This window comes from Streptomyces sp. NBC_00878, assembly GCF_026341515.1.
Taxonomy (GTDB): Bacteria; Actinomycetota; Actinomycetes; order Streptomycetales; family Streptomycetaceae; genus Streptomyces.
The window spans coordinates 1376788-1492130 of sequence record NZ_JAPEOK010000001.1; the positions used below are offsets into that span (position 1 = coordinate 1376788).

Sequence of the window (115343 nt, forward strand, 5' to 3'; positions counted from 1 at the left end):
CGACCTACCGGAGCGTTCTCGTTGACCGCGGGAGAATTCGGTGTCGAGGCACAGTCGCCGACCGGTGAAGGCTGCTTCGTCACCTTCGACGACGTCCACTTCACCCGTGAGCACCTGTGCGAAACCGCGGGGCGGCTCGTAGCGCAAGACCCGGCGAGCGCGCTTGCACAGAACACGAGAAGACCGCCAAGCATCAGTACTGTCACCGCATTCATCGCAACTCCCGCGCGTGAACCCGATGTGGGCCCCGGAGGGTATCGGGAGGCGGTCTCGCCGTGTGCCCGGGCGCAGGTGGGGAAGTCGCCGGCGCGGGTCTCGCGGCTCATGTCGGCGATACGAAGCTGCCGGGCCACGGAGGGAGCAGTGCCCGGGCCCCGTGAGGTGTTCGCTCCTATCGTGGAACGGCACAGTGACCTTCGACGTCGAGGCAGGCAGGACATGAGGGAACCGCAGATCGACTACGCGGCTGTCTTCCAGGCCCTGCCCGGCATGGTGGCGCTGCTCACCCCCGACCTGGTGTACGCCGACGCCAACGACGACTTCCTACGGCTCGCCGGACGCACCCGCGAACAGTTGCTGGGCCGCTACATCTTCGACGTCTTCCCCGAAAACCCGAACGACCCGGCCGCGGCCGGCATGCGGGAAACCCGCGCGTCGATGCTGCGGGTGGCGGCCACCGGCGAACGCGACACCATGGCCCTGCTCCGCTACGACATCGAGGACCCCCAGCGCCCCGGCCACTGGCAGGAACACTATTGGAGCCCGGTCAACGCACCCGTCTGCGGACCCGACGGCCAGGTCGTGCTGCTTGTGCACCGGGTGGAGGAGGTCACCGAACTCATCCGCGCCCGCGGCGGCCCGGGCCGCGACAGCCGGGCCCGCGTGCTGGAGGCCGAGCTCTACACCCGATCCCGCGAGCTGCAGGAGGTCAACGAACGGCTACGCACGGCGCACGCCCACGAACGCGAGGTCGCCCTGGCCCTGCAGGAGGCGATGCTGCCCGCCCCCAGACCCGTCGGACACCACCGGGCGGCCGTGCGCTACCAGCCCGCCATCGGCTCCCTGAATGTGTGCGGCGACTGGTACGACCTGGTCGACCTGCCCGGCGAATGCCTCGCGGTCGCCGTAGGCGACGTCGTCGGCCACGGCCTCGCCGCCGCCTGTGCCATGGGACAGCTGCGCAGCGCCCTGAGCGCGGCCTGCCGTGTCGCCGCCGGGCCGGCCCGGGCCCTGGACGCCCTGGGCCTGTACGCCCGCTACGTCGAGGGCGCCGAGTCGACCACCGTGGTGACCACGTTCATCGACTGGGACGACCACACCATCACCTACAGCTGCGCCGGCCATCCTCCGCCGGCCCTGCTCCACCCCGACGGCACGGTGATCTTCCTCGATCAGGCCACCGACCCGCCGCTCGGTGCCCGGCCGGAACACGTGCCCCGCCCCCAGGCCCGCACACCCTTCACCAAGGGCGCCACCCTTGTCCTGTACACCGACGGGCTGATCGAACGCCGTAGCGAGGACATCGACACCGGCCTGGGCCGCCTCGCCGACTCCCTTACCCACCACCGGCAATCCGACCCCGAGGCTCTGGCCGATGCCCTCCTGACCGACCTTCTTCCCCCCACCGGCAACACCGACGACACCGCCCTGATCGTCATCCGCCTGTGACCCGTCCCCGGCCAGTCGGCGACGGGGCACAGGCGGGAGCGTCGTCGCGCAGGCCTGACGCCATTGCGAGGGCGCGAAACCCCGGGCGGCCAACTGTGCGGCGTTCCGCCGGGCGGCTTCGACCAATGACTGCGGCAAGAGCCAGTTCTCCACAGAGTGGCCCTGAACCACCTCACGGGCGATCTTCACATCCGGGCACTTGTCCACTCATCCCGCCAAGGCCTCGGACAGGATCCGGCGCCGCTCCTCAGGCCCCGCCGCTTCGTCACCGAAGGACACGACGAGCCGCCGCCCTCTGAACAGGCGCTTTCCATCCATCCTTCCGTGAGACGGAAGCACTCTTGCGCCCCTGTGGAGCCCGTCACGACGATGTCGCCACCACCCAAAGACGGGAGCCGCACACATGCCTCACACAACCGCCTTCGCCAGGAACCAGTGGTACGTCGCCGCCTACACCCACGAGGTGGGGCGGGAGTTGCTCGGTCGGACGATTCTCGGTGAGCCGCTCGTCTTCTATCGCACCGAGGACGACGGGAGGGCCGTCGCGCTGGCCGACCGCTGTGTCCACCGCCGCTTTCCGCTGTCGGAGAGCGGCCTCGACGGCGACAGGATCGTGTGCGGCTACCACGGCTTCACGTACGACACGACGGGCGCCTGTGTGTACGTGCCGGGGCAGAAACGCATCCCGCGCACCGCCCGTGTCGCCGCGTACCCGGTCGTCGAGCAGGACTCGTTCGTCTGGGTCTGGATCGGCGACCCGGGCCTCGCGGACCCCCAGACGATCCCGCGCGCCCGGCACATGGACTCCCCCGACTGGACCACGGTCCGCGGCATGGAGCCGATCGACGCCGACTACGGCCTGCTCGTCGACAACCTCCTCGACCTTTCGCACGAGACGTATCTGCACGGGGGCTACATCGGTACCCCCGAGGTCGCCGAGACGCCGATCACCACCGAGGTCGACGAGGGCGCGGGCATCGTCCGGGTGAGCCGTCACATGGCCGACGCCGAGTGCCCGTCGTTCTACGCCCGTTCGACCGGCATCGAGGGCCGGATCACCCGCTGGCAGGACATCGAGTACCACGCCCCCTGTCTCTATCTGCTGCACAGCCGTATCGCCCCGGTGGGCGTCGTGCCCGAGGAGGACGGCAGCGATCCGAACGGCTTCCACACCGAGATCACGTACGCGATCACGCCGTCGTCGGACGGCAAGGTGTACGACTTCTGGGCGGTCTCGCGCGACTGGGCGACGGGCGACGACGAGGTCACCGAGTTCCTGCGGACGAACAACCACACGGTCGTCATGCAGGACGTCGACGCGCTCAACCTGCTGCAGCGGACGCTGGGCACGGAGCGGACCGGCTACCAGGAGCTGAGCATCAACATCGACACCGGTGGTCTGGCCGCCCGCCGTATCCTCGCCCGGCTGGTCGAGCAGGGCGAGAAGCCCATGGAGAAGGTCCAGTGACGACGCCGACCGGCGAGATCTACCGTATCGACTGGCTGCCGGGCACCGATGTCCTGCACGGCACCTGTCACTGCGGGGCCGAGCACACCGCCGAGGACCCGATCGAGATGTGGGAGTGGATGCTCGCCCACCCCGAGGGACACGCCCAGCAGATCCCGCACACCTCCCAAGGAAACGGCTCATGACCTCGTACGAAGTCGAACTCGTCGTCGTGCGGCGGGACTTGGCCGCCGACGGCGTGCTCGCCCTCACCCTCCGCCATCCGCTGGGCGAGGAGCTGCCGGTCTGGGAACCGGGCGCCCACATCGACGTGATCCTGGGCCCGGACCTGGAGCGGCAGTACTCCCTGTGCGGCGATCCGGCCGACCGGCACGCGTGGCGTGTCGCGGTTCTGCGGGAACCCGACGGGCGGGGTGGATCCTCGTACGTGCACGGGCAGTTGGCGGTGGGCGGCAAGGTCCGCGTGCGCGGCCCGCGCAACCACTTCGCCCTCCAGCCGTCGCCCCGCTACCGCTTCGTGGCGGGCGGCATCGGCATCACCCCGCTCCTGCCGATGCTCGCCGCGGCCGAGGCGGCGGGCGCCGAATGGACACTGCTGTACGGCGGTCGTACGCGTAACTCCATGGCCTTCACCGGGGAGTTGGCGCGGTACGGGGACAAGGTGCGGGTCGCCCCGCAGGACGAGAGCGGGCTGCTCGACCTCGCCTCCGTGCTCGGCACCCCGCAGCCCGACACCCTCGTCTACTGCTGCGGTCCCGGTGTGCTGCTCGACGCGGTGGAGGAGCGGTGCGCGGTGTGGCCGAAGGGCTCACTGCACGTCGAGCGCTTCCAGCCCAAGGCCCAGGAGGCGGGCGCGGACACGGAGTTCGAGGTGGTTCTGGAGCGCTCGGGCCGCACGCTCACCGTCCCCGCGGACGTCTCCGTGCTCGACACCGTACGGGCCGCGGGTGTCGAGGTGCTCTTCTCCTGTACCGAGGGCACCTGTGGGACCTGCGAGACGGATGTCCTCGAAGGCACCCCGGACCACCGGGACTCGGTGCTCACGGACGAGGAGCGCGAGACCGGCGAGACCATGCTCATCTGTGTGTCCCGGTGCCGTGGAAAGCGGCTCGTCCTCGACCTGTGACGCGCAGATCCGCCTCGATGCGGGCGACCGTGGCCAGCAGGTGCGGCAGCAGGTCACGGCGTACGGAGTCGACGGAGTTGCGGCTGGCGTGTACGGGGATGTTGACCGCCGCCACCACCTCGCCGTCCCGGTCGCGCACCGGGACGGCGACCGAGCGCAGCCCCTCCTCCAGCTCCTGGTCGACGATCGCGTACCCCTGACGGCGGACCCGGCGCAGTTCGGTGCGCAGCAGGTCGGGCGAGGCGATCGTGCGGGTCGTCAGGGCGGGCAGGTCCGCGCGGGCGAGCCGGGAGTCGATCTCCTCGTCGGGCAGCTGTGCGAGCAACACCCGCCCCACGGAGGTGACTTGGGCCGGGAATCGGGTGCCGACCGTGATCGTCGCGGTCATGATGCGGTGCGTGGTCACCCGTGCCACGTACACGATGTCGTCGCCGTCGAGGACGCACAGGGAGGACGACTCCCTCACCTGCGCGACGAGTTGCTCCAAATGCGGCTCGGCGATCTCCGGCAGGGTGAAACTGGACAGGTACGAGTAGCCGAGTTCGAGGACCCGCGGGGTCAGCCGGAACATCCGCCCGTCGGTCTGTACGTATCCCAGGTCGAAGAGCGTCAGCAGGAAGCGGCGGGCCGCCGCGCGGGTGAGGCCGGTGAGCCGCGCCACCTCACTGAGCGTCAGTTCCGGGTGGTCGGCGTCGAAGGCACGGATGACCGCGAGGCCGCGTCCGAAGGAGCGGACGAAGTGCGGTTCGCGGGCTCCAGCAGGCATCATCGCCTCCACGGGACGCACGGGGGTGCGCTCTGCGCACTTTAAGAGCACGCTTCTGTCAACGTCCTTGTGTGTCAAGAGCATTGACCCGTTCGCGGTGAGGTTCTACGTTCCCGCTGAGCACTTCTGTGCGGTCTGCGCACAGCCCGTCGAAGAACTGTCCCAGTGGTCCAGAGGGGGAGTCATGCGTCGTCTGCTCATCGGCCTCGCGGCCGGCGCCGTGTTCGTCGCCGCGACGGCCTGCGGTTCGTCCGACTCCGCCGGGTCGGACGACGACAAGGCATCCGGCGGCACCACCACGATCAAGGCCGGCGTCATCCCCATCATCGACGTCGCCCCGCTCTACCTGGGCCAGTCGAAGGGCTTCTACAGCAAGCGCGGCCTCAAGCTGTCCCTGACGAGCGCGCAGGGCGGCGCGGCGCTCGTGCCCGGTGTCGTCTCCGGCCAGTTCGACTTCGGCTTCAGCAACATGACGTCCCTGCTGGTCGCCCAGTCCAAGAACATGCCGGTCAAGGCCGTGGTGAACGGTGCCGCGTCCACCGGCGAGGAGGGCGCCGACTTCGCGGGGCTCGCCGTGAAGAAGGGCAGCCCCCTCAAGTCCGCCAAGGACGTGGAAGGCAAGAAGGTCGCGGTCAACACGCTCAACAACATCTGTGACACCTCGGTCAGGGAGTCGGTCCGCAAGGACGGCGGTGATCCGTCCAAGGTCGAGTTCGTGGAGATGCCCTTCGACCAGATGCCCGCCGGGCTCGCGAACGGCCAGGTGGACGCCGCGTGTGTCGTGGAACCCGCGCTCGCCACCATCAAGTCCCAGGGCGGCACGACCATCGCGTCGCTCTGGGTCGACGTGGCGCCCGACCTCACCGTGGCCATGTACTTCACCTCCCAGCAGTACGCCCAGAAGAACCCGGAGACGTTGAAGAAGTTCCAGGAGGCGACCGCCGAGTCCCTCAAGTACGCCGACAGCCACCCGGACGAGGTCCGCGAGATCATCACCACGTACACGAAGATCCCGAAGGACCTGCTGGAGACGCTCACCCTGCCCCAGTGGCCCGCGGAACCGAACCGCGCCTCCATCGAGCGGCTGTCCGAACTGGGCGTGCAGGACGGCCTGTTCGACAAGGCCCCGGACCTGGACAAGCTGCTGCCGTGAGGGGCACCAATGCCCTCCTGGGCGCGGCCGGGCTCGCGGTCTTCCTCGCCCTCGGCGAGGCGGTGCCGCGGCTCGGCCTCGTCAAGGACGAGTACTTCCCGCCGACCAGCCGCATCGCCGACGCGCTGGCGACAGAGCTTGCCGACGAGGCGTTCTGGACCGCGCTCGGGGACACGCTCACCGGCTGGGCGCTCGGGCTCACGATCGCGGTAACCGCCGGAATCCTGGCGGGAGTTCTGATCTCGGTCACGCCCTACCTCCGTGCGGCCACGGCCTCGACGATCGAGTTCCTGCGCCCGATCCCCTCGGTCGCCCTGATCCCGCTCGCGGTGCTGCTGTTCGGCACCGATCTGCGCTCGGTCCTGCTCCTCGTCGTCTATGCGTCCTTCTGGCAGGTGCTGATCCAGGTCATGTACGGCGTCCGGGACGTCGACCCGGTCGCCGAGGAGACGGCCCGCTCGTACGGCCTCGGCACCTGGGCGCGGATCCGGCACGTGCTCTGGCCCTCGGCCCTCCCGTACGTCATGACGGGCGTGCGGCTGGCTGCCACGGTGGCGCTGATCCTCGCCGTGACCGCCGAACTCGTCATCGGGGCACCGGGGTTGGGGGCCCGGATCGCCGTCGCCCAGACCTCGCAGGCAGTGCCGGAGATGTACGCGCTGGTGGTGGTCACCGGGCTGCTCGGGCTGCTGATCAACGTGGGCGCGCGGACGGTCGAGCGGCGGGCGCTGTCCTGGCACCAGTCCGTGCGCGGGGAGGTGGCGGTGTGAAGGGTCTGCTGCCGCGCCTGTCCGTCGCCGTCGCGCTGCCCGCGCTGCTGGTCGCGCTCTGGTGGCTCGCCTCGGACGACAACACCGACATCTACTGGCCGTCGCTGCGCACGATCCTCACCACGTTCCCGGACGTGTGGACGGGCGAGCGGTGGCGCGACGACGTGCTGCCGAGTCTGCTGCGGCTGAGCGCCGGGTACGCGTGCGCGGCCGTCGCGGGCGTGGCACTGGGCACGGTCATCGGCTCGTACCGCAGGGTGCGGGCCGTGTGCGAGCCGGTGCTCGAGTTCCTGCGCGCGGTGCCGCCGCCCGTGCTCGTGCCGGTCATCATGCTGTTCGCGGGCATCGGGGACACAATGAAGATCGCCGTCATCGCGAGCGGCTGCGTCTGGCCGATCCTGCTCAACACCGTGGAGGGCGTCCGGGCGGTCGACTCCGTGATGTCGGAGACGGCCCGCTCGTACGACATCACCGGGGTCGCCCGGCTGCGGCACGTGGTGCTGCCCTCGGCGAGTCCGCAGATCTTCGCGGGGCTGCGGCAGGCCCTGTCCATCGGCATCATCCTGATGGTCATCAGCGAGATGTTCGCCGCGAGCAACGGGCTCGGCTTCACCGTCGTCCAGTTCCAGCGCGGCTTCGCCATCCCCGAGATGTGGACGGGGATCCTGCTGCTCGGGCTGCTCGGTTTTGTTCTGTCGGTTGTCTTCCGGCTGGTCGAGCGGCGGGTGCTCGGCTGGTACCACGGCCTGCGTGATGTGTCCCGGCGGTCGTCATGAACCTCTCGAACGTGAACCTTGCGAAAGGGCGCTCCATGCTCGACGTACGCGGCCTCAGGAAGGTCTACGAGGGGTCGGGCCGCCGGGTGGAGGCGGTGCGCGATCTCACCTTCACGGTCGAGGCCGGCGAACTGGTGTGTCTCGTCGGTCCGTCGGGCTGCGGCAAGACGACGCTGCTGAAGTGCGTGGGCGGACTGCTGACGCCGACGGCGGGTGTCGTGCTCCTCGGAGGTGAGCGCGTGACCGGGCCGCCGCCCGGGATGGCCGTCGTCTTCCAGGAGTACGGGCGCAGTCTCTTCCCCTGGATGCGGGTCCGGGAGAACGTCGAACTCCCCCTCAAGCAGAAGAAGTTGCCGAACGCGCGGCGCCGCGAACTCGTTGCCGACGCCCTGGAGTCGGTCGGTCTCACCGACGCGGCGGGCGCGTACCCGTGGCAGCTGTCGGGCGGCATGCAGCAGCGGGTGGCGATCGCCCGCGCGCTCGCGTACGAGCCCGATGTGCTGCTCATGGACGAGCCGTTCGCGGCGGTGGACGCGCAGACCCGCGCCGAACTGGAGGATCTGGTCCGCGGGTTGTGGCGGCAGCGGGGCATCACGATCCTCTTCGTGACGCACGACATCGACGAGGCGGTGTACCTCGGCGAGCGGGTGCTGGTGCTGTCCTCCTCCCCGACCGTCGTCCAGGAGCAGCTGAAGGTCGATCTCCCGGCCGAGCGCGACCAGTTGCACACCCGGGTGGCCCCGCGCTTCGCCGAGCTGCGGACCCATGTGTACGAGCAGATCCAGGCGGCGAAGCACGGGGCACCGGTCGACCGGGTGGTGAAGGACCTCAGTTCAGATACGCCTCCACCTCACTGAACTGCCCTGCGGGCCAACCAGTGTTGGCGGTGACGGCGAGCCGCAGATAGCGGGGCTTGGCACCGTCCGGCAGGGTGATGGTCACGGTGTTCCCGGTGGCCGGGTCGAACCGATGGCCCTGCGACGCGACCAGGGTCGAGTACGCGGATCCGTCGGTACTGCCCTGCACGGAGAGGGTCTGGGTCCGTGCCTGCCAGGCGGCGAGCGGCGGCAGTTTGAGCACGAGCCTGCGGACGGACTCCGGGGCGCCGAGGTCGACCGTCCAGGCCTGCGGGAAGGCGTTGTTGGCCGACTCCCAGTACGTGAGCGCGTCACCGTCGGCCGCCTTGCCGGGCGTGTAGACGTCCGTCGAGCCGGTCGCCGTGGCCGGGCGGCCCTTGACGAGGTTGCGCGTCGGGTCGGGGTCCGGGTTCCCCGAGCCCGGCTGCGGCCAGGTCGAGCAGTCCGACCAGGTGCTGTCCCAGCCGGAGTTGCCGCCGCCGTTGGTGAGCGTGAAGGTGCCCGAGCCGGTCGGGTAGGGGCAGTTGTAGACGCCGGCCGCGCCGACGCCGGTGGCCTGGACGTTGCTGAACTTGGCCGCGCCCTGTGTCTCGGCCTGGACGACGACCGTGCCCGCCTTGTTCACCGTCGCCCCGTCCACGGTGACGTTCTTGGCCGCGAACCCGCGCCCGCCGCCCGAGACGAACTCGAAGGCGCTGTACGGGCTGTCGGTGATTGTCGTCCCGGTGATGTTCACCGTCGCCTCGATGGCGCTGTCGTACGAGTCGACGCGCAACGCGCCCATCGGATGCTGCCAGTTGGGGTTCATCGCGCCCGTACGGACGAGCGTGTTGCCGGAGACGGTGATGGTTCCGGCGAGCGGGTGGAAGGGGTCCAGGAACTTCTGGTTGGAGATCGCGATCCCGCTGCCGAGGGCGTTGGTGTCGGCGACCAGGTTGTTCCTGACGGCGATGTCGGTGCCGCCGTAGATCGCGATGCCGTTGGCGAGGTTCGGCTGGGAGATGGTGTTGTTCTCGAAGCTGCTGTTGGTGTCGGGCGAGTAGAGCGACCACATGGCGAGCGCGTCGTCGCCCGTGTTGCGCAGGAAGTTGTTGCGGACGCGGACCCCGCGGGCGTTGCCGTTGAGGTTGAGGCCGTCGGCGGTCATGTCGAGGAAGCGGCTGTTCTCGACGACAAGGTTGTCGTTGTTGCCGGTCAGCCAGAGACCGACCTTGAGGTGCTGGAGCCACATGCCGGACACCGAACTGCCGGTCCCCAGCGAGCCGTTGACGAAGTTGTCCGGGTTGGAGTCGACTCGCTCGGTGACCTCCCCGATGACGGCGAAGTCCTTGAGGTGCACTCCGCCCGAGGAACTGGTCTGGTCGATGAAGCGGGAGGTCCGCACGACGGAGTACCAGCTGCCCGCGCCCTGGATCGTGACGTTCGCGACCCCGTTGAGGGAGGACGTGACCCGGAAGTCGCCCGGCGGGATCCACACCACTCCGCCCTGCGCGGCGGCGATGGCGTCCCGGAAGGCCTGGGTGGAGTCGCCCTGGCCGCTGGGGTCGGCGCCCTTGTCGGTGACGGACACCGCTCCGGCGGGTTTGGCCGCCGCGCCCGCCACCTGCTCGAAGTCGGCTACGTCGACGGTCACTTGGGTGGACACGGCCTCGAAGGCGACCTTGTCGCCCGGCTGCACGGTCTGCCCGAGCAGCAGGCGCGTGTTGTCGAAGAGGTGGTGCGTCTTGGAGCCCTGGATCCAGGACGTGTCGACGTACGAGTACTTGGAGGTGACGGCGAGCGACTTCGCCAGCTTCTGGCCGTTGACGTACACGGCGAGGGTGCCCGACTGGCCGTCCGGGACGCTGTAGGCGACGTTCACCGCGTTCGCGGTCCGGGGCGCCGTGAACTCGACGCGTTGTCCCGCGGCGAGTCGTACGGCCTGGCGGCCGGAGGCCTCCGAGGCGTGGGTGCCCTGGGTGTAGTCGGGGCCGATCTTCGTGCCGGTGGTGGTCGCGGACTCGGCCTCGACCGAGGTGAGGGGGAGGTCGGCGCCGACGGCCGCGGCGGCGGCGTGGGTGGTGGGGACGGTGGCGGTCAGCAGGCCGGCCGCGAGGGCGACCGCCACGGCTGCCGCCGCCGGGGCGGAGGCCCTGAATGACATGAGCCTGACATATCTTGAGCGAGAGCTGTGCATGTGCTGATCCCTTCGTGGTGGGGGTACGGGGATAGCGGAATGCGGTCTCAGGAGTCGGTGCGCAGCCAGGCCGCGGTGTCCTTCGGGAGGAGTCCTTCCGGGGTCAAGGGGCCACTGCTGAGCAGGAGTTGGATGTGCGCGGGGAGTTCGGCCGGCGTGTCCGCGAGGTTCACGAGGCACACCGGACCGCCCTCGCGGGCGAAGGCGAGGACGCCGTCGGGTGCGGGCAGCCAGGTGAGGGGTCCGTCGCCGAACTCCGGCCGGATCCTCAGCGCGGCCCGGTAGAGCGAGAGCATCGAGCCCGGGTCCTCGGCCTGGAGATCGGCGGCGTACGCGCGCCAGCCCTCCGGTTGCGGCAGCCAGGGCTCCTCCTGCGACCCGAAGCCCGCGTACGGGGCCGACGCCACCCACGGCAGCGGCACCCTGCACCCGTCGCGTCCCGGGTCGACGCCGCCCGACCTGGAGTGCATCGGGTCCTGGATGCGCTCGCGCGGTATCTCCGCCTCGGGCAGGCCGAGTTCCTCACCCTGGTAGAGGTAGACGGCACCCGGCAGGGCGAGCGACAGGAGCGCGGCGGCGCGGGCCCGCCGCGTACCGAGGACCAGGTCGGTCGGCGTGCCGAAGGCCTTCGTGGCGAAGGCGAAGGCGGTGTCCGCGCGGCCGTAGCGGGTGACCGTGCGGGTCACATCGTGGTTGCAGAGCACCCAGGTCGCGGGCGCGCCCACCGGTGCGTGCTCGGCGAGGGTCTCGTCGATCGACGTACGCAGGCGTCCGGCGTCCCAAGGGCAGGACAGGAAGGAGAAGTTGAAGGCGGTGTGCAGTTCGTCGGGGCGGAGGTAGCGGGCGAAGCGTTCGGAGTCGGGGAGCCAGACCTCGCCGACGAAGATGCCGCCGTACTCGTCGGCCACGGCACGCCAGGAGCGGTAGATGTCGTGGAGTTCGTCGCGGTCGACGAAGGGGTGCGGGTCCTCGCCCTCGACGAAGTCCGGCAGGTCCGGGTCCTTGGCGAGCAGGGCCGCCGAGTCGATGCGTACGCCCGCGACGCCCCGCTCGAACCAGAAGCGCAGGACGTCCTCGTGCTCCTGACGGACCGCGGGGTGCGCCCAGTTGAGGTCGGGCTGCTCGGGGGTGAACAGGTGGAGGTACCAGTCGCCGTCGGGCAGCCGCGTCCAGACGGGTTCGGCGGAGCCCGCGAACTGGGACGGCCAGTCGTTGGGCGGGATTTCACCGTGTTCGCCGCGTCCCGGGCGGAAGTGGAAGAGCTCGCGCTCCGGGCTGCCGGGGCCGGCCGCGAGCGCCGCCCGGAACCACGGATGCTGGTCGGAGACGTGGTTGGGGACGATGTCGACGAGGGTGCGGATGTCCAGCTCCCGTGCCTCGGAGATGAGTTTCTCCGCCTCGGCGAGGGTGCCGAAGGCCGGGTCGACGGCCCGGTAGTCGGTGACGTCGTAGCCGCCGTCCGCCATCGGGGACGGGTACCAGGGGTTGAACCACAGGGCGTTCGCACCGAGTTCGGCGAGGTGGGGCAGTTTGGCTCGGACGCCCGCGAGGTCTCCGGTGCCGTCGCCGTCGCCGTCCGCGAAGCTGCGTACGTACACCTGGTAGATGACGGCGCTGCGCCACCACTGGTCGTCGGTGCGGGCAGGGGAAGGCTGTCCCACGGTGCCTGCCTTTCGTCTGTCGAGCCTGCTGTGGAGGGGGCGTCGGCCCTTGGTGGTGGTCGGCCCTTGCTGGTGGTCAGCCCTTCGTGCTGCCCGCGCTGATCCCGGCGATGATGTGCCGCTGGAACACCAGGAACATGGCGACCATCGGGATGCTGGCGATCACCATCGCGGCGATGAGCACGGTCAGCTGGATGTTCTGGGACAGCTGGACGAGTGCCACGCTGATGGGCTGTTTGTCGGTGTCGGAGAAGACCATCAACGGCCAGAGGAAGTCCTGCCAGACCGCGACGAGCGCGAAGATCGAGACGACTCCCAGGACCGGCCGTGACATCGGGAGCACGATCGACCAGAGCGTCCGCAGCCGTCCCGCGCCGTCGATCTCGGCGGCCTCCAGTACGTCGCGCGGGAGTTGGTCGAAGAACCGTTTGAGGAGGTAGAGGTTAAAGGCGTTGGCCACGGCGGGCAGCCAGATGCCGAGCGGGTCGTTCAGCAGACTGGTGTGGATCAGCGGCAGGTCGGCGACCGTCAGGTACTTCGGTACGACCAGCGCCTGCGCCGGGACCATCAGCGTGGCGAGGATGCCGCCGAGGATCACCTTGCCGAAGGCGGGCTTCAGCTTGGACAGGGCGTATGCGGCGGCCGTGCAGAACACGAGTTGCAGGATCCAGGCGCCCGTTGCCTGAACCACCGTGTTCCACAGGTGGGTCGGCAGCTGCATCAGGTCCCAGGCATCGGTGTAGCCACTGAGGTGCCACTGGTCCGGGACGAGGGTCGGGGGTGTACGCGTCACCTCGTCCGGCGACTTCATGGCGCCGGTCGCCATCCAGTAGACCGGGAAGAGGAAGGCGAGCGTGAAGAGGAGGACCACGCCGGTGAAGACGGTCCAGTAGAGAACCTTGCCGCGCGGCCGGGCGAGTGTGAGCGGTGAGACCAGTGTCCGTGTGGTGCTGCTCATCAGGCCTCCTCTCCGGAGCGGGTGAGCCGCAGGTACGCCGCCGAGAAGGCGCTGAGCAGAAGGAGCAGCATGACGCTGAGGGCGCAGGCTCCGCCGAAGTCGTTGTAGAGGAACGCGTACTTATAGATCAGGTAGAGGACGGTGACCGTGGCGTTCTCCGGTCCGCCGCCCGTGATCACGAACGGCTCGGTGAACACCTGCATGGTGGCGATGATCTGAAGGAGCATCAGCATGAGGATGACGAAGCGGGTCTGAGGGATCGTCACATGCCGGATGCGCTGCCAGAGGTTCGCGCCGTCCAGTTCGGCCGCCTCGTAGAGCTCGCCGGGGATGCTCTGGAGTGCGGCCAGATAGATGAGGACCGTGCCGCCGAGATTCGCCCAAGTGGCCACGAGCACCAGGGAGATGAGAGCCGTGTCGGCGCCGTTGGACCAGTTCGAGGTGGGCAGGTTCAGGAAGCGCAGCGCCTCGTTGGCGAGGCCGGCGCCGGGATCGTAGAACCACTTCCAGAGCAGGGCACTGACCACCGGCGGGATCATCACCGGCAGGTACACCACGACTCTGAAGAAGGCCTTCGCGTGCCGGAGTTCGTTGAGGACGAGGGCCAGCGCGAAGGGCACGGCGAAGCCGATGAGCAGGGCGAGCAGCGTGAAGGTGAGCGTGTTGCGCCAGGCCGCGGCGAACTCAGGGTCCTGGAAGACGCGGGTGAAGTTGGCGGTGCCGACCCACTCCGGTTCCGCACCCGGGGTGTACTTCTGGAAGGCGATCACGACCGCGCGGATCGCCGGGTACCAGGAGAAGAGGGCGAAGCAGAGCAGTCCGCCGAGGAGGAAGGCGTACGCGCCGGACTGGTCGGCGAGGCGGCGGCGCAACGGACGCCCGCCGGGGCCGGGTCGCGGCGCCGCCACCGGCCGTACAGCCGTCGGTGGCGGCGCCGCGGGCTGGGACGCTGTCTTCATGGCGGGTGTCAGCCGCGCGCGAGGATGGCGTCGATCTTTCCGGAGGCGTCGCTCAGCAGCTTGTCGATGTCCGCATCCTTCTTGGTGAGGACCGCGGAGACGGCGCTGTCGAGGACGGAGTAGATCTGCTGGGCCTGGGGCGGCTCGATCTTCATCTCCAGGCTCTGGTTGCCGTCGAGGAAGGACTGGTAGTTCTCCACCGGGACGTTGGCGTTGGCCTTCTTGACCTGCTGGTCCTTGGCGTCGGCCGCGCCGCTGAACAGCCGGGGCTCCGGCAGGCCCACCGGGGCGTCGTTCTTCTTGGCGCGGGCGTAGTCGCCGAGGAAGCCGTCACCGGGCGTGAGGAACATGTGGTCGAGCCACTGGAGGCCGGCCTTGATCTGCTCGGGCGTGGCCTTCTTGTTGAACATGTAGCCGTCGCCGCCGATGAGCGTGCCCTTGCCACCCGGCATGGGAGCCAGGGCCAGGTCCTTGTAGTTGCCGCCCTTCTCCTTCACCAGGATCGGGATGTTGTCGGGGGCGGAGAGGTACATGCCGAGCTTGCCCGAACCCATCATCTGCTGGACGTCGTTGATGACCAGCAGCTGCTTGCTGCCCATGGAGTTGTCGGTCCAGCGCATGTCCTTGAGGTTCTGCAATACGGCCTTGCCCTCGGGGGTGTCGATGGTGGCCTTCTTGCCGTCCTCGCCGACGACGTCGCCGCCCTGCGAGTAGAGCTCGGCGGTGAAGTGCCAGCCGCCCTGGTTCTGCGCGCTGTAGTCGGCGTATCCGACGGTGCCCTTGCCGAGGGCGGCTATCTTCTTGGCGGCGGCGCGCAACTCCTCCCAGGTGGCCGGGGGTTGGTCGGGGTCGAGACCGGCCTCCTCGAAGAGCTTCTTGTTGTAGATCAGGCCCATGGAGTAGCCGGTGCGCGGGACGCCGTAGATCTTGCCGTCGACGGTGTAGATGTCGCGCAGCTGCTGCTGGATGGTGTCGTAGCTCTTGAGGTCCTTGACGTAACTCGTGATGTCGGCGGCCTGGTTGACGTCGACGACGTGCTTGGCATCGGTGAAGTACGTGTAGAAGACGTCCTCCATCTGGCCGCCGGCGAGCTTGGCGTCGAAGGTTTTCGGGTCCTGGCAGGGGAACGCGTCGTGCGGGACGACGTCGATGTCCGGGTTCCGCTTTTCGAACGCCTTGATGTCGGCCTCGAAGAACGACCGGTCGACCTTGGCGCTCTTCGGCGGCATGCAGTTGACGGTGATGCGGGTCTTGCCGCCGGCGGTGTCGTCGTCATCGGATCCGCCGCAGGCACTGAGCGCCAGTGAGCAGGCGATGAGGGTGATGCAGGTGCGACGGAACCCGGTGCTTCTCATCGGTGGACCCCTCTGGGCAGGAGCGTGGAAGGCCCACGGCAGCCCGCTGGGAGCGCGCGTCGCCGTGTCTGGCGTCGCACACTCAAGCACCGGCGACTTTTGATCGCAAGATGTCGTGCAGGGTCTGTAATTATTTGACAGTGAAGTGGATCTCGACGGCAACTGAGGAGGCGTCAGGGGCGCGGGGCCTGCCCGGTCGACCCACGGACCACCAACTCGGGCTCGAACAGCAGCTCTTCGATCGGCACGCTGCCGCCGCCGATCTGCGCGTTCAGCAGTTCCACCGCCGCCCTCCCCATGGCCTCGATGGGCTGGCGGACCGTGGTCAGCGGGGGCTCGGTGCAGTTCATGAACGCCGAGTCGTCGTAGCCCACGACGGAGACCTGCGACGGCACGGCGAGTCCCTTGCGGCGCGCGGCCCGTACGGCGCCGAGGGCGAGCGGGTCACTCGCGCAGATGAATCCGGTGACACCCCGGTCGAGCAGCCGGGTGGCCGCGGCCTGACCGCCTTCGAGGGAGAAGATCGCCCGGGCGACATGCTCGTCCGGGAGGTCGCCCAGGACTCGCGCCGCGGCTAGCTTGCGGCTCGAAGGGACGTGGTCGCCGGGGCCGAGCACGAGCCCGATGCGCTCGTGTCCGAGGGAGGTGAGGTGCCGCCAGGCCTGCTCCACCGCCACCCCGTCGTCACAGGAGACCCCGGGGAAGCCCATGTCTTCGATGGCCGCGTTCACCAGGACCACCGGGATGTTCCGGTCCGCGAGCCGCCGGTAGTGCTCGTGCGGCGCGTCGGCCTGCGCGTAGAGACCGCCCGCGAACACCACGCCGGAGACCTGTTGTTGGAGCAGCAGGTCGACGTAGTCCGCCTCGGAGACGCCGCCCTTGGTCTGGGTGCACAGCACGGGCGTCAGACCGGACTGGGCGAGCGCGCCGCCGATCACCTCGGCGAACGCCGGGAAGATCGGGTTCTGCAGCTCGGGCAGGACGAGACCCACCAACCGGGCGCGTTCGCCGCGCAGTTGCGTGGGCCGCTCGTAGCCGAGGACGTCGAGCGCGGAGAGCACTGCCTGCCGGGTGGTGTCGGAGACTCCGGGCTTGCCGTTGAGCACCCGGCTGACCGTGGCCTCGCTGACCCCGACCTTCTTCGCCACCTGAGCAAGTCGTCGCGTCATGAGCGCAAGAATAGCGCAAGGTATGCAAATGGCTTGCGTAATGACGTAAGCCGCCTCGCGTGGCCTGCGACGCCTGGACTGACAGCTCCTCAATCCAGAGTGCTACGCATGAAGCAAGGAAGGCTACGCGCCGGCCGTCCTCGGCAACCTCTACGCCTCGACCGCCGGCACCACGCTGAGGTAACTCGCCGTGCGGCGCGTACCGCCGGGCCGGCGCGCCGGTGCCGGGCGGCGGGCCTCGCGCAGGACCAGTGTGAGCCGCGTATAGCCCATGTCCTGGAGGTTCTTGGGGGTCTCGCCGACGATCCGGCAGTCCGTACGGCCCCAGCGCGGGTCGGGGTGCAGCAGGGGCCGCACCGCGCCGTCGTGCTCGACGGCGTCCGGGCCGACCGAGCGGATCCAGTGCGGCAGGCCGTGCCGGTAGGCGGCGTCCATGATCGGGTCCTGGGCGATGTCCCGGAGGATCGACTGGAGTCCGTGGTCGTGGCCGTGCCGTTCGACGGCGGCGGCGAAGTGCGCCAGCATCGGCAGGCACCAGCTCGACTCGTGCTCGCCCAGGACCGTGCCCGCGTCCGGATGAAACAGGACGAACCGGAGGAAGTTGTCCCACGGCATAGCGGTGGGATGCGGGCCGACGCCACGGAAAAGTGTCTCGAACGCACCGTTCGCCAGGACGACGTCCCAGCGGTGGTCGACGACGACGGACGGGAAGGAGACGCCCTCCAGGAGCGCGGCGTAATCCTGGAGATAGGCCTGGGCCTCAAGACTCTCGGGGGCGGGTCGCGGCTGCGACCGGGGCCCTCCTGCCTGGTATGCCATCGGGAGGTCCACCCCTCTTGCCTATGCGGCCTTCACGCGGCTTCGTGATCCTGCTACCCACGCCCGAGTGGTGTCAACTATCGTGGCATTTGACGCCCGTTGACGGCTGAATCCCGCCACAGTTGTGGCGAGACCTGGATACGAGTTCGAACAAAGGGCTACTCTCCGGTCTTCGGGCGGTTCACGCTGCACTTCCGGAACTCCCACAAGGGCTTCACGTCCGAGGTCGTGTGCGGACACGACCTAGGGGTCCGGTTCCACCAGAGCGGTCGACAACACGTAGGAGAAGTGTCGGTGACGGATGGCTTCGAGGTTCCGGGCGCCACGGCGACGGGTCTGCTGCCGGCCGTCGTGGCCCGAGTCACCGGGCTGGCCGACCGGCTCGGCGCGCCGCGCGACGAGGTGTTCGACGTCCGGCGGCTGTCCGCGGCGTCCGGTGTCCCCGAGGTCGTGGTCCGGTCCCTGCTGAACGGGTGGGCCGCGGGCGAGCCGGATCTCCAGGCCCGTTTCCTGCAACGCCTCGACCTGCTGCGCCGCACCCGGCTGAAACCGGGCGGCCGCCGGTACACCCAGCAGGAGATCGCCGACGGCGCCGGGATGTCGCGCCAGCAGGCGGGCGCCCTCATCAACGGCGACCGGCGCCCCACGATGGAGCACTGCGACGCCATCCAGCGGTTCTTCGGGGTGCACGCCGGATTCCTCACCGCCGAGGACCCCGAGGCGCTCGCGGGCGCCCTCCAGCGCATCGAGCAGGAACTGCTCCAGCGGCTCGCCGACCGGGAGCGCGAACCGGTCCTGGCGATCGTCGAGGACCCGTTGGAGCGGCTGCTGCAGGACCACGGGGTCCGCGGTATCGCCTGGCGGGCCGCGCAGCTGCCCACCGACCAGCACCGGGACAAGGTAGCGGAGTGGCTGGACATGCTCCTGGAGAGCGTCAAGCGGCCCGAGTCGTGATCCGGGGGATTCTGTGAGCATAGGAAAGGAAATGCGCCGTCTGTGCGGCGAGTTGGTCGACGAGCTCTCCCTGCCGGCACCGGCGGAGCCCACCGACCTGTACGCCGCGCTGTGCGACGGCATGAGCAGACGGCGCGGGCGCCCGGTGCAGTTCCGTACGGCCGCGTTCCCGCCGGGCACCGCCAGCGGGCTCTGGCTCGACATGGCGGACCAGGACCTCGTGGTCGTCGAGGAACGCACCGCGCCCGACCACCAGTTGGTGATCCTCGGTCATGAGCTGTGGCACATGAACGCCGGGCACTGCAGCCACCACGTGGAAGGCGCGGCCGTCGCCGCCCGCCTGCTGTCGGACGACGCCGACCTGCAGGCGACGGTCCTGAAGGTGGCGGCACGCACCCGGTCGGACCTGGCCGACGAGAAGGACGCCGAGAGCTTCGGGTTGCTGCTGGCGAGCAAGTGCCGGGGGTGGCTGGCCGGTTCGGCGCTGCGCGGCCCCGTCCGGCGTGACGGTCTGGCCGGGCGGATCGAGGCTTCTCTGGGCTATCGCGGGCCGCAGAGCTGAGAGCACCGGCACACCATGGACGGGTCCAGCTACTACATTCCGGCTGTCGCGATGGCGGCCGCCCTCATGGTCAAGGCGCCCTCGCTGTCGCGGTCCTGGCGCGATCCGCTGCTGCGCTCCGTGTGCACGCTGATGGCGCTGGTCGGGCTCGTGTTCCTCTTCGCGGCCCCGCCGACCATCGCCGAGGTCAACGACGCCATCGGGATCACGAACGTCTCGGCGCCGCTGGTCTACTGCCTGCTGAGCGCCTTCAGCGCCGCCTGTCTCGTGCTGATCGTCAACTGGCGGGGTGGACCGCCCGAGGCGACGCGCCGTCTGTCGCGCCGCTGGATCATCGGATACAGCGTCGTGATCGTGGCGCTGGTGGTGCTGTTCGCCCTCGGTGACACGCCGGTGGAGCGGCTGGTGGACTTCGACACGTACTACGCCAACGAGCCGTTCGTCCGCGAGATGATCGTGCTCTACCTCGCGGCACTGACCGTCGCGGGCGTCGCGATGAGCGTGATGTGCGGACGCTGGGCACTCCAGGTGCAGGGGTGGCTTCGGGCCGGTCTGCTGATCATCGTGGCCGGCTATCTGTTCAACCTCGCCTATATGGCCGCCAAGATCACCGCCGTGATCGCCCGCTGGAACGGCGCGAACCTCGACTACCTCAGTTCCGTCGCGGCGCCCGTACTCGCCTCCGCCGGAGTACAGATCAGCGCGGTCGGATTCTGTTTTCCACTGGCCTGCCAGCGGGTCGGTGACGCCTGGTCCACGTGGTCGACGTACCGCCGTCTCGGCCCGCTGTGGCACGAGCTGAAGCCGGTCTCGCCGCACGCGGCCCAGGGGGTACGCATGTCCTGGTGGTCCCCGGCCGAACTCCAGGTCACCCAGCGGGAGTCGGACATCCACGACGGCATGCTCAGTCTGTATCCCTACTTCGACGCCGAGGTGCGTGCGAACGCGTACGCCGCGGCGCTCGCGACGGGCTCCGATCCCGTCCAGGCACAGGCCGAGGCCGACGCGGCGATGGTGACGGCGGCGGTCCGGGCCCGGTCCGCCGATCCGGAAGGCAGGGGCATCGACTCTGCGGAGGCCGCCGATTCCCCGGCGTCCGGGCCGTCGCCCGCCACCGCCTCTCCGTTCATGTCCGCCGAGGGACCACGCGACCTCGTGCGGATGTCCATCGCCCTGCGTCAGTCCCCCGTCGTCGCGGCCGCCCGAGGGCGGTACGCGACCAGGTCAGAGAGCGACTTCCATGAGTGAACCCGCTAGCCCACCGCCGGGAACGGCTCCCAGACGTGCCGTCGTCATCGGCGGCGGGATGGCCGGCATGCTGGCCGCCGCCGCGCTGAGCGCGTACGCCGACGTCACCGTCGTCGAGCGCGATGTGCTGCCGGACGGGCCGGATCCGCGCAAGGGGCTCCCCCAGGCACGTCACGTCCACGTCCTGTGGTCCGGCGGTGCCCGTGCGATGGAGGACCTGCTGCCCGGTGTCATCGACGGGTGGCTCGCCGCCGGTGCCCGGCGCATCTCACTGCCGACGGGTCTGGTCTCCCTGCAGCCCCGGGGCTGGTTCCGGCGGTGGCCCGAGATGCAGTTCATGATCGCCTGCAGTCGTGACCTCCTCGACTGGGTGGTACGGGAGAGGGTCGCGCGCGGCGCCCGCGTCACCGTGCTGCCACGCACCGAACTGCTCCGCCTGGAGGGCGACGCACGGCGCGTGACCGGTGTGCGGGTCCGAACGGCGGGCGGCGAGGAGACGGTCCTGGAGGCCGATCTGGTCGTGGACGCCTCCGGGCGCGGTTCGCGGGCGACCAAGTGGCTCGACACGCTGGGCGTTCCCGCCGCGCCGATGGAGGAGGTCGACTCCGGGCTCGCGTCCGCCAGTCGGGTCTTCCGGGCGCCTGCGGGCACCGAGGACCACCCCGTGGTGACCGTACAGCCGGACGCGCGGCAGCCCGTTCCCGGGCAGACGACGACCATCGTGCCGATCGAGGGCGGCCGCTGGCTGGTGACCCTTTCGGGCACCCGCGGCGGCCAGCCCACCGACTCCGCCGAGGCGTTCGAGGCGTTCGCCCGTGGCGTCCGGCATCCGGTCGTGGGCGAGCTCATCGCCCACGCCGAGCCCCTGTCGGACATCGTCGTCACCCGCAGCACCGTGAACCGCCGCTACCTGTTCGAGAAGGTCGGCGACTGGCCCGAGGGCTTCGTCGTGATCGGCGACGCGGTCGCCACGTACAACCCGGTGTACGGGCACGGGCTCTCGGTGGCCGCGCAGGGCGCCGTGGCACTGCGCGAGCACGTGTCCGAGTACGGGATCGCCACGCCGGGGCTGGCCCGGCGCGTGCAGCGTGCCGTGGCCCGGCCGGTCGCCACCGCCTGGAACCTGGCCACCGGCACCGACATCCGCTACCCCGGCTCGATCGGCGAGCAGCCGGGCCTCACGGACAAGCTCCTGGGCCGCTACATCGACCGCCTCCTGCTCACGGCGACCGCCCGCCCCCTGGTCACCCAGGCCTTCTTCGACGTGGTCACGCTGTCCAAGCCCCTGTCGGCCCTGGTCGATCCGGCCGTCCTCCTCGCGGTGCTCCGGGGCCCCCGCCGAACGCCCGTCAGCGATCCGCCGCTGTCGGACGAGGAGCGGGACGCGGTGCTCGGCGCACCGGAGCCGTCGGGGGCACGGGAAGGCTGACCTGGCTCGGCCGCCGTCCCGGTGGGCACGGCGGCTACGTCGCGCTGCGTTCGCTCGCCTCTCTCAGGTCCCGCTCCGCCGCCCGGCTCCGGGCGGTGTCCGGGCGCCCCGCGTCGGTTCCCGGGCGGCCGGCGCGGAGGAGGTCGCTCCAGTGTTCGCGGCTCCAGTCGGCGGGGCTGGTGGTGCCGGTGAACTCCTCGACGAGGGAGAGAAAGCGGGCCGGGTCGGTGTGGAAGGGAAAGTGCCCGGCGCCCTCGAAGATCTCCAGGCGGCTGCCGGGCATCGCCTCGTGCGCCCGGTACGCGTGCCGTACCGGCACCACGCTGTCGCGGTCGCCCCACATCAGCATCGTCGGCATGCCCTGGGTGAGGTAGCAGCGGTCGAGCATCGTCACCACCTGGCCGCGCCAGTCGACGACCGCCCGCAGCGTACGGATGAACGCGCTGCGCGAGGTCGCGTCGGGCAGGGCGTCCACCAGGGTCAGCAACTCCGGCGCGTCCTGGCCCAGATCGGTGTCGAGGAGCCTCATCAGGTGGGCGACCAGCCCCACTTGGAGCCGCATCCCCGGCAACCGCAGTGCGGACAGGGCCAGGTCGGCGCCGGGCAGCGTGACCGCCCGCAGGACGGGGTTCACCTCACGGCCCACCCCACCGGCGCTGACCAGGATCAGCCGCTCGGTGCGCTCCGGGAACTGGTACGCGAACTGCATGGCGACCCCGCCGCCGAGCGAGTGCCCCATCAGCGTGGCCTGTTCGATGCCGAGGGTGGACAGCAGGTCACGCAGCCCGTTGGCGTACGCGGCGACCGAGTAGTCCGCCCGGGGCTTGTCCGAGGCTCCGTGGCCGAGCAGGTCGGGGGCGATCACCGTGTGGGTGCGGGCCAGATCGGGGATGAGCCCGGCCCAGGTCGCCGAGGAGTCGCCGATGCCGTGGATCAGGACGAGTGCCGGGCCCTGGCCCGCCATGCGGTAGGCGCGGCGGTAGCCGTGCACCAGGCGGTGGCGCAGCCGCAGTTCTCCGTCGCCCACCGGGCGCAGCCGCGCGGTGGGCCGCGGATGCTGTCGTGGGACGTCGACCACCGGCTCACCTCCCCTCACCGGGCCGCCGGGAGTACGGCTCCAGGCCCTGGCTTCCAGCGTAGGGCCCTTGTCCGACAAGGGATTTCCGTGATGTTTCCCCTCCGCTAACCGGGCGAACCGACGCGGACCGAAAGGGCATTGTCAGTGGCGGACGGCAAGCTGGACCCAGCGCTACCGCTGTGCGGCGGTGCGTGACCACCGAACCGCCGCACCGCCGCACCGCCGCACCGCCGCACCGCTGTACCGCTGTACCGCTGATCCATGGAAACGCTGTTGCCGAGCCGAACCGGGGAGCCGTCCGATGCCGACCGCCGTACTGACCGATCACGAACGCACCGCCGTGCAGGCCTATCTGCGCCTGTTGCAGACGGTACGAGCCGCCCTGGACGGGTCGCCCGGCACGGGCCGACCACCCGTCGTGCCGCCCGCCGCCCTCGCGGAGGCTGAGCGCGCGCTGGCCGCGGCGGGCCTCGCGGGAAACGAGGAGGCGTTCTTCCGCCTGCTGCACACCTGGTGCCCGGAGGTGTGATGCCGTACGTTTCTTCGGCTGCATCAACTCGCCCCACCTTGACGCGATGAAATCCTCCGCCAGGGACCGCGTCCGCCCCGTCGGCATCTGCGTCCGCATCTCAGATGACCGCGAGGGCGGGGGACCTGGCGTGAAGCGCCGGGGGACGACTGCCGTCTCCTCGCCGCATCGCGCGGCTGGACGGTCGTGGAGGTGTACGTCGACAAGGACGTGACCGCCGGAAGATCCGCAAGGACTACTACCGCCGGATGCTCGCCGGCATCGGGCGGGCACCCCCATGAGGGGCGCCCACGCGCAGTCGCCAACAGGGCGAACGTTGCCTGATGCGGCACCAGGTCAGGTCGGCAGCCCAGAGCTGGTTCGGCCGGCTTGCTTCACCAGTGCCAGCAGTGCCACCAGCGCTGGCCACGGACCCGGATCAAGGTCCCCGGTCTTCTTCTGACCACCACCGGATTACCGCCGCGCCGAGGGATCCGCACCGCGGCGAACATCATCAGCCGCCGCGCGCCTGCGGCGCGTTCAGAAGGCGACACCCTGCGAGGACAGCGACCCTGCGGCGACCACGATGCCGACTCGTCCATCATCCCGACGGCGGTGGCGGCGTCCCGGTCCGGCAGCACCGGCATGCCTATGGATGGTCCTGGCCATGCTGAGCGCGCTCGCGCGGTCGGGCGTCGGCACAAGTGCGCGTGCGGCCAGCTGCAGCGGCGGACACCCGGCCCCCACCGGGACGGACAGCGTCAGCTCGCCTTCATGGCGTGGTGGCCGCGTCCCTGCTGCTCTCTGCGGCGCTCGTCTGCTCCAGCACCATGAGGATCTGCGCGGTGCGGTCGACGTGCGCCCCGAACAGTTGTACGGCACGATCGGCGTCGTGGTCGAGAGCCGCCTCCAGCAGCGCCCTGTGCTCGGCGGCGACGTCGCGGTGCGGGTCGCCGTTCGCGGACGACCAGGCGCGATAGAGCTCACCCGCGTCCGTCAAGCGCACGCAGATGTCGAGCAGGACGGCGTTGCCGCACGCCTCGATGAGCTTGTAGTGGAAGGCGATGTGCGCGGCGGCCCAGTCGTTGTTACGGACGGTCGGGTCGTCCGGGAGGTACATCGGCTCGCTGGCCATCCGGTGATGGGCGGCCAGCACCTCCGACTCCCAGTTGACGTCGCCGCGCTCGACGGACATGCGCAGCGCGGCACCCTCGTTGATCTTGCGGGCCACGGCCAGCTCATGCATCGCCTCGGGAGAGAGCGTCGTGACGTGGAAGCTGCGGTTGCGCTCGATCCTGACCAGATTCTGCGCGGCGAGCAGGCCGAGCGCCTCGCGTATGACGCTGATGCTGACGCCGAAACGGGCGCCCAGCTCACTCGGCTTCAGCCGCTCCCCCGGCGCGAACCGGCGATTGAAGATATCGATGCGCAGCCGCGCGTACACATCGATGGACAGACTTTCACCGCCAGATTTTTTGACCATACAGCAAAGAATATCACCACCGTAATAATCGATTCTTCATCCAGGGGGTCCAAGATCGTTGTGTGACGAACAGCCTAGTCGCCCAGCTGACCGCACTGACGTGAAGATCGACGACGAGATCGGGGGGTGCCCCTATCTGTTTCGTCAACCCTGGTGGGGCTGACTTGTAGGGGTTGATCCGGGTTTTCGGGGACGTCTGGCGAAGCGGGATGTCCCCGGTGGATCAGGTGCTTGTTGGGCAGCCTGGTGGGCGGCTCGGCTCGTGGCCGTGCCGGTGTGCGGGCGGGACGGGGTCGCCAAGGGCAGGGTCGTCAGGCTACGAGGTCGACGTCGCTGGGGGTGTGTGGTTCGTAGAGGGCGCCGGTGCGGATCATCGCGTGGATGACGTTCACGCGTTGCCGGGCGAGGCGGAGGATTGCCTGGGTGTGGGTCTTGCCGCGTGCGCGTTGCCGGTCGTAGTAGGTCCGGGAGGACGGGTCGGTTTTGCAGCCGATCGCGGCGAACGCGGCCTGGAACAGGGCTCGTTTGAGGAGCCGGTTGCCGCGGTGGGGTGCGTGCTCGCCGCGAATCGAGGTGCCCGAGGACTTCGTGGCCGGGGCGAGTCCGGCGTAGGAGGCGAGGTGTCCGGCGGTGGGGAAGCCGGTGCCGTCACCGATCGCGACGATCACGGCCGCTGTGGTCCTGACGCCGAGGCCGGGCAGAGACGTCAGGAGGTGGAAAAGAGGGAGGGCCTCCAGCAGGGCGGCGATCTCCTGCTCGGTGGCCCGGCGCTGGGTGTGGGCGGCGGCGAGCTGGGCGGCCAGGCCGGGCACGATCAGCGCGGATGCCTCGGTGCCGGGAACGACCAGGGTCTGCTCGGCGAGCGCGTCGAAGATCTCGGTGGTGAGGTGGTGGGCCTTGCGCGAGCCGTGTGCCTTGAGCAGGGCCTCGCAGCGGGCCCGGCCGAGTTTCTTCAGTCTCGCCGGGGAGCCGTGCCGTTGGAGGAGGGCCTGGATATAGGGGTAGGCCAGGCGCGGGCCGAGCACGCGCTCGAGAGAGGGGTGGATCTGGGAGAGCAAGCCGCGCAGCCGGTTGGTGGCGCGGTTGACCTCGCCGGCCAGGTCGTTGTCGTAGCCGGTGAGCATGGTCAGCTCGGCCAGCACCTCGTCGTCGCGGTCCACCGCGCGCAGGGTGTGCGGCATGGTGCGGGCGGTCTCGGCGATCACGAACGCGTCGCGGACGTCGGTCTTGGCCTCGCCCGGGTGCAGGTCGGCGGCCCGCCGCATCGACAGACCGGGCAGGTAGGCCACCCGGCAGCCCGCCGCGCGGGCCACCGTCAGCGGCAGCGCGCCGATGTTGGCGACCTGGTCCACGATCACCAGGACAGTGCCGAACTTCGCCACCAGCCTGGTGAACAGTTCCAGCAGTTCCGGCTCGGTGTTGGGCAGCCGCTTGTCGTGCACGGTTCTGCCGTCCTCGGTCCGGCCGTGGGCGTGGTGGAACTCCTTGCCCAGGTCCAGGCCGAGGAAGAGATCTATCGCGGTCGTGTCGACCATGTGCGCGTGCCCCTCGCCACTCGTCTCCTCAACTCCTGGCCGTCCCTGTGGCACCACACGCCGGCAACCACGTTACGCAGACATGCCGCCCGTAAAGCGGCCCGGCATTTGCGCCGGACCAGGCGGTCGTCAGGCCCCTCATCAGCGGTCAAGCGGTGCCCCGAAGCCCGGCGGCAACACCCCCCAGGTCATCCACTTCGACAGGGGGCACACAGCCATACCGGACCCGGGGGCCAGGCGCCCCATTGCGGGGCCACGAAAAAGGTAACTGTGAGAGTAGAGCTGCGGCCCGGGTTGGGCTGCTGTCAGGATCGACGCCGACGTTCCGGCATGACTCACAAGGTAACTGACGGCTCGTCAGAGCTTGTCGTGCCCCCGAGATGTCTGCTGGACGTCGGCGTCGGCCTGGCCCACCCCGTTGGCTTGATCAGCAGCTTGTCCGCCATTTCGACGTGACTCATCACAGTTCTGCCACGCGGTGACTCCACCCAGGCCGACGCCGACCACGGCCGTCCCGCCCACGAAGGAGAACAACCACGTGACCATGCTCGCAGAACAGGTCGACGGCGTCATCGGCGTCGACACCCACCGTGACACCCTCGCCGCTGCGGCCGTCAGCCCCATTGGCGCCGTCCTGGCCAGCACTGATGCCCCCACCAACGCCCGTGGCTACCGGCGGCTGCTGGACTTCGCCCGCCAGCACATCCCCGGCCGTCGTTGCTGGGCCCTGGAAGGCATTGGCAGCTACGGCGCCGGTCTGGCCATCTTCCTCAATCAAGCCGGTGAACAGGTCGTGGAAGTCTGCCGGCCCAAGCGCCCCGCTGTCCGTGGCGGGCGCAAGACCGACATGATCGATGCGATCCGCGCGGCCAAGGAAGCCCTGGCCACCGAACATCTGATCCAGCCCCGGCTCCGCGGCTGGCGCGAGGCCCTGCGCGTCCTGCTCGCCACCCGCCACAGTGCCGTCCTCGCCTCCACCGCCGCGATCAATCAGCTCAAGTCGCTGATCGTGTCCGCGCCGGACGAGCTCCGCGCCGAGCTGCGGAAACTCAAGCGGCCGGTCCAGATTGCCCGCTGTGCTCAGCTGCGAGACCGCCCGGCACAGGACGTCGAGCATCGCATGACCGCGCGGGCCCTGCGATCCACCGCACAACGCATCCAAGCCCTGCAGGCCGAGGCCAAAGAGCTCGAGAACGAAATGCTCATCCTGGTCCGCGGGGTTGCGCCGGAGCTCCTGGACCTGCTCGGCGTCGGGCCGATCACAGCGACCCAGATCCTGGTCAGCTGGTCCCATCCCGGCCGGTTCAGGTCCGAGGCCGCCTTCGCGTCCTTCGCCGGAGTATCGCCGATACCCGCCTCCTCCGGGCTGACCAACCGGCACCGGCTCAACCGCAGCGGCGACCGGCAGCTCAACCGGGCTCTGCACACCATCTCGCTGATCCGTATGCGGCTCGACCCGACCACGAAGGCGTACGTCGCCCGCAGAGTCGCCGAGGGGAAGACCTCTCGCGACGCGCAACGCTGCCTCAAGCGAGCAATCTGCCGTCAGCTCTTCAAGATCCTCGAGCATTCCGGCCGAGAGAACGCCGTCACGAACTCCGAGAATCTCGACCAAGCGGCTTGACGCGATATAGCAGCCTCGGGGCGACCTGCTTGAGCTCGTCGGCCGGCTCGGGGCGAAGCTGCACCTCACCCGGTAAGCGGGCCGAGCAGTCTTGTCGCAGTCGCGCCGGCGATCGCGGCGTACTCGCGCTGCGTCAGGCTGATGGCAGCCAGCCGGTCGAGCGGATCGGTCACCGCCATGTCGAACGGGTAGTCGGTGCCGATGACGACGCGGTCCGCGCCGACGGCGGTGACGAGCCGGGCGAGGTTGTCGGCGGTGTAGACCAGCGAGTCGAAGTAGATGTGGTCGAGGTACTCGCTCGGCCGACGCCGCATCGTGCGGCTCTCCGGACGTACGTCGTACGCGTGGTCGGCCCGGCCGAGATAGTGGGGGAAGTAGCCGCCGCCGTGCGCGCCGCACACACGCAGGCGCGGGAACCGGTCGAACACGCCGCCGAAGACAAGATGGTGCAGCGCAAGCGTCGTCTCGGTGGGGTTGCCGACGACGTTGCCGAGGTAGCCGATCACCAGCCGGTCGCCGAGGGTGCAGCCCCACGGGTGGATGAACACGAATGCGTCAAGCTCCTCGGCGGCGGCCCAGAACGGATCGAGCGAGCGGTCGGACAGGTCGCGGCCGGCGACGTTCGTCGAGATCTCCACGCCGCGCATTCCCAGTGCGCCCATGGCCCTGCCCAACTGCTCGGCGGCGGCCTCCGGGTGCTGCAGGGCAACGGTCGCAAGGCCGACGAACCGGTCCGGACGCTGTTTCACGAACCCGGCGACCGTGGTGTTCGCCGCTTCGACGATCTCCGCCGCGAGCTTCTGCTCGGCCCAGTAGTGGTACAGGGTCGGGATCACGCTCAGCGCCTGGACATCGATGCCGCTACGGTCCATCCGGGCCAGCCGGCAGTCGAGGTCGCCCAGCAGCGGACGGTACGCCGTGGCGGCGAGTTCGACGTTGCGGCGGGTCGACTCGTCGCCGAACGTGGCGAGTTGCTCCGCCTGCTCGGCGAGCAGCCCTGGGCGACCGTGCACGAGCGCCGACACCTCAGGCGCATCGACGTGCGCGTGGACGTCGACGGTCTTCACAGAGCGACGCACCGGTTGCGCTGCGTGCCGAGCCCAGTGATCGTCGCCTCCATGATGTCGCCGGGACTGAGGTACCGGCCGTAATGCGCACCGTTGCCCGCCGGTGAGCCGGTGAGCAGCAGGTCGCCCGGACGCAGCGGCGTGATCGCCGAGACGTGTTCGATCAGCTCGGCGATCCCGAAGATCATGTCGGCGGTCGACTCGTCCTGCATCACCTGCCCGTTGAGCCGGAGGGTCACCCGCAGATCGGCCGGGTCGACGAATGCCGCCGGGACGAGGTACGGCCCGAGCGGGAGGAAGGTCGGTGCGTTCTTGCCGGCCAGCCAGTCGGTGCCGATCGACGGTATCTCGGGACGGAACACGCGATCGCGCGTCGTCAGATCATTCGCGATCACATAACCGGCGACGTGCTGCATCGCGGCGTCACGCGGGACGCGGTACGCCTCGGTGCCGATCACCACGCCGAGTTCCAGCTCCCAGTCGTGCTGCGTACCGGTGTCGGGCAGGACGACGTCGTCGACCGGGCCGCAGACGGCGGACGGAAGCCCGAGGAAGACGTACGGCGTGCCGTGCGCCGCGCGCTCCTCCATCAGGGCGATGGCATGCTCCTGTGTGTCGGCAGGATTGGCGTCACCGGCCTCGGCGGCCGCCGCCACGATCAGCTCGACGACGTGCTGCTTGTAGTTGGCACCGCTCTGGAACAGCTGCCGTGGCGTCCAGGGCGCAACCGGCGCGACGGTGTCGAGGCGGCGTGCGCTCTCTGCCCACCGACCGGTTGCCAGGTGCTCGTCCACCGCCGTCTGCAGCGCCTTCACCGCCGTCGGCCAGTCGTCCAGGGCCGCGTCGATGTCGTCGGCTCCGAGGCCGGGGGCGAGATCGGCGATGGCGAGCAACTCGTCGCCGATCACTACGGCGCAGAACTGTGTGCCATCAACGCGGCAGCGGAACCGGCCGAGGGCGAAGGGAGCGGGCATGGGAGGTCCTCTCGTGCGGGCGAATCAGCCACATGCTAGGGATGCGGGAGGGCGCTAGGAATGCCCGATTGCCGATGCAGATCATCGACACGGTCGATGGCGGCGTCACAGACCGGCAACGTCACGGGCCGACGACGTCACAGGCTGGCAACGTCACGGGCCGGCGACGTCACAGGCTGGCTGCGAGTGTGGCGACACACTGCCGGAGCCAGTGATGCGCCGGATCGTTGTGGAGCACCGGGTGCCAGTACATCGTCTCGGTCAGCGGCCGCAGGGGCACCGGCGGCTCCAGGATCCGCAGCTCGTGGCGCACCGGCGTGCTGCGGACCAGCCTTTCGTGTACGAACGCGAACAGCGACGTGCCGGGCAGCAGCCACGGGACGAGGGTGAAGCTCAGTGTCGACAGCGCTACGTTCGGGGAGACGCCGAGCTGGGCCAGTTGCGCATCGACGAACGCCGGTCCGTCCGACGCCGGGTTGTAGCGCACGTAGCGCAGCGTCTCGAGCTGCTCGCGGGTGAGCCGGTCGGTGACCTCACGATGCTGGTTCCACACAGCGGCGACGTACCGGTCGGTGAACAGCGTCCGGCTCGGGAAGTCGTGCACGCCGCTGGTCAGCTCGGACGGCATGATCACCAGGTCCGCCTGGGCCCGCTCCAGTTCGGTCTCGGTCGAGCCGCCGACCGGGACGACGTTCACCGTAACCCTCGGCGCCTCGACGTACAGCCGCTCGAGCAGGGGTCGTAGCAGGACCAGCGTGACGTAGTCGCTCGCGACGACGGTGAAGGTCCGCTCGTCGACCGAGCAGTCGAAATGCGGCTTGGTCGCGAGCATCTGCTCCGCTGCGACGAGCACCGCGTTCACCGGCTCGACGAGTGCCTGACCCAGCGCCGTCAGTTCGTGCACCCGTCCGTTGCGCACGAGCAGCGGATCGTCGAAGACTCGGCGCAGCCGGGCCAGCGCGGCGCTCATCGCCGACTGCCCGATGCCGACGGTCTCGGCTGCACGCGTGACGTGTCGCTGCTCAAGCAGCGCGTTCAGCGGGATGAGCAGGTTGAGGTCCAGGCGGCGCACGGCGCCCGTGACGTCCATCCGGGCAATGTACCAGCACGGATGGCGAAATATTGATGGCATCGTTGACCCGTATCTGTACTTCGGTCTTCCAGTCGTGTCCCGTGCCGTTCTAGCTTGTGCTCCCAGCAACGGTGCTGGCCAGTGGGAGGGCGACAGCCATGAAACTGCTCGTGGTGGGCGCTGGTATCGGCGGACTCGGCGCGGCGGTCGCTCTGCGGCAGCAGGGCTTCGACGTCGACGTCGTGGAGATCAAGCAGGAGTTCTCGGTCTACGGCGTCGGCATCAACCATCCGGCCAACAGCCTGCGCGCGCTGCGCTCGCTCGGCGTGCTCGACGAAACGCTCGGCATCGGCTACCAGTTCCGGAACACTACGTTCCTCGACGAGCAGGGTGAGCTGATCGTCCGCCTCGACAGCGCGATGGGTGGCGACGACATGCCAGCCAACAACGCGCTCTCCCGCCTCGACCTGCACCGCATCCTCATCGCCGCCGCCGAGCGGCACGATGTGAAGATCCAGTACGGGAAGACGATGCGGTCGTTCACCGACACCGGCGGAGAGGTAGAGGTGGTCTTCACCGACGGTCGGCAGGAGGCCTACGACCTGGTCGTGGCGTTTGACGGCATCAAATCGCCGACGCGGCACATCCTGTTCGGGCCCGAGCACGACGCGGTCTACTCCGGCTTCGGCGTATTCCGGGTGACGCTGCCACGTCCGGACTTCCTCGACGGCACGCGGGTGTACCAGGCCGTCGGAGTCAAAGCCGGCTTCCTCCCGCTCAGCGTGGACTCCATGTACATGTTCATCGTCACGCCGGATCCGGCCCATGTGATTCATCGGCCGGAGGACTTCGTCGACGTCCTGCGCGAACGCATGGCACCGTTCGGCTCGCTGCCCGGCGAAGTGCGCGACAGCCTGACGTCGTCCGACGACATCGTCTACAGCCGGATCTCGGACGTGCTGTTGCCGCTGCCGTGGTTCCGCGGCCGGGTCGGCGTGCTCGGCGACGCGGCGCACGCCTGCGCGCCCCATCTCACCCAGGGCGCCGGCATGGCGCTGGAGGATGCGGTGGTCCTGGCCGAGTGCCTGGCCGCCGACGGCACGCTCGCCGAGCGGCTGCGCGCGTTCGAGCAGCGGCGCTACCCGCGCGCGAAGCTCGTCCAGGACGTCTCGCGCGGAATCCTCGAAAGCGAGATGGGCATCACCGAGGCGACGTGGGGCGCCACCGTGCAGGGCATGCGGGACCACCTCGCCGAGCAGATGGGCGGCATCGAACGGTTTCTCGACGCACCGGCCTGACCTTCTCTTCATCTAGGAGCAGTTCGTGACCAGCTATTTCCAGCCCGGCGCGCTCGAAAGCGCGACCCCGCCACCACCGTGGGAAGGACCAGTGCTGCCTCCGCTGGCACCGCATGACGCGGTGGCCGCCTCCGAACGCGCGCGACGCTCGCCGATCACTCACCTGCGCTACGTCGCGCTCGCGACCGAGAACCTGCGCTCCGCGGCCGCCTTCTACGAAGGTATCTGGGGCCTGTACCGGGTAGCCGGCGACGGTGACGTCCTGTTTCTCGGCACGGTCGGCAGCCCCGAGCCGTACGTCATCCGGCTGCGTCAGGCGGACGAGCGGCGCACCGACCTGATCGCGTTCGGCGGGACCGATGCCGCTGCCGTCGACGCGCTCGCCGCCCGGCTGGGCACCGACGGCGTGTCGCTCGCGAGCGAGCCCGGGTCGTTGCAGTTGCCGGGTGGCGGCTACGGCTTCCGGTTCTTCGACCCGGACGGGCGGCTGGTCGAGGTGTCCTGCGACGTGGCGGGCAAGCCGTACCGCGCACTGGAGCCCGGCGAATCGGTGCCGCGCAAGCTCAGCCACGTCGTGGTGAGCAGCCCGGACGTCCCGGCGCTGAAGGCGTTCTACGAGAGGTATCTCGGGCTGCGGCTGTCGGACTGGCTGGAGGACCGCATGTGCTTCCTCCGCTGCTCGACAGACCACCACAACCTGGCGATCGTGCAAGGCCCTGTCGCCGGCCTCAACCATGTGTCCTTCGAACTACGCGACGTCGACGAGTACATGCGCGGCACCGGCCGGCTCTTCCGGCACGGCCATCAGCCGTTGTGGGGTCCGGGACGACACAGCGCGGGCGACAACGTCTACTCCTACTTCGCCGGCCCGGACAAGGTCGTCGTCGAGTACACGACAGCACTTGAGCAGGTCACGGACGAGGAGGCATGGGTGCCGCGGGTCTGGCCCATAACGCCGGACTACGCCGATCGGTGGGGGACGGCCGGTCCCGGCGAGGACCTGTTCGCCCTCTGGCACCGCGCCCCCGCCGACCGCGGGCTCTGGACCCCGGCGGCGCTATGAGTACACAGCCCCACGACCACCCGGAACTCGGGCCGGCGCAGCTCGTCGAGGTGGCGGACCGGGTCTTCGCGTACATCCAGCCGGACGGGTCCTGGTACATCAACAACACCGGATTCGTCGTCGGATCGTCATCCGTGGTGTCGATAGACGCGTGTTCGACCGAGCGGCGCACCCGCGACTACCTCGCCTGCATCGCATCGGTGACACCCGCGCCAGTGACAACGCTGATCAACACGCACCACCACGGCGACCACACGTACGGCAACGCCGTGCTCGGCGCGGCCACCATTGTCGGCCACGAACGGTGCCGCGTCGAGGTGCTTGAGAACGGACCGCCGGCCAACCGCGGCATCTGGAGCGACGTCGAGTGGGGCGACATCACGCTCGCCCCGCCGAACCTCACCTTCGCCGATCGCATCCGCCTGTGGTCGGACGACCGGCCCATCGACGTGAGGTACGTCGGCAAGTCCGCGCACACCACCAACGACAGCCTGGTCTGGCTTCCCGAGCAGGAAGTGCTGTTCTGCGGCGATCTTCTGTTCAACGGCGGCACACCCTTCCTGCTGTCGGGCTCGGTGATCGGCGCGATCGACGTCCTGACCAACGTGCTGGCGCCCATCCCCGCGCGGACCGTCGTGCCAGGACACGGTGCGCCGTGTGACGCCGCTCTGATCCCCACGGCCATCGGCTACCTCGAGTTCGTGCTGGCCACTGCCAAGGCCGGCCGCGAGGCCGGCCTGACACCGCTGCAGGCCGCGCGGGAGACCCAGCTCGGCGACTACGCCGGCTGGCTCGACAGCGAGCGTATCGTCGGCAACCTCCATCGCGCGTACGCCGACCTCGACCCGCAGGGCCGGCCTGTCGACGTATCCGCGGCACTACGCGACATGATCGAGTTCAATGGCTCGCGACCGCTGTCGTGTCACGCATAGGCTTTGGATCCCGTCCTCGTGATGCGGCCATCGAGGAAACCTGGCACCACCGCTGGAACGAGGTCACCGCGGCCGCATGATCACGACTTACAGCTGCCGCGTCTGAACGACGATCGATGGTGTCTCTGGCACGTGATATGCCGCGTCCGACGAAAGTATGTCCGTGTCCACGTAGCCACCCAATAGTTCGCCCGAGTTGGTGGCAATCACCGAACCCTCGTCGTCAACCACACTCACGGGTTTAGCGAACGACAGCAAGTACGGCTGCCAGAGCGCCTGGATTTTCCCTACCTCCACATCGACGGCGGCGACCCCGAAGAACGTGTCGTCCAAGGTGACCGGGAGACTTCCCGTCAGTACGTACGCGTTCGTTCCCGTTACATCCACGTAAGGACTGCTGATGTGCACAGCCTCGTCGACTGCCGCCTGCCACCACTGAGTGTTCTCGAACTCGTAGTAGTCGGTGAGCATGGGGTCCCCGGTCATCAGCGGTGCGCACGCCTCATGGTTGACGGGCCGGTACCACCAGTGGATTGCGCCGGGATCGAGAGCTGCGGAGGAGCCAATGAATCCCATGCCGAGGGCGATCGCGTCGTCGGCGTCCAGCGCACGTCGCGCCGCTTCGTGGACGGAGCCGAATGCCGAAGCGCCCCTTACTCTGTCTGCTGCGATGTCTGCTCGTGCGGCATCCCTGAGTGATGTGCAGTGGTTGGCGAACTCACGGGCCACCTTCATCATGCTACGGCGAAGATGGGCGAGATCTCGACTGGAAATCATGCCTGGCGGCCCTCCTCACTCAGACGCATCCGGAGTTCAATCAGCCGGTTCATTGAATCGGCCAGGTGGCGTTCGGCGGTCGTGCGCGCGTTCAGTTCATCGCGGGCCTCGATCGCAGCGACAACGGCCAGATGTTGGTCTGCGCATTCTGAGGCCGTCTGGCATTCGAGGCCGGGAATCCAGAGCAAAGACGAGACATCGTTCCGTGCTGCAAGCTCGGCTCTGGTCAACGCAGCTGACCGCGTGCCGGCGGCAAGCTCAAGGTGGAATCGAGAGTCAAGGCGGACTGATGCTGCGGTCGTCTCCGCACCGCGAACAGCGTTGGCCGCGTGAGCCAGCGTAGTTAAGGTCAGCCCCCGTGCACGCACCGCGGCCAACTCGGCGGCCTTGCCGACGATGGCCAGATATTAGTCGCGACTGTCACGGATTGCGTCGATGTCAAGCGCGAGCAAGCGGCGTCGCAGAGGCTGGTCGTCGGGGTTCGCCGGGAGGACGACGAAGTTGCCGCCTTGGCGGCCGCGCCTCGTCTGGATCAGGCCTTGGTCGCGCAGTCGGGCCAGTGAGTTCCGCAGCGTCATTACCGAAACGTTCATCCGGGCAGCGAGTTCAGCCGCGACACCACGCCGTCGGAGCGACAGCGCGCACTCCGCACTCCTCAAGATCGCGGACGCCGTTGAGGCCCGGGCGGAGGAGCTGATTGAGCTTGAGGCCATGAACACCGGAAAGCCGAAGGCGGCAATCCGCTCCGAAGAGATCACGGTCATGGTGGGTCAGATCCGTTTCTTCGCGGGCGCCGCCCGCGTTCTGGAGGGGAAGTCGGCCGACGAGTACATGCGCGGCTTCACCTCGTTCATCCGGCGCGAACCGATCGGCGTCAACGGGCAGGTCACCCCATGGAACTACCCGATGATGATGGCGGTCTGGAAGTTCGCGCCGGCCATCGCCGCCGGTAATTCCGTGGTCCTCAAGCCCAGCGACACCACGCCGGCGACCACCGCACTCATGGGCGACATCGCTCAGGAGTTCCTGCCTCCGGGCGTCTTCAACGTCGTCGTCGGTGATCGCGACACAGGCCGAGCCCTCATCGGCCACTCGACCCCGCAGCTGCAACTGCGTGTGCCCGGGTGACATGGAGACGCCCATGATTCAGCAGTACTTCCAAGGCACGGACGATCCAGGCGCGGCTCGTGAGGAGATGCTGGCCAGCTACCCGTCCGGCCGCATCGCGGAGGCCGTGGAAGTGGCTGACGCCGTCCTGTTCCTGCTCAGCGAGCGCTCGTCGTTCATCAACGGCACTTCGCTCGTCGTCGATGGCGCCCTGCTGGCCAAGACCTACTGAGAGGGCCTCTGCAGCACTTTTGTCGGTTCACCGTTTACTGAACTGGATCGAGTGGGACGCCGCTACTGGGCTTACAACGGCCGACTCATCCGCGCAGCACCGAACACCTACAAGATCACTCTCCCCGATGCCTTGCATCGCCAACGAGCCCTTAACTTCGTGGCATTGGTCCAGCATCTGCCGATTACAGCAGCCCTCAGGGTGCCCCGCCCCGGCCCTGAAGCCAGGGCCGCACCGGCAGCAGGGGCACCCCAGTGTGCGGCTACTGGCGCCTCGCCAGCCGACTACGCCTTTCTCTTACCTGGCCAGGAACCGCGTGTCGGCGCGGCGATCTTGGCTTGGATCGCGCCCATCAGCTGGACCTCGAGCAGGACCTCGTCGCCGGGCGCGAGCCACGGGTAGTCGTCAGAGCCATGCCGCAGCGAGAGCTCGAGGACGCAGCCGCCCTGGCACGTCCCGCTGCCGATCAGCGAGCCGGCCTCGACCACTGAGTTCCAGGATGAGTAGGAGATCAGCTCCTCGAACGACCAGTACGCAGATGACCACTTGTCGTTGCCGTACTGCCTTCCGTTAACGGTCGACGTCATCAGCAGGTCGTAGCCGTTGCCCATGCTGCGGCCGGCCAACTCGTCCGGCGTGACGAAGACCGGGCCGAGGGATGAGGCGAAGTCCTTGCCCTTGAACGGGCCGAGCAGGCCGTCCATTTCGCGGAACTGCAGGTCGCGCGCCGACCAGTCACAGAGGATGAGATAACCGGCGATGTGGTGGCCGGCCTCCGAGGTGCTCACCGAGCGGGCCTCGCGGCCGACAATCGCCCCGATCTCCAGTTCGAAGTCGAGCATCGCCGTGTCGCCGGGGCTCTCCACCGGGTCGCGCGGTCCGTGCAGGCTGGCGACGTTGCTGAAATAGCCGATCGGCTGCTGGTACCAGACCTCCGGCCCGCGGGTAAGCCCGTTGCTCCGCCAGGCCGGCAGGACATGCTCCTCGAAAATCATGAAATCGCGCATGGAGACAGGGTCGACCGGCGCGCGCAACTGCAGCGCCGCGGCGTCGCAGACCTCGGCCGGGTCGGCATCGATCGCCTCGGCGAGGGCGTGCAGCGCCGTGCCGTCGTCGCCGAAGTACGGCTCGATCCGCGACTCCTGCCGCGCGAGCGCGACACTGCCGTCAGCACGCAGCACGCCGATTCGGTCGCCCGCTGTAGTCCGCGCCTTGATGAATCTCGTCATGTCTCTCATTTCAGTATGGGTTTCGGGCTTACTTGGGCCGATCCGACCGCACCCGGCGACTTCCGTGTTCCGGGGGTCGCGTCCGGGGCGACGCTCGCAGGCATGGACAGCGTGCCCGGACACGGGTCCGGGGATCGGGAGTTCGAGGATGGCTCGTAGTTCCAGGCGTACGTCCGGCCGAACGGTCGAATGGGGACTGGACGCTGAAGGCCACGACAGGGCCTAGGAGGTCTTCGCGCGCGCCCGGACGAGGGACGCCACCGTCACGGCGAGGAGGAGACCGACGCCGTAGAAGGCGTCCTGCACCCAGCCGGAGTAGCCGAGCAGTTGCAGGCCGAGGATGCCCGTCTCAAGGAAGTAGACACCGAAGAACGTCCCTATGGGGTTGAACTGCCCGGGACGGACGATCGCCGTGCTGAGGAAGACGGCCGCGAGCGCGGGCAGCAGGTAGGTGGCGGAGGCGGTCGGGTCGAAGCCGCCCACCGTGGCGACGAGGATGATCCCGGCCATTCCGGCGATCAGGCTCGCGACCACATAGCCGCCCGCCCGGATGCGATCGACGCTGATGCCGGCGAGCCGGGCGACCTCTCGGTTGGCGCCAACGAACGTGATGTGCCGACCGATTGGTGTCCAGCTCAGCACGTACGCGAAGCCCAGGCACAGCGCGAGCCCGTAGAAGAACGACAGCGGCAGGCCGAGCAGGTTGTGCTCGGCGAACTCCGAGAACCCGTGGCTCGACACGGACACGATCGTGGAGGACGAGATCAACTCGGCGATGCCAAGGAACAGGCTGGCCGTGCCGAGCGTGCAGATCAGCGACGGGACGCCGACGACGACAACGAAAAAGGCGTTGATCAGCCCGCAGCTGACCGCGGCGAGCAGCGCTATCACGCAGGCCAACCACAGGGACACATCGTGCAGCGTCACGAGCACCGGAATGATCGTCGCGGACAGCCCCATCGAACTCGCGGACGACAGGTCGAACTCGCCGATGACGAACGTACACAACGCGGCGACCGCGAGGAACAGCAGTGCTGACTGCGAGCCGAAGATCGCCTGCGCGGTGGACGTGCCGAGGAACTTGCCCGGCATGACTCCGCCGTAGACGGCCGCCATCACCAGCCATACGCCGAGGAGCGCGTACCGGGCGGCGAACGCGTCCAGCACACCCCGCAACGAGCGGCTGCGACTGCCGCCTGACGCCACGTCCGGCACTGTCACCGTCGTGTTCGGTTCCGGCATCCGGTCTTCCTCGTCCGTGTCGACCTCGCCTCCGGACGCCAGATCCTCGCTCTTGTCGAACACCGTCATGCTGGCTCCCCTATGGACTTCTCGGCTGCTGCGTAGATCTGCTCGATGAGCACGTCGGCGCTTGAGCAGTCGGCGACGACGGTGCCGCCACCGGACCGGTAGATGAGGACGCGGTCGCAGGCTTCGACCAGGATTTCCGGCTCGCTGCTGACCAGCACCACGGCCATGCCCGACTCGGCCGCACGGCGCAGCGCGCGCAGGATGTCCTGCCGGGCGCCGACGTCCACCGCCTGCGTCGGCTCGTGCAGGACGAGGGCGGCGGGCGCGGTGGCCAGCCACTTCGCGAGCAGCACCTTCTGCTGGTTGCCGCCGCTCAAATGCTTGATCGTCATCGTCGGCGCGTTCGGCCGGATACCCAACGTGTCGATCGCCTTCTCCGCTGCCTGGCGCTGCCACGTGCGGGCGACGAACCACGGCCGTCCGCGTGCCTTCAGCAGCGGCAGGCTGATGTTGTCGCGGAGGTTCAGGTCGAACGCCAAGCCGTCGCGGTCGCGCCGCTCGGGCACGAGTACGATGCCGGCGCGCAGGCAGCCGATCACGTTGGCATGGCGCAGGTCGGCGAGGCCCTGCGGCGTGACGACCTTGCCGGCGATCGCCCGCTGCGCTCCGGCGAGCAGGTACGGCAGCTCCTCGTACCCGTTGCCGGGCAGGCCGGTGATACCGAGGATCTCGCCGTCGTGCACGTCGAAATCCACACCCTCGACCCGCTTGCCGCGCACTCCGCGCACATGGACGGTCGGGCGCCCGGCGGGTTCGCGAGCGGGTGGCCGCGACGGGCCGGCCACCGGCGCACTGCCCAGCATCCGCCGCGCGATCCCGTGCTCGCTCAGGTGGCTGGTGTTCAACCCGTCGCCGGTGACCTTGCCGTCGCGCAGGATCGTGAGCCGGTCGCACACCGCCACCAGCTCGCTGAGGCTGTGGCTGATCAGCAGGGCGGCGCTGCCCTGTGAGGCGATTCGCCGCAGCATCTGGTGGATGCGGGTGAGGTCGTCACCGCTGAGCGCGCGGGTCGACTCGTCCAGGATGATCAGGCCCGCACCAGCCGCGTGGTCGCGCATCGCGCGGGCGATCGCGATCTCCGCCCGCTCCGGCGCGCTCAGCGTGCCGACCACCGTGGCGGGCTCCAGCTCGATGCCGAGCCGGGCGAGCGTCCGTGCGGTGAGCCGATCACGCTCGATGCGGTCGATGCGGCCGAGGCGCGTGGGGAACCCGCCGACGCAGACGTTCTCGGCCACGGTCAGCTGGTCGAGCAGGCCGAGGTCCTGGTGGACGACACCGACGCCGGCCGCGCGGACCTCGCGCCAGCGCACCGGCAGCCGCACTGGGCGTCCGTCGACGTGGTACTGGGCACCGGGATCCGGCGAGTACACGCCGGTGAGGATCTTGATGAGCGTGGACTTGCCGGAGCCGTTCTGTCCGGCGAGGCCATGGACCTCACCGGGCCGAACGGACAGGTTCACGTCGTCGAGCACACGCACAGTCCGGAATGTCTTGGACAGCGAGTGGATCTCGAGACGGGCCTGGTCGGGGGACATCTACTTGACTCCCCACGCGCTCAGGAAGGTGTTCTCGAAGGTGTCCTGCCCGTACCACTGGTTCGTGGCGTACGCGGCCGGGGTCAGCGAGAGGTCGCCGACGTTGTCCTTGTTGAAGACCCGGACGATTCCCGGGCCCTCGTCGGGCTTCTGGCCGACCATCATCCGGATGATGCCGTCGGCGAACTGCCAGCCGAAGTAGACCGGGCTGGTCCCGACGTCGTTGAACTGCACCTGGCCGGCCTTGATCCGCTGCAGCGCGGCGAGGTCGCCGTTGGCGGAGGAGATCTTCACCTTGTTCGTGAACCCGGCGGCCTGGATGCCGGTGAGCGCGCCCGGTACGCCGGTATCGACGGAGGTGACGACGTAGTCGGTGTCGGGATGGCTGATCAGCGCGGAACTCACCTGCGAGGGGAGGCGCTTGAGGCTGGCGGTGTTGTAGTCGATCTCGGTGAAACGGCAGTCGGGGCAGTTGTCGGCGAAGAACTGCTTGGCATACGCGGCCATGGCCTTCGTCTGCGGCGAGTCGGTCACACCGATGTACAGCACCTTCGCCTTGCCGCCGCTGTCGACGATCACCGCCTCGCTGCTCAGCTTCTGCAGCACGTTGATCGTCGGGGTGGTGTCGTAGAACGCGAGTTCGGGGGAGTTCGTCTTGCCTCTGCTCGGCTGCGCACCGGCGATGAGCACCGGGATGTTTTGCGCGACGAGGTTGTCGAACGCGTTGGGGATGAGCGCGTAATCGATATAGCCGGTGACGACGCCGTCGGCGCCACGCGACGCCGCCTCGTTCAGGCAGGACGCCATCGTGGTGGGCAGGAACTCTCCGTCACACATGTGGAACGTGATGCCGAGCTTGTCGAACGCGGCCTTGATGCCGTCGCCGAAGGTGTTGAGGATGGGCGCCGTCGCACCGACCGGGACGTACCAGATCGTCTTCCCGCGGAGTTTCTCGACGCCGCTGACCTGCTTCTGCGCCGGGTAGGAGGAGACCATCCCGGTGTGCTTGGCGATCTCCGCCTTCATCTCGTCGATGGTCAGGCCGTGGGCGTCGCTCGTCCCCCCGGGTCTGTCGCTGCCCTGCTTGGCGTCGCTGCTGCTACAGCCGCTCAGCATCAGGGCCATCGCCGCGGCGCCGGCGAGCAGGAGTATTCGCAGCCGCCGAAGCGAGTGGGATCGGGTGTCCATCATTCTCATCCTCCGGGGGGCGGGTGGTGCGCGCCGTCGGACACGTGCCCGTGACCATGGAGCCGGCGCTGATGATCGTTTCTGACCTCTACTGTCGTCAATAGACTGTGGAAAACCACTGAGAGATTGTCAATGATTCTTGCATACAAATTCGTTTCTGTTTTTCATAGTCGTCAGAATCGCGATCGATCGATCCGACCGGACCTGCGGCCTCGTCCGGAGCTTTGGTGAGGAGAGTGGACGCATGCCAGAACCGGCCGCCCCGCACAGCCTGAGCAGGCCACCTTCACTACGCGTGCTGATCGAAGGTGCCGCGTGACGCCGTCACGCACGCGGACGCGGACGTGGAGTACAGCGCGGGGGTACTCGCGAGCCGCCACCGCCTGTCCCACAGGCCGATGCCGGCGGGCGGGACGGACCCACAGCAGAGCGACCGCACCTGTCGAGCATTACGGCGAACTCACGCCGACTCGGTGTTCCGCGACCGCGACGACCCGGATGCGATGGCGGTGGCCGCGGCGACCGACGTGGGTCCCGCGGTGCGTCTGACGTGGGAATTCAGTGCCGCGGCAGGCAATGTTCGCCCGTCAAGGAGCGGCGTCCGGTGCGTGCTCCCGGCGTGCCGGCCGGAAGCCCTCGTACGTCGCGGCGGGGCAGGCCCTTCGCCGACCGCGGTCCGAGGACGCGCTCAGTCCCGCGTGTGCGGCACGGTCACCGCGGTCGCAAGGAGGCCCCGGCGCACCGTCCAGCGCCCGTCGAAGTGACCGATCCGACGGCCGTCCACCACCGGTCCGGGCACGAGGAGTTCGGCGCGGAAGCCGCCGGACGTGGTGGCTCCGGGATCCATGAAGATGTCGATGTCCGCTTCGGTGAAGTCGAGCCACTTCCCGGTGAGGGGGAACCACGCCTTGTAGACCGACTCCTTGGCGCTGAACAGGAGCCGGTCCCAGTGGACGCCGGGGTGCTGCCCGGCGAGGCCGTGCAGCCGCCGGTTCTCGTCGGGCAGCGCCACGGACGGCAGCACGTTCTCCGGGAGCGGCAGATGGGGTTCCGCGTCGATGCCGAGCGAGGCCAGGTCGGTCTCGCGGGCCAGCGCCGCGGCGCCGTAGCCCTCGCAGTGCGTCATGCTGCCGATCAGCCCGGCGGGCCACTGCGGGGCGCCCCGCTCACCGGGCAGCACAGCCTGCGGGGCCACGCCGAGCTTCTCCATGGCGTGCCGGGCGCAGCCGCGTACGACGGTGAACTCGCGGCGCCGTTTCTCGACGGCGCGTGCGATCAGTGCCTGTTCCTCGGGATAGAGCTCGGGGTACGGCGTCGTGCCTCCGGGCCGCTCGTCACCGTGTGCCTCCACGGCCACGACCGACTCCGGGAGCAGTTCCTCGATCACCGGATCCGACCTCCATCGGCAGAATGCGGCGCAGCTTGCCCGGTGGTTCCGAGCGCTTGCGCCATTCACGGGGGTAGCCCACCGACACCTCTTCGAAGCGGACGCCGTCGAGCCAGGTGGTGCGGGGAATGTGCAGGTGTCCGTAGACCATGGCGGAGACGCGGTAGGTGCGGTGCCAGTCCGCGGTGAGCCGGGTGCCGCACCACATGGCGAACTCGGGGTACCAGAGGATCTCCGTCGGGTGCCGGTCCAGCGGGTAGTGGTTGACCAGGACCGTGGGCAGCTCGGCGGGGATCTCCGCGAGCCTGCGCTCGGTCTCGGCCACCCGGGCCCGGCACCAGGCCTCACGGCTCGGGTACGGGTCGGGGTGCAGGAAGTGCTCGTCGGTGCAGACGACGCCGGTCCCGTGGGCGTACTCGAGCCCCTCTTCCTTGGTCGCGCAGCCCGCGGGCAGGAACGAGTAGTCGTAGAGGAGGAACAGCGGTGCGACGGCGACCGGTCCGCCGGGGCCCTCCCACACCGGGTACGGGTCCTCCGGCGTCGTCACTCCCAGCTCTCGGCAGACCTCCACGAGGTGCTCGTAGCGGGCCACGCCGCGCAGGGTGACGGCGTCCTGGGGGTGGGTCCACAGCTCGTGGTTGCCGGGTGCCCAGATCACCTTGCGGAAGCGGGAGGCGAGCGTTTCGAGGGTCCAGCGGATGTCGGCCACCGTCTCGGCGACGTCGCCGGCCACCAGCAGCCAGTCGTCGTCGGTCTCGGGGCGCATCTCCTCGACGAGGGCTCGGTTCTCGGCGTATCCGATGTGCAGGTCGCTGATGGCCAGCAGCCGGCCCCCGGAACGGTCAGCCGTCGTCACCCTCGCCCCTTCCGTGGACCGGAGACGCCCCTCGGCGTGCCCGGATGGAAACACAAGAACACATGTGGCCTCCACCGTACAAGAGCGGCTTTAGCGGGCCCGCGAACGATGTGGCTCCGGCCGGTCTTTTGGGTGTGGGTGAAGAACCCCGGGGGAGAACCATGACCGACGTAGTCGACAACCGCGGAGACGACAGCCCCTACGAGTGCGGGCTCGTGCGCCACGAGCTGCCCGGTGTCGCCGTCGTCCCGGTGGACGGCGAACCGGCCCTGCACATCGAGGCGTTGCTGCGCGACGGCTGGTTCGACTCCCTGGAGCTGACCCGCGAGGACGTCACGCGGGTCGCCCAGTACCGCGACGAGCTGGTCCGCAAGGACTTCCTCGACAGCTTCGACTCCCTTGAGGAGTACCTGCGTCAGCTGCGGGTCGAGGTCCGGCTCGTCGAGGCCGGTCCCGCCGAGGTGGCCCGCCTCTCCCAACTGACCCTGCGCACCAACCAGTTCAACCAGATGACGCTGCGACTGGGGCCCGCCGAGGTGCGCGCACTCGTCGACGATCCGGCGGCACGCGTCCTCGCCGTCCGTGCCGCCGACCGCTTCGGGGACAACGGCGTCGTCGGCGCGGTGTTCACACACCAGCGCGACGACACCGTCCACATCGACAACTTCCTGCTCAGCTGCCGGGTGTTCTCCCGAGGCATCGAGCAGACCGCGCTCCACGCCGTGCTCCGGCACTCCCGCGCGCACGGCGCCCGCGCGGTGCGCGCGAGCTATCGGGCCACACCGAAGAACACCAAGGTCAAGGACTTCTACCCGAGGAACGGCTTCGCCCCCGTCACCGATGACGGCACAACCGTGACGTACGAGCACGACCTCTTGGTCCTGCCTGTCCCGCCCGCGCACGTCCACTTCACCGAGATCCCGGGAGACGACGGCTCGTGAACTCCATCGACGACTTCCTCACCCTCCTCCAGGACGACCTGGGCCTGCCGGTGACCGGCGCGGACGTCGGCGCGGGACTGGACCGGGTGCCCGGCTGGGACTCGGTGCACCTGCTCTCGCTCCTCGCGCTCCTGGAGCGTACGACCGGCCGTGCGCTCCCCCTGGCCCAGGCCCTGGAGGCCGGCAGCCTGGAGGAGATCTACACGCTGGCGGTGGCCTCGTGAGGATCTCGCCCGTCGCCCGCGAGCGCCGCCACACCCTGGCCTTCCTCGACGGCATCCGGGGCTTCGCGCCGGTGTTCCTCGGTACGTCGGTCGACATGGGCAACGTACGGGAGCACCGGGCCGGGCAGCCGTCGGGGCGCCGGATCTCCACGGTCACGTACGTCCTTCATGTGGCCGCCCGGGTGCTGGCCGCGCATCCGGAGGCGAACGCCGCGCTCCGGGGCCGGTCCCGGGTCGCCCGCTACGACGCCGTGCACGGCAAGTTCACTCTCGACCGCACGCTGGGCGGGCACCGGGTGGTGCTGTCCGCCGTGCTGCCCGACCTGGAGCGGGCCGGGCTCGCCGAGATCCAGGAGCGCGTCGACCACTTCCGTGACGGTGACCCCGCGACGATGCCGGAGTTCGCCGGCGTCCGCGCCCTCCAGCGGCTGCCCGGGCCGCTGCGCACCCTCGCGTACCGTGCCGCGACCCGTCCCCTGCGCAGGCGGCCCGCGACGACGGGCACGTTCGCGGTGACCTCGCTCGGCCACCGTCCCGTGGAGGCGTTCCACTCCGTCGGCGGGACCACGATCACGCTCGGGCTCGGCGCGACCGCCGACCGGCCCGCGATCCGGGACGGGAAGGTCGTCGTCGCTCCGCTGCTGCCGCTGAGCCTCACGTTCGACCACCGGGTGATCGACGGCGCGGAGGCGGCGGACGTGCTCGCGGAGATCAAGGAGGGGCTGGAGTCCTTCAAGCCGGAGTCCGTCGAGGAGGACGGGGTCCATGAGGTCTGACCTGCCTCAGGAGCACCTACGGGTCCGTCCGGAGATTCTGTAACACGCACGTAGCAGCGGGCAGGCTTCGGAAGCCTTATGATCGGCCCTACACAACCGCCACGGACTCCCGTTTTCGAACGGCGGTTTTGTGTACCCACTTACTCCTTGGCCGGGCACGGCTTGCTTCGCCGTGCCCGCGGACCTTGAAAGGCGGCCTGCATGGTCTCTCGCGTACGCGTCTGGCTCAACCGCACGTACGCGGAGAACGTGTTCTTCATGGATCAGCTACGGCGAAATCCGTGCGGCCGGGCCGTCGAGATCCACGCCACGCACGGCGACCCGGACTCCCCCATCCTCGCCACCGCCGACACCGCCGCGATGGAGCCGGAGGGGCTGTCCCCGGCGGCGTACGTCGAGTACGCGCTCGACCAGTGCGCCCGGCACTCCTTCGACGTGTTCGTCCCGGTCCTGCACCAGGCGGCCCTCGCCGAGCACCGCGAGGACTTCGCCGCGGTCGGTACGGCGCTGCTCGCACCGCCCGCCGAGGCCGTGCACACCTTCCAGGACAAGGTGATCGCCTACGAGGCGGTCGAGAAGCTCGGCATTCCGGCGCCGCCGTGGTGGCGGGTGCGGACCGCGGACGAGCTGGTCGTGGCGGTCGACGCGCTGGAGGCCGACGGCCACAAGGCGTGCTTCAAGCCGGCCTCCGGGGCGGGCGGCGTCGGTTTCCGCATCATCACGCGGACCCCCTTCTCCCTGATGCACCTCAACGGCTTCCCCAGCCCGTACGTGCCGCTGGACATGGTCGTCGAGGCGCTGAACCAGGCCGACGAGCCGGTGGACTGGCTGGTCATGCCACGTCTGGAGCAGCCGGAGGTGTCCGTGGACTGCCTGACCGGTCCGGACGGGCGGGTACGGATGGCCGTGGGCCGGACCAAGAACGGGCGGCGGCGCGGCTTCACGGACGACCCCCAGTGGATCGAGCCGGCCCGGCTGCTCGCGGAGTCGTTCGGGCTGCACTATCTGACGAACATCCAGTTCCGGATGCTCGGCGACGAGCCGGTCCTGATGGATGTCAACACCCGTCCGGCGGGCGGCCTGCACCAGCTCTCGCAGTGCGGCATCAACGCCCCGTGGGCCGCCGTGCGGCTGGCGCTCGGCGAGGAGCCCGGCGACCTGGTCCCGCCGTTCCTCGGCCAGGACTACACGGTGGTCGCCGGTCCGCGTGCGGTACGGGCCGTGCCACAGCAGCAGCCGCAGCACGGGGACCTGGACCTCCCCGTCCCCGCGCCCGCGACCGCTCCGGAGCCCGTGATCGGCACTCAGCCGACACAGACCGTGCAAGCGACTCAGGCCGCACAGCCCGCCCAGGCCGCACAGGCGACTCCGGCGGCTCAAGCGGCACAAGCGACTCAGGCCGCACAGACTTCGGACAGTCCCTTGACAGTCTGATTGGTCCATACCAACTTGGTGAACGTGCCAACTCCCGTACCCCCCAAACGTTCAGGGAGATCACGTGCGCCTCAGACGTTCCAGAAACCGTTTCCTCGCTCTGCTCGCATCGGCCGCCCTGGCACTCGCCGGGGCGGTCGCCCTGCCCGGCACCGCCCAGGCGGCCAACGTGCTGTCCAACCCCGGCTTCGAGTCGGGCGGCCTCTCCCCCTGGTCCTGCTCGGGCAACCTCGGCTCGATCGTGTCGAGCCCCGTGCACGGCGGCACCAAAGCCCTTGCGGGCGCGGCGAGTTCGAGTGACATCGCCAAGTGCAGCCAGACCGTGTCGGTCCAGCCGAACACCGCGTACAGCCTGACGGGCTGGGTGCGCGGCAGCTACGCCTACCTGGGCGTGGACGGCGGGCCGTCGACCTGGACCCAATCACCCTCCGCCTACAGCCAGTTGACCGTGTCGTTCACGACCGGCGCGGCGCAGACCAGCGCGACGATCTACACCCACGGCTGGTACGCGCAGGGCACCTACCAGGCCGACGACATCAGCCTGGACGGGCCGGGCGGCAGCTCGGACACCCAGGCACCGACGGCCCCCTCGACCCTGCGCTCCACCGGCAAGACCTCGTCGAGCGTGTCGCTGGCGTGGAACGCGTCGAGCGACAACGTGGGAGTCACCGCGTACGACATCTACAGCGGTGCGAACCAGGTGCTCAGCGTCTCCGGGACGACCGCCACGGTCAGCGGGCTCTCGCCGAGCACCGCGTACACGTTCACCGTGCGGGCGAGGGACGCGGCCGGGAACCGGTCCGCCGCCTCCAACTCCCTTGCGGTGACGACCGATCCGGGCAGCGGCACCACCGGCTTCAAGCAGGCCGCGCCCTATCTGTACCTCGGCTGGGGTGACCCGCCGAGTGCCTCGTCGGTGATGAGTTCGACCGGCGTCAAGTGGTTCACGATGGCGTTCATCCTCTCCTCGGGCGGCTGCAACCCGGCCTGGGACGGGTCGCGTCCGCTGACCGGCGGCAACGACCAGTCCGTCATCAACTCCATTCGCTCGGCGGGCGGTGACATCGTCCCGTCCATCGGCGGCTGGAGCGGCAACAAGCTGGGGCCGAACTGCTCGACACCGGAGGCGCTCGCCGGCGCGTACCAGAGGGTGATCGACGCGTACGGGCTGAAGGCGATCGACATCGACATCGAGAACACCGACGAGTTCGAGAACGAGGTCGTCCAGGACCGGATTCTCAACGCCCTGAAGATCGTCAAGCAGAACAACCCGGGGCTGCGGACGATCATCACCTTCGGCACGTCGACGACCGGCCCGACCTCCTGGGGCAACCGGCTCATCGAGCGGGCCTCGGCACTGGGCGCGGGCATCGACGTGTTCACCATCATGCCGTTCGACTTCGGCGGCGGCGCCGACATGTACGGCAACACGGTGAACGCGACCGAGGGTCTGAAGACCAAGCTCAAGTCGGTCTTCGGCTGGGACGACGCCACGGCCTACGCGCACATCGGCATCTCCGGCATGAACGGGCTGAGCGACCAGCAGGAGCTCACCTCGCCGACGACCTGGACTCAGATCCGCGACTGGGCGAACTCCCATCACATCGCCCGCCTCGCCTTCTGGTCGGTCAACCGCGACCGGCCGTGCCCCGGCGGGGGCGTGGTCAGCAACTGCTCCGGCATCAGCCAGAACAACTGGCAGTTCACGTCGATCACGGCGGGCTTCACCGGCTGACGGCCGGTCACGAAAGGTCCCGACGGCCCTCAAGGGGGTGCCCGGTCAGTCGACCGGGTACCCCCACGCCTTCGCCAACTCGGCCAGGCGCGGCGGCAGTTCGGCCGTCGGGTCGGCCGGGCGGGCCTGCTGGATGCGGCCCGACCTGATCGTGGGGCTCCAGTCGCCGAGCTGGGGGCGGAAGTCGCCGTGGTCCTTCTTGCCGTAGTCGAGCATCGCGCTCTCCCACGGGACGCCGAGGTACTCGCACACGCCACGGGTGGTCCGCTCCGGGTGCGCGGTGAGGTCCTCGTACGTGATCACGTGGGCGTCGAGGGTGCGGCGGGCCTCGTCCAGCTTCTCGCTGTAGTCGAGGACCTCGGCGCGGATCTGTGCGTGGTCCGGGTCGGTGCGGCGCTCGGTGAGCGAGGCGACGACCGCGCCGGGGTGGCGGAGCAGCAGGATGTAGCGGGCGTTCGGCCAACATCGGTGCAGGCGCGGCCACATGAGGGTGTTCGGCGGAGTCTTGTCGACGATGATCTCCTTGCCGCTGCGGACGAGTTCCAGGTGCAGCACCCGGTCCCACAGCACGTGCTCCAGCTCGTCCTTGTCGAGTTCGAGCGCCTTCATGGCGTCGGCGGTGAAGTCGCGCGACAGGTTGATGTGCAGGGTGCGCAGATGCATCTCGTGCGGGGCGCGGATCCTGCTGTGGCTGTTCAGCAGGACCCTCAGGAGCGTCGAGCCGGAGCGCACGGAGGAGAGGACGAAGACCGGCGAGTCCACCAGCCGCGGGGCACGCGGAGCGACGTACGAGTCCCCGTGGGTCCTGGGCGCGGGCATGGCGTCGAGGGTGCGGCGCGGCGGACTCACCGCCTGGGCCATCAGCCTTCCCCTGCGCCTCAGTCCCTTGCCGATCGCGGACATTCGCGGGTCTCGCACGGTGACACCTTTCTCTCGCACTCGCCCACATCAGAGGGGCACCGGGCGAACTCCAGGTGTCGTACAGGCAACAAGCGCAGGTCACGGCGGGCCGTGAACCCACCGTGACCTGGCCTCTTACCGCTTCCTTAATTCTTCATGGGAACCGTGGTCACTTCTTCTCCACGGCCAGCCGCAGCGTCTGGATCTCGAAGGGCCGCAGAGTGACGGACACGCTGTCGCCGTCCGTGTCCACCGTGCTCAGCGGGCGCTCCAGGAGATCGGTGAGCTGGGCGCCCGCGAGGGGGAAGCCCGTGCGCAGGGTGCCCTGTGCACGGCCGCCGAGAGACTCGTAGACGCGGACGACGACATCGCCCGAGTTGTCGTCGGCGAGCTTGACCGCCTCGACGGTCACGCCCCCGCCGCCGTCCACGGACACCACCGGCTCGGGCGTGCCCGCCGCGTCCGCCACCCGCAGCGGGAGGTTGAGCGCGTAGCCCTCGGCGACCGCGTCCTCGATGGTCGCGCCCGGCAGCAGCGCGTACGTGAAGCGGTGCCTGCCCTGGTCGGCCTCCGGGTCCGGGATGCGCGGGGCGCGGACCAGGCTGAGGCGGACCGTGGTGGTCGTGCCGCCGTCCTCGCGGACCGTGCGGGAGATGTCGTGGCCGTACGTGGAGTCGTTGATGACCGCGACGCCGTAGCCGGGTTCGCCGAGGTGGACCCAGCGGTGGCCGGAGACCTCGAAGCGGGCCGACTCCCAGCTGGTGTTGGTGTGCGTGGGCCGCTGGATGTGGCCGAACGCGATCTCGGCGGACGAGTGTGCCGCCCGGATGTCCACCGGGAAGCCCGCCTTGAGGAACTTCTCGGCCTCGTGCCAGTCGATGTCTGTCTCGAAGTCGATACGGGGGCTGCCGGCACGCAGGCTGATGGTCTGGGTGATGTGCGAGCCGTTGCCGAAGGAGCGCTCCACCCGGATCGCCCCCAGCAGCGGGTCCTCCTCGACCACCGTCACGGACGACGCGTCCAGCAGGTCCGTGTAGCGGTTCTTGTAGTGCTTGTCGACGTCCCAGGCGTCCCAGTAGTTCGGCAGGTCCGTGTGCAGCCGGAGCAGGTTGCCCTTGTCGGCGAGGACCTCGCGGCCGCCGGCGCGCAGATCGCGTACGGAGGCCAGGGTGCCGTCCTCGGCCACCTCGACGCGGACCAGGCCGTTGTCGAGGACGCGACCGGTGACCGTCACCGGCTCGGGTACCTCGCCGGTGCCGAGGGGCGCGCTGCCGTTCGCCGGGACGACGGTGTGGGCCAGGGTGCCGTCGGAGGTGCGTACGACCTCCCGGCGCTCGACCGGGCTCGTGTTGAAGACGCGGGTGCCGCCCGTGCCGAGGGCGGTGATCGCCTCGGCGGTCAGCGCCTCGACCTCCTTCGCGACGCGGGCGTACTCGGCCTCCGCCTCGCGGTGCACCCAGGCGATGGAGGACCCGGGCAGGATGTCGTGGAACTGGTGGAGCAGGACCGTCTTCCAGAGCTGGTCGAGCCTGTCGTGCGGGTAGGCGTAGCCCGGTGCGTGCAGCGCGGCCGTGGTGGCCCACAACTCGGCCTCGCGGAGCTTGTGTTCGCTCCTGCGGTTGCCCTGCTTGGTGCGGGCCTGCGAGGTGTAGGTGGCGCGGTGCAGCTCCAGGTAGAGCTCGCCGACCCAGACCGGGGCGTCCTCGTACTCCTCGCGGGCCTTGGCGAAGAAGTCGTCGGGGTGCTCGATGACGACCTTCGGCGAGCCTTCCAGGTCGGCGAGCCTGCGCGCGCGTTCCATGATCTCTCGGGTGGGGCCGCCGCCGCCGTCGCCCCAGCCGAAGGGGGCCAGCGAGCGGGTGGCGGCGCCCTTCTCCTGGTAGTTGCGGGTGGCGCGGGCCATCTCCTCGCCGCTGAAGCGGGCGTTGTAGGTGTCGACCGGCGGGAAGTGCGTGAAGATCCGCGTGCCGTCGATGCCCTCCCACCAGAAGGTGTGGTGCGGGAACTTGTTGGTCTGGTTCCAGGAGATCTTCTGGGTGAGGAACCACTCGTTGCCGGCCAGCTTGGCGAGCTGCGGGTAGGCCGCGGTGTAGCCGAAGGAGTCCGGCAGCCACACGCCCTTGGTCTCGACGCCGAAGTGCTCGATGAAGAACCGCTTGCCGTGGATGAGCTGGCGGGCGACGGCCTCGCCGCCGGGCAGGTTGCCGTCGGCCTCGACCCACATGCCGCCGACCGGCGCCCACTGGCCCTTCTTGACGGACTCCTGGATGCGGGCCCAGACCTTCGGGTAGTTGTCGCGCACCCACTCGTACTGCTGTGCCTGGGAGCAGGCGAAGATGAAGTCGTCGTACTCGTCGGCGAGCGAGGTGACGTTCGAGAAGGTACGGGACGTCTTGCGCTTGGTCTCGCGGATCGGCCAGAGCCAGGCGGAGTCGATGTGCGCGTGGCCGACGCCGGAGACGATGTGGGCGCTGGCGTTGGCGGGCTTGGACAGCGCGGGCTTCAGCGCGGCCCGTACGTCGGCTGCGGAACCGGAGATGTCGTCGAGGTCCAGCAGGTCCAGGGCCCGGTCCAGGGTGTGCATGATCTCGTGCCGGCGCGGGTCGTGCTCGCCCAGTTCCAGCATCAGCTCGCGCAGCACCTGGACGTCGAGGTCGAGGTGCCAGACCTCCTCGTCGAGGACGGCGATGTCGGCGCTCTGGAAGGTGTAGAGGGGCTTGTCGCCGGCGGTGAGCCTGTCACCGAGCGGCGTGGTCTTCGCGAAGTCGTCGGCGAGGATGTCCGGGTTGGAGGCCGCCTCGACCAGGTAGTCGATCCGCTCGCCGCCGGTGGCGGGGTTGCCGATCGCCACGTACTGGTTGAGCGGGTTGACGGCCTTGAGCGGGGTGCCGTCCGCGAGGTGGACGAGCGCCTCGGCCTGGTTGCCCGGCCAGTCGCCCACGAAGCCGAGGTCGATGACGGCCTCGACGCGCTTGCCCGCCCACTCCTCGGGAACCTGGCCACGCATCCGGAACCAGGTGGTGCCCCAGGGCGGACCCCACGGCGTGTTCATCGCGAAGGGCTTGTACGGGGCGGACGCGGCCTCGTCGAAGGGGACGGGCTCCCCCGGTGCCTGCCAGGCCTCGACCTCGAAGGGCACGGTCGCCGCGTAGATCGCGGTCTTGATGCGCTGGTCGTGAAGGCGCTGGACGCGCTCCTCGATTCGGCGGCGTTCGTCGTGCATGAAAGTCTCCAGGTAGCGGGGAAAGCGCTTACTTAAGGTACGCCAGACCATGATGGACCTCGGTGTAGCCGTCCACCAGCCTGCGCGCGACATTCACGGAGTCGACGAGCGGGTGCAGGGCGAAGGCCTTCACGGCCGTCGTTCGGGAGCTCGACTCGGCGGCGGCGAGCACCTCGCGCTCGACCGCCTTCACCGCGCAGACCAGGCCGGTCGCGTGGTCCGGGAGCGGGGCGACGGCGACCGGGTGGGCGCCGTTGGCGTCGACGAGGCAGGGCACCTCGATCACGGCGTCCGTGTCGAGCACCGAGAGGGTGCCCTGGTTGCGGACGTTGAGGATCAGCGTGGTGCGCTCGTCGCGGGCGATGGCCCGCATCAGGGCGAGCGCCACCTTCTCGTAGCCGCCGGAGAGGTCGTCGGCGTCGCGTTCGCCCGCGCCGGCCGTCTCCCGGTTCTCCGACATGTAGGTGGCCTCGCGCTCGGCGCGCGTGCGGTCCCAGGCGGTGAGCGCGGCGGCGTCCGGCCGCTTCATCTCCTCGTAGAAATGTTCCTGCTGGTCGCGGAGGAACGCGCCGCGGGTCTTCTCGGCCTCGCGGTAGGCGCGGACGGCTTCCCGGTTGAAGTAGTAGTAGTGCAGGTACTCGTTCGGGATCGCGCCGAGGGACTGGAGCCACTCGGTGCCGAAGAGCTTGCCCTCCTCGAAGGAGCCGAGGAGGTCCGGGTCGGCGAACAGCCGCGGCAGTTCGTCGCGTCCGGCGATGTGCAGGCCGCGGACCCAGCCGAGGTGGTTGAGGCCGACGTAGTCGATCCAGGCCTCGCGCGGATTGGCGCCGAGCACGCGGGCGATGCGGCGGCCGAGGCCGACCGGCGAGTCGCAGATGCCGATGACGCGGTCGCCGAGGTGGCGGGACATGGCCTCGGTGACCAGTCCCGCCGGGTTGGTGAAGTTGATGAGCCAGGCGTCGGGCGCGAGTTCGGCCACGCGGCGGGCGATGTCGACGGCGACGGGCACCGTGCGCAGTCCGTAGGCGATGCCTCCCGCGCCGACCGTCTCCTGACCGAGGACACCCTGGTCGAGGGCGACCCGCTCGTCGGCGGCGCGGCCTTCGAGGCCGCCGACGCGGATCGCGGAGAAGATGAAGTCGGCGCCGCGCAGTGCTTCGTCGAGGTCGGTGGTGGCGGTCACGGAGGGTGCGTCGGGGACGTCCGCGGCCTGCTCGGCGAGGACGCGGGCGACGGCGGAGAGCCGTCCCGCGTCCAGGTCGTGCAGCACGACGTCGGTGACGCGGCCTTCGCCGCGGTCCCCGAGGAGCGCCCCGTACACGAGCGGCACCCGGAATCCGCCGCCGCCCAGAATCGTCAGCTTCACGCAACTGCCCTTTCGATGTTCGTCGAGGTCCGCGGCCCTGTCGTCGAGTTCCCGTCTACAGGGCGACGCCTGGCGCGCACGCCGGTCAAGTCAGCACCACGCGCACGCCCGCCTCCTCCAGGGCGGACCTCGTTCCCGCGTCCGCCGGTCCGTTGGTCACCACCACGTCCAGTTCCTCGGGCCCGCAGACCCTCGCCATCCCCGTCCCCGGGAACTTGGCGCGGTCGGCGAGCAGGACGACCCGGTCGGCCGCCTTGATCATGGCGCGTTTCACCGGCACCTCGACGACCGTGGTGTCCATCACCTGCCCGCCGGGGCGCACTCCACTGGTGCCGAGGAAGAGCCAGTCCGCGTGCAGCTGACGCAGGTTGTCCTCGGTGAGGAAGCCGACCAGTGAGCGGTACTCGCGGCGGACCATGCCGCCGAGCAGCACCAGCTCTATGCCCTCGTCGTCCACGAGCTCTTCGTAGACCACGAGGTTGCTGGTGATCACGGTGATGCGGCGGCCGTGCAGCTGCCGGGCCAGCCGGTAGGCCGTGGTGCCGATGTCGAGCAGGACCGACTGGCCGTCCTCGACCATCGCGGCGGCATGTTCGCCTATGGCGTCCTTCTCGGCCACGCGCACTTCGGCGACCTCGGCGAAGGGCTGGTCGCCCTCCTCGGCGACCGCACCGCCGTGCACGCGGGTGAGCAGACCCTCCTCCTCCAGCTTGAGCAGGTCGCGCCGGACCGTGGCGGGGCTCACGCCGAGCTGCTCCGAGAGATCGGTGACGGCCGCGGGGCCCCCGGAGCGCAGGGCCCGCAGGATGAGTTGATGTCGTCTCTCTGCCAGCACGCGGTGAACAGTACTCGTCATAGCCAATCATTTCCATGCTCAGTTCTGCTCGACTCTTGCCAAATCAGTCAGAGGCGCGCACGATCCTGTGCACCGAAATTGAAGAGTTTTGACGAGAAGAGTTTTGACGAGAGGATGCGCTCGTGGGTGACGAACGGCCCGACGTGCGGCCCGATGTGCTGCTGACCGGGCTGCTCTTCTACGACCTCGTCCTGACCGGTCTGGGCAAACCGCCGACTCCCGGCGAGGAGATCTGGACCGACGGGATGGGCACGAGCCCGGGCGGGATCGCGAACCTGGCCGTGGCCGCGGCCCGTTACGGCCTGCGGACGTCGCTGGCCACGGTGTTCGGCGACGACTACTACGGCACGTACTGCCGTGACGTCCTCGCCGGTCAGGAGCACGTCGACCTCTCCCTCTCGCGCACGGCGGACGGCTGGCACACCCCGGTCACCGTCTCGCTCGCGCTCCCCCACTCTCGGCTTCGCTCGAGCGGGGGGACCCCCATGAGCGGGGGGACCCCCACCCACGACCGGGCCCTGGTCACCCACGGCCAGGAACCCCCGTACTCGCAGGACGCGCTGATGGGTGACCCGCCCGCCGCGCGCACGGCCCTCGTGCACATCGAGGCCGAACCCCGCGAGTGGCTCGCCAAGGCGGCGGCGAACGGTACGAAGATCTACGCGGACGTCGGCTGGGATCCCACCCAGCAGTGGTCCTCGGCCCTCCTCGACCAGCTCGCCCTCTGCCACGCCTTCGTCCCGAACGACACCGAGGCGATGGCGTACACCCGCACCGACACCGCGGCCGACGCGCTCAGCAAGCTCTCCGAGCTGGTGCCGGTGGCCGTGGTCACACGCGGCGGCGACGGCGCGCTCGCCGTCGACCAGACGACGGGCGAGTACGCGGACGTGCCCGCCCTCGCCACCGAGGTGCTGGATGCGACGGGTGCCGGAGACGTCTTCGGCGCGAGTTTCGTCGCGGCCTCACTCGGCGGCTGGCCCCTCGAAGAGCGGCTGCGCTTCGCGGTGCTCGCCGCCTCACTGTCCGTGCGGCGGCACGGCGGGGCGCTCGCCGCGCCCGGCTGGTACGGCGTCCACCAGTGGTGGCAGTCGGTCCAGAACACCGAGAACACCGCAAACCCCGAAAACACGGCGCTGCGGCGGGCGTACGGCTTCCTGGCCGACCGCCTGCCCGCGGACCCCGGACCGCCGGTCCCCCACGCTCCGGTGACCCCACCCGCCCCCCACGGCATTCCTGATCTCCCCTGATGCGAAGACCGAACACATCCGAAAGGCGGTGGGAGCTGTGCGGCTCTCACGAAGGGGCCTGCTCCGCGCGGGTCTGGCCGGTACGGCCGCCACGGCGCTCGGCGGCCTGGCGTCCGGCTGCGCCGTTCCGACCGGCTCGACCGGCCGGAACATGGTCCTCTGGTACTGGAGCGGCGGGCTGAGCGACACCGTCGTCAAGAAGGCCAAGTCCCGTTACGACGACAGCACCGTCAGGCTGGAAGCGATCCAGATCGGCGGCTACTACCGCTCCAAGCTGATAACCACCATGACCGGCCAGGCCCACGTCCCCGACATCGCGGGGCTCAAGGGCGAGGACATGGCGTCCTATCTGCCGAACGCCTCCCAGTTCATCGATCTCCGGACCCTCGGCGCGGAGAAGTTCAAGAGCCAGTACCTGGACTGGAAGTGGCAGCAGGGCGTGGCCCCGGACGGCAGCCTCGTCGGCTTCCCCATCGACGTGGGTCCTGTCGTGCAGTTCTACCAGCCCGCCGTCTACGAGAAGGCCGGGCTGGCGTACGAACCGGACGACGTGTCCAAGGAGATGGGCACCTGGGACCAGTTCTTCACGGCGGGCGAGCAGCTCAAGAAGCGGATCCCCGGCTCGTTCATCCTGACCGACGTCGCCAGCGTCTTCGAGATGTCGATCGGCCAGGGCACGAAGCGGTACGTGGACGAGGACCAGCACTTCATCGGCGACCAGGAGCATGTGCGCACCGCCTGGGACCGCGCCGTGGAGGCGAAGCGGCGCGGACTCGTGTCGAGCATCGTGAGCGGCACGCCCGACTGGAACTCCGCGTCCGAGAGGGGACTGCTGCCCAGCCAGATCAACGCCTCCTGGGCGGCCGGTGACATAAAGCTCGGGCTGCCGAAGACCAAGGGCAAGTGGCGGGTGGCGAACTGCCCGGGCGGACCGTCGAACGTCGGCGGCTCGTTCCTGGCGATCACCAAGGCGTGCCGGGAACCCGAGAAGGCCTTCGAGATCATCACCTGGCTGCTCAACGCGGACAACCAGGCGCAGGGCTTCGTCGACGCCGGACTCTTCCCGTCGACCCCCGCCTCGTACGAGATGAAGCAGCTGCGCGACCCCGACCCGTTCTTCGGCGGCCAGGCCACGATGGACGTCTACGGACCGGCGGCGGAGAAGATCCCGGTCGCCTTCAACAGCCCGTTCGACGTGGCGCTCGGGCAGCCGATCAAGGACGAGATCAAGAACGTCGGCGTCCTCGGCAAGGACCCGAAGAAGGCCTGGAGGGACGCCATGAGCAAGTGCCGGCGGATCGCGGACCACCTGGGGGTGAGCTTCTGATGGCTACCGTGCCCATGGTCGAGGAACCCCCGGCGCCCGTCGCCGAAGCGCCCTTCGTCCCGCCCAAGAAGAGCGTCCTGAGCTACTGGCGGCTGTACGCCGCGATCTCCCCCTTCTATCTGCTCTTCCTCGCCTTCGGTCTGATCCCGGTCGGTTTCTCGCTGTACCTGTCGTTCCACCGCTGGGACGGTCTGGGCTCGATGGAGTTCGCCGGGCTGTCGCAGTACAAGTACCTGCTGTCGGACACCGACTTCTGGAGTTCGATCGGCAACACGCTCATCATCTGGGCGCTGGCCACCTTCCCCATGATCTTCCTGGCGATGGTGACGGCCGTGCTGCTCAACTCGGCGGTCCGCTTCAAGAACCTCTACCGCTTCGCGTACTTCCTGCCGAACGTCACCTCCGTGGTCGCCGTCGCGATCATCTTCGGCTCGGTCTTCTCCACCAACTTCGGCCTGGTCAACGCCCTGTTGCAGGCGGTCGGTATCGATCAGGTGGCCTGGCTGAACACGCCGTGGGGCATCAAGGTCGCCATCGCGACGCTGATGACCTGGCAGTGGACCGGCTACAACGCGATCATCTTCCTCGCCGGACTCCAGACGATCCCCGGTGAGCTGTACGAGGCCGCGCGCATGGACGGGGCCGGGCCCGTGCAGACCTTCTTCCGGATCACGCTGCCGATGATGCGGCCCGTGCTGCTCTTCGTCCTCGTGGTCTCGACGGTCACCGGTCTGCAGAGCTTCTCCGAACCCCAGGTGCTGCTGCAGACCACGGCCAACGAGTCGACGTTCTCGGGCGGTCCCGACCACGCCGGCCGGACGATGGTCCTCTACTTCTTCCAGCAGACCTTCGACAACAACGACTTCGGTTACGGCGCCGCCGTGGCCTGGGGCATCTTCCTCGTCGTCGTCATCTTCTCGATCATCAACTGGCGCTTGGTGCAGCGCCGGGGCGAAGACTAGGGAGGCGCCACCATGACCATCACCGATGTCAAGCCCACCGAGTCCGAGCCCAGCGGGGCCAAGCACGGCAGGAACAGGCGCATCGAGGGCGCCACACGCAGAGGCATCGCCCTGCACGTGTCCCTGATCCTCGGCGTGCTGCTCTCCGCGTTCCCGTTCTACTGGGCCGTGATCATGTCGACGCACACGTCGACCGAGATCTTCTCCTACCCGCCGAAGCTGCTGCCCGGCTCGCACTTCGGCGACAACGTCAGCAAGCTCTTCGACAGCATCGACTTCTTCGGGTCGATGTTCAACTCGCTGCTCGTCGCCACCACGGTGACGGTCCTCGTGCTCTTCTTCGACTCGCTGGCCGCCTTCGTCTTCGCGAAGTTCCGCTTCCCGGGCCGCCGGGTGCTGTTCGCCATGATGATGATGATCTTCATGGTGCCGGCCCAGCTGCAGGCCATCCCGCAGTTCGTGATCATGGCGAAGCTCGGCTGGATCGGCTCCATGACCTCGCTGGTCGTGCCGGCGGCCGCGAACGCGTTCGGCATCTTCTGGATGCGCCAGTACATGAAGAGCGCCATACACGATTCGCTGCTCGACGCCTCCAAGCTCGACGGGGCGAGCTTCATGCGCCAGTACTGGCACGTGGCCGTGCCGTTGGTGCGGCCCGGTCTCGCCTTCCTCGGCATCTTCACGTTCATGAGCCAGTGGAACGACTACGCCTGGCCGTTGATCGCCCTCACCAACCCGGACAACGTGACCCTCCAGGTCGCGCTCTCCCAGCTCAACGGTGTCCACGGCACCACGGACTACGGGATGGTCATGACGGGTGCGGTGCTGGCCCTCATCCCGCTGCTGATCGTCTTCGCGATCGGCGCCAAGCAGATCATCGCGGACCTCGGCAAGGGAGCCATTCGCTGATGCGACGCGATCACCTGATCGCCCTGCGCCCCTGGGAGGCACCGGAGGTGACCTCCTGGGGGCGGCTGCCCATGAACGCCGTGGACCGGCGCTCCGGCGCGCTGTCCCTGGACGGCTCCTGGCACTTCCAGTGGCTGTGCTCGCCCATGGGCTGCTCGGGCGAGTGGACCCGGATCGAGGTGCCGGGCACCTGGACCACACAGAGCGGCGACGATCTGCCGCAGTACACCAACTTCCGTATGCCGTGGGGGGAGTTCCCGCCCGCGTCGCCCGCCACCAACCCGACCGGCATATACGAGCGTTCCGTCGACATCCCCGCCGAGTGGGCGGGCCGCCGGATCGTGCTCCAGGTCGGCGCGGCCGAGAGCGTGCTCCTCGTCCATGTGAACGGCAAGCCGGTCGGCATCTCCAAGGACTCCCACCTCGCCGCCGAGTTCGACCTCTCCGACGTCGTACGCCCCGGGGACCCCGCCACCGTGCGGCTGACCGTCGTCAAGTGGTCCGACGCCTCGCACATCGAGGACCAGGACCAGTGGTGGCACGCCGGCGTCACCCGCTCGGTGCTGCTGTACGCGACCGATCCGCTGCGGCTTTCGGACGTGACCGTGCGGGCGCGGCGGGACGGGCGGCTCCGGGTCGACTGCCAGGTGCGCGACGCGTCGGGACCGCTGCCGCAGGGGTGGTACGTCACCGGCGAACTGGACGGCCAACTCCTCGCCCAGGACGCCGAGTTCGACCGTTTCAACGCCGAGGACATGCGGGTGTCCGACTTCCTCGGCGAGGTCCGGCTGCGGGTCACCGTGGAGAACGTACGGCCGTGGACCGCCGAGACACCGGCGCTGTACGACCTGACCGTGCGCCTGCACCGGGCCGACGGCTCGGTCGCCGACACCTCGCACCACCGGGTCGGGTTCCGGGACGTCGAGATCCGCGGCCGGGACCTGCTCGTCAACGGCGAGCGCGTCTACATCCGGGGCGTCAACCGGCACGACTTCCACCCGCTGACCGGGCGCACGGTCACGGCGGACGACATGCGCGCGGACCTGGTCGTGCTCAAGCGCTTCGGCTTCAACGCGATCCGTACCGCCCACTACCCGAACGACCCGACGCTGTACGACCTCGCCGACGAGCTGGGCTTCTACGTCGTGGACGAGGCGAACATCGAGGCGCACGACCACGCCCACGAGATCGCCGACGACCCCCGCTATCTGGCCGCCTTCGTGGACCGGGTCTCACGCATGGTGCTGCGCGACAAGAACCATCCTTCGGTCATCATCTGGTCGCTGGGCAACGAGTCCGACTACGGCGCCAACCACGACGCGGCGGCGGGCTGGGTCCGGCGCCACGATCCGACCCGGCCGATCCAGTACGAGGGTGCGGCCAAGCTCGACTGGGCCGACCTCACGGTCGCCTCCGACATCGCCTGCCCGATGTACGCGCCGATCGAGGACTGTGTCGCGCACGCCCGGTCCGGGAAGCAGACCAAGCCGCTCATCCAGTGCGAGTACTCGCACGCGATGGGCAACAGCAACGGCACGCTCGCCGACACCTGGGCGGCCATCGAGTCCACCCCAGGTCTTCAGGGCGGCTTCATCTGGGAGTTCTGGGACCACGGCATTCTCCAGCGTGTGAACGACGGAAGACCTGCCGGGCGTGGGGGCGCCGGCTTGTACGAGCGCGGTGTCGCCGGTCCCGGCCTCCGCTGGGCCTACGGCGGCGACTTCGGCGAGACGATCCACGACGGGGCGTTCATCGCCGACGGCGTGGTGTTCCCGGACCGCACGCCCAAGCCCGTCATGTTCGAGCACCGGGAGATCGCGTCGCCGGTCCGCCTGACCTACGACGAGGGCGTGCTTCTGGTCCACAACCGTCAGCACTTCCGGGGCCTTCAATGGCTGGCCGCCGAGTGGCGCCTCGTGCGTGCCGACGGCACCACGCTGGTGGCACCCGCCGAGCTGCCCGCCGTACCGCCGGGCGAGTCGGCGGCGATGCCGCTGCCGTTCCCCGTTCCGGAGGGCGAGTCCTGGCTGACGCTGCGGGTCACGACGGCGGACGACGAGGCCTGGGCGCCGCTCGGCACCGAAGTGTGTGTGCCGCAGGTGCGGCTGGGCTCGGCCGTCGCCGACCCGACTCCGGAGCCCGTGTCCGGTCCGGCCGTCACCCTGGACGCGGACGCGCTGCTGGTCCATCCGCTGCTGGCCGCCGCACCCGTGCTCTGCCTGTGGCGGGCGCCCACCGACAACGACGAACTGGGCGGCATGGCGGCCCGCTGGCGCGACCAGGGCCTCGACGAGCTCGAACGCAAGGTCGTGGACGTCCGCGACGAGGGCTCCCGGATCGTCGTGGCCGCCGAGTACGCGACCGGGGCCGGGCCCGTCCGCCACGAGCAGGTGTTCACTCCGGTCGCCGGTGGCCTCCGGGTCGAGGAGTCGGCCGAACTGCCGGACGGCCTCGACGACGTGGCCCGCGTCGGTACGGTCTTCGAGACGGTCCCCGGGCTCGATGTCCTGGACTGGTACGGGCAGGGCCCCTGGGAGTCCTACCCGGACCGGAGCACGGGCGCGCCCATGGGACACCACTCCCTCCCGGTGGACGAGCTGTTCACCCCTTATCTGCGGCCGCAGGAGAGCGGCGGCCGGCACGGTGTGCGCCGGTTCACGCTGTCGGCGCCGGACGCCACGGGGCTGACCGTGGAGCTCGGGGCGCCGGGGCAGGTCTCCGTCAACCGCTACCGGGCCGAGGACCTGGCCGCCGCCACGCACCACGACGAGCTGGTGCCACGGCCCGGCTGTGTCGTACACCTCGACGCCGCGCACCGGGGTCTGGGCACGGCGTCGTGCGGTCCCGACACCTCGGCCGACTATCTCGTCGCGTCGGGCACCCACCGCTGGGCGTGGACTCTGCGCGTGCTCTGATCCCGGCTGCCGCCCCCTCCTGGCCGCCTCCTCCTCTCCCGGTCGCCACCCCCTCCCGAGTCACCACCCCCCTCTCCCGAGCAGTCCCCTTCTCACGGAGCAGACGTGTGCACTTCGCATGAGCACGACCCGGCCGAGGCCTGCCCGCAAGCCGGCGCCGGACGGCGGAACTTCCTGCGGGCGACCGCGCTGATCGGCGCGGCAACGGCGGCGGTCTCGCTGCCGACGGCCACCGCACAGGCGGCCCCCACTTCGGCGACCCGCTGGAGACCCGACCCCGACAGCCGCCGCTTCACGCTCGCCGTGATGCCCGACACCCAGTACCTCTTCGACGGGCCGAGCATCGACAAGGCGCCCGTCGAGGCGTCGCTGCGCTATCTGCTGGAGCACGGGCGGGACGAGAACATCGTGTTCCTGTCCCACCTGGGCGACCTCACGCAGAACGGCGCGAAGGAGGAGTGCGCGGCGATCGGCGACGCCTTCCGGCTACTCGACCGGCGGGGCGTCGGCTACAGCGTCCTGGCGGGCAACCACGACGTGAAGTCGTCGACCGACGACCAGCGCGGCTCGACGCCGTATCTGGACGCCTTCGGCCCGGACCGCTTCAAGGGCAAGTCCACGTACGGGGGCGCCTCACCGGACGGCTACAACACCTTCCACCTCTTCCGGGCCGCCGGGCGGGAGTGGATGGTGCTCGCGTTGGACTGGCGACTGTCCGCGAAGGGCTTCGCGTGGGCCAAGGACATCATCGCCGAGCACCCGAAGACGCCGGTGATCCTGACGACGCACGAGCTGGTCGACGAGGACGACTCGCTCTCCTCGTACGGCCGGCAGCTGTGGGACCGGTTGATCGAGGACCACGATCAGATCTTCCTCACCCTCAACGGGCACTACTGGCCCGCGGCGCGCGCAACCCGCAAGAACGCGGCGGGACATGACGTCCATCTGCACCTGACGAACTATCAGAACCGTTACTTCGGCGGCGCTGCGATGATCCGCCTCTACCGCTTCGACCTCGACCGGAACACCGTGGACGTGGAGACGGTGTCCCCGTGGATCCTCGGCCGGGCCGCGAAGGGGCTCAACGAGCTGGAGCGCCAGGAGAGCGAACTCAGCGGTGACACCGACCGGTTCTCGGTCGAGATCGACTTCGAGGAGCGCTTCTCCGGCTTCGCCCCGGTGGCCGAGCGCCCGGCGCGTCCCGCGCCGAAGATGCTGATACCGGGCACGGTCGCGTACTGGCGCTTCGACGGGAAGGCCGACGGAGCCGCCGTGACCGGCACGGTCCGCGATGTGTCCGGGCGCGGCAACGACCTCTCCGTGGTCACGGTCGCGGGCGGCACACTCACCTGGTCGTCGGACCACCACCCCGACCAGCCGGGCCACGGCAGCCTGGACTTCCACGGCGGCAAGCCTCCACTCAAGGGCGCCTATCTGCGGACCGTCGACGACGCGCCGCTCAACTCGGCCACCTTCAAGGCGGGTTACACCATCGAGGCCTTCTACCGGCTGCCCGCCGACTGGGACCCCTCGCGCGACGCGTGGGCCGGACTGCTCGGCCGCACCGGTACGGGCGGCGCCGCGGGGAAGTCCGCCGACGACCCGGACGAGCCCATCGCCACGCTGTCGCTGTCGAACGACCGCGAGCCCCAGTGGGCCATGCGCCCCCTCAACCAGCAGGGAATCGCGACCAACTGGGGCCAGGAGACACCGCTGGAGACGTGGTGGCACCTCGCCGTCGTCAACGACGGACGGCACACCACCCTGTACGTCCAGGGCTGCCCGGTGGTGCGCAACCCGAAGGCGTCGTCCGTGGGGATCACCTCGGTCGGCCTGCCCTGGCTCCTCGGCGGCTACGAGTACGCCGGGAAGATCGACCAGATCCTGCACGGGCGGCTCGGTGACGTACGGATCGTCGAACGCGCCCTGCCCGTCACGTCGTTCATGAACCACTGATCCATCGAGCTCCGAGGGACTCCCCAACCATGACCGAGCAGCAGCTGCCCGCCTGGGCCGATCCGTCCGTCTCCGCCGCCGACCTCGACCCGCAGGGCGTCTCCAGACGCCAACTCCTGCGCCGGGCGGGCCTGTTCGGCGCCGCCTTCGCGGCCGGGTCACTGGCGACGCCCGCCGCCGCGAGCACCCAGGGCTTCGGCGGCAACGACCCGCGCCTCGCCTACCTCGTCGGCGACCACCACGTCCACTCCGTCTACAGCCACGACGCGAAGTACACGTTCTCCCAACTCGCGCAGGCGAGCGCCAAGTACGGCCTCGACTGGATGGTGTTCAACGAGCACTCCAACTTCGGGCACGCCCAGTACGGGGCGAAGCTGGAACACGAGGAGATCCTCAAGGCCCGTGCTGCCAACCCACGTCAGCTGATCTTCCAGGGCCTGGAGTGGTACATCCCGGGCGCCGAGCACTGCACGATCTTCGCGGCGCCCGGCCGCCACGAGGTGGACCTGCTCACGAAGTTCGAGCTGGCCTACGACGGCAAGCTGCTCGGCTACACGGCGGGCGGCCCCACCCACCCCGACACCCCCCGCAACGAGGCGCACGCCGTCAAGGCCATCAAGTGGCTGGCCGCACAACGCCGTTCGGGGTACGTGGACGACGTGCTGGTCTTCGCCAACCACCCGATGCGCCTGGGCATCGACTCCCCGCACGAGATGCGGAACTGGCGGGACGCGGCCCCGGAAATCATGATCGGCATGGAGGGCGCGCCCGGTGCTCAGGGCGGTGCCATCCCCGGCTGGCGCGGTCCGACGTCGATACGCGGCGAGTACGAGAACAAGCCCTCGGCGGACTCCTGGCCCGGCTATCCGACGGACGCGTATGTCACCTACGGCGGCTTCGACTGGATGACGGCGACCGTCGGCGGTATGTGGGACGCCATGCTCTCCGAGGGCAAGCTGTTCACCATCACCACCAACTCCGATGTGCACCGGGTGGTGTTCGACACCTGGAAGAACGGCGACTGGCTGCCGGGGCAGAACTTCGACAACACGGGCCGGCTGCCCGACCCGGTGAACACCACCGAACCGCAGCCGGGCGGCGACTTCTGGCCCGGCCAGTTCAGCCGCACGCACGTCGGCGTGACCCGCCACGGCTACCGCGCGGTGATGTCGGGCCTGCGCGCGGGCCGGGTCTGGCTCGACCACGGCCATCTGCTCGACGGTCTCGACGTACGGCTGAAGCGGGACTGCGACCACGGCCGGGGCGTCACGCTCGGCGGGCGGCTGCGCGTCCGCAAGGGCGAGAAGCTCACCCTGAACGTGACCGTGACGACGACCTCGCGGCCCAACCCGCACGGCATCCTGCCCGAGCTCGCCCATGTGGACGTGATCCGCGGCGCGGTGCGCGGTCCGGCGGCCGACCGGGACACCTGGCGGGCGCCCGACGCGAAGGTTGTGCACACGGCGGACGTGTCCGGCCGCGAGGGGACGTACACCCTGCGCATCCCGCTGACCGCGGGGGACGAGTCCTTCTACGTGCGGCTGCGCGGCAGCGACGGCAACCGGCACGGCGCCGGGTACCTGGGCGCCTCGGTCGACCCGCACGGGCCGATCCCGCACGAGCCCGGCAACGGTGACCCGTGGGCCGACACGTGGTTCTACTCGAACCCCGTCTTCGTGGAGGTGGCCGGACACCGCTGAGAGCGGTAACGAGAGCGTCCCGTGAGCCAGTACAGCCTGGTCACCGGCTGATCGACGGGCGTACCGTGGACCGGTGACCACTGACGAGGCCCTGCGGCCCCAGTCCCTCATGCTGTCGTTCCTGGGCGACCAGGTGCTCGGCCGTGACGTCTGCGTGTACTCGGGGAGCGTCATCGACGTCTTCGGGCGCGCGGGCGTCGGCGAGCACGCGACCCGCTCGACGCTGACGCGCATGGTGGGCCGCGATCTGCTGAGGCGGCAGCGCGAGGGGCGCCGCATGTACTTCGGGCTCACCGAGCGCTCAGAGGCCGTGCTGCGGGACGGCGAACAGCGGATCTGGGAGTCGGGGGCCGTCAACCGGCAGTGGGACGGCTCCTGGACGCTGCTCGGCTTCTCGCTGCCGGAGTCCTGGCAGCGTCAACGCCACGATCTGCGCGCGCAGTTGACCTGGAACGGCTTCGGTCCGCTGTTCGGCGGGCTGTGGATCGCGCCGGGCGGGGCCGATGTCTCCGCGATCGTCGCCGAGCTCGGCCTGACCGCCCATGTGAAGATCTTCCGGGCCCACGCGGACTCGGGCATGGACATCGGCGCGATGATCGAGGAGACCTGGGCGCTGGGCGAACTGGCCACGCGCTACAAGGCGTTCCTACGGCGCTGGGAGCGCTGGGAGACGGCGGAGCCCGAGGCCGACGAGGCGCTCGGGCTGCGGCTGCGCCTGTCGACGGAGTGGCTGCAGATCATCCGGGGGGATCCGCGCCTGCCCGTCAAGCATCTGCCGGACGACTGGCCGGCCGAGCAGGCCGAGAAGACGTTTCACGCGGTGTACGCCCATCTGACCCCGCTGGCACGGGAGTCGGCGGAACGGCTTCTCGACCTGGTGCCGGTTCGCGCCGCATAGGGGCGCGGGGAACTGCGCGACCAGCCACGACGAACCCGCAGACGAAATGGCGCTCACAGCGGAGCGCTCACGCGTAGAAGCGGGACAGGCTCTGGAGCACGGCCGCGGGCTTGGGCGCGCCCTCGATCTCGATCGTGCCGTCGACCGTGATCTGCACACCGCCCGCCACGTCCTCGACGTCCGTCAGCTTCGCGACCAGGCGGATGCGGGAGCCGACCTTCACCGGTGAGGGGAAACGCACCTTGTTGAGGCCGTAGTTGACCTTCGTGGTGACGCCCTGGACGTCCAGCAGCTCGGTGAAGAGCGGGATGAAGAGGGAGAGCGTGAGATAGCCGTGCGCGATGGGCGCGCCGAACGGACCCTCCTTGGCCTTCTCCTCGTCGACGTGGATCCACTGGTGGTCGCCGGTGGCGTCGGCGAACGTGTTGACGCGCTCCTGGGTGACCTCGATCCACTCGCTGGCGCCGAGGTCGCTGCCGGCGAGCTTCTTGAGTTCGTCGATGCCGTTCGCGGTGATGCTCATGTGTCGTTCCTTCGACTAGGAGTTGGTGCCGTACCGCTTGCGGACACGGGACTTGAGGAGCTTGCCGGAGGCCGTCCGCGGCAGTTCGTCCGCGAGCACCACCGACTTCGGGATCTTGTACTTGGCGAGGCGTCCGGCCAGGGACGCGAGGACCTCGTCGGGGTCGAGCGCGACGTCCTCGCGGGGCACGACGACCGCGCGCGGCACCTCGCCCCACTTCTCGTCGGGCACGCCGATGACCGCGCACTCGACGATGTCGGGGTGGGCGAGGAGCTGGTCCTCGATCTCGGCCGGGTAGATGTTCTCGCCGCCCGAGATGATCATGTCCTTGAGGCGGTCGACGATGGTGACATAGCCGTCCTCGTCGATCCGGGCGGCGTCCCCGCTGCGGAACCAGCCGTCGTGGAACACGGCCGCGGTCTCGTCGGGCAGCCCCCAGTAGCCGGGCATGACGTGCGGTCCGCGTACGACCACTTCCCCGGTCTCGCCGATATCGGCGGGGGCGAGGTCGGGCCGTACGACGCGGACGTCGCTGAAGAAGTGCGGCACGCCCGCCGAACCGGCCTTGCTCACCGCGTGCTCGGCGTCCAGGAAGAGCACGCCGGGCGAGGCCTCGGTCATGCCGTAGCCCTGGAGGAAGGTGAGGCCCCGCTCCTGGTAGGCGGCGATGAGCGGGGTCGGCACGGGTGAGCCGCCGCAGCTGAGCATGCGCAGGGAGGACAGGTCGGCGTCGGCCCAGCGCGGGTGGCGGGCCACGTGCTCGAACATGGTGGGCACGCCGAACATGAAGGTGATCCGGTGCCGTTCGATCAGGTCGAGGGTGGCTGCCGGGTCGAAGGCCTCGACCAGGACGCAGGTGCCGCCCTTGAGGAGGACCGGCAGGGTGAGCATGTTCAGCCCGGCCGTGTGGAACAACGGGGCGGAGACCAGGGCGCGTTCGTCGGTGATCAGGTCCTGGTCGACCAGGACGTTGACCGCGTTCCACGTCAGATTGCCATGGGTGAGCATCGCGCCCTTGGGCCGGCCGGTCGTGCCCGAGGTGTACATGATGATGCAGGTGTCGTCGGCGGTGACGGGTTCGTCGATCGCCTCGTCGGGGGCCGCGCCGAGCAACTGGTCGTATTCTGCGCCCACTTCGATGTACGTACGTACGTCGCTGTTGCCCGGCAGTCCCGCGATCATGCCGCCGAACGACGGCCCGTACACGAGGGCCTTGGCCCCGGAGTCGGTGAGCTGGTAGGCGATCTCGGGCCCGGCGAGCCGGGTGTTGAGCGGGACGAAGACCGCCCCGAGGGTGCCCGCCGCGAACAGCGTGTCCAGGTACGAGGGGTGGTTCGGGCCGAGGTAGGCGATCCGGTCGCCGCGGCGCACCCCAAAGGCGCGCAGGGCGTGCGCGAGGCGGGTGACCCGCTCGTACAGCTCGGCGTACGTGACCGTCGTGTCGCCGTGGATCAGGGCGGTGCGGTGCGGGGTCTTGCGGGCCCGGCGTGCGGGCCACGACCCCAGTCCTTCATTGCGCATGTCCGTGCCCCTGTCCTTCATTGCACATGGGGTGCCCCTGTCCTTCCTTGCGCATGGCTGCCCGTTATGGCTTTGTCAGCCCGAGCAGCCGGGCCGCGTTCTCCTTGAGGATCTTCGGCCTGACCTCGTCCTTGATGGCGAGCTTCGCGAAGTCGGCCAGCCAGCGGTCCGGGGTGAGGACCGGGTAGTCGGAACCGAACAGCACCTTGTCCTTGAGGAGCGTGTTCGCGTACTGCACGAGCTGCGGCGGGAAGTACTTCGGCGACCAGCCGGACAGGTCGATGTGGACGCCCGGCTTGTGCGTGGCCACCGCCAGTGCCTCGTCCTGCCAGGGGAAGGACGGGTGCGCCAGGATGATCTTCAGCTGCGGGAAGTCGGCGGCGACGTCGTCCACGTGGAGGGGGTTGGAGTACTTCAGCCGGATCCCGCCCCCGCCGGGCACGCCCGCGCCGATGCCGGTCTGGCCCGTGTGGAAGAGGGCGATCGTGCCGGTCTCCTCGATCACCTCGTACAGGTCGTACGCCACCGACCTGTCGTTGGGGAAGAAGCCCTGGATGCTCGGGTGGAACTTGAAGCCCTTCACCCCGTACTCCTCGACCAGGCGGCGGGCCCGCTTCACGCCCGCCTTGCCGCGGAAGGGGTCGATGGAGGCGAAGGGGATCAGCACGTCCGGGTTGGCGGCGGCCGCCTCGGCGACCTCCTCGTTCGGGACGGGCTCGGTGCCGGTGGCGGACTCGGCGTCGACCGTGAAGATCACGGCGGCCATCTTCCGCTCGCGGTAGTAGGCGGCCGTCTCCTCAAGCGTCGGCTTCCGCTTGCCCTCGACCTTGAAGTAGGCACTGGAGGCCTCGTGCAGGTCGTCGTCGAGGGAAGAGGTGCCCTTGGAGGAGACCTCGGCGTGGGTGTGGACGTCGATCGCGACGAGTTCCTCGACGTCGATGGTCGTCATGGGTCACGCCTCCGGGAACTTCGGGGCGGGGATGCCGACCGACTGCGGCTCGGCACCCAGCGAGGCCGGCCAGACGTCGGCGAGGGTGTCGGGGGTCCAGCCACCGTCAGCGTACGCCGCCTTGATCTCCTGAGGGTGGGACCACAGTGCGACCTTGTCGCCGCCGATGCCGATGGCCTGGCCGGTCACGCCGCGGGCGGCCTCGGAGGCCAGGAACGGGACGAGGGCGGCGCAGTCCTCGGGGGTGCCGAAGCCCTCGCCCTTGCGGAGGAAGTCCGGCAGCGGCTCGCCGCCGCGCATGGCCTCGATGTAGGGCGCGAAGGCCGGGATGGTCTCGGTCATCGCGGTAGCGGCGACCGGCACGATCGCGTTGACGGTGATGCCCGCGCGGCCCAGCTCCATCGACCACGTACGGGCCATGGCGGCGATGCCGGCCTTGGCGGCGGAGTAGTTGGTCTGGCCGAAGTTGCCGCGCTGGCCGGCCGGGGAGCCGACCAGGATCAGCGTGCCGCCCTCGCCCTGCTCGCGCATGCGTACGGCGGCGGCGCGGGCGCAGGTGAAGGTGCCCTTGAGGTGGGTGGTGATCACCGCGTCGAAGTCCTCGTCGGTCATCTTCCACAGCACCTTGTCGCGGAGGATGCCCGCGTTGGTGACCAGGACGTCGAGGCGGCCGAACTCCGCCACCGCGCGGCCCACCAGACGGTCGGCGGCCTCGCTGGTACCGACCGGGACCACCTCGGCCACGGCGGTGCCGCCCTCCTCGGTGATCGCCTTGACGGCCTGCTCGGCGACGGACTCGTCCACGTCGTTGACGACCACGGAGGCGCCGGCTGCGGCGAGGGCGTGCGCGTAGGCCAGGCCGAGGCCACGGCCGGAGCCCGTGACGACGGCGACCTTGCCGGTGAGATCGATGCTGGGCACGACGGTCCCTTCGAGAAACGGATTACCTGCGGAAGGCAGGACGGCTACGAGATCGGAGCTTACGAGATCGAAGCTAAAGACAATCATTGTTGTCGTCAATAGTTGTTGCCGACTCGTCTGTGCGGCATGCTGTGAGAAACATGTACGCACCGCCCCAACAGGGGCCCGGCCCAGGGAGCCCGCCATCGCCGGTCAGCAGCACGCCACGCCCCCCGCCTCCATCGACGCCCAGGAGCCGTGGATGCGCGGACTGCACGCGGACACCGGCTACCTCCTCTACCGGCTCGGCCTGCGTTCGGGGCAGCTGTTCAACACGTTTCTCCAGGAGTCGGGGCTGCGGCTGCGGCACTACGCGCTGCTGCGGTTCCTCGCCACCTCCGAGGGCGCGCTCCAGCGGGAGCTGAGCGCACGGCTCGGCTACGACCCGAGCGCGATCGTCGGTCTGGTCGACGACCTGGAGAAGCTGGGCTTCGCCGAGCGCCGCCCCTCGCCCGACGACCGCCGCAGCCGCATCGTCGTACTGACCGAGGACGGCCGCTCCTTCCTGCGCGACACCGACGAGGCGGGTCTGCGGGTGACGAACGACCTGCTCCAGCCTCTCGACCCCGCCGAGCGGGACACCCTGCACACCCTGCTGCGACGGGTCGCCGAAACCGAGCTCGACGCATGACCGGCTTCGGCGCATGACCGGCCTCAGCTCATGACTGGCCTCGGCGCATGACCTGTCCCGGCCGATGACCGCGTCGTCCGCACCCGACCGCCTCCTGGCCGTGCTCGCCGCCTTCGATCACGAGCATCCGGCGCTCTCCCTCACGGACATCAGCCGCCGGGCCGGGCTCTCCCTCACCACCGCCCACCGCCTGGTGGGCGCGCTCAGTGACTGGGGCGCCCTGGAGCGCGACGCATCCGGTATCTACCACGTGGGCCTGCGCCTCTGGGAGATCGCGGCGCTCTCCCCGCGCGGTCTCGCGCTGCGGCAGATCGCGCTGCCGTACCTGGAGGACCTGTACGAAGCGACCCACGAGAACGTGCAGTTGGCGGTCCGGGACGGCTCCGAGGTCGTCTACATCGAGTGGATCTCCGGCCGTTCGGCCGTGGACGTGAAGATCCAGGTGGGCGCCCGCTGGCCGCTGCACGCGACCGGCGTGGGCCTCGCGCTGCTCGCCCACTGCGAGGCCGCCTTCCAGGAGACGTACTGCGGCGGACCGCTCGCCGCGTTCACCCCGCACACGATCACGGACGGGGCCACGCTGCGCCGCGTACTCGCCGAAGTCCGGCGCGCGGGAGTGGCGGTGAGCAGCCGTCAGATCACCGACGACGCGCTGTCGGTGGCCGCACCGGTCCGCGCGGCGGACGGCTCGACGGCCGCGGCCGTCTCGGTCGTGGTGCCCGAACGAGACGCACACACACCGGCGTTGATCCCGGCGGTACGACTCGCGGCGCTCGGCATCTCACGGGGGCTGGGGTGGCAGCCGGAGCGGTAGTTACGCCGCGCGCGAGTCCCTGTCCGGGAGGGCCGGCCCCGTCCGGGAGGGCGGACCCCGTCCGGGAAGGCGGACCCCGTCCGGGAAGGCGGACCCCGTCCGGGAAGGCGGACCCCGTCCGGGAAGGCGGACCCCGTCCGGAGAGGCGGGTCGTCGTCGAAAAAGGCAGGCAGTCGTCGGGAAAGGCGAGCCGTCGTCCGGAAAGGCGAGCCGTCGGATATCCCTCTCACCGGTGAGGACGCCGCCCGCCGACCCACCCGATACTGAGACGGCCCTTGCCCCGAGGAGCCGCGTATGTCCGTGTCCGCCCAGTCCTGGATCACACCGGCCGTCGCACGCCTGCGCGCGGCCAACCCGTACGTCGTCGACGCCGCGCTCGCCGCGCTGGTGCTGTTCGCCGCGTCTTTGCAGTGGATGTTCCCCGACGACGGCGACGACCGCCTCACGTGGCAGGGTTTCCTGCTGGGCGCCGGTACGGCGGTGCCGCTGGTGTGGCGGCGGCGGGCGCCGTTCCTGGCGGCCTGCGGCGTCTCGGTGTTCACCCCCGCCATGGCGGTCTATCACGCGCCGCCGCCCGACGTGATGTACGGCGGCCTGGTCGTGCTCTACACGATGGCCGCGATCGCCCCTCCCTGGCAGCGGCGCTTCATGCTGGTGGGGTGGCTGGCCGGGGTGTCGCTGACCATGATGCACAAGGAGGTCACCCAACCCTTCGAGTACGCCTTCCAGTTGCTGAGCGGCGTCAGCGCGTACGGTTTCGGGGTGCTGGCCCGTCTCCAGCGGGCGTACACGGCTGCGCTGGAGGACCGGGCCCGCCGGCTGGAGCGGGAGCGGGCCGCCGACACCGCGCGGGCCGTTGCACAGGAACGGGCCAGGATCGCCCGGGACATGCACGACATCCTGGCTCACGCGGTGAGCCTCATGGTGGTGCAGGCGGAGGCGGGGCCCGTGGTGGTGCGCAGCGATCCCGAGCGCGCGGAGTCGGCGTTCGACGCCATCGCCACCGCCGGGCGCGACGCGATGAACCAGCTGCGGCGGATCCTCGGGGTACTCAAGGACGAGCCGGTGAACGGCACTTCCGCCCGCTTGCCGCAGCCTGGCGTGGCGGCCCTGACCGACCTGGTCCGGCAGGTCGCCGAGTCCGCCGGTCTGCGCGTCGAACTCCACGCCACCGGCGAGCCGCGTCCGCTGCACCCGGACACCGAGGTCGCCGCGTACCGCGTGGTCCAGGAGGCCCTGACCAACACCGTGAAGCACGCGTACGCTTCCCAGGCGCGGGTCGAACTCGACTGGACGGAGGACGAGTTGACACTCACGGTGACGGACGACGGGCGAGGCCCCGCGGACCACGGCGGAAGCGGGAGCGGGAGCGCGCGTGAGAGCGGGGCAGGCCACGGCCTGATCGGGATCCGCGAGCGGGCCGCCGCCTGCGGGGGCACGGCCCGTACGGGACCCGGCCCCGACGGCGGGTTCCGGGTCGCCGTACGCCTTCCGGTGGCCGTCGACCGGCAGGCGGCCCTGGGGTGAGCATCCGCGTGGTGGTCGCCGACGACCAGGAGCTGGTCCGCAGCGGGTTCAGCATGATCCTTGAGGCACAGCCCGACATCGAGGTGGTCGCGGAGGCCGGGGACGGCGTCGAGGCGGTGGCCGCGGTGCAGCGGCACACGCCCGACGTGCTGCTGCTCGACATCCGCATGCCCCGGATGGACGGCCTGGAGGCGGCCCGGCTGGTCTGCGCGCAGTCCGGGTGCCGGGTGGTCATGCTGACGACGTTCGACCTCGACGAGTACGTGTACGAGGCGCTGTACGCGGGCGCCAGCGGCTTCCTGCTCAAGGATGTGCGCCGGGACGACCTGGTGCACGCGGTGCGCGTGGTCGCGGCGGGCGACTCGCTGCTCGCGCCGTCGGTGACGCGGCGGCTGGTGGCCGACATCATCCAGCGGCGACGGGCCGAGGCGTCGGCGCCGCCGCCCTCGACGGTACGGCTCGATGTCCTCACGGCTCGCGAGGAGGAGACCCTGCGGCTGCTGGCCCGCGGCCTGTCCAACGCGGAGATCGCGACGACGCTGTTCGTCAGCGAGCACACCGTGAAGACTCACGTCAGCAACGTCCTGGGCAAGCTGGGCTTGCGGGACCGGGTCCAGGCGGTGATCCGGGCGTACGAATCGGGGTTGGTGACCCCGGGTTCGAACTGACCTTTCGGGGTGGTTCGTTGGGTGCGGGTGCGTGGGGGTTGCTCGCGCAGTTCCCCGCGCCCCCGAGGTAACTGGGGCGGAGCCCCTGCTTTTGAGGGGCGCGGGGAACTGCGCGACAAACCCCCACCGGCCTGCAGCCGCGCATCCCCCGTACGGCGGAGCCGCCCCACCCACTCACCCGTGCGAGGGATCCAGGGAAACCGCTCCCTTCGGCGATCCGGTGGCGGGCCCGGCCACGCGAGTCTGGGGACGACCCCGAGACCCGCCAACCCGCCGGGAGGCGCCCCGTGCTCGCCACCATCGCCAGGGCATCAACTCGCCGCCCCCTGACCGTGATCGCCCTCTGGCTGCTCTTCCTGCTGCTCGGCTTCGGGCTCGGGACGGGCGTCTTCGGACGGCTCAGCGACTCCGTGCCGGACGTGCCGGGCACCGAGTCGGACCGGGCCGCCGTGCACCTCGACGGCATCGACCCCGTAGGCGAGTCGATCACCGCGGTGGTCGGCGGCACCGCGGTGTCCGACCTCGGGCTGCGCGCGCAGGTCGAGGCCGCCGTCGCCGACCTGCGCAACGCGGCCGGCCTCACGGCCGTGCCCGACCCGTACGACACACCCGGTCTCCTCGCGGAGGACGGGCAGGCCCTCGTCATCCCGGTGACGCTGAAGGGCGGCCTCGACGACGAGGCGGAGGAGAAGGCCCTGGACACGGCCAGTGACCGCATCCATGAGATCAAGGCGCCCGAAGTCCACGTCAGCGGCGGCCCGTTGCTGGGGCAGCAACTCGGCGAGCGGGCCCAACAGGACGTGGCGCGCGCCGAGATCATCTCGCTGCCGGTCGTTCTCGTCCTGCTGCTCGTCATCTTCGGCGGACTGCGGGCCGCCGGACTGCCCCTGCTGGTCGCGGTCAGCGGCATCGCGGGCGCGTTCCTGGCGCTGTTCGGCTTCAGCCAGTTCACCGACATCTCCGTGTACGCGATCCAGGTGACAACCATGCTCGGCCTCGGACTGGCCGTGGACTACGCGCTGTTGATGGTGGTCCGCTTCCGCGAGGAACGCCGTACCACCGACGACGTGGTGGAGGCCGTGCACCGCACGGTGGCCCGCGCCGGACGCACGGTCCTGTTCTCCGGCCTGACCGTGGCCGTCAGTCTCACCGGTCTGCTGGTGTTCCCCAGTACGTTCCTGCGCAGCATGGGCCTCGCCGTGGCCGCCGTGGTGGTCGTCGACATGCTGGCCGCGCTCACCCTGCTGCCCGCGCTGCTGGCCCGGTTCGGCGGAAAGATCGCCCCGGCACGCACCAAGCCGGCCGGTGAGGAGGGCCGTGTCTTCGCCCTCCTCGCCCGGTTCGCCACGGGCCGCCCGGTCGTCGTGACAGCGGCCTCCGCCCTCACCCTGCTCGTCCTCGCCCTGCCCGTCACCGGCATGAAGATCAACATCGGGGATGCCCAGCAGCTGCCGTCGAACACGGAGGCACGCCGGTTGGACGACACGGTGGAGGCCCATTTCCCGCCGGGCACCGGAGTCTCCCCGGTGACCGTGGTCCTGAAGCCGGACACCGACCCCGCGACGGCCGACCGGATCCGGGCCCTCTCGCCGGGCGCCGAGTCCCGTGACCTGCCGGGCGGCACGACGGTCCTGAACCTGCGACCGGGCGGCAGCGCCGACGGCAAGGCGGCGACCGAACTGGTCCAGCGCGTACGGGACATACGAGGCGACGAGCCCGTCGAGGTCACCGGTGTCGCGGCCCGCCTCGTCGACTTCCGCGCGATGCTCGGCGACCGTGCGCCCTGGGCCGCCGTCACCGTCCTGGGCGGTATCTTCCTCCTGCTCTTCGCGTTCACCGGCTCGGTCCTGATCCCGCTGCGCACCATCGTCACCACGCTGCTCAGCCTGGGCGCCGCGCTCGGTGTGGTGGTCTGGGTGTTCCAGGACGGGCATCTGGCCTCAGTGCTGGGCTCCCAGGAACTCGGCGCGCTGAGCCTCACCGCACCTCCGCTGATCATCGCGATCGCCTTCGGACTCGCCATGGACTACGAGCTGTTCATCCTCGCCCGGATGCGCGAGGCCTGGCTGCGCACGGGCGACGAACGGGAGGCGGTCGTCACCGGCCTGCGCCGCTCGGGACGCGTCGTGAGCTGTGCCGCGCTGCTGCTCGCCGTCGTCTTCGGCGCCTTCATGACGGGCGGCTTCGCACCGATCCTGCAGATCGGCCTCGGCCTGACCCTCGCGGTACTGATCGACGCGACCCTCGTACGCATGCTCCTCGTCCCGGCGACCATGGCGCTGCTAGGACGACGCGCCTGGTGGGCGCCCCAGCGGCTGCGACGGGCCCACGACCGGTTCGGGCTGCACGAGGAGGCACAGCCTGCCGAACCCGAACTCACCAAGCAGGGCTGAAGTCACCAAGCAGCACTGAAGCAACGGCGCGGCACTGAACTCATCGCGCGGCACTGAGCGTTGGCCCCGGTCCCTCCGGATGCTGTTGGCGAATCCCGTCAGACCTCCAGCAAGTGGGCCGTGAGTCCCAGCGACACGCCGTAAACCCGGCGTGTCGCTGGGACTCACGCGACAATTGCTTCGCCCCGCGGATTCGCCAACAGCATCCCTCCGGACCGGGGCCCTCGTCGTGCCGGAAGGCACGGTTGGAGTCCTGGCTCGGGACGGGACCAGGGCCGGTGGCTCAGCCGATTTCGAGGACGACCTTGCCGGTGATGTTCCCGGTGGCGAAGGCGCGCTGTGCCTCGGCGGCCTTCTCCAGGGGGAAGACCGCGCCGACTCGTACGGTGAGCAGGCCGACCTCGGCCAGTGCCGTGACCGCGGTGAGGTCGGCGCGGTCCATGCGGGCGAAGACGTCAGTGGAGCCGGGGGCGCCGGGTTCGGCGATGGACGCCGACCTGCCTCCGGACCGTACGGCCCCCGCCGACGCGGCGAGGGTACCGCCGCCGACCGTGTCGAACACCGAGTCCACACCCTTCGGGACCAGGCTGAGCACCTCGCCGGTCAGGCCCTCGCCGTACGCGACCGCTCGGGCGCCGAGCGCACGCAGGTAGTCGAGATCGTCGGCCGAGCCCACGCCGATGACACGGGCGCCCCGGGCCAGGGCGATCTGCACGGCGACGGAACCCACGCCGCCGGCAGCCCCGTGCACGAGGACGCTCTCGCCCCGCCGCACCGCGAGTGCGTGCACCACGCCCTGGTAGGCGGTGAGCGCGGCCAGCGGCAGGCCCGCGGCCTCGGTGAAGGACATCGTGCTCGGCTTGCGCGCCACGGCGCGCACGTCCGCGGAGACCAGTTCGGCGAAGCCGCCGTGCGCGCGCTGCACGTCGCCGCGGACGTACGCGATCACCTCGTCGCCCGTCGCGAACTCGGGTGCGCCGGGCCCGGAGCGCTCCACCACACCGGCGACGTCCCAGCCGGGCACCACCGGGAAGAACGTCTCCACGGCGCTGTCCAGCACCCCAGCCTGGAGAGCGGCGTCCGCGCGGTTCAGCCCGGCGGCCCTGACCCGGATCAGCACCGAGTCCACGTGCGTCTTCGGCTCGGGCAGCTCGGTGAGCTCAAGGACTTCCGGTCCGCCGTAGCGGCGGTACACGACGGCCTTCAACGCTCAGGCCTCCAGGACCGCGTACGGCATGTCGTGCAGGACGCGGTGCCGGACGATCTTCCACTCGCCGTCGATGCGGCGCAGGTCGGAGTCGTAGTAGCCGGACTCGATGGGCCGGATGGTGCCCTGGGCGCCGAAGGCGTCCGCGGGCCAGCCGCCCGCCGGGCGGGAGAGGGCGCGGACCTCGAAGACCACGAAGTGGGCGTTCATGTGCGCCTCGTCGCCGTCGACCTCGATGAGGTGGTCCGCCGTGACGTGGTGGCTGGAGCCGCCCTCGGGGTGCGGCGCCATGAAGTTGTCGACCGCGTACGCCACACCCGAACTGCCGATGATCGGCTCGCCGATCTGCTCGTAGGCGTCGGGGCCGGTCTTGACGAAGACGTCCACGATCGCGTCCTCGGTGAAGAGGGCGCCCTGGCTCTTGCCGTCGCGTCGGTCGGCGGCGCGGACATAGTGGGCCAGGATCTCCTGGACCTTGCGCTCGTCGCTCATGGTTCGCACGTTCCTCTCGTGTTATTGATGCGAGTTCTGTTGCTGTTGCTGTTCCTGCTGCTGTTCCTGTTCCTGTTCCTGTTCCGAGTGGACCATCGGGAACGGGCGAGAGCTATGAGGGTTCCGGCAAGGGTCGATACCCTGAAGGTATGGATCGTCTGGAGACCCGCGAACTCGACTATTTCGTCGCGGTCGCTGAGGAGCTGCACTTCGGAAGGGCCGCGGAGCGCCTGGGCATGGCCCAGCCGCCGCTGTCGCGCGCGATCAGCCGTCTGGAGCGCCGCATGGGGGTGCTGCTGCTGGAGCGCAGTAGCCGCCGTGTCGCGCTCACCGACGCGGGTGCCGTATTCCTGGACGAAAGCCGACGGCTGCTCGACTCGCTGGACGCGGCCGTGCGGCGGGCCCAGCGCGTGCAGCAGCCCGGTCGGCTGGTGATGGCGGTACGTCCCGGCACCGCGTCCGGGCTGATCGCCGATCTGCTCCGCTCCTCCGAGGTCGGCGGCCACGACGTCGTCTTCACTCATGACCGCCCGGCCGCCCTCAGAGACGGCAGGGCCGATATCGCGCTGCTGTGCGTCGGCACCGACGACCTCACCGGGCTGCGCACCGCCGACCTGACCGAGGAGGCGCCCTTCGCGCTGGTCCCGCGTGGCCATCCGCTGGCCCGGCGCCCCGCGGTGACGGTCGCCGAACTCGGCCAGGACGCGAACTTCGCGCCCGAGTGCCCACCGCTCGGGCTCGACGAGATCGTCGACCGGGTCGCACTCGGGCGCCTAATCACCGTCGTGGGCTCGGGTGCCGCCGAACGGATCTCCCCCGAGGTGGCCGCGGTACCGGTGTCGGACCTGCCGCCCACGCGTCTCGCCCTGGCATGGCCCGAGGGGGCGTCCCGTCCGGCCGTCACCGCTTTCGTGCACTCCGCCCGCGCGGCCGAGGCGCGGCGGGCACTCGACGCGAAGGACAGGGACGCGGCCGGGGCTTGAGACTGCGACGAGTACGACATCGACGACGTGCCGCACGCGCAGCGCCTCACCACGTCGGGCACGTTCGTCCACGGCAACTACTGGGCTTCGCCGTCGATCTTCGGCACCAGCAACACGAGCCACGGATGCGTCGGGCTGCTCGGCGCGAAGGGCGCGGACAACACGTCCACGCCGGACTACGCGTTCTACAAGAGCTCCATGCTCGGCGACGTGGTCGTGGGCGAGAACTCGGGCGAGCACACGGTCGATCCGGCCAACGCCCTCAATGGCTGGAACCTCTCGTGGACGGACTGGCAGGCAGGGAGCGCTCTCTGACGCCGCGTCCGGTCCGTCCCATCCTTCCCCTCCTTCAGGGTGTGAACTCTCCTGCCCGCTGAGGGCTTTCTCTGCTTTACCTCTTGACGACCGGAGTGCCGAAGAGCACATTGGCCGCGCAGCTGCGATGAGAGCGCTCTCAACCCCAACCGCGCACCGTCCCCACTCCGTACCCGAAGAGGCACCCATGAGGGAAACTTCAGGCACACCCGTCAGACGCGGCTCATTCCGACGCACACTCATCGCGCTGCTCAGCGTGCTGAGCCTCGCCGCGGCCGGCGCCTCGGCCGCGCGGGCGGACGCGCCCGCGCCGCCCAGCGGCTGGACCCAGGTCTTCGTCGACGACTTCAACGGATCGGCCGGCACCGGCGTCAACACCTCGAACTGGCAGTACGCGACCGGCCACGGCTACCCGGGCGGGCCCGCCAACTGGGGCACGGGCGAGATCGAGAACATGACCTCCAGCACCAACAACGTGGCGCTGGACGGCGCCGGGAACCTCCGGATCACCCCGCGCCGCGACGCCGCGGGCAACTGGACCTCGGGCCGTATCGAGACCAACCGCACCGACTTCCAGCCCCCCGCCGGAGGCACGCTGCGCGTCCAGTCCCGGATCCAGATGCCGAACGTGACGGGTACCGCCGCCCGCGGCTACTGGCCGGCCTTCTGGATGCTGGGCGCGCCCTACCGCGGCAACTACCAGAACTGGCCGAGCGTAGGCGAGTTGGACATCCTGGAGAACGTCCAGGGTCTCAACACCGTGTGGGCCACGATGCACTGCGGCACCAACCCGGGCGGCCCCTGCAACGAGACGACCGGCCTCGGCGGCTCCACCGCCTGCCCGGGCGCGACCTGCCAGGCCGGCTTCCACACGTACGGCATGGAGTGGGACCGGTCGACGAGCCCGGAGCAGATCCGCTTCTACGTCGACGGCATCAATTACCACACCGTACGGGCGAACCAGGTCGACGCGACCACCTGGTCGAACGCCACGAACCACGGCTTCTTCATCATCCTGAACGTGGCGATGGGCGGCGGTTTCGTGGACGCCTTCGGCGGCGGTCCCGACGCCGCCACCGTGCCGGGCAACCCGCTCGTCGTCGACTACGTCCAGGTGTTGCAGTCCGCCGGCGGCACCACACCTCCGCCGACCGGCAACCGTGACGCGTACAGCGCCATCCAGGCCGAGTCGCTCGACAGCCAGAGCGGCACGATCACCGAGACCACCACCGACTCGGGCGGCGGCCAGAACATCGGCGCCATCGCCAACGGCGACTGGACCCTCTACCGGGGCGTCAACTTCGGCTCCACGGCGGCCAGACAGTTCAGCGCCCGGGTCGCGAGCGGTGTGGGGGGCGGCGCCAGTGGCCTGGTCGAAGTCCGCCTCGACAGCCGTACGAGCGCCCCGATCGGCACCTTCGCGCTCGCCAACACGGGCGGGTGGCAGAGCTGGCGGACCGTCCCGACGAACACCAGCAACGTCACCGGAACGCACGACGTGTATCTGACCTTCACTAGCGGCCAGTCGGCGGACTTCGTGAACGTGAACTGGTTCAGCTTCGCCCACTGACACGTGAGTTGAGGTAGCGAGTCACGGAGGAGGGGGCGGGCCGCCGGGCCCGCCCCCTCCTTTGGTCCTCAGCCCTCAAATTCCCCAACCCTTTTGTTCCTCAGCGCAGTTCCGCCCGGAACGCCACCGGCGCCACCCCGGTGTGCTGATGGAAGAACTTGGTGAAGTTGGCCGCGTCGGGGAATCCCACGGAGACCCCGATGCGACCTATCGGCATGTCCGTGTGGGCGAGGAGCCGCTTGGCCTCCAGGACGACCCGCTTGTCGATGAAGCCCTTCGGGGTCTCGCCGGTCGCGGCGCGGACCGCCCGGACGAGGGTGCGGCGGGAGTAGCCGAGGGCGTCGGCGTACGCGCTGACGCTGTGGTTGGTGGCGAAGCCCTTCTCGACCGCCTCGCGGAAGCGGGTGAAGGTGGTGTCCGCCGGGTCCTGGTCGCGTGCCGCGTCGGCGGAGTCGGCTGAATCGGCGGCGAGATGCGCGAGGCGCAGCAGGAACGCGGTCAGCGAGTGCCGCAGCACGGAGGTGTGCAGGCTGAGCGGCAGCGTGGTCGAGTCGACGTACTCGCGCTCCAGTTGGGCGAGCGAGGCCGTCAGCCCGGCGAGTTGGGCCGCATCGGGCCTCAGCAGGGGCGGCAGGTCGTAACGGTAGAGGCCCGTCGCCTCGACCGTGGCGCGGGGCAGGAAGCCCGGCTGCATGATCAGGACCGTTCCGCGATAGGCCTCCGTCCTGGAGAAACGGTGGACCTGGCCGGGGCGGATCCACAGCAGCTCACCGGCCAAGACCTCGTACTCGGTGAAGTCGACCATGTGCCGTACCGGGCCGTCCCCGAAGAGCATGACCACGTGGAAGTCGATGCGGTGGACGCGCTCGATCGGCCCGTCCGCGTGCCAGGTCCGGCCGGGCTCCATCGGACCGACCTGCATACCGACGCCGCAGACGCTCAGATCGACGGGAAAGGGAAAGGTTCTGATCCCGTCGCCACCATCACCGTCGCGGCCGCCACCATCCCGGCCGCCACCATCACCGTCGCGACGGCCGTCCCCGCCTCTGCCGTCACCGCCTTGGGTGCTTCTGTCCGCCATGTCCCTCTCGCGTCGGCTCGGTCCCGCGGGCGTTGTCCCACTTTCACCAAAGGCTGACACAGGGGCACCTTCCCCAGCAAAAGTCAGACTTTTAAGTTTGAACGCAACCGAGCAGTACCGGGCTTCTACCGAGGACTTCTTGAAGATGAGTACGCAGACACCTGACAGCTTTGAGTGGACCGAACTGGACCGGCGAGCCGTCGACACGGCCCGTCTGCTGGCGGCGGACGCCGTACAGAAGGTCGGCAACGGCCACCCCGGCACCGCGATGAGCCTGGCCCCGGCCGCGTACACCCTCTTTCAGAAGGTGATGCGACACGATCCCGCGGACCCCGAGTGGACCGGCCGTGACCGCTTCGTCCTCTCCCCCGGCCACACCTCGCTGACCCTCTACACCCAGCTCTTCCTCTCCGGGTACGAGCTGGAGCTGGACGACCTCAAGGCGTTCCGTACGCACGGCTCGAAGACGCCCGGCCACCCCGAGTACGGGCACACGGCCGGGGTCGAGACGACCACCGGCCCGCTCGGCCAGGGCGTCGCCAACGCGGTGGGCATGGCGATGGCCGCCCGCTTCGAGCGCGGCCTGTTCGACCCGGACGCCCCCGAGGGCGAGTCCCCCTTCGACCACACCGTCTGGGCGATCGTCTCCGACGGCGACCTGGAGGAGGGCATCTCCGCCGAGGCGTCCTCGCTCGCCGGCCACCAGCAGCTCGGCAACCTCGTCTTCGTCTACGACGACAACCACATCTCCATCGAGGGCGACACCGCGACCGCCTTCTCCGAGGACGTACTGAAGCGGTACGAGGCCTACGGCTGGCACGTGCAGCGGATCGAGCCCGCCCTCGGCGGCGACATCGACCCGCAGGCGCTCCACGAGGCCCTCGTCGCCGCCAAGGCCGAGACCGGGCGCCCCTCGATCATCGCGATGCGCACGATCATCGCCTGGCCCGCGCCCAACGCCCAGAACACCGAGGCCTCGCACGGCTCGGCGCTCGGCGCCGAGGAGATCGCGGCCACCAAGCGTCTCCTTGGCTTCGACCCGGAGAAGACCTTCGACGTCGCCGACGAGGTCCTGGACCACGCCCGGAGGGCCCTCGACCGGGGCGCCGAGGCGCACGCCGCCTGGAACAAGCAGCTGGCCGAGTGGCGCACCGCGCAGCCCGAACGCGCGAAGCTCTTCGACCGGATCGTGGCCGGTCAGCTCCCCGACGGCTGGGAGTCCGCGCTGCCGGTGTTCGAGGCGGGCACCTCCGTCGCGACCCGTGCCGCGTCCGGCAAGGTCCTCCAGGCGCTCGGCGGTGTGCTCCCCGAACTGTGGGGCGGCTCCGCCGACCTGGCCGGCTCGAACAACACCACCATCGACAAGACGTCGTCCTTCCTGCCGAAGGGCAATCCGCTGCCGGAGGCCGACCCGTACGGCCGAACCGTCCACTTCGGGATCCGTGAGCACTCGATGGCCGCGGAGATGAACGGCATCGCGCTGCACGGCAACACCCGGATCTACGGCGGCACGTTCCTCGTCTTCTCCGACTACATGCGCAACGCCGTCCGCCTGTCGGCCCTCATGCAGCTGCCGGTGACGTACGTCTGGACGCACGACTCGATCGGCCTCGGCGAGGACGGCCCCACCCACCAGCCGGTCGAACACCTCGCCTCATTGCGTGCCATCCCCGGTCTGAACATCGTGCGCCCGGCCGACGCCAACGAGACGTCGATCGCCTGGGCCGAGATCCTCAAGCGGCACGCCACCAACCCGGCCCCGCACGGCCTCGCCCTCACCCGCCAGGGCGTGCCGACGTACGAGGCCAACCCCGAGGCGGCGAAGGGTGGTTACGTCCTGCGCGACTCCTCCACCGCGACCCCGGACGTGGTCCTCATCGCCACCGGCTCAGAAGTGCAACTCGCCGTCACCGCGCGCGAGCGGCTCGAAGCCGAGGGCGTCGGCACGCGCGTGGTGTCGATGCCGTCCGTCGAGTGGTTCGAGGAGCAGTCGCCGGAGTACCGCGCGAGCGTACTTCCACCGTCCGTGAAGGCGCGCGTGGCGGTCGAGGCGGGCATCGGTCTGACCTGGTACCGGTACGTCGGTGACCACGGACGCATCGTCTCCCTCGAACACTTCGGCGCCTCCGCCGACGCCAAGACCCTGTTCGCCGAGTTCGGTTTCACCCCCGAGAACGTGGCCTCCGCCGCCCGGGAATCCCTCGCCGCCGCGCGCGGTTGATCCGTTCGCACGAAGGAAGATGATCACTGTGACCGAAGCAACCGCAACCGCGGACACCCTCAAGAACCTCTCCGCCGAAGGCGTCTCCATCTGGCTGGACGACCTCTCGCGCAACCGGATCGAGTCCGGCAACCTCGCCGAACTCATCAAGACCAGGCACGTGGTGGGCGTCACCACCAACCCCTCCATCTTCCAGGCCGCGATCGGCTCGGGCGAGGGTTACGAGGAGCAGCTGGCCGACCTCGCGACGCGCGGCGTGACGGTCGACGAGGCCGTAAGGATGATGACCACCGCCGACGTCCGCGCCGCTGCCGACATCCTGCGTCCGGTGTACGACGCGACCGGCGGCCGGGACGGCCGGGTCTCCATCGAGGTCGACCCGCGCCTCGCCCACGACACGACGGCGACCGTCGCCGAGGCCAAGCAGCTCGCCTGGCTGGTCGACCGCCCGAACGTGATGATCAAGATCCCTGCGACGAAGGCCGGCCTCCCCGCGATCACCGAGGTCATCGGCCGCGGGATCAGCGTCAACGTCACGCTGATCTTCTCGCTGGAGCGCTACCGCGAGGTGATGGACGCCTACCTGGCCGGTCTGGAGAAGGCGCGGGCCGCGGGCCTCGACCTCTCCGCCATCCACTCCGTCGCCTCCTTCTTCGTCTCCCGCGTCGACAGCGAGATCGACAAGCGGCTGGCGAAGGCCGGCACGGACGAGGCCCTCGCGCTGAAGGGCCGGTCCGCACTCGCCAACGCGCGGCTCGCGTACGAGGCGTACGAGGATGTCTTCGCCTCGGACCGCTGGACCGCCCTCGGCGCGAGCGCCAACAAGCAGCGTCCGCTGTGGGCCTCGACCGGCGTCAAGGACCCGGCCTACAAGGACACGCTGTACGTCGACGAGTTGGTCGCGCCCGGCACGGTCAACACCATGCCGGAGGCCACGCTGAACGCCACCGCCGACCACGGCGAGATCCGCGGTGACACGGTGACCGGCGGCTATGCCCAGGCCCGCGCCGACCTGGCGGCCGTCGAGCAGCAGGGCATCTCGTACGACGAGGTCGTCCGGCAGTTGGAGGACGAGGGCGTAGCCAAGTTCGAGGCCGCCTGGGGCGAACTGCTGGCCGCGGTCGCCGTCTCACTGAGCCGCAAGGGAGTTGACGGGGAATGAGCGAGAACCTTACCGACGGCCCTGACCTCGCGTCCGACTGGGACAACCCCCTGCGCCACCCCGGCGACCGCCGTCTGCCGAAGATCGCCGGTCCGTCCGGTCTGGTCATCTTCGGCGTCACCGGCGATCTGTCCCGCAAGAAGCTGATGCCGGCCGTCTACGACCTGGCCAACCGCGGGCTGCTCCCGCCGGGCTTCTCCCTCGTCGGCTTCGCGCGGCGCGACTGGGAGGACGAGGACTTCGCACAGATCGTCCACGACTCGGTGCGCGAGCACGCGCGTACGGAGTTCCGCGAGGAGGTCTGGCAGCAGCTCGCCGAGGGCATGCGGTTCATCCCCGGCGACTTCGACGACGACCAGGCCTTCAAGCAACTGCGTTCCGCCGTCGAGGAGTTGGACGCTTCCCGGGGCACCAGCGGCAACTACGCCTTCTACCTCTCCGTACCGCCGAAGTTCTTCCCGAAGGTCGTCAGGCAGCTCAAGAAGCACGGGCTGGCCGACGCCCCGGCGGGTTCCTGGCGGCGCGCGGTGATCGAGAAGCCGTTCGGCCACAACCTCAAGAGCGCTCGTGAGCTGAACAAGGTCCTGCACGACGTGTTCGACCCGGAGCAGGTCTTCCGGATCGACCACTACCTCGGCAAGGAGACCGTCCAGAACATCCTGGCGCTCCGCTTCGCCAACCAGATGTACGAGCCCGTCTGGAACCGGTCGTACGTGGACCACGTACAGATCACCATGGCCGAGGACATCGGCATCGGCGGCCGGGCCGGGTACTACGACGGCATCGGCTCGGCCCGTGACGTCATCCAGAACCACCTGCTCCAGCTCATGGCGCTGACCGCGATGGAGGAGCCCATCGCCTTCGACGCCGACTCGCTGCTCACCGAGAAGCTCAAGGTCCTCAAGTCGGTGCGGCTGCCGGAGGAGTTGGGCGAGCACACCGTGCGCGGGCAGTACGCGGAGGGCTGGCAGGGCGGCGCCAAGGTGCCCGGCTACCTCGAAGAGGAGGGCATCGACCCCGCGTCGAAGACCGACACGTACGCGGCCGTCAAGCTGGAGGTCGACAACCGCCGCTGGGCGGGCGTCCCCTTCTATCTGCGTACCGGCAAGCGGCTCGGCCGCCGCGTCACCGAGATCGCCGTCGTCTTCCAGCGGGCCCCGCACTCCCCGTTCGACTCGACCGCCACGGAGGAGCTCGGCGCCAACGCCATCGTCTTCCGTGTCCAGCCCGACGAGGGCATGACGGTGCGCTTCGGATCGAAGGTGCCGGGTACGTCGATGGAGATCCGGGACGTGTCCATGGACTTCGCCTACGGCGAGTCGTTCACGGAGTCCAGCCCGGAGGCGTACGAACGGCTGATCCTGGATGTCCTGCTCGGCGACGCCAATCTCTTCCCCCGTCACCAGGAGGTGGAAGAGTCCTGGAAGATCCTCGATCCGATCGAGGAGTACTGGGACAAGAACGGCAGGCCCGCGCAGTACGCCTCGGGCAGCTGGGGTCCCGGGGAAGCCGACGAGATGCTCGCACGAGACGGACGGAGCTGGCGCAGGCCATGAAGATCGATCTGACCGACACCACGGCAAGCAAGATCAACAAGGCTCTCGTGGAGGGCCGCCGCGCCATCGGCACACCAGCCGTGGGCATGGTCCTGACGATGGTCATCGTGACGGACGAGGAGAACGCGTACGACGCGATCAAGGCGGCCGAGGAGGCCTCGCACGAGCACCCCTCGCGCACCCTGGTCGTCATCAAGCGGCACGCCCGCACCCCGCGCGACCGCACGAACTCGCACCTGGACGCCGAAGTCCGCGTGGGTGCCGACGCCGGCACCGGCGAGACGGTCGTGCTGCGGATGTACGGCGACGTGTCCGAGCACGCCGACTCGGTGGTCCTGCCGCTGCTGCTGCCGGACGCGCCGGTCGTCGTGTGGTGGCCGGTGGACGCGCCCGACGTCCCGGCCAAGGACCCGCTGGGCGCGCTCGCACAGCGCCGGATCACCGACATGTACGCGGTCGAGGCGCCGCTCGCGGCCCTGGAGGCACGCGCCGCCTCGTACGCGCCGGGCGACACCGACCTGGCCTGGACCCGGCTGACTCCGTGGCGCTCCATGCTCGCGGCCGCCCTGGACCAGTCCCGTACGAAGGTCACCTCGGCCGCCGTGGAGAGCGAGGCCGAGAACCCGAGCGCCGAACTGCTGGCCCGCTGGCTGGAGGCCCGCCTCCAGGTCCCGGTCGAGCGCGTCGTGACCGCGGGACCCGTCGTCACCGCCGTCCGGCTCGGCACCAAGGGCGGCGAGATCATCATCGACCGCCCCGAGGGCCCGCTCGCGACCCTGTCGCTGCCGGGCCAGCCCTCGCGCACCCTCGCGCTGAAGGTCCGCAGCACCTCCGAGCTGATCGCCGAGGAACTGCGCCGCCTCGACGCGGACGAGATGTACGCCATCGCCCTGCGCGGCGACGAGGCCGGAAGGAAGGAGAGCCGTGCCTGACACAACCGGGTCCGTGCCCGTCGAAACCGGGTCTGCGGCTGACACAGTCGGGGCCCTGCCTGGCACACCCAAGCTCACCCGCCGCCCCGAGTGGACGGCCCTGGAGGACCACCGCGCCGGGCCGCTCCTGCATCCGCGGCTGCGCGAACTGTTCGCCGCCGACCCGGAGCGCGCCGAGCGCTACACCGTGCGGGTCGGTGACCTGCGCATCGACTACTCCAAGCACCTGATCAACGACGAGACTCTCGCGCTGCTCCAGGAACTCGCCACCGCCACCGACGTGTTCGGGCTACGGGACGCGATGTTCCGCGGCGAGCGGATCAACGTCACGGAGCAACGGGCGGTCCTGCACACGGCGTTGCGCGCCCCGCGCGACGCGGTCGTCGAGGTCGACGGCGAGAACGTCGTGCCGAAGGTGCACGCCGTGCTCGACAAGATGGCCGCCTTCGCCGAACAGGTCCGCTCCGGCAAGTGGACCGGCCACACCGGCAGGCGCATCCGCACGGTCGTCAACATCGGCATCGGCGGCTCGGACCTGGGCCCGGCGATGGCGTACGAGGCGCTGCGCGCCTTCACCGACCGCGAACTGACGGTCCGTTACGTCTCGAACGTCGACGGGGCCGACCTGCACGAGGCGGTGCGGGACCTGGATCCGGCTGAGACGCTGTTCATCGTCGCCTCGAAGACCTTCACCACCATCGAGACGATCACCAACGCGACCTCGGCGCGCTCCTGGCTGCTCGCCGGTCTCGGCGGCGACTCCGCCGCCGTGGCCAGGCACTTCGTCGCACTGTCCACGAACGTCGAGAAGGTCGCGGACTTCGGTATCGACACGGCCAACATGTTCGAGTTCTGGGACTGGGTCGGCGGCCGGTACTCGTACGACTCGGCCATCGGCCTCTCGCTGATGATCGCGATCGGCCCGGACCGCTTCCGGGAGATGCTCGACGGCTTCAGGACTGTCGACGAGCACTTCCGAACCGCCCCCGCCGAGGCCAACGCACCTTTGCTGCTGGGCCTGTTGGGGGTCTGGTACGGCGAGTTCTTCGGCGCCCAGTCGCACGCGGTGCTGCCGTACTCGCACTACCTGTCCAAGTTCACCGCGTACTTGCAGCAGCTCGACATGGAGTCCAACGGCAAGTCCGTGGACCGCGAGGGACACCCCGTCGAGTGGCAGACCGGCCCGGTCGTGTGGGGCACGCCGGGCACCAACGGCCAGCACGCGTACTACCAGTTGCTCCACCAGGGCACGAAGACGATCCCGGCCGATCTGATCGGCTTCGTCAACCCGGTCGGCGAACTGGGCGCCGAACTCGCCGCCCAGCACGACCTGTTGATGGCGAACCTCTTCGCCCAGGGCCAGGCCCTCGCGTTCGGCAGGACCGCCGACGAGGTACGCGCCGAGGGGGTGCCCGAGGAGCAGGTCCCGCACCGGACCTTCCGCGGCAACCACCCCACGACCACGATCCTGGCCGCCGAGCTGACTCCGTCCGTCCTCGGCCAGCTGATCGCCCTCTACGAGCACAAGGTGTTCGTCCAGGGCGCGATCTGGAACATCGACTCCTTCGACCAGTGGGGCGTCGAGCTCGGCAAGGTCCTCGCCAAACGCGTCGAACCCGCTCTGACCGAGGGCGCCGACGTCCCCGGTCTCGATCCCTCCACCGCCGCCCTCGTGGCCACGTACCGCACTCTCCGGAAGAAGTGAACTGACATGACTGCGATGCAGCTCGGCCTCATCGGCCTCGGCAAGATGGGCGGCAACATGCGCGAGCGGATCCGCCGCGCGGGCCACACCGTGATCGGCTACGACCGCAATCCGGACCTCGCCGACGTCAGCGGCCTGACCGAACTCGTCGGCAAGCTCGAAGGTCCGCGCGTGGTCTGGGTGATGGTCCCGGCCGGGGCCCCCACCCAGGGCGTCATCGACGAGCTCGCGGAGCTGTTGGAGCCCGGCGACACCGTCGTCGACGGCGGCAACTCCCGCTGGACGGACGACGAGAAGCACGCCGAGGAGCTGGCGGCCAAGGGCATCGGCTTCGTGGACGCCGGCGTCTCGGGCGGCGTCTGGGGCCTCCAGAACGGCTACGCCCTCATGGTCGGCGGCGACGCCGAGCACATCGCCAAGGTCCAGCCGATCTTCGACGCGCTCAAGCCGGAGGGCGACGCCGGATTCGTCCACGCGGGCAAGGTGGGCGCGGGCCACTTCTCGAAGATGGTCCACAACGGCATCGAGTACGCCATGATGCAGGCCTACGCCGAGGGCTGGGAGCTCCTCGAAGCCGTCGACTCGGTCACGGATGTGCGCGAGGTCTTCCGCTCCTGGCAGGAGGGCACCGTCATCCGCTCCTGGCTGCTCGACCTGGCGGTCAACGCACTGGACAAGGACGAGCACCTCGGGCAGCTGCGCGGGTACGCGGAGGACTCCGGCGAAGGCCGGTGGACCGTCGAGGCGGCCATCGACAACTCCGTGCCGCTGCCCGCCATCACGGCCTCCCTCTTCGCGCGGTTCGCGTCCCGGCAGGACGACTCGCCGCAGATGAAGATGGTCGCGGCGCTGCGCAACCAGTTCGGCGGTCACGCCGTCGAGTCCACGAAGTAGGAGTCATGGGCGATCTCCTTCTCGTCCGGCACGGCGAGACCGAGTGGAGTCTGTCGGGACAGCACACCAGCTGGACCGACCTGCCCCTCACCCCGCGTGGCGAGGAACAGGCCAAGTCCCTCGTCCCGCTGTTCGCCGGGCGGCACTTCGCGCTCGTGCTCACGAGTCCGCTCGGCCGTGCGATACGGACCGCGGAGCTGGCGGGGCTGTCCGGGGCGGTGTCCGATCCGGACATGCATGAGTGGGACTACGGGGCGTACGAGGGCGTCACCACCGTGGACATCCACCGCGGGCGGCCTGACTGGTACCTGTGGAATGACGGGGTGCCGCCGGGTCCGGACGGACAGCCCGGGGAATCGCCGGAGGACGTGGGCGAGCGGGCGGACCGGGTGCTGGGGCGGGCGGAGAAGTCGCTCGGGGACGGTGACGTGGTGCTTGTCGCGCACGGTCACTTCCTACGTGTCCTGACCGCGCGGTGGCTCGGCCTCCCCGCCGCGGACGGACGCCTGTTCCAGCTCGGTACGGGGACGGTGAGCCGCCTCTCGACGGAGCACGGCCGCCCGGTGATCACGGAGTGGAACAGCCGTCCGCCTGGGTAGTTTCCTCGCCCCCGCCGCCCCTACCCTCCCCCACTCTCGGCTTCGCTCGAGCGGGGGACCCCCATCGTCACTACTCGGGGGCCAGCCCCCGAACCCCCGCTCCTCAAACGCCGGAGGGGCTGATCTTCAGCCCGTCCGGCGTTTGAGGACGAGCGCGTTCAGCGCGACACGGGGGCCTGGGAGCGGAGCCCCCAGAAAGGGACGGGAAGGGCAGGGGCGGCGGGGGCGAACCCCCCTCGGCCCCCTCACGCACGGTGCTTCGGGTTGCCATGCCACTTCGTGATCTGCCTCTCCGGATCACCCGTGTAGGACCACGGCGTCCGCGTCGCACGTCGGCCGAGGAGACGGAACAGCGAGGCGGTGATGTCCTGGACCTCCGCGAGACACGCGGCATGCGTCAGGTAGTTGAGGTGGTGGACCTCTCCGGGAACGACGGGCACGTCGGGGCGCGCGGTGATCCAGCGCTGCCAGGTGCGCCGTACGTCATTGACGGCTCCGTCGTTGTTCCAGTGCTGGCTGGTCCCCGTCAGGGCACCGGGCTGGCCCTTCACCCCCTCCAGGATGTACCGGTACTCCTCCACCCGGGCGACCTGCACAAGAACCGGCAGCGCACACCCCGGCGGCGCCACACCGGCCGCGTCCCGCGCGAAGTCGTACATCAGGCCGTGCGTCCCGTGCCAGCGGGCGGAGTAGTAGTGCAGCACCTGGAGGTGGCCCTCCACGCTGTACGGGTCGCGCGCGTGCAACGCGTCCCACCAGCGGCCCAGTTCCTGGCGGCGCACCCCGGCGGGATAGAGCCGTGCGACGGCGATGAGCGAGATCCACGGCGTGGGGTCGTCGACGTACGCGTCGGCGGCCTGGAGGCAGGCCATCACCGCGCCGTCGATGCGGTTCTGGTCGATGGGAACGCCCCGGCCCGCGGCGATGGCCAGATTGAAGGCGCGCGCCGTCTCGGTCGCGGCCCGCAGCACCAGCGCGTCGGCGCTGCGGGGCTCGGCGGCCAGCCAGGACTCGGCCGTCGAGGTGCTCGCGCAGGCCTGTGCGAGCAGCCGCATCCGGTGGCCCCGTGCGAGCCACGCGGGCCCGGTGGTCCGCAGCAGCTCCCGCAGGCCCTGCCAACGGCCGATGACGATGTCCTGTTTGGCGGAGGTGAGGGGCGCGTCCCCGCAGTCGGGATCGAATTCGGGGGTGAAACGGGCTCGCGCCATCGGGGTCCCTCTCAGAAGTCGGTGGGGAGACCCTCGTGGACGCGGGAACGTTCCGCCTCCGCGGCGGTGTAGCCGTCGGGGACGTAGTCCGTCTCGACGACGTCGCTGGCGTCCAGGTGCGCCGGCCGGTAGTAGTCGCTGCCCTGCCGCCAGTACCAGAGCATGGGGACGATTCCGACGGCCAGGCCGCCGATGCCGATCGCGATCGAGGCGTCGCTCAGGTCGCCCAGTGACTCGATGAAGATCCAGAACATGAACAGGGCGCCGAGGAACGGCCACAGCCCGCCGAAGAAGAAGTTGGACGGGGACTTCAGCAGCATCTTGCGGTACGCGACGACCACCGCCAGACCCGCCAGGCCGTAGTACACGGCGATCTGGAGGCCGATCGCGGCGATGGCGTTCTCCAGGATGTCGCCGACGCTGCCGAGGGCGTTGGACGCCACGAGCATCAGCAGGGCCACCGTGCCGACCACGGTGATGGCGACGTACGGCGTGTTCCACGTGCGGTGGACCTTGCCCAGGGCGCTGGGCATCGTGTGGTCGCGGCCCATGGCGAAGAGGGAGCGCGTGACCTGGATGAGCGTGGTCTCCAGCGTGGCGATCGTGGACAGCATCACGGAGACGATCAGCAGTTTGCCGCCCCAGCCCGGCCAGATCTCCTCACCGAGCACCGCGAGGACGTTGGCGTCGTTGTCCTGGATCTGCTGCGAGGTGAGGATGACGTTCACCGCGATGGTGAAGGCCTCGAAGAGGAGGAAGACGATGCCCACGCCGATCAGGCCCGCGAGGCCCGTGGTGCGGCGGCTGTCCTTGGTCTCCTCGCTGAGGTTGCAGGTGACGTCCCAGCCCCAGTAGTAGAAGGCGGCGATGAGGGCCCCGGAGGCGAAGCCGCTCACCCCGTCGAAGTGGCTGAACCCGAGCCAGGACCAGTCGAAGGGCCGGGCGTTGTCGGTGTGGAGCACGGCCCCGACGGCGAAGAGGGCCAGGATGGCGAGCTCGACACCGGACATGATCAGCTGCGCGCGGACGGTGAGCCGGGCGCCGCCCAGCACGACGAGCAGCATGGCGAGGAACCAGGCCGCGCCGACCAGGGTGGCCAGCGCCGTGTTGTCCGCGAGCCCCTCGTCGAAGAGGGACAGCGTCAGCGCACCGGCGGGCAGCGATCCGGCGACCATGAAGATGGTGGCCGAGACGACCAGCGCCCAGCCGCTGATGAAGCCGAGGAAGGGGTGGAGCGTGCGGCCGACCCAGGAGTAGCTGGCGCCCGCGTTGGTGTCGATCCGGCTGAGATAGCTGAAGGCCAACGCGATGCCCAGCATGGGTATCGCGCAGTACAGCAGCGCCGCGGGGCTGGCGAGGCCCACGGCGCCGACGAGGACCGCGGTGGTGGCAGCGAGCGAGTACGCCGGGGCGCTGCCCGCGACGGCCATCACGACCGTGTCGAACGTACCGAGGGCGTTGGCCTGGAGCCCTCTGCCCCTGTTGCTGTTCATGGATGCGCTGCTTTCCGTCCTGCACGAAGTGCGTGTGGGCATGCCCGGCCGCGCCAGGTGTAAGTGGGCGGTGTGACGATTCCGTGCAGCCGTGGTGGTGGTCGGCGGACGGTCGCTCCGTAGTGCAGTGATGATAGCGGCGGCTCTTGAGGTTTCAATGTCAACTCATGGGTAATGTCCACCTCCTTGCGTCCCACCGACCACAGTGCTAGAGCAGGCCACGGTCCGGTTCCGCACAATCGGGCCCGGCCTGGCGGAAGTTGGGAATCCGGACGCACCGGAGCACGGGACACGAACCCGGAAACGTGCACAGAAGCCTGCTTCTAGAATCCCGGGCACACACCCCTCGCCCGAAGGAACCCGATGCCCAGCGCCGAAGAGCCGGCACGACCGAACGGGCGGATCCGTGACGCCGCCCGCACCAGGGCCGAGATCATCGACGTCGCGACCCAGGAGTTCGCCCGGACCGGCTACGACGGGGCCAGGGTCGACGAGATCGCCGCCCGCACCCGGACCACGAAGCGGATGATCTACTACTACTTCGGCGGCAAGGAACAGCTGTTCACCGCCGTACTGGAGCGGGCGTACGGCGGCATCCGCGAGGCCGAGCAGGGGCTCGACGTGGAGCACCTGGACCCGGTCGCGGCGATCCGGCGGCTGGCCGAGCTGACCTTCGACCACCACGAGGCGCACCCCGACTTCATCCGTCTGGTCACCATCGAGAACTTCCACGGGGCCGAGCACATCGCCGCCTCCGAGAAGCTCGGCAGGATCGGCTCGCCCGCTCTGGACGTGATCCGCCGCATCCTGGCGTCGGGGCGGGAGTCCGGCCTGTTCACGGCCGATGTCGACGCCGTCGACCTGCACGCGATGATCAGTTCGTTCTGCTTCTTCCGGGTCGCCAACCGGCACACCTTCGGGACCCTGTTCGGCCGTGACCTGGTCGCCCCCGGCCGGCGCGAGCACTACCGGAACATGCTGGGCGACATGGTCATCGCCTATCTGACGGCGGACCGCTCGGCGGACTGAGGGCACGGCGCGGGCACAGCGCCGCTTTGTGCCTGAGCCCCCGGCGGCGAAGGCCGTCCGGGGGCTCGGGCACATGGCGGCATCACGGGCTCAGCGGGTCGCGGAGTCCAGCGTGAGCTGTGGTTCGCCGTGGGCGTCCGGTCCGCCGAGCACCGCGGTGAAGGCGTCCGTGCGCAGAACCAGCCCTTCCCCCGCCCGCTCGCAGACCAGGTCGAGCGGCACGGCGGCCGTCTCCCCGTACCGCACCGCGAAGACGTCGAGCCCCTCCGGTGCGTCCGGTGCGGGCCCGACCTCCAGCGCGGTCGTTGTCCGTACGTGCCGCCACCCGGCGTCCGGGTCGCCGTACCCGCGCGGGTCGGCGGCCAGTGCGAACGCGGCCTGCTGCTGGGTGAGTTCACTGCGCGCGTCGAAGGAGTCCGCACTGCCTTCCTGAGGGTGCGTCAGACGCAGGTCACCGGCCGACGCGACGAGCGCGTAGTCGCCGACCCGGCGGAACCGGTCGCCGTCCGCGGCGACATACGGCATCCCGGCGAGCAAGTACCGCTCCCCTTCGAGCCGTTCGAGGACCACGGTCATCCACAGGCGCGTGCCGTCCGTGACGTACAGCGACTGGAGATGGCGCAGGACGTGGTCGCGGCCGACGACGGGCTTGCTCACGAGCTTGGCCGCGAGTCCGCCGGCGCGCACGTCCGCCACCCGCACCGCGCCCATCGGGCGGCACAGCAGGAAGTCGTCGGTCACGGGCCCGAATCCGTGCTGCCGGTTGACGGCGGCGGCCACCAGCGCCGTGCCGCCCGCCTCGATCACCGCGGGCGTCATCCGGTCGTCGAACGACACCGTGACCGTGCCGGATCGCAGGTGGTGGCGGGCGGGTGCCGTGCTCGGGGTGCGGTGCCAGCTCGTGGTGTCCTGGATCTGCCAGACGAGCATGAACGCGAAGTGCCCGTCCACGCCTCCGTCGGCTCCTACCGCGTGCCGGGCCCAGCGCGTGTCACCGGCGTAGCGGCCGATGTCGGCGCCGATGCGGTGGCCGAAGTACCGCAGTCCCAGGACGGATTCGAAGGCTGAGTGCTGCTCGCTGTAGCGCGGCCCGCCGATGTCGAAGCCGCTCGCGCAGACCCGCGCGTCGAGGTAGCGGGCGAGCGTCTCGCCGTCCTCCGCGAAGACCTCCTCGCCGCTGGCCTTGTGGGCCTGGGCGAGGAAAGAGAGGGAGATCGGGCCGTAGTTGTTGTCGTAGGCGCCGCCGTGCTCGGGAGGCAGGGGCGCGCCCCGGTCCCGTACCCGCCGGGCGCGGATCTCGTCGGCGTACAGGCCCAGGGCGCGCTGCCGGACCGACTCGCCTTCCTCGGGCGGGAGATGGCGGGCGAGCATCAGCCCGCCGACCACGCATCCGATGGCCTGGTTCGACGCGTCCTGCGGGTTGAAGACGGTGGCCTCGGTGAGCCAGCGCCAGTAACCGCCCGCGACGCCCAGGAGTTCGCGGTACTGGTCATCGTCGACGAGGCCGTCCGCCGCGTCCAGGGTGTTCACGGCTTGGAGCAGTGCCCACACCGTGCTCGGCCAGTCGCCGATGGGGTGCGCGCCCGCTTCCAGTACGTAACGGGCGTACGGGAGACCGGAGTTGCGTACCGTCAGGTTCGGGTAGCCGGGGTTGTCGTCGGTGTAGACGCGCTCGCTCAGGTGGAAGGCGAGGCTGCGGCGGACGGCCTCGGGCAGTCGCGGGTCCTTGGTGCGGTGCCAGGCGAGCGCGAGCAGGGACGTGATGCCGAGCGAGGTGTCGCCGATGTCGTCGCGGGCGGCCGGGTTTTCGAGGTTGCCCTCGGGGGTCAGGCGGGTCAGGGCCGCCTCGGTGACGGCGGCCAGGACGGCGTCGTACGCGGCCGGGTCGTCGGGGAGGTGGTGCAACTTACCGCGCTGGTGGGGAAGATGCACGAAATCAGCCCTTCATACCCGAGGTCGCCAGGCCTTCCACAAGCCTCTTCTGGAAGATGAGGAAGCAGATGAGCGTGGGCAGGAGGGCGAGTGTCGACATGGCGAACATCGCACCGTACGAGGAGCCGCTGGTCTGGTCGAGGAACAGGGTCAGACCGAGGGGGACGGTGAACTTGTCGTTCTGCTGGAGGTAGACGAGCTGGTGCAGGAAGTCGTCGTACGTCCAGATGAAGGTGAAGATCGTGGTGGTGATCAGGGCCGGCTTCATCAGCGGCAGGATGATCTTCCAGTAGATCTGGAAGGGGTTGGCGCCGTCCATCATGGCCGCCTGGTCCAGCTCGCGCGGGATGGAGCGGATGAACTGGACCATCAGGAAGATGAAGAAGGCGTCCACCGCGAGGAACTTCGGCACGATCAGCGGCAGGAACGTGTTGATCCAGGTCAGGTTGTAGAAGATCGTGTACTGCGGGATCAGCACGGCCTGGGTGGGCAGCATCAGCGTGCCGAGCATCAGGCCGAACCAGATCTTCTTGCCGCGGAACTCGAAGCGCGCGAAGGCGTAGGCGGCCAGCGAGCAGGAGATCACGTTTCCGATCACCGCGCCGATCGTGACGATCAGCGAGTTGGTGATGTAGAGGGAGAAGGAGTTGCCTGAGCCGCTCCAGCCCTCGGAGTAGTTCTCCGGGCGCAGCGAGCTCGGGATGAGCCCCGGCTGGGTGAAGATCTCGGTGTCGGGCTTGAGCGAGCTGCTCAGCATCCACAGCAGCGGATAGAGCATGACGATCGCCACGCCGATGAGCGCGGTGTGGATGAGGACGCGGCGCGAGCCGGTGGCGGAGCGCAGCTTCTGGAACGGCGACTTCGTGGACTGGGCCGGGGTGATGGCGGACATGGGTGGAAGGACTCCTCGCTCGGACGTCAGTCGTCAGTCGTCGTAATGGACCCAGTAGCGGCTGGCGATGAAGTTGACCGCCGTGAAGCCTGCGATGACCAGGAACAGCACCCAGGCGAGCGCCGAGGCGTATCCCATTTCGAGGTCGGTGAAGCCCTTCTTGTACAGGTAGAGGGAGTACAGCATGGTCGAGTTGAGCGGTCCGCCGGAGCCGTTGCTGATGACGAAGGCGGGCGTGAACGTCTTGAACGCGTCGATGATCTGCAGGACCACGTTGAAGAAGACGATCGGGGTCAGCAGCGGCAGCGTGATCCTGAAGAACCGGGTGACGGGCGTGGCGCCGTCGATCGCGGCCGCCTCGAACACGTCCTTCGGCAGCTGCTTCAGACCGGCGAGGAAGATGACCATCGGGGTGCCGAACTGCCAGACGGCCAGCAGGATCAGCGTGTAGAGCGCGGTGTCGGGGCTGGAGATCCAGTCCTGGCCCTTGATGCCGAACCAGGCGAGGAAGTCGTTGAACAGGCCGTCGCCGCCGAAGACCTGCCGCCAGACGATGGCGATGGCCACCGCTCCGCCGAGCAGCGACGGCAGATAGAAGGCGGCCCGGTACAGGCCGATGCCCCGCAGATCGCGGTTGAGCAGCATCGCCACACCGAGCGCGAGCGCCAGCTTCAGCGGTACGGAGACGACGACGTACAGCAGCGTGGCGTGCACCGAGTCCCAGAAGACCGGGTCGTCGGCGAACATCTTGCTGTAGTTGTCCATGCCGACCCACTGCGCCGGCGTCAGCAGGTCGAAGTTGGTGAAGGACAGATACAGCGAGTCCAGCATCGGGTAGATCGTCAGGCCGAACAGGCCGACGAACCAGGGGGCCAGGAAGGCGTAGGGCCACCAGCCGCCGCCCCGCCGTCTGGCGAGGCGGCGGCGCATACGGTCGCGCTCCCGCTGGTCGGACGGGGTCGCGGGAGCAGCCTGCTCCTTGACGACCTCGTCTGTCTTCGCGGTGGTCATACTCATCTCCCTGACCCTCTCCCGGTCTTTCGGTCGTGCTGCTCAACTCGGCGGCGTGCCCGCGCCCCCTGGGGGGCGCGGGGAACTGCGCGCTCAGCCGCATACGGCCCGCGGCCGAACATCGCGCCCCCGGCGGAGCTAACCCCCCAGCGCGCCTTCCGCCTGGTCGAAGAACTCGCCGAGCTGCGCCTTGATCGACTTCTTGCCGAAGGCCACGGCGAGGTTCGACTGGAACAGCAGGTCCCAGATCTGGTCGGCGCCCTGCGGCGGGGGCACCGGCGCGGGCAGGGCGTTGGTCGCCTTCCCGACGCGCTGGGCGATGTAGTCGGCGTTCTCCACGTTCAGCTTGTCCGTCGGGGTCAGGCCCGAGGCGATCAGGTTGCGGGCCTTCTCCGTCGGCGGGATGCCGCGCAGCAGCTGCATGTCCTTGATCGCCGTCTCGTCCTGCGCGAAGAACGACATGATCTTGACGGAGTCGGCGACCTTCTTGCTGGCCTTGGTGGCGCTCAGCAGGACACCGCCGTTGACGAAGTTGCCTTCGCGGGCGCCGGACCAGTCGCCCTGCGGGGTGGGCAGGAAGTCCAGCTGCGCGTCGGTGATGGAGCCGCCCGCACCGTAGATGCCGGAGTCGAAGCTGAAGAGTGCCTTGCCTATGACGACCGCGTTCTTGGTGAGGTCGTTGTGCGCGGCGGAGGTGATGGCCGGCGGCGGGGAGGCGTTGGCCTTGCGCATGTCGGCCCAGAACTCCCACCACTCCTGAAGCGTGGCGGGGGTGAAGCCGAGCTTCTTGCCGTCGTCGGAGAAGAACGTCTCGCCCTTCTCGCGGGCGAAGACCTCGAAGCACTGGAGGGTGGAGCCGCCGCCGTCGTCGACGCCGTAGATCTTGCCGCCGCTCTTCTTGTAGACGTCCTGGGCGATCTTCTTCAGGTCGGCCCAGGTCCACTCGCGGTCGGGCAGCTTCAGGCCCAGCTTCTCCAGGCCGGAGCGGTTGACCGTGAGCTGGTTGACGCCGATACCGGAAGGGACGCCGTAGAGCTTGCCGTCGACGGTGCCGGCGGCGAGGAGCGTCTTGGAGAAGCCGGTGAGGTCCAGGGTCTTGCCGACATAGGAGTCGATCGGAGCGAGGACGCCCTTGCGGGCGTACTGCGCGACCAGGGCGGTGTCCATCTGCAGCAGGTCCGGGGCACTGCCGCCGGCGATGTTGGTGTTGAACTTGTCGAAGTACCCGTCGTAGCCGGAGTAGGTCTCCCGGATCTTGATCTTCGAGTTCTTCTTCTGGAAGGTGGCCAGTGCCTTCTTGTAGGCCGCGTGCCGGTCGTCGCTGCCCCACCAAATCATGGTCAGGTCGCTGCTGGTGCTGCCGGCTCCGGTTCCTCCGCTGCAGGCGCTGAGTGCGCTGCCGAGCGCGCCGGCGACGGCGATACCGCCCGTGGTCCGGAGCAGAGTTCTGCGCGAGATCTGGTGACCCACCGGGTCCTCCTGGATGTGCGTGACGAATCCCCTGGCCGCCGAGCGGCTCGGGTCTCTTCCCTGGGGTATGCCTTCCGGCGCGCGGCCTCACCCGGCCGCATCGCCTGACGGGTAGGGATCCCCGGCCCTTGGGGCCGCAGTCGTACGAACGCGCCCTCGCACGGCTGCCGTACGTCGCGTACGGCGGGACGCCTCACCCAGGGCCGGGTCCCGCCGGCCATGGAAAGCGCTTGTCCGGACATTGGCAGACCTACACGCAGGCCGTCAATGCTTGACCCGCATACCACCGGTCACGGTTTGACGTCCACGGGCCACGGCGAGACGGCTCGCGCCCACCACGGTGCCGCTGTCGCCGACCGTGCTGCTGACCACTTCCGTGGGCCAGCTCAGCCGGGCCAGCTCGGCCCGTACACCGGGCAGGAGCTGCGGATACGCTCCGGTGCCGCCACCCAGCACGATCAGTCCGGGGTCCAGTACGGCGGCCACGGCGGCGGCGAGCCGGCCCACGTCGGCCGCGTGCCGGCCGACCACGGCGCGGGCCGTGACATGGCCCTCCTCGGCGAGCGCGAAGAGGCGCTCGGCGGTACGCGGGCACGGGCCGTCGGCGGCCTGCCAGGCCTCCTCGGCCCGGCGCAGGAGGGAGGGCGAGCCGATGCGCTCCTCCAGGGCCTCCTGGCGCGGTTCGCGGCCGTCGTCCCAGGGGTAGGGCAGCCGGGCCACCTCTCCCGCGGCGCCGTTCGCGCCGCGCAGCACCTGGCCGCCGATGACGACGCCGAGGCCGATGCCCACGCCGATCCGCAGATAGCCGAAGGTGTCTCGGCCTCTGGCGGCGCCCTCGTGCAGTTCGGCGAGCGCGGCGCAGTTGACGTTGTTCTCCAGGTGGACGGGCACGCCCGGCGGCAGCGCGACGGCCACGGCATCGAAGACCGGTCCCGCCTTGGCGGTCGCGGGGCGCATTCCGGCGCCCTCCCGGTCCTGGGCGGTGACGTCGCCGACGGCGACGACGATGGCGCGCAGCGGGGCACCCACCGGCAGCGCGTCCAGCGCCTTGCGTACGGTGTCGGCGGCCTCCGCCCGGGAGCCGGTGCCCTGGGCGAGCAGGGTGCCGTCCAGGGCGCAGCCGCGCACCCGGGTCTGGCTGGGCCCGAGGTCGACGGCGAGCACGGCACCGGCGGCGGGCCCGAGCCCGTAGACCGCGGCGGACCGGCCGGTGCCGCCGGAGACGGTGCCGGAGTGGGTGGCGAGCTCGGCGGTCTCCAGCTCGGCCACGGCCGAGGAGACGGTCGGCTTGGACAGACGTGCGCCGGCCGCCAGTTGGGGGCGGGTGGCCGTGCCCGCCTCGGCCAGTACGGCGAACACCGCGCTGGCGCTCTCGCTCAGGTTCATGCGCTCCCTCAGGTCATGCCGCGGCGGTCCGGTCACCATGGTGGTACGGCACCGGAATTCCGTACCCCTTGACGCACCCTACTTCGTTAGTTAACTTCCTAACGAACTCGCGCGGTACACGCCTGCCGCGTTCATCAGAGGCCCGTCCCGGGGCTTCCCGAGAACTCGTCCGAAGACACCATCGCTCGCCCCGCCCGATCCACGGTTCGCCCGCCGTTCGCTCCGCATGCGCGGTACCGCGCAACGACGAAAGAGGCTGCGTGCAGGACCCCACGCCCATCGCCGTCGGCATCGACGTGGGCGGCACGAAGACGCATCTCCGCGCCGAGGCCGGGGGAAACCCCGGCCCCGGGCAGAGTCCGGTCGCCGATCAGGTGCGTACGAGCGCCGATCACGTGCGTTCGAGCAGTGGCTGGCGGCCCCACGATCCCGCGTCCGCCGCCGCGTGGCTGGCCGCGCTGATCGGCGACGCGTTGCCCCAGCACACCCGCCCGGCCGCGGTGGCCGTCGGCGGGCACGCCTGTGAGACGCCTCGCCAGTGCGAGGAGATCCGCTCCGCACTCCATACTCTTCTCGGTGTCCCCTGCCTCGTCGTGGGCGACGCCGAACTCCTCGTGCCCGCCGCGGGCCTGGACAAGGGTGTCGGTCTCGTCGCCGGCACCGGTTCGGTCGCGGTGGGACGACGGCCCGACGGAGGCCCGATCCAGGTCGGCGGCTGGGGCGCGGTACTCGGCGACGAGGGCGGCTCGGCCGGTCTCGTACGCGAGGCCGCGCGGGCCGTCTGGGCGGCACATGACCGCGGCGATCCGCCGGATGCCCTCGCGGCCCGGCTGATCGCCGCCTTGGACGTTCCCGAAGTCCCCGCGCTGGGCGCGGCGTTGGAGAGCGCGGCCCAGCCGTCCGCCGAGTGGGGGCGGCACGCGCCCAGTGTGTTCGCGGCGGCCGAGGACGGTTCGCCGCTCGCCCGCCGGGTGATCGCCGACGGCGGCCGCGCGCTGGCGTCGCTCGTCGTACGGCTCGCCCGGCGCGGTGTTCCCGTGGACGACGTGGTGGTGGCGGGCAGCACGGTGCTCGTCCAGCCCGCGCTGTACGGGGCGTTCACCGACGCGCTCGCCGAAGCGCTGCCGTCGGCGCGGCCCCGGCCGCTGCGCGTACCGCCGGTGGCGGGCGCCGTGGCGCTGGCGCGGTCGCTGCTGTGAGTTCCGTGCGTGCCCGCCCGAGGGCCCGATCCGGTTCCAGGACCGCCGAGTTGACCACTCCAGGGTGAGTCAACGGGTTCAAGTCGCGTTCGCCGCTTTCGCGTTCATCCCTTCCGTCGCAACTCCAGAAGGAGAGGCACCTTCATGCCCGGTGCGCAATCCCGTCCCCCTCGTGACAGATCCGGTGTCGACCGGCGGGTGTTCCTGCGGACGTCCGTGGGTGTCTCGGCCGGACTGGTCGCGGGCCCCGCGGTGGTGGCCTGGCCAGCGCCCACGGCCTCGGCCTCCGTGAACGCGTCGGCCGCCTCGACCGTCTCGACCGCCTTCGTGGACTCGTACACCACGAACGTCATCGGGAACCTCACGTCCGAGACCAACGCGGCCGTGCACATCCTCGACGGCTTCGCGCGGATCTGGAAGACGGGCACGGCCTGGAACACCGGCACCCCGCTCATGCCCGAGACCCTGCGCGCCAACATGCGGTACTGCGCGCGCGTCACCCGGCGCCGCACGGAGGCCGAGGCGCGGACGGCCTTCATCCAGGACCGCCAGCACCAGAGTTACGCGGTGATCGCCGGCCTCGGGCCGCTCGCCGACCTGTACCGGAGCGGGGCCAAGGCCGTCACCGGCATCACCTCGGCGCCGGACGGCATCCCGGCGGGCAAGATCAACGACACGCTCCCGGCCGACGCGCCCGCGGGCTCCGCGCTGGGCGCCGGTTCCTACACCTCGGACCTGGGCAAGGTCGCCGAGCTGGTCGACACGGTGCGCGGCCCGTTCGCGTCGAGCAACCCCTCCAAGCTCGCCTACCAGTACCCGCGTCCGTGGCGCATGAACGAGGACAGCGAGGTCGTCGACACGGGGAGGACCGACGAACTGGGCTTCCCCGTCTACGAGTCGGACGTCGTGGTCGTCCCGCAGCTGCTGCGGCAGCGGGGCTCCGACCCGGCCGACGACGGCGGCTTCAGCAGCGGCCACACGAACGCCTTCTATCTGGCGGCGCTGGCCATGGCGTACGCGGTCCCCGAGCGGTTCCAGGAACTGGTGGCCCGCGCCTCCGAGCTGGCCCACACCCGCATCGTGGCGGGCATGCACAACACCGTGGACGTGGTCGGCGGCCGGGTCCTCGCCACGGCCCTCGCGGCGGCGGCGCTCGCCGACCCGAAGAACGCCGACCTCAAGTCGGCGGCCCGCGCCCAGGCCTCCGCGTACTTCCAGGAGCGGACCGGCACGACCGCGGACACCCTGTACGCGTACGCGCACTCGGCGGGCCGCGACACCGACCCGTACGCGGACCGGTCCGCCAACTGGGCAGCGGTGCGGCCCAGGTTGACGTACGTCCTGCCCAAGGGGCACGCGCACGATCACCGCATGACCGTGCCGAAGGGTGCCGAGGTCCTGCTGGAGACACGTCTGCCGTACCTCACGGCGGCCCAGCGGCGCGAGGTGCTGCGGACGACCGCACTGCCCGCCGGTTACGTCCTGCTGGACGGCTTCGAGCAGTGGGGGCGGCTGAACCTCTTCGCCGCCGTCGACGGGTACGGGGCCTTCGACACGGATGTGCGCGTCGCACTGGATGCCGCGGCCGGTGGTTTCGGCGCCGCGGACATCTGGCGCAACGACATCGGTGGCCGGGGCGCGCTCGTCAAGCTCGGCACCGGCGCGCTGACGCTCACCGGCGACAACGCTTACTCCGGCGGCAGCACGGTGGAGGAGGGGGTCCTCGCGACCGGTTCGGCGGACGCGCTCGGCTGTGGTGATGTGTGGGTGAACGGCGGTGCGCTGCGGGTTGCTTCGCCGCTGCGGGTGGGGGGCTCGTACGTCCAGGCGTCCGGTACGACGCTCGACGTCACGCTCGGCGGGGGTCGCGTACCCGCCCTGAAGGTGAGCCGACGGGTGCTGCTCGACCGGGGCGCCGAGCTCGTCGTACGGCTCGACGACTCCCTCCGTCCGAGGCGGGGTGCCGTCCTGCCCGTGATCGAGAACCGGGCTCTGCGGGGGCGGTTCGGAAGCGTCACTGTGGACGGGTTTCATGCCGAGCCGGTGTTCACGGCGCGGGGGCTGTCCGTGCGGCTCGCGTAACCGCTGCCGGCGGAGCGCTCCGCGATCACGCTCCGCTGGGAGCGCGGTGATGTGTCTGCCGGTCAGTGGGGGCTGGTCGCGCCCACGATGGGGGTCCCCCCGCTCGAGCGAAGCCGAGAGTGGGGGGAGGAGCCGCAAAACGTCACAGCCCCGCGCCCCTGAAGGGCGCGTCGGCGCCGGGGCCCGACCCGGCGCCGACGTGCGTCAGTGGCCCTCCACCAACCACGCCCTTTCCCCGTTGGACGGTGTGGTCCTCGGGACCGGGGCCGCCAGCCAGTCGGCGACCGTGCGTGCGATGGGCTGGCCCGAATCGATCTGGACGAATCCGAACTGGCCGGACTGGTTGCACTCCAGGAACCACCACATGCCGTCGGCGTCCTCGGCGAAGTCGAAAGCGCCGTAGGCCAGTTCGGCCTCCCGGAGATAGGTGACCACGCCGGCGGCGACGCACGACGGTACGTCGGCGGGGCGCCACGGCGCGTCGGAGGTGGCGAACCGTACGTCCACCTCGTCGGGGTCGGCGACCGGGTCGACCGCCTTGCGGGCGGCGTGGATCCGGTCGCCGACACAGGTCAGTCTGATGTCGGCCCGCTTGGCCACCCGCCGTTGGAGCAGGGTCGGGCCGTAGGCGACGGCCGCGAAGTCCGTGTCGGGCGCGACCCGGCTGGTGGGCACCGCTCTGGGCGGCTCCTGCGGGTGCGCGCCCGACACGGGCTTGACCACCAGATCCGGGAAGCGCTCCGCGAAGTCGCGGGCGGCCTGCGGGAACGTGGTGATCAGGGTGGCGGGTACGGGAAGGCGGCTGCGCTGGGCGAGGTGGAGCTGCCAGGGCTTGTGGCGGGCCCGGCGAGCCGCGTCGGGGTGGTTCATCCAGCGCGCGCCGGTGGAACGCAGCATGCCGTAGAGCGCCTGCGCGGACTCCTCGCTCAGCCAGTCCGAGGGCTCGGCGACCCGGCTCGCGGGCACGCCGGGCCTGCGGACCCAGACCGACCGCAGCCCGTTCATGCTCACCAGCCGGCCGCCGACGGACAGGTGTCCGCGGAAGGCGCCGTGCACGTACTCCCCCGACAGGGCCACCGGGCCCGGCAGGTCCGCGGGGTCGAGGCGGACGACCGGGACGCCACTCCCGTCCAGCTCCGCCACCACCATGTCCGCGGTCACATCCTGTTCGCACGTCAGGATCAGAACCGTCATCGTCGCGGTCCGGCCTCAGTCGTCGAAGTGGGTCTTCGAGCCCGCCGTGGAGGTAGTGGCCCCCAACTCCCGCAACACGGCGTAGTCATGAGCGGCGAGCCGCCCGTCAGGGAGCACGTTCAACTGCAGTCTGGAGTCATAGGCATACGGAACGCTGACCTCCAACTGCTGGGCCGGACGGGCGTAGTTGAGCGCGAACGGTCGCATCGGTTCTCCTTGCTCGGTGCGAACCCGGTGAAGCGGATCGTGACGCTCCGGCGTCACGTCGCCTGACAGGTTTGCAGGGCTTCCACGGAGATATACGAATCGAACAGGCGAATGGTTGCCTCACGCAGCGTAGTCATCGGACCAATACGGTCCGTGACGTGATCCGGCTGGGCCGATCCTCCGTGCATAGGACACCCATTCGCCTCCTATGACGCACACCCCGGGGTTATGGATCCGGGGTCGAGCCGCAGTTCAGCGCACTGGCGCACACCTTCGTCCATCGAACGCCCCGCACGCCCTTGACGTGCCCGGGAGCCGGCAGCGCTTGAACTCGCCGGTCCACGGGTCGTCGTACATGTCCGGCCGGGGCCGTAAATTTCATTCGGAGGACACCCCCCTCACAGCTACTCTCGTAGCGCTTCCCGATCTCCCCGCCCCGTCGCCGACACATCGCCGGCACACCGCGGAGCCCTTGCCGACCCCTCACGGAGCCCTCACCGAGCCCCTGCCGGCCTCATACTGAAGTCCCGCTCCGGCCTGTTTTCAACCCATTTTTGTCCCGTTCCGACCGTCAACCGGAGGCAGCCCATGGATCAGTTGCAGCAAGAAGTGGATCCGGCCGAGGTCGGTCTGGACCCGGTGGCGCTGGACCGTCTCGACCGGTTCTTCGCCCGCCGCGTGGACGACGGTCTGCTCCCCGGGTACCTCATTTCCGTGGCTCGTCACGGCCGAGTCGCGCATCTCACGTCGTACGGCCTGCGCGACCGGGAGGCCGGCATTCCGGTCACGGCGGACACGGTGTGGCGGCTCTACTCGATGACCAAGCCGGTGGTGTCCGTCGCCGCGCTGATGCTGCACGAGGAGGGCCTGCTCGACCTCGACACCCCCGTCTCCCGCCATCTTCCGGCCTTCGCCGACCCCCAGGTCTACGAGAGCGGCACGGGCGACGACATCAGGACCCGCCCGGCCGAGGGCCCCATCCTGGTCCGGCACCTCCTGACCCACACCGCGGGTCTGACCCTCGGCGCGTACCGCACCCACCCCGTGGACGGCCTCTACCTGGCCGCGGGCGTCGAGATCCAGGCGCCGAAGGACGCGGACCTCGCCGAGGCCTGCGAGGTGTACGCGAGTCTGCCGCTCCAGTTCGAGCCGGGTACCGAGTGGAACTACTCGGTCGCGACCAATGTGATCGGACGGCTCATCGAGGTGGTGACGGGCCGTCCGCTGGACGCGTTCCTCACCGAGCGGATCTTCGCGCCGCTCGGGATGACGGACACCGGCTTCTGGGTCTCCGGAGAGCGGGCGGACCGGCTGGCCGTCCTCTACGAGGAGGGCCAGGACGGCAGGATCGCCCCGATCCCGGGCCCGCCGGTGCGCGAGCGCCCGCGCCTGCTCTCCGGCACCGGCGGGCTGGTGGGGACGGCCCGCGACTACCACCGCTTCATGGAGTTCCTCCGCCGGCGCGGCGAACTCGACGGCGCCCGGCTGCTGTCCCCCAAGGCCGTGGACACCATGGCCGCCAACCACCTCCCCGCCGACCTCCACGTCTTCGGCAGCAAGCCCATCCACGGACAGCCGGGCAACGCGGGCCTCGGCTTCGGCCTCGGCGTCTCGGTCGTGGTGGACGCGGACCGCACTCAGTCCCCGGAGAGCGAGGGGTCGTACGGCTGGAGCGGCGCGGGCGGTACGACGTTCTGGGTCGACCCTCGCAACGATCTGACCGTGCAGTTCATGGCGCAGCTGCGGCCTGCGGGGATGCTGTCCTTCCACGAGCTGAAGGGGTTCGTGCACGAGCCGCTCGGCGGCTGAGCCGGTCGCTCACAGGACAGCCCCCGCTCCCGGACCTCGAAAGCAAGGAATCTGCAAGCGCCCGGCAAGGACACCGTCCAGCCGGGCGGGAAGGACGTCCCCCGACGAAATCGGCTGTACGACACGGGGGATGTCATGTCGGCATTCAGTACGTCCACGGGGTCCGGGAGGCCCCCTGTCCGTCAGTGGCTGACGCTGACCGGACGCAAGACCGTCCTGGTGGTCGCGCACACCGTGACCTACGGGAAGAGGCTCCTCGACGTGGTCTCGTTGCTGGAGTCGGACCTGCGGGTCCAGGTGGTGTTCACGGTTCCGCCGCACGAACTCGGCGACGGGGCCGCTCGGTTCCTGCGCCGGTCGGGCAGCGCAGTGCTGCCTTGGGAGGAGGCCGTGCGCATGGACTTCGACCTGGCCCTCGCGGCGGGGCCACGCGCCATGGAGGAGGTACGCGCCCAGGTGGTGCTCCTGCCGCACGGGGCGAACTTCCTGAAGCGCCTCGTCGGAGCCGCGGACTGCCAGGTTCTGGGACTCAGGCGGGAGGACGTGCTGCTCGGCGGGAGAGTGCCCGCCGCGGTGGTCCTCGCGCACGAGGACGACCTCGGTGAGCTGGCGCGGACCTGCCCGGAGGCGCTCGGGGCAGCCCGTATGGTGGGTGATCCCGTACGCGACCGCATCGCGGCCAGCCTTCCCGTGCGGGACGTCTACCGCCGGGCGCTCGGGCTCGACGAGGGACGAGAACTCATCGCCGTGACCTCCACCTGGGGCCCGGATTCGGTGTTCGCCCGGTTCGAGATGCTGCTGCCCCGTCTGATGGACGAGGCACGCGGTACCGCGCAGAGACTCGTCGTACTCGTCCATCCCAATGTGTGGTCGGGGCACGGTTCCCGGCAGGTCCGGGCGTGGCTCGCCTCGTGGGCGGAACGGGGCCTCGGGGTCGTACCGCCGGACATGGACTGGCGGTCGGTGCTGTGCGCGGCGGACCTGATCATCGGCGACCACGGTTCGGTGACCTTGTACGGGACGCTGACCCGGGCTCCGATTCTGCTCGCGGCGACCGCGGACCAGGAGATCAACCCCGCCTCGCCCGCTGCGGAACTGGCGATGCTGGCCCCGGCACTCTCGCCGTTCCACACCCTGTCCGAGCAGTTCGCGTACGCGGCCGCCGAGTACCGCAGGCCCGCGTACGAGGCCATCGCGGCGCGGATCACGTCCGAACCGGGGCGGTTCAACCGGAACATGAGGGCACTGCTCTACCGGCTGCTCGGTCTGGGGCAGCCCGCACACGATCCGGTGACGTCCCTCCTCCCAGTGCCGGATCCGCGCCAGGTCTGGTCCGGCGCCGGGAGGGGGGTGTCGGCGTGAGGGCTCGGCCGGGTCACGTCTGGTCCGGGGCCTGTCTGGCCGCCGACGTCGACCGTGCCGAGAGTCGCACGGATCTCGCGGACGTCCTCCATGGCCATCGCCCGCGACGGGATGTCGGGGACGCGACGGTGGAGGCGTTGGAGCTGCTGGTCTCCCACCCGGGTTGCGCACTGGTCCTGCTGCCACTCGTCGACGGTGGCTGGGTGGCGGTCGCGCGGAGGGCCGGCTCGCCCCTGGATCTGCCCGGTTCGGTTTCCGCGGCCGTCCGGTACGCCCGGTGCACCCGGTACGCATCGGGCCGGTTCCTGTGTTCACCCGGCGGGCAGGCTGTCGAGGCGTTCCCTGAGCCGGCCGGCGTCCTCGACACTGATCGGCGCGCACAGGGCGAGGGAGCGCAGGTAGTAGTCGCGCGCGGTATCCGCGCGGCCGCTGTCCTGTGCTGTCTGCCCGAGCATTTCAAGGGTGCGGGCCCGCCAGTGGACCGACCCGGAGTGCTCGAACGTCCCTAACGCGCTGAGAAGTTGAGCCGTACCGGACGCGTGCTCTCCCGCAGCGGCGCGTGCGCGGCCCAGGAAGGCCAGCGCACGGGCCGTGTCGTGCGGATCCGGTACTGCCGCGAGTGTGGCGTGGGCGCGGTCGAAGTGCCGTACGGCGAGCGGGGGATCGCCCGCGGCGAGGGCGATCTCGCCGAGCACGATGCGGGCCAGGCCGGTGCCGCGGGAGTAGCCCGTCTCCTTCCACGCGGTGATGGCCCGGTCCAGGTACGGGACCGCCTCCGTGAGCCGTCCGGCCTCGTAGTGGGCCGCGCCGATGCCGAGCAGGGCCTGGCCCTCGTCCCTGCGGTCACCGGCCAGCCGGGCGGCCTCGCGTGACGCGCCGTACCAGGCGATCGCCTGGTCGATGCGGCGGGCGGCACTCAGGCCGATGGCACCGGAGTTGAGCATCTGGCGTTCCGCCGCGGCATGGCCGGCGAGCCGGGCGGCGGTGAGCCCTCGCTCGTGCGCCTCGATCCACAGGTCGTAGTAGCGGAGCTTGAGGAACAACGGCCACATGGCGTCGGCCAGTTGCCACACGAGGGTGTGCCAGCGGCGGTCCTCGGCCGTGCGCAGCACGGTCATGAGGTTCACCCGGTGCCGGTCCAGCCAGCTCAGCGCGCCGGTCTCGTCCGTGAACGGCACCGCCAGGTACGGCTGATGGACGTGGTCCCGGTCCAGCGTGAACTGGGCGGGAGTGATCAGCTTCTCGGCCTCCGTCGCCGTGGCGAGATACCAGTCGGCCACCCGGCGGACGGTGTCGTCCGCCTCGTCCTCGGTACCGCGTTGCCGGGCATGGAGGCGGATCAGATCGTGGAATCTGTAGCTGTCCGGGCCCGGGTCCTGGAGCAGATTGGCCTCCACGAGGACGTTGAGCAGTTCGTCCGCCTCGTGGAGCGTGTGTCCGCCGGCCGAGGCGGCGATCCTGCCGTCCAGTTCGGGCAGGGGCAGGTGCCCCAGTCGCCGGTAGAGCCGGGCCGCCGGGGCCGGCAGGGCTTCGTAGGAGTCGTCGAGCGCTCCGCGCACCGCTGTTTCTCCGTCCACCGTGAGCAGGGCCAGTCGGTCTCCGGGCCGAGCCAGCGCGTCGGCCATGGCGCGCAGAGACTGCCGGGGCCGCGCGGCCAGACGGGCCGACGCCACGCAGACGGCCAGGGGCAAGCCCGCACACAGGGACACCACGCGGCGCGCGGCCGCCGGGTCGCCCTCCACCCTGTCCCTGCCGATGCCCCGGATCAGCAGTTCCTCCGCGGCATGCGGCGGCAGCACGTCGAGCGAGTGGAAGACCGCCCCGTCGATGCGCAGGCCGGTCAGCCGTCGGCGACTGGTGACCACGACGAGGCTGTGCTCCGAACCGGGCAGCAGAGGGCGCGCCTGCGCCGCGGTACAGACGTTGTCGAGCATGACGGCGAGCCGCAGGCCCGAGGTGAGCGAGCGCCACAGCGCGGCCTGTTCGGCGAGGTCGGCGGGTACCGGACCGGGATACAGGGCGCGCAGGAACCGGCCGAGTACCTCGCTCGGCGATGCCGCGTCCTCAAGTGTGTGACCGCGCAGGTCCGCGTAGAACTGCCCGTCGGGAAAGTCGGCGCCGGACGTGCGGAGCCATCTGGTGGCCAGCGAGGTCTTGCCGACTCCGGCGGCGCCCGTCACCACGACCAGGCCGGTGCGGTGCGCGGAGAGCTCCCGCAGTGCCGCGAGATCGCTCTCACGGTCGGTGAAGTGCGGTGGCGCGGGCAGCAGTTGACGGGGCACGGGTACGTCCGGCGTCGGCTGATGGACATGGATCCCACCATGCACATCACCTGCCTGGACGGTGACTCCGGTCAGTCGTGCCGAGCCGCTGATCCTGTTGGTGTGACCGCTCACGCTCGCCCCCGTAGTCGAATCCGAGCAGACACGCGGCACGGGCATGTGTCGCTTACACGGATCGAAGAGTGACCTACCCGCCAGAGGGACGCGATAAGGACAAGGATTCGGCCGACAGTTCGAGAGATGTCTGGTGTCCCTGGTACCCCGGTGTCATTCTGTGCAGTCCAGGAACGGGTGCCGGCGAGAGGAAACGCTGGTGGAGATCCATGTGCTCGGCCCCGTCGGCCTCGTATTCCAGGAGGGCCGGCTCGGTCTCGGGTCCGACAAGCAGCGGCTGATCATGGCCTCTCTCGCTCTGGAGGTCGGTCGCCCCATCGCGCTGGACACGCTGGTCGACCGGCTCTGGGAGAATCCGCCGCCCAGGGCCCGGGAGGGCGTTCACACGTACATTTCCAGGATCAGGCGGGCGATCCGGACGGCGGCGTCCGCGGAACCGCGGCTGCCGGTACCGTCCATCGCGCATCGCACACACACGTACACCTTGGTCGCCGAGCCCGACACGGTCGACTGGCACCGGTACCGACGACTCGCCGAGCGGGCAGGGGCGGTCTCGGCCGGGGGTGACGACGTACGGGGTGCGGAGCTGATGCGGGAGGCCGAGGGACTGTGGGAGGAGCCGCTCGCCGGGCTGCCCGGGCTGTGGCCCGAGCGCGTCCGTACGAGTCTGGCGGAGAAGCGGCGAGGCGTCGTCACCATGCGCATCGCCATGGAGTTGCGGCTGGGCCGGTTCGCGGAGATGGCCGGTGAGTTGTCGTCCCTCGTGGACCAGTATCCGGGCGACGAGGCGCTGGCGGGCCAGTTGATGATCGCTCACTACGGCAGCGGCCGGCACGCGGAGGCGCTTCTCCTCTACCAGCGGGTCCGCAGGATCCTCCGTAGCGACTTCGGCACCGATCCCGGCGAGGAACTCGTGCGTATCCACCGGCACATCCTCGGCCGGGCCCCGGTGCGCGAACTCACCGGACAGACCGTCCCCACGACGAAGCCCCGGGCCGACGTGAGTCAGGTGCCGGGGCATCTCCCCCGCCAGGCCGCTCTTGTCGGCCGCCGCGACGAGATAGGGCGGATCCGCGCGGCCATGGACACCGCGTCGGAGAACGGCTCGGTCGTCACGTTGGAGTCCATCTCGGGGATGGCGGGTGTGGGAAAGTCCGCGCTGGCCATTCGCGCGGCACACGAGTTCGGCGACCGGTTCCCTGACCACCACCTCTATCTCAATCTACGGGCCCACTCTCCGGGCCAGGATCCGCTGGAACCGGGAGCCGCGCTCGCCACGCTGTTGCGCATGCTGGAGGTACCCCCGCAGTCCATTCCCGCGGACGTCGACGAACGGGCCGCTCTCTGGCGCAAGGCACTGGGTCACCGGCGCGCTCTGATCATTCTCGACGACGCGGCGGGGCCCGAACAGGTACGCCCCCTGCTGCCGGGCGCGAGCGCATGCTTCACGCTCATCACGAGCCGTCGCCGATTGGTCGGACTGGCGAGCGGGCGTTCGCTGGCGCTTGACGTGCTGCCCGCGGACGACGCGGCCGAACTGTTCCGAGAGTTCGCAGGACTCGAAAGAGCTGGAGACACGAAGGACACGCAGGACTTGTCGCGCGCGGACGACGCGGTGGAAATCACCGAGATCGTACGTCTCTGCGGATACTTACCGCTCGCGATAGAGATAGCCGCCAACCGTCTCACCGCACACCCTTCCTGGAACCTCGCCGTGCTGCGGGAACGGCTCTCGCGATCCGACGGGCGGCTGGCCGAAATTCGTGACGGCTACTCGGAGATCACGCGCGCGTTCGAGGTCTCCTACCAGACGCTCACGTCAGCGGAACGGGCGACCTTCCGGCTGCTCAGTCTGCATGTGGGGCCGGAGTTCGGCCTCTCGGCGGCGGCCACGCTGCTCGGGCGTCCCGTCGCCGAGACGGAGCGGCTGCTGGAGTCACTGCTCCAGTGCCATCTGCTGCTGGAGCCGGTTCCGAACCGGTTCCAGTTCCACGACCTGCTGGGTGAGTACGCGCAGTTGTTGTGCGCCGGCCAGGATCCCGAGGAGCGGCGCGAGGCCGCGCGACTGCGGCTGGTGGGCCACTACCTCCGTACCGCGGACCACTGCGACCGCCTGCTGCACCCGCGGCGCATCCGGCTGGACCTGCCGAATGCGCTGGCTGCCGGACCGGGCCCGACGCCGCCTGACTCCGCGGGCCCCGTACGGCTCCACGCCCCGGCGGACGCCTCGGAAGCCCTTGCCTGGCTGGTCACCGAGCGGGTCAACCTGCTGAGCACCGAGGAGCACCTCAGGACGCACGGCCCTCATGCGCAGGCCGCCCTGCTCAGTCATGTCCTGGCGGGCTTCCTCGACAGCGAGTGCTACTGGACGGATTCGGTACGGCTCCATGGCGCGGCCGTCGAGTTCTGGCGCCGGAGCGGGCACGAGGCCGGGCTGTGCCGTGCCCTGCTCGACCTCAGTACGGCGC

95 protein-coding genes and 2 pseudogenes (1 of these 97 running past the window's edge) are annotated in these 115343 nt (G+C 69.8%); 53 read left to right on the forward strand and 44 right to left on the reverse strand.

What is annotated here, in order from left to right:
* Positions 1-438: 438 nt before the first annotated feature.
* From OHA11_RS05505 to OHA11_RS05520, 4 genes are all read left to right on the forward strand, one after another.
* Positions 439-1668, forward strand: a complete 1230-nt coding sequence (locus tag OHA11_RS05505) for a PP2C family protein-serine/threonine phosphatase (protein ID WP_266492543.1) — start codon at positions 439-441, stop codon at positions 1666-1668.
* Between the two features lie 403 nt (positions 1669-2071).
* The gene (locus tag OHA11_RS05510) at positions 2072-3136 is read left to right on the forward strand and encodes an aromatic ring-hydroxylating dioxygenase subunit alpha (protein ID WP_266492544.1); all 1065 of its coding nucleotides are present in this window, start codon (positions 2072-2074) and stop codon (positions 3134-3136) included.
* Positions 3133-3321 (forward strand): hypothetical protein, encoded by a 189-nt coding sequence (locus tag OHA11_RS05515; protein ID WP_266492545.1) that lies wholly within the window; start codon positions 3133-3135, stop codon positions 3319-3321. Before OHA11_RS05510 ends, OHA11_RS05515 begins: the two co-directional genes overlap by 4 nt.
* Positions 3318-4262, forward strand: coding sequence for a PDR/VanB family oxidoreductase (locus OHA11_RS05520; protein WP_266492547.1), 945 nt, complete (start codon positions 3318-3320; stop codon positions 4260-4262). Before OHA11_RS05515 ends, OHA11_RS05520 begins: the two co-directional genes overlap by 4 nt.
* Here OHA11_RS05520 and OHA11_RS05525 read toward each other — a convergent pair.
* Complete coding sequence (locus OHA11_RS05525) at positions 4213-5028, reverse strand: IclR family transcriptional regulator C-terminal domain-containing protein (RefSeq protein ID WP_266506975.1); 816 nt, start codon at positions 5026-5028, stop codon at positions 4213-4215. The two genes, OHA11_RS05520 and OHA11_RS05525, sit on opposite strands and share 50 nt — an antisense overlap.
* Before the next feature lie 184 nt (positions 5029-5212).
* Between OHA11_RS05525 and OHA11_RS05530 the strand changes: the two genes are divergently transcribed.
* From OHA11_RS05530 to OHA11_RS05545, 4 genes are read left to right on the forward strand one after another with little or no spacing between them, the layout of a single operon-like run.
* Positions 5213-6181 (forward strand): ABC transporter substrate-binding protein, encoded by a 969-nt coding sequence (locus OHA11_RS05530; protein ID WP_266492550.1) that lies wholly within the window; start codon positions 5213-5215, stop codon positions 6179-6181.
* On the forward strand, positions 6178-6951 hold the full coding sequence (locus tag OHA11_RS05535) for an ABC transporter permease (protein ID WP_266492553.1): 774 nt from the start codon (positions 6178-6180) through the stop codon (positions 6949-6951). The genes OHA11_RS05530 and OHA11_RS05535 overlap by 4 nt, the downstream gene beginning before the upstream one ends.
* Positions 6948-7727, forward strand: coding sequence for an ABC transporter permease (locus tag OHA11_RS05540; RefSeq protein WP_266492556.1), 780 nt, complete (start codon positions 6948-6950; stop codon positions 7725-7727). Before OHA11_RS05535 ends, OHA11_RS05540 begins: the two co-directional genes overlap by 4 nt.
* Positions 7724-8584 carry an ABC transporter ATP-binding protein gene (locus OHA11_RS05545; RefSeq protein ID WP_266492558.1) on the forward strand — a complete coding sequence of 287 codons (861 nt, stop codon included), beginning with the start codon at positions 7724-7726 and terminating at the stop codon, positions 8582-8584. Before OHA11_RS05540 ends, OHA11_RS05545 begins: the two co-directional genes overlap by 4 nt.
* Here the strand turns inward: OHA11_RS05545 and OHA11_RS05550 are convergent.
* The 7 genes from OHA11_RS05550 to OHA11_RS05580 all read right to left on the reverse strand — a co-directional run bounded on the left by OHA11_RS05550 (position 8556) and on the right by OHA11_RS05580 (position 17681).
* Positions 8556-10727 carry a discoidin domain-containing protein gene (locus OHA11_RS05550; RefSeq protein ID WP_266492560.1) on the reverse strand — a complete coding sequence of 724 codons (2172 nt, stop codon included), beginning with the start codon at positions 10725-10727 and terminating at the stop codon, positions 8556-8558. The genes OHA11_RS05545 and OHA11_RS05550 overlap by 29 nt on opposite strands.
* Before the next feature lie 80 nt (positions 10728-10807).
* Positions 10808-12421: an alpha-amylase family glycosyl hydrolase gene (locus OHA11_RS05555; RefSeq protein ID WP_266492562.1), complete on the reverse strand. Its 1614-nt coding sequence runs from the start codon at positions 12419-12421 to the stop codon at positions 10808-10810.
* Positions 12422-12497: 76 nt separating this feature from the next.
* Positions 12498-13379: a carbohydrate ABC transporter permease gene (locus tag OHA11_RS05560; RefSeq protein ID WP_266492565.1), complete on the reverse strand. Its 882-nt coding sequence runs from the start codon at positions 13377-13379 to the stop codon at positions 12498-12500.
* Positions 13379-14338, reverse strand: a complete 960-nt coding sequence (locus OHA11_RS05565) for a carbohydrate ABC transporter permease (RefSeq protein WP_266492570.1) — start codon at positions 14336-14338, stop codon at positions 13379-13381. The genes OHA11_RS05560 and OHA11_RS05565 overlap by 1 nt, the downstream gene beginning before the upstream one ends.
* Positions 14339-14346: 8 nt before the next feature.
* Positions 14347-15693, reverse strand: a complete 1347-nt coding sequence (locus OHA11_RS05570) for an ABC transporter substrate-binding protein (protein WP_266492573.1) — start codon at positions 15691-15693, stop codon at positions 14347-14349.
* A 173-nt stretch (positions 15694-15866) separates the two neighbouring features.
* Positions 15867-16862 carry a LacI family DNA-binding transcriptional regulator gene (locus OHA11_RS05575; protein WP_266492575.1) on the reverse strand — a complete coding sequence of 332 codons (996 nt, stop codon included), beginning with the start codon at positions 16860-16862 and terminating at the stop codon, positions 15867-15869.
* A gap of 150 nt (positions 16863-17012) precedes the next feature.
* On the reverse strand, positions 17013-17681 hold the full coding sequence (locus OHA11_RS05580; protein ID WP_266492577.1) for a hypothetical protein: 669 nt from the start codon (positions 17679-17681) through the stop codon (positions 17013-17015).
* A gap of 294 nt (positions 17682-17975) precedes the next feature.
* On the opposite strand from OHA11_RS05580, the gene OHA11_RS05585 reads away from it, so the two are divergent.
* From OHA11_RS05585 to OHA11_RS05600, 4 genes are read left to right on the forward strand one after another with little or no spacing between them, the layout of a single operon-like run.
* Complete coding sequence (locus tag OHA11_RS05585; protein WP_266492579.1) at positions 17976-18635, forward strand: helix-turn-helix transcriptional regulator; 660 nt, start codon at positions 17976-17978, stop codon at positions 18633-18635.
* Positions 18636-18666: 31 nt separating this feature from the next.
* Positions 18667-19197: a toxin-antitoxin system, toxin component gene (locus OHA11_RS05590; protein WP_266492580.1), complete on the forward strand. Its 531-nt coding sequence runs from the start codon at positions 18667-18669 to the stop codon at positions 19195-19197.
* A gap of 15 nt (positions 19198-19212) precedes the next feature.
* A complete protein-coding gene (locus OHA11_RS05595) occupies positions 19213-20445 on the forward strand; it encodes an MAB_1171c family putative transporter (protein WP_266492582.1) in 1233 nt (410 codons plus the stop codon).
* A complete protein-coding gene (locus OHA11_RS05600; RefSeq protein ID WP_266492583.1) occupies positions 20438-21874 on the forward strand; it encodes an NAD(P)/FAD-dependent oxidoreductase in 1437 nt (478 codons plus the stop codon). The genes OHA11_RS05595 and OHA11_RS05600 overlap by 8 nt, the downstream gene beginning before the upstream one ends.
* Positions 21875-21908: 34 nt before the next feature.
* On the opposite strand, the gene OHA11_RS05605 is transcribed toward OHA11_RS05600, so the two are convergent.
* Positions 21909-22952, reverse strand: coding sequence for an alpha/beta fold hydrolase (locus tag OHA11_RS05605; RefSeq protein ID WP_266492585.1), 1044 nt, complete (start codon positions 22950-22952; stop codon positions 21909-21911).
* Between the two features lie 301 nt (positions 22953-23253).
* Here OHA11_RS05605 and OHA11_RS05610 point away from each other — a divergent pair, with 301 nt between their 5' ends.
* Positions 23254-23481: a hypothetical protein gene (locus OHA11_RS05610; protein ID WP_266492586.1), complete on the forward strand. Its 228-nt coding sequence runs from the start codon at positions 23254-23256 to the stop codon at positions 23479-23481.
* A 751-nt stretch (positions 23482-24232) separates the two neighbouring features.
* Here the strand turns inward: OHA11_RS05610 and OHA11_RS05615 are convergent.
* A complete protein-coding gene (locus tag OHA11_RS05615) occupies positions 24233-24943 on the reverse strand; it encodes a GntR family transcriptional regulator (protein ID WP_266492587.1) in 711 nt (236 codons plus the stop codon).
* Positions 24944-25254: 311 nt separating this feature from the next.
* On the reverse strand, positions 25255-26478 hold the full coding sequence (locus OHA11_RS05620; protein WP_266492588.1) for an IS110 family transposase: 1224 nt from the start codon (positions 26476-26478) through the stop codon (positions 25255-25257).
* Positions 26479-27022: 544 nt separating this feature from the next.
* Between OHA11_RS05620 and OHA11_RS05625 the strand changes: the two genes are divergently transcribed.
* Complete coding sequence (locus OHA11_RS05625; protein ID WP_266506901.1) at positions 27023-28102, forward strand: IS110 family transposase; 1080 nt, start codon at positions 27023-27025, stop codon at positions 28100-28102.
* 65 nt (positions 28103-28167) lie between these two features.
* On the opposite strand, the gene OHA11_RS05630 is transcribed toward OHA11_RS05625, so the two are convergent.
* The 3 genes from OHA11_RS05630 to OHA11_RS05640 all read right to left on the reverse strand — a co-directional run bounded on the left by OHA11_RS05630 (position 28168) and on the right by OHA11_RS05640 (position 31233).
* Positions 28168-29169, reverse strand: a complete 1002-nt coding sequence (locus tag OHA11_RS05630) for an amidohydrolase family protein (RefSeq protein WP_266492589.1) — start codon at positions 29167-29169, stop codon at positions 28168-28170.
* Positions 29166-30143: a fumarylacetoacetate hydrolase family protein gene (locus tag OHA11_RS05635; protein WP_266492591.1), complete on the reverse strand. Its 978-nt coding sequence runs from the start codon at positions 30141-30143 to the stop codon at positions 29166-29168. Before OHA11_RS05635 ends, OHA11_RS05630 begins: the two co-directional genes overlap by 4 nt.
* A gap of 169 nt (positions 30144-30312) precedes the next feature.
* Positions 30313-31233 (reverse strand): LysR family transcriptional regulator, encoded by a 921-nt coding sequence (locus OHA11_RS05640; RefSeq protein WP_266492592.1) that lies wholly within the window; start codon positions 31231-31233, stop codon positions 30313-30315.
* Between the two features lie 140 nt (positions 31234-31373).
* Between OHA11_RS05640 and OHA11_RS05645 the strand changes: the two genes are divergently transcribed.
* From OHA11_RS05645 to OHA11_RS05655, 3 genes are all read left to right on the forward strand, one after another.
* Positions 31374-32513: an FAD-dependent monooxygenase gene (locus OHA11_RS05645; RefSeq protein ID WP_266492593.1), complete on the forward strand. Its 1140-nt coding sequence runs from the start codon at positions 31374-31376 to the stop codon at positions 32511-32513.
* Positions 32514-32667: 154 nt separating this feature from the next.
* Positions 32668-33576: a VOC family protein gene (locus tag OHA11_RS05650; RefSeq protein WP_266506977.1), complete on the forward strand. Its 909-nt coding sequence runs from the start codon at positions 32668-32670 to the stop codon at positions 33574-33576.
* A gap of 50 nt (positions 33577-33626) precedes the next feature.
* Positions 33627-34508 carry an MBL fold metallo-hydrolase gene (locus tag OHA11_RS05655; RefSeq protein ID WP_266492594.1) on the forward strand — a complete coding sequence of 294 codons (882 nt, stop codon included), beginning with the start codon at positions 33627-33629 and terminating at the stop codon, positions 34506-34508.
* 87 nt (positions 34509-34595) lie between these two features.
* Here the strand turns inward: OHA11_RS05655 and OHA11_RS05660 are convergent, their stop codons facing one another.
* From OHA11_RS05660 to OHA11_RS48485, 3 genes are read right to left on the reverse strand one after another with little or no spacing between them, the layout of a single operon-like run.
* Positions 34596-35237, reverse strand: coding sequence for a cache domain-containing protein (locus tag OHA11_RS05660; RefSeq protein WP_266492595.1), 642 nt, complete (start codon positions 35235-35237; stop codon positions 34596-34598).
* Positions 35238-35281: 44 nt separating this feature from the next.
* On the reverse strand, positions 35282-35689 hold the full coding sequence (locus OHA11_RS05665) for an FCD domain-containing protein (RefSeq protein ID WP_323186753.1): 408 nt from the start codon (positions 35687-35689) through the stop codon (positions 35282-35284).
* A 3-nt stretch (positions 35690-35692) separates the two neighbouring features.
* Complete coding sequence (locus OHA11_RS48485; protein WP_353962946.1) at positions 35693-35878, reverse strand: hypothetical protein; 186 nt, start codon at positions 35876-35878, stop codon at positions 35693-35695.
* A gap of 18 nt (positions 35879-35896) precedes the next feature.
* On the opposite strand from OHA11_RS48485, the pseudogene OHA11_RS05670 reads away from it, so the two are divergent.
* Positions 35897-36386 (forward strand): annotated as a pseudogene (locus OHA11_RS05670) (aldehyde dehydrogenase family protein); the annotation flags it as partial.
* Positions 36387-36426: 40 nt separating this feature from the next.
* Positions 36427-36624 carry an SDR family oxidoreductase gene (locus tag OHA11_RS05675; protein WP_266492596.1) on the forward strand — a complete coding sequence of 66 codons (198 nt, stop codon included), beginning with the start codon at positions 36427-36429 and terminating at the stop codon, positions 36622-36624.
* A 284-nt stretch (positions 36625-36908) separates the two neighbouring features.
* On the opposite strand, the gene OHA11_RS05680 is transcribed toward OHA11_RS05675, so the two are convergent.
* The 6 genes from OHA11_RS05680 to OHA11_RS05705 form a co-directional block, all read right to left on the reverse strand.
* Complete coding sequence (locus OHA11_RS05680) at positions 36909-37853, reverse strand: fumarylacetoacetate hydrolase family protein (protein ID WP_266492597.1); 945 nt, start codon at positions 37851-37853, stop codon at positions 36909-36911.
* A gap of 222 nt (positions 37854-38075) precedes the next feature.
* On the reverse strand, positions 38076-39164 hold the full coding sequence (locus tag OHA11_RS05685) for an ABC transporter permease (protein ID WP_266492598.1): 1089 nt from the start codon (positions 39162-39164) through the stop codon (positions 38076-38078).
* Positions 39161-40699 (reverse strand): sugar ABC transporter ATP-binding protein, encoded by a 1539-nt coding sequence (locus tag OHA11_RS05690; protein WP_266492599.1) that lies wholly within the window; start codon positions 40697-40699, stop codon positions 39161-39163. The genes OHA11_RS05685 and OHA11_RS05690 overlap by 4 nt, the downstream gene beginning before the upstream one ends.
* The gene (locus OHA11_RS05695; RefSeq protein ID WP_266492601.1) at positions 40700-41890 is read right to left on the reverse strand and encodes a substrate-binding domain-containing protein; all 1191 of its coding nucleotides are present in this window, start codon (positions 41888-41890) and stop codon (positions 40700-40702) included.
* A gap of 685 nt (positions 41891-42575) precedes the next feature.
* On the reverse strand, positions 42576-43274 hold the full coding sequence (locus tag OHA11_RS05700) for a 4'-phosphopantetheinyl transferase (protein ID WP_266492602.1): 699 nt from the start codon (positions 43272-43274) through the stop codon (positions 42576-42578).
* Entirely contained in the window at positions 43222-44130 is a 909-nt protein-coding gene (locus tag OHA11_RS05705) for a metallophosphoesterase (protein WP_266492603.1), read from the reverse strand. Before OHA11_RS05705 ends, OHA11_RS05700 begins: the two co-directional genes overlap by 53 nt.
* A gap of 161 nt (positions 44131-44291) precedes the next feature.
* Between OHA11_RS05705 and OHA11_RS05710 the strand changes: the two genes are divergently transcribed.
* The 5 genes from OHA11_RS05710 to OHA11_RS05730 all read left to right on the forward strand — a co-directional run bounded on the left by OHA11_RS05710 (position 44292) and on the right by OHA11_RS05730 (position 49240).
* On the forward strand, positions 44292-45071 hold the full coding sequence (locus tag OHA11_RS05710) for a hypothetical protein (protein WP_266492604.1): 780 nt from the start codon (positions 44292-44294) through the stop codon (positions 45069-45071).
* Positions 45068-45295: a phosphopantetheine-binding protein gene (locus OHA11_RS05715; protein WP_266492605.1), complete on the forward strand. Its 228-nt coding sequence runs from the start codon at positions 45068-45070 to the stop codon at positions 45293-45295. Before OHA11_RS05710 ends, OHA11_RS05715 begins: the two co-directional genes overlap by 4 nt.
* On the forward strand, positions 45292-46071 hold the full coding sequence (locus OHA11_RS48280; protein WP_323186526.1) for a 2-oxo acid dehydrogenase subunit E2: 780 nt from the start codon (positions 45292-45294) through the stop codon (positions 46069-46071). The genes OHA11_RS05715 and OHA11_RS48280 overlap by 4 nt, the downstream gene beginning before the upstream one ends.
* Before the next feature lie 201 nt (positions 46072-46272).
* The gene (locus OHA11_RS05725) at positions 46273-47505 is read left to right on the forward strand and encodes an ATP-grasp domain-containing protein (protein ID WP_266492606.1); all 1233 of its coding nucleotides are present in this window, start codon (positions 46273-46275) and stop codon (positions 47503-47505) included.
* Positions 47506-47569: 64 nt separating this feature from the next.
* On the forward strand, positions 47570-49240 hold the full coding sequence (locus OHA11_RS05730) for a carbohydrate binding domain-containing protein (RefSeq protein ID WP_266492607.1): 1671 nt from the start codon (positions 47570-47572) through the stop codon (positions 49238-49240).
* Positions 49241-49285: 45 nt separating this feature from the next.
* On the opposite strand, the gene OHA11_RS05735 is transcribed toward OHA11_RS05730, so the two are convergent.
* The 4 genes from OHA11_RS05735 to OHA11_RS05750 all read right to left on the reverse strand — a co-directional run bounded on the left by OHA11_RS05735 (position 49286) and on the right by OHA11_RS05750 (position 55564).
* On the reverse strand, positions 49286-50158 hold the full coding sequence (locus OHA11_RS05735) for a sulfotransferase (RefSeq protein WP_266492608.1): 873 nt from the start codon (positions 50156-50158) through the stop codon (positions 49286-49288).
* Between the two features lie 151 nt (positions 50159-50309).
* The gene (locus tag OHA11_RS05740) at positions 50310-53363 is read right to left on the reverse strand and encodes a glycoside hydrolase family 38 C-terminal domain-containing protein (RefSeq protein WP_266492609.1); all 3054 of its coding nucleotides are present in this window, start codon (positions 53361-53363) and stop codon (positions 50310-50312) included.
* 28 nt (positions 53364-53391) lie between these two features.
* Positions 53392-54729 carry a 6-phospho-beta-glucosidase gene (locus tag OHA11_RS05745; RefSeq protein WP_266492610.1) on the reverse strand — a complete coding sequence of 446 codons (1338 nt, stop codon included), beginning with the start codon at positions 54727-54729 and terminating at the stop codon, positions 53392-53394.
* 85 nt (positions 54730-54814) lie between these two features.
* On the reverse strand, positions 54815-55564 hold the full coding sequence (locus OHA11_RS05750; protein ID WP_266492611.1) for a DeoR/GlpR family DNA-binding transcription regulator: 750 nt from the start codon (positions 55562-55564) through the stop codon (positions 54815-54817).
* Positions 55565-55707: 143 nt separating this feature from the next.
* On the opposite strand from OHA11_RS05750, the gene OHA11_RS05755 reads away from it, so the two are divergent.
* The 8 genes from OHA11_RS05755 (at position 55708) to OHA11_RS05790 (ending at position 67502) form a co-directional block, all read left to right on the forward strand.
* The gene (locus OHA11_RS05755; protein WP_266492613.1) at positions 55708-56835 is read left to right on the forward strand and encodes a carbohydrate kinase family protein; all 1128 of its coding nucleotides are present in this window, start codon (positions 55708-55710) and stop codon (positions 56833-56835) included.
* A 37-nt stretch (positions 56836-56872) separates the two neighbouring features.
* The gene (locus tag OHA11_RS05760; protein WP_266492614.1) at positions 56873-58162 is read left to right on the forward strand and encodes an ABC transporter substrate-binding protein; all 1290 of its coding nucleotides are present in this window, start codon (positions 56873-56875) and stop codon (positions 58160-58162) included.
* A complete protein-coding gene (locus OHA11_RS05765; protein WP_266492616.1) occupies positions 58162-59124 on the forward strand; it encodes a carbohydrate ABC transporter permease in 963 nt (320 codons plus the stop codon). The genes OHA11_RS05760 and OHA11_RS05765 overlap by 1 nt, the downstream gene beginning before the upstream one ends.
* Before the next feature lie 12 nt (positions 59125-59136).
* The gene (locus OHA11_RS05770; RefSeq protein ID WP_266492618.1) at positions 59137-60033 is read left to right on the forward strand and encodes a carbohydrate ABC transporter permease; all 897 of its coding nucleotides are present in this window, start codon (positions 59137-59139) and stop codon (positions 60031-60033) included.
* A complete protein-coding gene (locus OHA11_RS05775) occupies positions 60033-62948 on the forward strand; it encodes a glycoside hydrolase family 2 TIM barrel-domain containing protein (RefSeq protein ID WP_266492620.1) in 2916 nt (971 codons plus the stop codon). The genes OHA11_RS05770 and OHA11_RS05775 overlap by 1 nt, the downstream gene beginning before the upstream one ends.
* Before the next feature lie 105 nt (positions 62949-63053).
* Complete coding sequence (locus OHA11_RS05780) at positions 63054-64904, forward strand: LamG-like jellyroll fold domain-containing protein (protein ID WP_266492621.1); 1851 nt, start codon at positions 63054-63056, stop codon at positions 64902-64904.
* 29 nt (positions 64905-64933) lie between these two features.
* Positions 64934-66604, forward strand: coding sequence for a PHP domain-containing protein (locus OHA11_RS05785; RefSeq protein ID WP_266492623.1), 1671 nt, complete (start codon positions 64934-64936; stop codon positions 66602-66604).
* A 73-nt stretch (positions 66605-66677) separates the two neighbouring features.
* Entirely contained in the window at positions 66678-67502 is an 825-nt protein-coding gene (locus tag OHA11_RS05790) for a PaaX family transcriptional regulator C-terminal domain-containing protein (RefSeq protein ID WP_266492626.1), read from the forward strand.
* A gap of 67 nt (positions 67503-67569) precedes the next feature.
* Here the strand turns inward: OHA11_RS05790 and OHA11_RS05795 are convergent, their stop codons facing one another.
* The 4 genes from OHA11_RS05795 to OHA11_RS05810 all read right to left on the reverse strand — a co-directional run bounded on the left by OHA11_RS05795 (position 67570) and on the right by OHA11_RS05810 (position 71416).
* Entirely contained in the window at positions 67570-68025 is a 456-nt protein-coding gene (locus OHA11_RS05795; RefSeq protein WP_266492629.1) for a MaoC family dehydratase, read from the reverse strand.
* A 15-nt stretch (positions 68026-68040) separates the two neighbouring features.
* A complete protein-coding gene (menE, locus tag OHA11_RS05800; RefSeq protein ID WP_266492632.1) occupies positions 68041-69546 on the reverse strand; it encodes an o-succinylbenzoate--CoA ligase in 1506 nt (501 codons plus the stop codon).
* 64 nt (positions 69547-69610) lie between these two features.
* Positions 69611-70486: an amidohydrolase family protein gene (locus OHA11_RS05805; RefSeq protein WP_323186754.1), complete on the reverse strand. Its 876-nt coding sequence runs from the start codon at positions 70484-70486 to the stop codon at positions 69611-69613.
* Between the two features lie 12 nt (positions 70487-70498).
* Positions 70499-71416, reverse strand: coding sequence for an SDR family oxidoreductase (locus OHA11_RS05810; RefSeq protein WP_323186527.1), 918 nt, complete (start codon positions 71414-71416; stop codon positions 70499-70501).
* 241 nt (positions 71417-71657) lie between these two features.
* Between OHA11_RS05810 and OHA11_RS05815 the strand changes: the two genes are divergently transcribed.
* From OHA11_RS05815 to OHA11_RS05835, 5 genes are all read left to right on the forward strand, one after another.
* Positions 71658-72086 carry a MarR family winged helix-turn-helix transcriptional regulator gene (locus OHA11_RS05815; protein ID WP_266492637.1) on the forward strand — a complete coding sequence of 143 codons (429 nt, stop codon included), beginning with the start codon at positions 71658-71660 and terminating at the stop codon, positions 72084-72086.
* A gap of 64 nt (positions 72087-72150) precedes the next feature.
* The gene (locus OHA11_RS05820; protein WP_266492639.1) at positions 72151-72900 is read left to right on the forward strand and encodes an IclR family transcriptional regulator; all 750 of its coding nucleotides are present in this window, start codon (positions 72151-72153) and stop codon (positions 72898-72900) included.
* Between the two features lie 294 nt (positions 72901-73194).
* The gene (locus OHA11_RS05825; protein ID WP_266492642.1) at positions 73195-74427 is read left to right on the forward strand and encodes a sensor histidine kinase; all 1233 of its coding nucleotides are present in this window, start codon (positions 73195-73197) and stop codon (positions 74425-74427) included.
* A complete protein-coding gene (locus OHA11_RS05830) occupies positions 74424-75095 on the forward strand; it encodes a response regulator transcription factor (protein WP_266492645.1) in 672 nt (223 codons plus the stop codon). Before OHA11_RS05825 ends, OHA11_RS05830 begins: the two co-directional genes overlap by 4 nt.
* Before the next feature lie 287 nt (positions 75096-75382).
* Complete coding sequence (locus OHA11_RS05835) at positions 75383-77488, forward strand: MMPL family transporter (RefSeq protein WP_266492648.1); 2106 nt, start codon at positions 75383-75385, stop codon at positions 77486-77488.
* Positions 77489-77771: 283 nt separating this feature from the next.
* Here OHA11_RS05835 and OHA11_RS05840 read toward each other — a convergent pair whose 3' ends face one another.
* Together OHA11_RS05840 and OHA11_RS05845 are read right to left on the reverse strand one after the other, a co-directional pair.
* On the reverse strand, positions 77772-78695 hold the full coding sequence (locus OHA11_RS05840; protein WP_266492650.1) for an NADP-dependent oxidoreductase: 924 nt from the start codon (positions 78693-78695) through the stop codon (positions 77772-77774).
* Positions 78696-78698: 3 nt separating this feature from the next.
* Complete coding sequence (locus OHA11_RS05845; protein ID WP_266492652.1) at positions 78699-79187, reverse strand: nuclear transport factor 2 family protein; 489 nt, start codon at positions 79185-79187, stop codon at positions 78699-78701.
* A gap of 149 nt (positions 79188-79336) precedes the next feature.
* Between OHA11_RS05845 and OHA11_RS05850 the strand changes: the two genes are divergently transcribed.
* From OHA11_RS05850 to OHA11_RS05860, 3 genes and pseudogenes are all read left to right on the forward strand, one after another.
* Positions 79337-80170, forward strand: a complete 834-nt coding sequence (locus tag OHA11_RS05850) for a LysR family transcriptional regulator (RefSeq protein ID WP_266492653.1) — start codon at positions 79337-79339, stop codon at positions 80168-80170.
* A gap of 6 nt (positions 80171-80176) precedes the next feature.
* A pseudogene (locus OHA11_RS05855) lies at positions 80177-80485 on the forward strand (hypothetical protein); the annotation flags it as partial.
* Between the two features lie 187 nt (positions 80486-80672).
* Positions 80673-82055 (forward strand): glycoside hydrolase family 16 protein, encoded by a 1383-nt coding sequence (locus OHA11_RS05860; protein WP_266492656.1) that lies wholly within the window; start codon positions 80673-80675, stop codon positions 82053-82055.
* 100 nt (positions 82056-82155) lie between these two features.
* Here OHA11_RS05860 and OHA11_RS05865 read toward each other — a convergent pair whose 3' ends face one another.
* The gene (locus tag OHA11_RS05865) at positions 82156-83136 is read right to left on the reverse strand and encodes an AraC family transcriptional regulator (RefSeq protein ID WP_266492658.1); all 981 of its coding nucleotides are present in this window, start codon (positions 83134-83136) and stop codon (positions 82156-82158) included.
* A gap of 145 nt (positions 83137-83281) precedes the next feature.
* On the opposite strand from OHA11_RS05865, the gene tkt reads away from it, so the two are divergent.
* From tkt to OHA11_RS05900, 7 genes are read left to right on the forward strand one after another with little or no spacing between them, the layout of a single operon-like run.
* Positions 83282-85357 (forward strand): transketolase, encoded by a 2076-nt coding sequence (gene tkt / locus OHA11_RS05870; protein ID WP_266492660.1) that lies wholly within the window; start codon positions 83282-83284, stop codon positions 85355-85357.
* Between the two features lie 19 nt (positions 85358-85376).
* Positions 85377-86519, forward strand: coding sequence for a transaldolase (gene tal, locus OHA11_RS05875; RefSeq protein WP_266492661.1), 1143 nt, complete (start codon positions 85377-85379; stop codon positions 86517-86519).
* Positions 86516-88075 carry a glucose-6-phosphate dehydrogenase gene (zwf, locus tag OHA11_RS05880; protein WP_266492662.1) on the forward strand — a complete coding sequence of 520 codons (1560 nt, stop codon included), beginning with the start codon at positions 86516-86518 and terminating at the stop codon, positions 88073-88075. Before tal ends, zwf begins: the two co-directional genes overlap by 4 nt.
* Entirely contained in the window at positions 88072-89007 is a 936-nt protein-coding gene (gene opcA, locus OHA11_RS05885; protein ID WP_266492664.1) for a glucose-6-phosphate dehydrogenase assembly protein OpcA, read from the forward strand. Before zwf ends, opcA begins: the two co-directional genes overlap by 4 nt.
* A 55-nt stretch (positions 89008-89062) precedes the next feature.
* On the forward strand, positions 89063-90712 hold the full coding sequence (pgi, locus tag OHA11_RS05890) for a glucose-6-phosphate isomerase (protein ID WP_266506988.1): 1650 nt from the start codon (positions 89063-89065) through the stop codon (positions 90710-90712).
* Between the two features lie 15 nt (positions 90713-90727).
* Positions 90728-91606: a phosphogluconate dehydrogenase (NAD(+)-dependent, decarboxylating) gene (gnd, locus tag OHA11_RS05895; RefSeq protein ID WP_266506990.1), complete on the forward strand. Its 879-nt coding sequence runs from the start codon at positions 90728-90730 to the stop codon at positions 91604-91606.
* A gap of 5 nt (positions 91607-91611) precedes the next feature.
* Positions 91612-92205, forward strand: coding sequence for a histidine phosphatase family protein (locus OHA11_RS05900; RefSeq protein ID WP_266492666.1), 594 nt, complete (start codon positions 91612-91614; stop codon positions 92203-92205).
* A 245-nt stretch (positions 92206-92450) separates the two neighbouring features.
* Here the strand turns inward: OHA11_RS05900 and OHA11_RS05905 are convergent, their stop codons facing one another.
* Together OHA11_RS05905 and OHA11_RS05910 are read right to left on the reverse strand one after the other, a co-directional pair.
* The gene (locus OHA11_RS05905; protein ID WP_266492667.1) at positions 92451-93413 is read right to left on the reverse strand and encodes a hypothetical protein; all 963 of its coding nucleotides are present in this window, start codon (positions 93411-93413) and stop codon (positions 92451-92453) included.
* A gap of 11 nt (positions 93414-93424) precedes the next feature.
* On the reverse strand, positions 93425-94906 hold the full coding sequence (locus OHA11_RS05910) for an APC family permease (RefSeq protein ID WP_266492669.1): 1482 nt from the start codon (positions 94904-94906) through the stop codon (positions 93425-93427).
* 363 nt (positions 94907-95269) lie between these two features.
* Here OHA11_RS05910 and OHA11_RS05915 point away from each other — a divergent pair, with 363 nt between their 5' ends.
* Complete coding sequence (locus OHA11_RS05915) at positions 95270-95935, forward strand: TetR/AcrR family transcriptional regulator (protein ID WP_266492672.1); 666 nt, start codon at positions 95270-95272, stop codon at positions 95933-95935.
* A gap of 90 nt (positions 95936-96025) precedes the next feature.
* Here OHA11_RS05915 and OHA11_RS05920 read toward each other — a convergent pair whose 3' ends face one another.
* From OHA11_RS05920 to OHA11_RS05940, 5 genes are all read right to left on the reverse strand, one after another.
* The gene (locus tag OHA11_RS05920) at positions 96026-97867 is read right to left on the reverse strand and encodes a hypothetical protein (protein WP_266492675.1); all 1842 of its coding nucleotides are present in this window, start codon (positions 97865-97867) and stop codon (positions 96026-96028) included.
* A gap of 4 nt (positions 97868-97871) precedes the next feature.
* Entirely contained in the window at positions 97872-98759 is an 888-nt protein-coding gene (locus tag OHA11_RS05925; RefSeq protein WP_266492678.1) for a carbohydrate ABC transporter permease, read from the reverse strand.
* 33 nt (positions 98760-98792) lie between these two features.
* The gene (locus tag OHA11_RS05930; RefSeq protein ID WP_266492681.1) at positions 98793-99770 is read right to left on the reverse strand and encodes a carbohydrate ABC transporter permease; all 978 of its coding nucleotides are present in this window, start codon (positions 99768-99770) and stop codon (positions 98793-98795) included.
* A 138-nt stretch (positions 99771-99908) separates the two neighbouring features.
* Positions 99909-101240 (reverse strand): ABC transporter substrate-binding protein, encoded by a 1332-nt coding sequence (locus OHA11_RS05935; protein ID WP_266492683.1) that lies wholly within the window; start codon positions 101238-101240, stop codon positions 99909-99911.
* A 264-nt stretch (positions 101241-101504) separates the two neighbouring features.
* Positions 101505-102626, reverse strand: coding sequence for an ROK family protein (locus tag OHA11_RS05940; protein WP_266492686.1), 1122 nt, complete (start codon positions 102624-102626; stop codon positions 101505-101507).
* 260 nt (positions 102627-102886) lie between these two features.
* Between OHA11_RS05940 and OHA11_RS05945 the strand changes: the two genes are divergently transcribed.
* Together OHA11_RS05945 and OHA11_RS05950 are read left to right on the forward strand one after the other, a co-directional pair.
* The gene (locus OHA11_RS05945; protein WP_266492689.1) at positions 102887-103825 is read left to right on the forward strand and encodes an N-acetylglucosamine kinase; all 939 of its coding nucleotides are present in this window, start codon (positions 102887-102889) and stop codon (positions 103823-103825) included.
* 144 nt (positions 103826-103969) lie between these two features.
* Positions 103970-105907, forward strand: a complete 1938-nt coding sequence (locus OHA11_RS05950) for a phosphatase PAP2 family protein (RefSeq protein ID WP_266492691.1) — start codon at positions 103970-103972, stop codon at positions 105905-105907.
* 204 nt (positions 105908-106111) lie between these two features.
* Here OHA11_RS05950 and tgmB read toward each other — a convergent pair whose 3' ends face one another.
* Together tgmB and tgmA are read right to left on the reverse strand one after the other, a co-directional pair.
* Positions 106112-107101: an ATP-grasp ribosomal peptide maturase gene (tgmB, locus tag OHA11_RS05955; RefSeq protein ID WP_266492694.1), complete on the reverse strand. Its 990-nt coding sequence runs from the start codon at positions 107099-107101 to the stop codon at positions 106112-106114.
* Between the two features lie 15 nt (positions 107102-107116).
* A complete protein-coding gene (gene tgmA, locus OHA11_RS05960) occupies positions 107117-107308 on the reverse strand; it encodes a putative ATP-grasp-modified RiPP (RefSeq protein ID WP_033325990.1) in 192 nt (63 codons plus the stop codon).
* 588 nt (positions 107309-107896) lie between these two features.
* On the opposite strand from tgmA, the gene OHA11_RS05965 reads away from it, so the two are divergent.
* Together OHA11_RS05965 and OHA11_RS05970 are read left to right on the forward strand one after the other, a co-directional pair.
* Positions 107897-109117 carry a serine hydrolase gene (locus OHA11_RS05965; protein WP_266492699.1) on the forward strand — a complete coding sequence of 407 codons (1221 nt, stop codon included), beginning with the start codon at positions 107897-107899 and terminating at the stop codon, positions 109115-109117.
* Positions 109118-109252: 135 nt separating this feature from the next.
* The gene (locus OHA11_RS05970) at positions 109253-110479 is read left to right on the forward strand and encodes a hypothetical protein (protein WP_266492702.1); all 1227 of its coding nucleotides are present in this window, start codon (positions 109253-109255) and stop codon (positions 110477-110479) included.
* Between the two features lie 311 nt (positions 110480-110790).
* Here OHA11_RS05970 and OHA11_RS05975 read toward each other — a convergent pair whose 3' ends face one another.
* Positions 110791-112875 (reverse strand): NB-ARC domain-containing protein, encoded by a 2085-nt coding sequence (locus OHA11_RS05975; protein ID WP_266492705.1) that lies wholly within the window; start codon positions 112873-112875, stop codon positions 110791-110793.
* A gap of 199 nt (positions 112876-113074) precedes the next feature.
* On the opposite strand from OHA11_RS05975, the gene OHA11_RS05980 reads away from it, so the two are divergent.
* Positions 113075-115343: the 5' portion of an AfsR/SARP family transcriptional regulator gene (locus OHA11_RS05980; RefSeq protein ID WP_266492708.1), read on the forward strand. The gene runs 881 nt beyond the window's last position; only the first 2269 of its 3150 coding nucleotides appear in the window; the start codon lies at positions 113075-113077; its stop codon lies beyond the right edge, outside the window.

Coding starts and splice junctions, on each gene's coding strand:
- OHA11_RS05550 (WP_266492560.1), bottom strand. CDS start 10,727: ATGTCATTCAGGGCCTCCGCCCCGGCGGCGGCAGCCGTGGCGGTCGCC.
- OHA11_RS05615 (WP_266492587.1), bottom strand. CDS start 24,943: ATGGTCAAAAAATCTGGCGGTGAAAGTCTGTCCATCGATGTGTACGCG.
- OHA11_RS05820 (WP_266492639.1), top strand. CDS start 72,151: ATGACCGCGTCGTCCGCACCCGACCGCCTCCTGGCCGTGCTCGCCGCC.
- OHA11_RS05600 (WP_266492583.1), top strand. CDS start 20,438: ATGAGTGAACCCGCTAGCCCACCGCCGGGAACGGCTCCCAGACGTGCC.
- OHA11_RS05970 (WP_266492702.1), top strand. CDS start 109,253: ATGTCGGCATTCAGTACGTCCACGGGGTCCGGGAGGCCCCCTGTCCGT.
- OHA11_RS05865 (WP_266492658.1), bottom strand. CDS start 83,136: ATGGCGGACAGAAGCACCCAAGGCGGTGACGGCAGAGGCGGGGACGGC.
- OHA11_RS05560 (WP_266492565.1), bottom strand. CDS start 13,379: ATGAGCAGCACCACACGGACACTGGTCTCACCGCTCACACTCGCCCGG.
- OHA11_RS05675 (WP_266492596.1), top strand. CDS start 36,427: ATGATTCAGCAGTACTTCCAAGGCACGGACGATCCAGGCGCGGCTCGT.
- OHA11_RS05940 (WP_266492686.1), bottom strand. CDS start 102,626: ATGAACCTGAGCGAGAGCGCCAGCGCGGTGTTCGCCGTACTGGCCGAG.
- OHA11_RS05710 (WP_266492604.1), top strand. CDS start 44,292: ATGACCGACGTAGTCGACAACCGCGGAGACGACAGCCCCTACGAGTGC.
- OHA11_RS05795 (WP_266492629.1), bottom strand. CDS start 68,025: ATGAGCATCACCGCGAACGGCATCGACGAACTCAAGAAGCTCGCCGGC.
- OHA11_RS05680 (WP_266492597.1), bottom strand. CDS start 37,853: ATGACGAGATTCATCAAGGCGCGGACTACAGCGGGCGACCGAATCGGC.
- OHA11_RS05765 (WP_266492616.1), top strand. CDS start 58,162: ATGGCTACCGTGCCCATGGTCGAGGAACCCCCGGCGCCCGTCGCCGAA.
- OHA11_RS05740 (WP_266492609.1), bottom strand. CDS start 53,363: ATGCACGACGAACGCCGCCGAATCGAGGAGCGCGTCCAGCGCCTTCAC.
- OHA11_RS05595 (WP_266492582.1), top strand. CDS start 19,213: ATGGACGGGTCCAGCTACTACATTCCGGCTGTCGCGATGGCGGCCGCC.
- OHA11_RS05910 (WP_266492669.1), bottom strand. CDS start 94,906: ATGAACAGCAACAGGGGCAGAGGGCTCCAGGCCAACGCCCTCGGTACG.
- OHA11_RS05685 (WP_266492598.1), bottom strand. CDS start 39,164: ATGACGGTGTTCGACAAGAGCGAGGATCTGGCGTCCGGAGGCGAGGTC.
- menE (WP_266492632.1), bottom strand. CDS start 69,546: ATGCGCAATGAAGGACTGGGGTCGTGGCCCGCACGCCGGGCCCGCAAG.
- OHA11_RS05845 (WP_266492652.1), bottom strand. CDS start 79,187: ATGAGCGACGAGCGCAAGGTCCAGGAGATCCTGGCCCACTATGTCCGC.
- gnd (WP_266506990.1), top strand. CDS start 90,728: ATGCAGCTCGGCCTCATCGGCCTCGGCAAGATGGGCGGCAACATGCGC.
- OHA11_RS05620 (WP_266492588.1), bottom strand. CDS start 26,478: ATGGTCGACACGACCGCGATAGATCTCTTCCTCGGCCTGGACCTGGGC.
- OHA11_RS05530 (WP_266492550.1), top strand. CDS start 5,213: ATGCGTCGTCTGCTCATCGGCCTCGCGGCCGGCGCCGTGTTCGTCGCC.
- zwf (WP_266492662.1), top strand. CDS start 86,516: ATGAGCGAGAACCTTACCGACGGCCCTGACCTCGCGTCCGACTGGGAC.
- OHA11_RS05635 (WP_266492591.1), bottom strand. CDS start 30,143: ATGCCCGCTCCCTTCGCCCTCGGCCGGTTCCGCTGCCGCGTTGATGGC.
- tkt (WP_266492660.1), top strand. CDS start 83,282: ATGAGTACGCAGACACCTGACAGCTTTGAGTGGACCGAACTGGACCGG.
- OHA11_RS05510 (WP_266492544.1), top strand. CDS start 2,072: ATGCCTCACACAACCGCCTTCGCCAGGAACCAGTGGTACGTCGCCGCC.
- OHA11_RS05690 (WP_266492599.1), bottom strand. CDS start 40,699: ATGTCCCCCGACCAGGCCCGTCTCGAGATCCACTCGCTGTCCAAGACA.
- OHA11_RS05645 (WP_266492593.1), top strand. CDS start 31,374: ATGAAACTGCTCGTGGTGGGCGCTGGTATCGGCGGACTCGGCGCGGCG.
- OHA11_RS05815 (WP_266492637.1), top strand. CDS start 71,658: ATGCGCGGACTGCACGCGGACACCGGCTACCTCCTCTACCGGCTCGGC.
- OHA11_RS05785 (WP_266492623.1), top strand. CDS start 64,934: ATGACCGAGCAGCAGCTGCCCGCCTGGGCCGATCCGTCCGTCTCCGCC.
- OHA11_RS05565 (WP_266492570.1), bottom strand. CDS start 14,338: ATGAAGACAGCGTCCCAGCCCGCGGCGCCGCCACCGACGGCTGTACGG.
- OHA11_RS05640 (WP_266492592.1), bottom strand. CDS start 31,233: ATGGACGTCACGGGCGCCGTGCGCCGCCTGGACCTCAACCTGCTCATC.
- OHA11_RS05625 (WP_266506901.1), top strand. CDS start 27,023: ATGCTCGCAGAACAGGTCGACGGCGTCATCGGCGTCGACACCCACCGT.
- OHA11_RS05575 (WP_266492575.1), bottom strand. CDS start 16,862: ATGACGCGACGACTTGCTCAGGTGGCGAAGAAGGTCGGGGTCAGCGAG.
- OHA11_RS05610 (WP_266492586.1), top strand. CDS start 23,254: ATGCCGACCGCCGTACTGACCGATCACGAACGCACCGCCGTGCAGGCC.
- OHA11_RS05770 (WP_266492618.1), top strand. CDS start 59,137: ATGACCATCACCGATGTCAAGCCCACCGAGTCCGAGCCCAGCGGGGCC.
- OHA11_RS05505 (WP_266492543.1), top strand. CDS start 439: ATGAGGGAACCGCAGATCGACTACGCGGCTGTCTTCCAGGCCCTGCCC.
- OHA11_RS05545 (WP_266492558.1), top strand. CDS start 7,724: ATGAACCTCTCGAACGTGAACCTTGCGAAAGGGCGCTCCATGCTCGAC.
- OHA11_RS05590 (WP_266492580.1), top strand. CDS start 18,667: ATGCGCCGTCTGTGCGGCGAGTTGGTCGACGAGCTCTCCCTGCCGGCA.
- OHA11_RS05915 (WP_266492672.1), top strand. CDS start 95,270: ATGCCCAGCGCCGAAGAGCCGGCACGACCGAACGGGCGGATCCGTGAC.
- OHA11_RS05930 (WP_266492681.1), bottom strand. CDS start 99,770: ATGACCACCGCGAAGACAGACGAGGTCGTCAAGGAGCAGGCTGCTCCC.
- OHA11_RS05725 (WP_266492606.1), top strand. CDS start 46,273: ATGGTCTCTCGCGTACGCGTCTGGCTCAACCGCACGTACGCGGAGAAC.
- OHA11_RS05925 (WP_266492678.1), bottom strand. CDS start 98,759: ATGTCCGCCATCACCCCGGCCCAGTCCACGAAGTCGCCGTTCCAGAAG.
- OHA11_RS05825 (WP_266492642.1), top strand. CDS start 73,195: ATGTCCGTGTCCGCCCAGTCCTGGATCACACCGGCCGTCGCACGCCTG.
- OHA11_RS05580 (WP_266492577.1), bottom strand. CDS start 17,681: ATGGCATACCAGGCAGGAGGGCCCCGGTCGCAGCCGCGACCCGCCCCC.
- OHA11_RS05775 (WP_266492620.1), top strand. CDS start 60,033: ATGCGACGCGATCACCTGATCGCCCTGCGCCCCTGGGAGGCACCGGAG.
- OHA11_RS48485 (WP_353962946.1), bottom strand. CDS start 35,878: ATGAACGTTTCGGTAATGACGCTGCGGAACTCACTGGCCCGACTGCGC.
- OHA11_RS05520 (WP_266492547.1), top strand. CDS start 3,318: ATGACCTCGTACGAAGTCGAACTCGTCGTCGTGCGGCGGGACTTGGCC.
- OHA11_RS05570 (WP_266492573.1), bottom strand. CDS start 15,693: ATGAGAAGCACCGGGTTCCGTCGCACCTGCATCACCCTCATCGCCTGC.
- OHA11_RS05525 (WP_266506975.1), bottom strand. CDS start 5,028: ATGCCTGCTGGAGCCCGCGAACCGCACTTCGTCCGCTCCTTCGGACGC.
- OHA11_RS05900 (WP_266492666.1), top strand. CDS start 91,612: ATGGGCGATCTCCTTCTCGTCCGGCACGGCGAGACCGAGTGGAGTCTG.
- opcA (WP_266492664.1), top strand. CDS start 88,072: ATGAAGATCGATCTGACCGACACCACGGCAAGCAAGATCAACAAGGCT.
- OHA11_RS05950 (WP_266492691.1), top strand. CDS start 103,970: ATGCCCGGTGCGCAATCCCGTCCCCCTCGTGACAGATCCGGTGTCGAC.
- OHA11_RS05860 (WP_266492656.1), top strand. CDS start 80,673: ATGAGGGAAACTTCAGGCACACCCGTCAGACGCGGCTCATTCCGACGC.
- OHA11_RS05965 (WP_266492699.1), top strand. CDS start 107,897: ATGGATCAGTTGCAGCAAGAAGTGGATCCGGCCGAGGTCGGTCTGGAC.
- tal (WP_266492661.1), top strand. CDS start 85,377: ATGATCACTGTGACCGAAGCAACCGCAACCGCGGACACCCTCAAGAAC.
- tgmB (WP_266492694.1), bottom strand. CDS start 107,101: ATGACGGTTCTGATCCTGACGTGCGAACAGGATGTGACCGCGGACATG.
- tgmA (WP_033325990.1), bottom strand. CDS start 107,308: ATGCGACCGTTCGCGCTCAACTACGCCCGTCCGGCCCAGCAGTTGGAG.
- OHA11_RS05905 (WP_266492667.1), bottom strand. CDS start 93,413: ATGGCGCGAGCCCGTTTCACCCCCGAATTCGATCCCGACTGCGGGGAC.
- OHA11_RS05695 (WP_266492601.1), bottom strand. CDS start 41,890: ATGATGGACACCCGATCCCACTCGCTTCGGCGGCTGCGAATACTCCTG.
- OHA11_RS05850 (WP_266492653.1), top strand. CDS start 79,337: ATGGATCGTCTGGAGACCCGCGAACTCGACTATTTCGTCGCGGTCGCT.